This window comes from Thiothrix subterranea (genome assembly GCF_016772315.1).
Classification (GTDB): Bacteria; Pseudomonadota; Gammaproteobacteria; order Thiotrichales; family Thiotrichaceae; genus Thiothrix; species Thiothrix subterranea.
The window spans coordinates 57,672-172,042 of the sequence record NZ_CP053482.1 but is presented as its reverse complement, the minus strand read 5'-3'; the positions used below and the strand labels follow the sequence as shown (position 1 = coordinate 172,042).

Here is a 114,371-nt window from a genome sequence, read left to right as displayed (position 1 = left end):
GCAAAGCGGCTTGCTGGCGGATTTGGCTAATCAGATTACGCGGGGTTTGGTGGCGTTTTAGCTTCAGCCGGTTTCACAAAATTCAGGAAAAAAGTGACAGGCACGGCATTGCTGATGCTGGGCAATTCCGCGATTTCCCGCAAGGCAGTGACACCAGCAGCTAGGTCAAAATCCGCTGCATTCAACACAATCGGGGCAACGGTGGTCACTTGCACGGTGTTGCCGACTTCGGTGATGGCAACGGTGGCGGGAATTTCTTTTTTCACGCCATGCAAATCCAGCGTGACATTAACGGTTTGGATGCCCGGTTTTACACCGGTTTTGCTCAAATCCACACTGACGCTTGCCGTCGCAAACTTTTGGGTATCAAACAATTGTTCGCGCATCCGTTGATCGCGGATGTCGATATTGGTGCTGACGCTTGCCAAATCAATGTTCAAAGAACCTTGTCCGGCTTTGGTAATTCCACCAGAGAGGGTTTTGAAGGTGTGGATTTCGGCAATATGGTCTTTCTTAATCGAGACGAAATACAGCGCCGATTGCGTATTGTCGAGCACCCAATCCGCCATGGCGGTACCGGAAAGCAGGGCGAAGCTGAGAGCGGTGTTGCAAATAAAGGGTAGGGTACGTTGCATCATTTATTTTTCCCATAATGGTTAATATCGGTGTCATAACAGCTTAACTGAACTCTACCGTTGGTCGGATATACTGCGGTAATGGTATGGAAATTCACTTTGGGGTGAAATCCGCTTGACTTAAGTCAATGACCAATAAGAGTTATATGATACCCTATCAATAGAGATAGAATTACCGAAAATTTTAACGAAATACTTACACCACATAGGGAGATACCATATGGCGATCAGCAAGGCCGTGCAGCGCGGTACATTAATTTATATTTATGACCAAAATGGCGAAGCAGTGACCTCCATTTCAGCGCCCAGTCGTTTGCCCACTGACGGTTTGAAGGCTTATAACGCGCAGAGCATTAGCGTGCAAAAAGGCACATTGTTATACAACTACGACAAGCAAGGGCGGCAGACCGGAATTACGCCGATGGTTCAACACTAGGTTACTACAGTGATTTCCTTTTTACTGGTTTTACCTGTCAGGCGTAAATGGTGCTTTAGTTGCTGCACTGCATCCGTTACAATCGCCCGCATTCAGTAAACACTGGCAGGAGAGTGTTGCACACCGCAAGGTTGCCGCAACCGCCGAAGGCGCAATTCCGCCCGGAAACGCTCAGGCAAAAGGACTGGCAGTACTAGATCTGACTCTGGAGAGCAGTGCGGACGCACTCACCGAAGGGTAGTAACCGGAATAACGACCGGGAATCTCTCAGGTAAACGGACAGAGGGGCGGCAAGCTTAGCGGCTTGCCGCCCTTTTTTTGTGCCTGTTAAACTGGAAGAATCCTAATGCAACGTACTGCACTTTACGCCAAGCACCTTGAATCCGGTGCGAAAATGGTCGATTTCGCGGGCTGGGAAATGCCCATCCACTACGGCTCACAACTGCAAGAACACCACCAAGTCCGCAATGACGCGGGCATGTTTGACGTGTCGCACATGGTCATCCTTGACCTCGTGGGGGCGCAATCCAAAGCCTTTTTGCAATACCTGCTCGCCAATAACGTTGATAAGCTGAAAGAATCCGGCAAAGCCTTGTATAGCTGCATGTTGACCCCCGAAGGCACGGTGATTGACGATTTGATCGTGTATTTCATCACCGAAACCCAATGGCGCATCGTCGTCAATGCAGGCACTCGCGACAAAGACATTGCGTGGATGCAAAAACAAATCGCCGCTTTCGACGCTACCCTGACCGAACGTGACGACCTTTCCATGATCGCCGCACAAGGCCCCAATGCACGCGCTAAAGTGCTGGGTATTATGCCTGCGGATGAAGTGGCTATCGTTGAACCACTGAAAACCTTCTATGGCGCATTCGTCAACGACTGGTTTATTGCCCGCACGGGTTATACTGGCGAAGACGGCTTTGAAATGATGTTCCCCAATGCACAAGCACACAAAGTGTGGGATGCGCTGTTAGCCGCTGGTATCAAACCCATCGGCTTGGGCGCACGCGATACCCTGCGTTTGGAAGCGGGCATGAACCTTTACGGCACAGACATGGACGAAACTACTTCACCATTAGTGTCAGGTTTGGGCTGGACAATCGGCTGGCAGCCGGAAGACCGCGATTTCATCGGACGCAAAGCACTCGAAGCCCAAAAAGCCGCTGGTGTGCCGCAAAAATTCGTCGGGTTGGTGCTGGAAGGCAAGGGCGTATTGCGCAGCCATATGAAAGTGGTGTGTGCTGACGGCGATGGAGAAACCACCAGCGGCACTTTTTCGCCTACACTCGGCGTAGCGATTGCGTTGGCGCGTGTGCCAGCAAGCTGCGGTGAGACTTGCGAGGTCGATATTCGTGGCAAATTGCATCCCGCAAAAGTGGTGAAGCCGGTTTTCGCCCGCAATGGCAAATCTGTTTTAAATTAAGTTTTTAGGAGTTATTTATGAGCAATGTTCCATCCGATTTGAAATACACCAAATCCCACGAATGGGTACGTGACAACGGCGACGGCACTGTTACTGTCGGCATTACTGACCATGCGCAAGAGTTGCTGGGTGACTTGGTACACGTTGATTTGCCGGAAGTTGGCACTGAATTCGGTGCAGAAGACGGTTGTGCGGTAGCGGAATCGGTCAAAGCAGCTTCCGATATTTACGCGCCTGTTCCCGGTGTGATTATCGAGAGCAACGAAGCGGTGCAAGATTCGCCGGAGTTGATCAATTCTGACCCTTACGGCGACGGCTGGCTGTTCGTAATGCGTGTGGATGACGAAGACGCGCTGGGCGAATTGATGGATGCAGACGCATACAAAGCGGAATGTGACGAGTAATTAAAGGCAGATACCGAATGACAACTTTGTACGAACTTGAACAACACGACGATTTTATTGCCCGCCACATTGGCCCCAACGCGGCGGATACTGCGGCAATGCTGCAAACCGTGGGTGCGGAATCGCTGGATGCGCTGATTGACAGCACTGTGCCTGCGAGCATTCGCCTGCCAGCACCGTTGGCAATTGACGGCAGCCGTTCCGAAGCCGAAACGCTGGCGTATCTGAAGCAACTGGCGCGGCAAAATGTTGTTGCCAAGTCGTACATCGGCATGGGCTATTACGATACGGTCGTGCCGCCGGTTATTTTGCGTAATGTGCTGGAAAACCCCGGTTGGTACACCGCGTATACGCCGTACCAGCCGGAAATTTCCCAAGGGCGGCTGGAAGGCTTGCTCAATTACCAGCAAATGGTCACGGATTTGACGGGCATGGACATTGCCAATGCCTCGTTGTTGGATGAAGCGACGGCGGCAGCGGAAGCAATGACGCTGTGCAAGCGTTCCAACAAGCTCAAATCGGATAAATTTTTTGTGGGTGCGGACGTGCATCCGCAAACTATCGACGTGCTGAAAACCCGTGCGGAACACTTCGGCTTTGAATTGGTGATCGGCAACCCGTATAGCGAGTTGGCGGGGCAGGAAGTGTTTGGTGTGTTGCTGCAATACCCTAGCACCACGGGCGAAGTCGTTGATATTGAAGCATTGATCAAGCAGGCGCACGCGCAAAAAGCGTTGGTGTGCGTGGCTTCTGATTTAATGGCGTTGGTGATGTTGAAAGCACCAGGGGACATGGGCGCGGATGTGGTGGTCGGCAACTCGCAGCGTTTCGGCGTGCCAATGGGTTTCGGTGGGCCTCATGCGGCGTTTTTTGCGGTGAAGGATGCGTTCAAGCGCACCATGCCGGGGCGCGTGATCGGGGTTTCGATTGATAGTCATGGCAAGCAGGCGTTGCGGATGGCGATGCAGACCCGTGAGCAGCATATTCGTCGTGAGAAGGCAACTTCCAATATTTGTACGGCGCAGGCGTTGCTGGCGAATATGGCGGGATTTTATGCTGTGTATCATGGTGCGGCAGGGCTGAAGACGATTGCGGGGCGGATTCATCGGCTGACGAATATTCTGGCGAAGGGCTTGCAGCAGAAGGGTGTCCAACTGTTGAATGACACTTGGTTTGATACGGTGACTGTCAATTTAGGCGGGCAGTCTGGAGACATTCAACAGCGGGCAGTGAATGCCGGAGTGAACCTGCGTTGGGGTAACGATGGGCAGGATAATGGTGACGGTGACGGTGTTGTAGAGACGCAAAATTTTGCGTCTCTACGGGTGGGTGTTGGTGTCGGTGTCGGGATTAGTATTGACGAGCGCAAAACCCGTGCGGACATTGCTGAGCTGTTCGATGTGCTGCTGGGCGCAGGGCATGGGTTGGATGTGGATGCGCTGGACGCTGCGGTTGTGGCAGAAGGTTTCAGCGGGATTCCATCTGGCTACCAGCGGACTAGCGAGTTTCTGACGCATCCGGTGTTTAATTCACATCATTCGGAATCGGAGATGTTGCGTTACCTCAAGCGCTTGGAGAATAAGGATTTCTCGCTGGCGCATGGGATGATTCCGCTGGGTTCTTGCACCATGAAGTTGAATGCGACCACGGAAATGATTCCGGTGACGTGGAACGAATTTGCCAATATTCACCCGTTTGCGCCGCAGGAGCAGACCGTGGGTTATCGCGCCATGATCAAGGAATTGGAGGATTGGTTGGTGGAAATCACTGGCTATGATGCGATTTCGATGCAGCCGAATTCGGGGGCGCAGGGCGAATACGCGGGGTTGGTGGCGATCCGCCGCTATCAGGCGAGTATTGGGCAGGGGCATCGGGATGTGTGTTTGATTCCGAGTTCGGCGCATGGCACGAATCCGGCTTCGGCGGCGATGGTGAGCCTGAAGGTGGTGGTGGTCGAGTGCGACGCGAACGGTAACGTGGATGTGGCGGATTTGCGTGCCAAGGCGGAAAAACACGCGGCGAATTTGTCGTGCTTGATGGTGACTTATCCGTCTACGCACGGGGTGTTTGAGCAGGACATCGTGGAAATTTGCGACATCGTGCATCAGTTCGGTGGGCAGGTGTACATGGATGGCGCGAACATGAACGCGCAAGTGGGCTTGTCGAAACCGGGCAAGATGGGGTCGGATGTGTCGCATTTGAACTTGCACAAGACCTTTGCGATTCCGCACGGCGGCGGTGGCCCTGGCATGGGGCCGATTGGGGTGAAGGCGCATTTGGCTCCGTTTTTGTCCAGCCATGCGGTGACTCCGCCGGATGGGATTGCGCTGGGGAATAGTGCGGTGTCGGCAGCACCTTATGGGAGTGGGGCGATCCTGCCGATTTCGTGGGCGTACATCAAGTTGATGGGGGCGGCGGGGTTGCAGCGGGCGACGGAGATGGCGATTTTGAACGCCAATTACATCATGCAACGCTTGGCTGAGCATTATCCGGTGCTGTTCCGGGGGGCGAATGGGCGGGTGGCGCATGAGTGCATTATCGACATTCGTCCGTTGAAGGCGGCTTCGGGGGTTGATGAGTCGGACATCGCTAAACGCTTGATGGATTACGGTTTCCACGCGCCTACCATGTCGTTTCCGGTGGCGGGGACGCTGATGATTGAGCCGACCGAATCCGAGCCGAAAGAGGAGCTTGACCGTTTTTGCGATGCGATGATTGCGATTCGGGAAGAGATTCGCAAGGTGCAGGAGGGCGTGTGGCCTGCGGACAATAATCCGCTGGTGAATGCGCCGCATACGCTGGATGATTTGGTGAATGCTTGGGAACGCCCTTACAGCCAGACCGAGGCGGTGTTCCCGCAGGGTGTCAGCCCGACGGCGAAGTATTGGCCTACCGTGAACCGGATTGATAATGTGTATGGGGATCGGAATTTGGTGTGTTCTTGTCCGAGTGTGGATAGTTACCGTTAAGCAGAAATAATTGCTTCGTGATTCCTTGTTGGCGACGATTATGTGTGTCAATAAGGAATCACGACAATAATGGAAAACCCCAAACGTACTAATTACATCCTCGTTGATTTTGAAAATACTCAAGTCGTGGATTTATCACTGATTACAGGCAAGCCTGTGAAAGTCATCCTACTGATTGGTGAGAAGCAAAAACATCTACCTGTCGTGCTTGTGAAGCAATTACTTGTTCATGCTGATCAAGTAAGCATTATCGAATCCACTTGTGTGGGGAGAAATGCGCTGGATTTCATTCTTGCTTACCACGTCGGGCAATTAGTGCAACAAAATCCGACTGGTTATTTTCACATCGTTTCTAAAGATAAGGGCTTCGATCCGTTGATTGCCCATTTGAAGCAGCAGAAGGTGTTAGCTTCCCGTCAGGATGAGTTTGCTAAAATTCCTTTGTTGGTTAATCAACCGATCTTGCCACAGCCTGTTAAGACAACAGCTTTACCTGTCTTGACGCAGGTTGCCATACCTAGCCAGTCCGAACAGCCTTCGCCTGATAAAATAGCGTTGCTTACAGAGCATTTCATGAAACGTAATGTTTCACGTCCATTAACACGTGGCAGTTTGATGTCGGATATTCATGCTAGATTTGCCCAAAAGCTAACTCACAATGAGGTGACTGCTTTGGTGAAACAATTGGAGCAGCTCAAGCTCATCAAGATCAATGCGGATAATAAAGTGAGTTATTTCATGCATGTAGTACATTCAGCCGAATTGATTACGTCAGGATAAAAATTGGGGATGTATTCCGATCCCTACTGATGCTGTAAACTTCGTGATGTTACCGTATGAAAAAGGTGTTTAGCATGATTTCTGATGATTTGGGAAAGGTACTACACGACAAAGCTACTCGCGGCATGACTTTATCCACTGAGGAGCAGGTACAGTTGCAAACTTGGTACGACGAACAGGATGCAGAGGAAGCGGCGATGTATGCCGCTGTTTCAGAAGTAACAGGTGTTGCCAGACTTCAGGCGCAGATTGATGCGACGTTGACACAACTGATGAGCATGACCCGCCGTATTCAAGAGGTAATGCTCGAAAACAAGGCATTGCGTCAGGAAATCGAAGGCTTGCGCCGCCAACTGATCGCTTCTATTCCGCTGTAAAAAGCCGTATGACCATAACGGCAGATATTCGCCAGCAAGTACGCCAACGGGCAAAGTTACAAATAGTTCACAACCGATAATCCTCCAACGCATCCCGCTCCTGCTGCGAACACCACCAAAACCTACCCGCTTCCGGCTTTTTCAGCACCGATTCCAACACATCCAACACCTCTTCCCCAGCATCCAGCCGCTTTTCTTCCTCACGCACGAAGAGTGCCGCAAATTTACCAGACATATCCTCACCCGCCCGCAACCGCCGTGCATGGTCAATAACCGACAAGCTGCGATTAATGCAACCGCGCAAGCGGGCTTTTTCATCCTGAGCGTTGCGCAAAAATTCAATCCAGCGCAGCGTGATGCGGGCAGTATCGCCCCACAAGTCTTTCAATTCACAGACGGGGCGTTCGATGGCTTCACGTTCCCATGCGCCATCCATCACCTCGTATTCGGTGAAAATGCCATGCACCAGTACCACAAACACCGTGTAGCGGGCAGCAATCTTGTCATCCTCATAGGCATGTCTACCGTCGGCATCCAGTTCTACCGCGTCGAAATAAATGCCAATGCCGCCCGGCGCACCGCAAACCGCATCACCGGGGTGATAACGCCCCAGCATGTTTTCAAAGCGTTTGGTTTGCAACTCAATGTCGCGGTCGTTGATTTTGACCATCAGTGAATCAAACATACCCATGCATTAATCCTTCTGGCAATGTAGATACTGCAAGCATAGGGCATCTACGCAGGCGTTGAATGGACTAACTATCGTCAGGTATGGAAAATCTCAAATATACTGATTACATTCTGTTTTTTATTAAGCATTAGTTAATGTTAGTGATTGGCTGTTGTAACTTGTGTAAGTATTAGTGTACAATCATCAATGTCATCTAAACTTATCATTGCGAGAAGATAAGCCATGAGTACTGTAGTAGTAACACCTGCCAATAGTAAAACAGATGCTTCTGTTCGTTGTCCTTATTGTGAAAGTACCATAGTATTTTTCCGACATCGTGCATGGTGGCAAAAACTTGTTCACCCTAACAAAAAACTTTGTTATTGCCATGACTGTGAGAAAAAATTCTGGAGAGAAGCTTCTTAATTGATTAATAAAAATTTCGATTGTTGAGAACATTGTTGGGAGTGCCCCCAACACTCCCAAGGTTTTAATTATCTCAATTTAACCACACCCGCAAACACCGACTCACTTCCGCTATCTCTTCCGCAAACACGTTATGCCCCAGCGGATATTCCGAATACTGTGGCGCATACCCGTGCTCACGCAGCCAGCGATACGCCTTGTGCGCCAGTAAATCCGGCACAATCGTGTCCTGCTTGCCGTGGAAAATGTGGATCGGTAATTGCGCATTCGCTGCATTCAGCGCAACCGTATCGGTCGTAGCAAAATACGTTGACAGTGCCAGCAAGCCCGCCAGCGGTTTGGGGTAGCTCAGTGCGACCTGATACGCTACCGCGCCGCCTTGCGAAAAGCCCGCAATCACAATGCGTTCGCTGGGAATGCCGCGTGCGATTTCGCGCTCAATCAGCTTGCCCACTTCGCGGGCGGAGGTTTGCAATTGCACCACATCCACCTTGCGGTCGAGGTCGATTTCCAAAATGTCATACCAAGCGGGCATCACATAACCGCCGTTGACAGTCACGGGCAACTCCGGCGCGTGTGGAAAAATAAACCGAACCCCGTGGTCGGGCGGCAAACCCAGTTCGGGAATGATCGGCACAAAATCGTGTCCATCCGCGCCCAAACCGTGCAGCCAGATGACCGCAGCAGTGGCGGGGGAAGTCGGTTCAATTTCAACAGCCGGTAAACACTGTGTCTCCCATTGCTGTAATTCGGTGCGGTAAATGTCCCACACGCAGGGGTCACAGCCGCTTTCGCAGCATTCGTTGGGGGCGGGTGGTTGCGGCTTGGCGGTAAGGGGCGCTGTTGGCATAGAAGATTCTCCTGATTTCATCAGCGCAACATAGCAATTTGACAGGGGCTGGGCTAGTTTCTTCTGTGGAGTTTGATTCTTAAGCAGCTTTCTGGGTTTTTGGGCTGGTGTTTTCCAGCGCATCAAACAAGCCGTCGATGATGTTCCCTTCGACTCCGCTCAGGGAGCGATTCTTCTCCGTTGGCTGAGCGGAGCCGAAGCCAACTTCAGAACCAGCCGCAGCCTGTAACGCCGCCAACAGTTGCACCCGCGTTTGAAACAGGCGTGAACCTAATGAAGCACTCGTCCCCGCTTCAATGCCTTGCGGTTTTTCTGGTACACCGAGCGGTGCGCTTCGTCGATAATAATCAGGTCGAAATAGCCCACTCCGAAACGCGCCTCGCCACTCTTGCCTTGGGTTTCGTTAATCAGCCCCATCATGGTGGGGTAGGTGCAAACGTACACGTGCCCTTCGGTATCTTTTTCTGTGACCAGATTGACCGGGCTGGAATCGGGTAAGTGCTTTTTGAAGGCATTCGCAGTCTGTTTCACCAGTGATACGCGGTCTGCCAGAAACAGCACACGTTTAATCCAGTTGGCACGTTGTAACGCATCGACCAACGCAATCGCGGTGCGGGTTTTGCCCGTGCCGGTTGCCATGACCAGCAAGGCTTTACGGCGTGACTGGGAAAATTGTTTGCAGATGCTGCCGATGCTGCGCCACTAGACAAAAATCCCGCCGCATTGCATCCTATCTCTCATGATTATCAGCCACAAAATCCGTCTTGACCCAACAATAAGCAAGCCACGTACTTGGCGAAAGCCGCAGGTACAGCACGGTTTGCTTACAACTGGGCGTTAGCGGAATGGCAAACCCAGTACGCGGCATGGAAAGAAGACAACACCCAGCCCAAACCCAACCAAATGAGTTTGCGTCGCCAATTGAACGCCATCAAACGCGAACAATTCCCGTGGATGCTCGAAGTCACCAAAAACGCCCCACAAATGGCGATTATCCAACTCGGTGCAGCCTTCAAGAACTTTTTTGCCGGACGCGCCAGCTACCCGCAGTTCAAAAAGAAAGGCAAAAGCCGCGACAGCTTCACCCTCACCAACGATCAGTTTGCTATCGACGCTTGCCGCATCCGCATTCCCAACCTTGGGTTAGTACGGATGCGGGAAACGTTACGCTTTTTCGGCAAAATTCTTTCTGCCACGATTTCCCGCACCGCTGACCAGTGGTTCGCCAGCATCACCGTGGATACGAATCAAAACCATCTCCCGCCTCCTGAAAACCAAGGCGCAGTGGGTGTGGATTTGGGCGTATCCGCACTGGCCACGCTGTCAACGGGGGAAAAAGTAGTTGGTGCGAAGCCGCATAAAGCCTTGCTTTCGCACCTAAAACGGCTCTCGCTCAGCTTGTCACGCAAAGTCAATGGCAGTGCCAACCGCCACAAGGCAAAACAAAAACTGGCAAAACTTCACGCACGTATCGCCAATATCCGCCAAGACAATTTGCACCAACTCACTACGGATTTAACCCGCCGTTTTCACACCATCGGCATTGAAGACTTGAACGTGTCGGGCATGGTGAAAAATCGCCGTTTATCCCGTGCTATCAGTGACATGGGATTCTTCGAGTTCCGACGGCAACTGGAATACAAGGCGGGAATGCGTGGGGCGGTGGTCGTGGTGGCTGATCGGTTTTTTGCTTCCAGCAAGACTTGTTCTGTCCCTGGCTGTGGGCATAAAGTGGACAAGCTACCGCTGTCGGTACGCGAATGGACTTGCCCCGTGTGTGGCGCAGTTCATGACCGTGACGTAAATGCTGCCAAGAATTTGCAAGAGTATGTTTCGGCTACGCTCAGCAACCACGCCGTGAGTTCCACGGTGTCTGCCTGTGGAGGGGAAGGCGCTGGTCTTGGGCGTAAGCCGAAGGCGAAACCAGCCCCAATGAAGCAGGAATTTAACCGCAAACTTGACCTTGGTTAAGTTTGTATAAGTTTAAAGGAACGGTTTGCAGCTCTTGATTGAGTGCATCGGCGGCTTGCTGTTGTTTGAGGGCTTTTTCACTTTCGGTGGCAAGCTGTTTTTCCAGTGCTTCGAGTTGCTTGCGTGGCACAACTGCGTCGGGGGAAAGGGGGCGCGGGACGAGTGCATCATCCCAGTCAATGGCCGGGGGCAGGGGGCGCGTGTAGTTGCGGGTAAGCCAGTAGGCGATATGGTGCAACTCTTTGACCATTTGCAGCGCGTCGAGTTGGCGCACGGGCGCGGGGCTATGCACGGCTTGGTGCCAATGCGTTGGATGGCTTTGGCTTTATGGAAGAGTTGCTGCGGAATGAGGTTTTGAAAATCCGGCTCGTGTAACAGGCTATTGAGCGAGTGGTCGTAGGGCATCCGCAGGGTGTTGTCGTAGCGGTACAGCCAATGCACAGCAGCTTCGAGGGCGAAACGCGCATGGAAACAGGCGGCGCGTGGGTCGCCGTGGATGTGGCTTTCGGCTTTTTGGGCTGCATGTTTGAGTTCCTGAAACTGATTCGGCAGAAAGGCGAAGTTGCTCATGTGATAGCCCTATTACAGCAAGCAAAATGAATGATGGGCAGATAATACCACTTATTCGCCTAGATGAAAGATTGAGCTTGGCTTCGGTGTGTGTTGGCTTCGGCTACGCTCAGCCAACGGGTCGTGCCACTTTCGTTCCCTGAGCGGAGTCGAAGGGAACATTGCGTTATCTTCGCTTGTGTTACAATCTTGGTATCAGATAGCAGGAGTACGAAGTATGACACTGGAAAACGTTCGTTACCTTTACGGCAGGGTGAGTATTGACCCTGATGTGTGCAATGGCAAGCCAACCATCCGTGGCAAACGGATTACGGTACATACCATATTGGACTATTTGGGTGCTGGAGAAAGCGTCAGCGAGATTTTGCGTCAGCATCCATCCTTGGAAGCTGATGATATTCCCGCGTGCCTTGCGTTTGCCAGCCGCTTGATGGATCAGCGTTATACCCTGCGAAAGATTGCCTGAGTGATGAAAAAGTACCTTATTGACGTGAATCTACCCCGTTATTTCTCACTGTGGGCGGGTGAAGAGTACGAACACGTTGTCAACATTGATGATGAAATGAAAGACAGTGAAATATGGGAATACGCCAAACAACATAATTTGGTGATTGTTACCAAAGATGCTGATTTCTCAGATCTTATCTTGCTGAATGACCCACCGCCCCGAATCATCCATATCAGGACGGGCAATATGAAAATGCGTGAGTTTCATCAGCATCTTAGCCAGTTATGGGATCAGGTGTGTCTGTTGAGCGAGACTTATAAACTGGTTCAGGTTTATAACGACAGGGTAGAGGGGCTGGGGTAACGATTCTTAGCGGCATTGATATTCAGCAGGTACGACAATATGAGTGATAACACATTAATCATTAGTATCGGTGATATGGACGATGACTTTGCCGATGTGATTAACGTTTGGGAAAGTGGTGCAGCCGCTGTTCCTTTGAACCGTCTGACGTTTGAATCCATGACGGGCTTTTTGTCATTCCTCACCCCCAAACGTTGGGAATTGGTGACAGTATTGCGCAAACACGGGCATATCAGCATCAAAAAGCTTTCCGAAATTCTCAAGCGTGACTATAAAAATACGCATACGGACGTAAAAGCCATGCAGGAAATCAGTCTGATTGAAAAAGATGACAGTGATCTGGTGTATGTACCTTGAGACGATCTGGACATCAAGCTGAATCTGAAACAGGCGGCGTGATTGACCTGCCTGAAGAAACCCCACCTAACCTCCGCTTATCAGGGGAGGAACAAGAAACGGCGGTATCTCTTCGCTCCCCGCCGTCCCACACGCCGGGTCACAAATCGCATCTTGTGGAGTAGGCGCGGTCATATCCACCATCAGCTTGATAATATGGCGCGGCGTGCGGAACTGCCCGTTTTGCCCCGCACTGGCAATCTTGCCCAACATGTATTCGTACAAATCACCCTTGGTATCCGCATCACTCATATCAATGCTATCAAGCTGATCCACCACGTTCGACAACACACGCGGCGACGGCATCGTGAACATCGCATCCTTCATGTGTTGGCTGTAAGTGTTTTGCGTGGCTTCCGCATCCGCCGTGTTCTGCCCCAGCGTTTTGATGAAAGGAAACACCTGATCGCGCACGTTGGCGAACATCACATCAGCATTCATGTCTTTGAAACGCGACCAGCGCAACGCGGCTTGTTCCTCACTGAAAATCGGATTTTCCAGCGGCTTGTGGGTACGGTTTGCCTGTTTTTCCTTGAGGGTGTGCAACTCATCCAACCGCTTGATAAACAGCAGATAGGTAAGCTGTTCAATCACCACCAGCGGGTTGGAAATACCGTCCGACCACATCGTGTCCCAGATTTTGTCGATTTTGGATTTGAGTTCGCCCGTGATCATAGGGTAAGCATCCTTGTTGGCCTGTGCCGAAATGAAGAGAGGGTGCGAATTATAGCGTGTTCCCTTCGGCTACGCTCATTGAACGTGTCTCGCTGCTCTCTGAATAGTTCTTGTTCTTGCCTTTATCAGATGCTTCGCGTGTAATCAAATGTTACAGTCTATATTTTTGAAATCAGCAGAGTTGGCAGATAATGCTTATTTACTTGGACACCTGTTGCTTGCAGCGACCATTGGATGACCGTACTCAACCGCGTATCAATGTCGAGGCTGAAGCGATTTTGACAATATTGGGTTTGGTTGAAAAACAGTACTTGAAGCTCGCCGGATCTGAGGCACTGGATTTCGAAATTTCGCGAATTTCTGATGCCAATCGAAAAAGTCGCATTGAAGAAATGTTACGCCTTACCTGCCAGCAAATTACTGTTAATGATGAAATTCAGCAATCTGCCCGTGTCTTCATGACACAAGGAATCAAACCTATGGATGCGTTGCATTTGGCTTCTGCCATCAGTGCAGGTGTTGATTATTTCTGCACTACGGATGACAATTTTTTGAAAAAAGCCAAAGTTGCTAATAGCGGTAATACAAAAGTTACATCGCCACTGGAACTGATTACTGAGGTCGCACGATGAATTTAAATACGCACACCATTGCTGAAATTAACCAAAAAGCCACCCATATCCTATTTCAACAGCTAGGGGTGGTTGATGCTTTCAAGTTTCTGAATCAGTTCAGCTTAGGCCACGGGGACTATACGCAGGAAAGAAAGCAGTGGGTTGATAGCCTAAGTCTCGAAGACATTATGGCTGGAATCCAAGAGCAGCGAAACGCTCGCTGAAAAACGCTGTCCCCCTCTGCCGCTTGGCGGGAGAGGGGGCTAGGGGGTGAGGGTCTTCCTACCCGATCACACCCTTCTCACGCAACAACGCCTCAATCTCCGGCATAATCGTCACGTCATCAATGGTGGAAGGCACCACATACGGCTGCCCATTCACCATCTGCCGCAAGCTCTTACGCAAGGTTTTGCCCGAACGGGTTTTCGGCAAACGTTTGACGATGTGGGTTTCTTTGTAGCAAGCAATCGCACCAATGCTGCTGCGGATCATCTGGGTCAGCTCCTTCGACAAGGTTTCCTCGTCGATGTCCGCACCCGTTTTCAGCACGACCAGACCCATTGGCACTTGCCCTTTCAGGTCATCATCGCGTGCAATAACCGCGCACTCGGCAACAGACGGATGCCCGCCCACGACTTCTTCCATCTCGCCGGTAGACAGACGATGCCCCGCCACGTTCATCACGTCATCCACGCGCCCCATGACGAATACATAGCCGTCTTCGTCGATGTAACCGCCGTCACCGCTGGCATAATAACCATCAAAGGTTTGCAGATAGCTGGATTTGAACTTCTCCACATCGCCCCAAATCGTCGCCAAACAGCTCGGTGGTAATGGCAGTTTCAGTGCAATAAAGCCTTGTTCATTTCTGCCCAATACCTGCCCGTTTTCGTCCAGAATCTGCACGTTGAAACCGGGGGTCGGCATGGTGGAAGAACCCAGCTTAACCGGCATTGGCTCAACACCTTGCAGGTTGGCGGTAATGCCCCAACCCGTTTCGGTTTGCCACCAATGGTCAATCACGGGCTTGCCGGTTTTTTCCATCATCCACTCTTGCGTCGGTGGGTCAAGGCGTTCGCCCGCCGAGAAGATGGTCAGCAAACTGTCGATGTTGTATTGCTTGATCAGCTCCGCATTCGGGTCATCTTTCTTGATGGCGCGGAAGGCGGTCGGGGCTGAGAACAAACCTTTCACGCCGTACTCTTCAGTAATGCGCCAGAATGCACCCGCATCCGGTGTCATCACCGGCTTGCCTTCGTACACAATCGTGGTGCAACCACGCAGCAATGGCGCGTACACAATATACGAGTGACCCACCACCCAGCCCACGTCAGACGCAGCCCAGAACACATCGCCGGGATTCATATTGTAAATCGCCTGCATACTGTAGTTCAGTGCGACTGCATGACCGCCATTCTCACGCACCACGCCCTTAGGCTTACCGGTTGTGCCGGAGGTATAAAGAATGTACAGCGGGTCAGTGCCTTTCACCGGAACGCAATCCGCCGGAGTCGCCGTTGCCATCAACGCATCCCACTCGTAGTCACGCCCTGCAATCAGCGGGGAAGTGGCTTGCGGACGTTGGAAAATGATGCAGCTTTGCGGCTTGTGTGCCGACAAATCAATCGCTTTGTCGAGTAACGGTTTGTACTCAATCACGCGCTTGATTTCGATCCCGCAAGAGGCAGAAATCATCACCTTCGGTTGCGCGTCTTCGATCCGCTGTGCCAATTCAGGCGCAGCAAACCCACCAAACACCACGGAATGGATTGCGCCCAAACGTGCGGTTGCCAACATGCTGATGACCGCTTCAGGGATCATTGGCATGTAAATGATTACGCGGTCGCCTTTTTCCACGCCCAAGCCTGCCAACATACCCGCCGCTTTAGCGACTGCATCGCGCAATTCGGTGTAGGTGTAGGTTTTCTTGGTGTCGGTAACAGGCGAGTCATAAATGATCGCGACTTGATCGCCACGTCCGTTTTCAACGTGGTAATCCAACGCCATGTACGCGGTATTCATTTCGCCATCGGCAAACCAATGGAAAATGCCGTGTTCGTCTTGCGACAGGATTTTCTCAGGGGCTTTGAACCACTTCAGTTTGTCGGCTTTCTCTTTCCAGAAACCTTCTGGGTCGTTCATCGAGCGGTCGTATTCTGCTTGGTAACTCATCTTTTCTCTCCTCCGTATGAAGAAACCCCTCACCCCAACCCCTCTCCCTCAAGGGGAGAGGGGCTAAGAGGCTTTTTTCTTGTTCCCCCTCGCCCCTTGAGGGAGAGGGGGCTAGGGGGTGAGGGGTTTCTTCTAAAATTTAAAAACAATCACCGGGAATGCGTACCCAGCCTTCCATCAACACCCGCGCACTGCGGCTCATCACCACTTTTTCCACTTTCCAATCGCCGTTGGTTACGCTAGCGGCTGCGCCAACTTTCAACGTGCCGGAAGGGTGTCCGAAGGTCACGACACTGCGATCACCACCGCCAGCGGCGAGGTTGACCAAGGTGCCGGGAATCGCAGCGGCTGTACCAATAGCAACAGCAGCCGTACCCATCATCGCGTGGTGCAATTTGCCCATCGACAAAGCGCGAACGTTCAAATCAATGTCGGTTGCGTTGATCTGTTTGCCACTGGATGAAACATAAGCTTCGGGCTTGCCAACAAACGCGACTTTAGGCGTGTGCTGACGACCTGCCGCTTCCGCGACATCCGTAATCAAACCCATTTTTACCGCACCGTAAGCGCGGATGGTTTCAAACATCGCCAGCGCTTTGGCATCGCCGTTAATGGCATCTTGCAATTCACAACCGGTGTAACCAATGTCCGCCGCATTCAAAAATACGGTCGGGATTCCGGCATTGATCATGGTGGCTTGGAACGTACCCACACCCGGCACGTCCAGCTCATCCACCAGATTGCCAGTGGGGAACATCGCGTCAGTCGCATCCACCGGGCTGATGAATTCCACCTGTACTTCTGCCGCCGGGAAGGTCACGCCATCCAGCTCGAAATCGCCGGTTTCCTGCACTTCGCCATTGGTCATGGGAACGTTGGCAATAATGGTTTTCTGGATGTTTTTCTGCCAGATGCGTACCACGGCAATGCCGTTTTGCGGTAAGCGTTCGGCATCCACCAAGCCGTTATTGATGGCGAAAGAGCCAACCGCAGCGGTTAAATTGCCGCAGTTACCGCTCCAGTCCACGAACGCCTTGTCGATGGCAACCTGCCCAAACAGGTAATCCACGTCGTGGTCGGGTTGCTCGCTTTTCGCCAGAATCACGGTTTTACTGGTGCTGGAAGTAGCGCCGCCCATGCCATCGGTTTGCTTGCCGTAAGGGTCGGGGCTACCAATGACGCGCAATAGGATTGCGTCACGCGCTGCGCCCGGTACTTGTGCCACTTCCGGCAAGTCGGTCAGGTTGAAAAACACACCCTTGGATGTGCCGCCACGCATATACGTAGCGGGGATTTTGATTTGAGGGACATGGGACATTACGCTGCCGCTCCTTCGAGGAAGTCCTGCGCAAAGCGTTGCAACACACCACCCGCGTTGTACACGCGCACTTCGGCAGCAGTATCCAGACGGCACGTGACAGGAATCCGCACGGTTTCGCCGTTTCTGCGATGCATTACCACGGTTAGCGTTGCACGCGGGGAAATCTCACCTTCCACGTCATAGCTTTCGGTGCCGTCGATGGCGTAAGTCTTGCGCGTTTCGCCAGCCTTGAACTCCAGCGGCAGCACGCCCATACCGACCAGATTGGTACGGTGGATGCGCTCGAAGCCTTCCGCCACGATGGCTTCGACACCTGCCAACCGCACGCCCTTGGCAGCCCAGTCACGGCTTGAACCTTGACCGTAGTCCGCGCCCGCCACAATTATCAGCGGTTGTTTGCGTTCCATGTAGGTTTCGATCGCTTCCCACATGCGCATGACTTGACCTTCTGGCTCAACCCGTGCGAGGGAACCTTGTTTGACCTGACCATCCACCACGGCCATTTCATTAATCAGCTTGGGGTTGGCGAAAGTAGCACGTTGTGCCGTCAGGTGGTCGCCACGGTGAGTTGCGTAAGAGTTGAAGTCTTCTTCCGGCAAGCCCATTTTGTGGAGGTATTCACCCGCCGCACTGTTCATCATGATCGCGTTGGAAGGCGACAAGTGGTCAGTGGTGATATTGTCGGGCAATACAGCCAGCGGCAGCATCCCTTTCAGGGTGCGCTCACCTGCCAATGCGCCTTCCCAATACGGCGGGCGGCGGATGTAGGTGGACATGGGACGCCAGTCATACAGCGGGCTTTTCGCCTGTTCGATCACGCCCAAATCAAACATCGGAATATAGATTTGCTTGAACTGTTCCGGTTTAACGGAAGCGGCAACGATTGCGTCGATTTCTTCGTCAGCAGGCCAGATGTCTTTCAGCGTGATCGGGTTGCCATCTTTGTCAGTACCCAACACATCTTTTTCGATGTCGAAACGGATTGTTCCGGCAATTGCGTAAGCCACCACAAGCGGCGGGGACGCGAGGAACGCTTGTTTGGCATACGGGTGGATACGCCCGTCAAAGTTACGGTTGCCCGACAATACAGCGGTCGCGTACAGGTCTCGGTCGATGATTTCTTGCTGGATAACCGGGTCGAGTGCGCCCGACATACCGTTACAGGTAGTGCAAGCAAAGCCGACGATACCGAAACCGAGTTGTTCCAGTTCAGTCAGCAAACCCGCTTCTTTCAGGTACAGCTCGGCAACTTTAGAACCCGGCGCGAACGAGGTTTTCACCCACGGTTTGCGTACCAGACCCAGCTTGTTGGCGTTGCGTGCCAGCAAAGCGGCGGCAACCACATTGCGTGGGTTGGAGGTATTGGTGCAAGACGTAATCGCGGCAATGATTACCGCGCCATCCGGCATTTTGCCTTCTGCTTCTTCGGCTTGTGCTGCTGCCAGATTCACCGCAATACCACGTTCAGCCAAGTCAGACGTTGGCAAACGGCGGTGTGGGTTGGAAGGGCCTGCCATATTGCGCACTACGCTAGATAGGTCGAATTCCAGTACACGCGGGTATTTTGCGTTCACCAGTGCGTCTGCCCACAGCCCTGTGGTCTTGGCGTAGTTTTCAACCAGTGCGACTTGCTCCGGTTCACGCCCAGTCAGTTTCAGGTAGTCGATGGTTTGTTCGTCGATGTAGAACATGCCCGCCGACGCGCCGAATTCCGGCGTCATATTGGAAATGGTGGCACGGTCGCCGATGGTGAGGTTTTTCGCGCCTTCGCCGAAGAATTCCAGCCAAGCGGATACCACACGTTCTTTGCGCAGGAATTCGGTGATCGCCAGCACGATGTCGGTGGCGGTGATACCGGGTTGACGTTTGCCGGTCAGTTTCACGCCGATAATGTCTGGCAGACGCATCATGGAGGGCAGACCCAGCATGACGGTTTCAGCTTCCAAACCGCCGACACCGATGGCGATAACGCCGAGTGCATCAACGTGTGGGGTGTGCGAGTCGGTGCCTACGCAGGTGTCAGGGAAGGCAACACCTTCACGCGCTTGAATCACCGGAGACATTTTCTCCAAGTTGATCTGGTGCATGATGCCATTGCCTGCGGGGATTACGTCCACGTTTTTGAACGCGGTCTTCGTCCATTCGATGAAGTGGAAACGGTCTTCGTTACGACGGTCTTCGATGGCGCGGTTTTTGGCGAATGCATCGGGGTCGAAACCGCCGCATTCGACTGCCAGTGAGTGGTCGACGATTAATTGCGTTGGCACGACAGGGTTTACTTTTGCAGGATCGCCGCCTTGGTCAGCAATCGCGTCACGCAAGCCTGCAAGGTCTACCAGTGCGGTTTGACCGAGGATGTCGTGGCAGACGACGCGGGCGGGATACCAAGGGAAATCCAGATCCTGTTTGCCTTCAATCAATTGCTTGAGCGAGTCAGTCAGCATGTCTGATTCGCAACGGCGTACCAGTTGTTCGGCCAATACACGTGAGGTATACGGCAATGTTTCATAGCTGCCGGGCTGGATGGCTTCGATCGCTGCGCGTGTATCGAAGTAGTCCAGTTGTGTGCCGGGTAGCTGTTTACGGTATTGAGTATTCATAATGTCCTGATTTCCTCTTGAGAACGTGTATTTAAGAGGGCGACCAGCCGGTCGCCCCTACAGGGAATGATCGTCGTAGGGGCGACCGGCTGGTCGCCCTCTTGATCGTGATGATTCCCTTACCCACGCTCTGCCAACGGCGCAAATACCAGATTTTCTGGCCCCACGTAATTCGCGCTAGGGCGAATGATCTTGCCGTCTTCACGCTGCTCAATCACGTGCGCACCCCAGCCGGTCACGCGGGAAATGACGAAAATCGGCGTGAACATATCGGTCGGCACGCCCATTTGTCCGTAGGACACCGCCGAGAACCAGTCCAGATTCGGGAACATTTTCTTCAGTTCCCACATGGTACTTTCCAGACGGTCGGCGATGTCGTACATCTTCATGTCGCCGTTTTCTTCTGCCAACTGCTTGGCAACGCGCTTGATGACCACGTTACGCGGGTCGGCAATGGTGTACACCGGATGCCCGAAACCGATGACGATTTCCTTGCGGGCAACCCGTGCGCGGATGTCGGCTTCGGCTTCATCGGCATTGTTGTAGCGGGTCTGGATACGGTAAGCGGCTTCGTTGGCTCCACCGTGTTTCGGGCCACGCAATGCGCCGATTGCGCCGGTAACAGCGGAATACATATCGGAATTCGTGCCCGCAATCACCCGTGCGGCGAAGGTGGAGGCGTTGAATTCGTGTTCGGCATACAGGATTAGCGAGGTGTGCATGGCACGTACCCACGACTCACTCGGCGTTTCACCGTGCAGCAAGTGCAGGAAATGCCCGCCGACGGTTTCATCATCGGTTTCCACTTCAATCACCTTGCCGTTGATGGCGTAGTGATACCAGTACAGCAGCATGGAACCGAAGCTGGCAATCATGCGGTCGATGATATTGCGGGCATCTGCGGCTGGCATGTCCTCCTTTTCCGGCATACAGGCACCGAGCACGGAACAGCCGGTGCGCATCACATCCATCGGGTGGGTGGAGGGTGGCAGGGCTTCGAGTGCTTGCTTGACGGGCATCGGCAGGCCGCGCAGCGATTTCAGCTTGCGCTTGTACGCTTTCAGCTCAGATGCATTCGGTAGTTTGCCATGCACGATCAGGTGGGCAATTTCTTCAAACTCGGCCTGTTCGGCGAAGTCGAGAATGTCGTAGCCACGGTAGTGCAGGTCGTTACCTGTGCGGCCTACGGTACAGATAGCGGTATTGCCAGCAGCCGTGCCGGAGAGGGCGACGGATTTTTTAGGCTTAGGTAATGTTTGTTCTGACATGGGTACTCCTCTTACTCTGCGCCTTTCTCGGCAAACAATTGATCCAGTTTCTGCTCGAAAGCGTGGTAGCCGATGGTGTCGTACAGTTCCATACGGGTTTGCATGGTGTCGATCACGTTCTGTTGCGAACCGTCTTGCAGCAGGTGGGTGTAAACGTTTTCAGCCGCTTTGCACATGGCGCGGAAGGCGCTCAGTGGGTACAGCACCAGTTGCACGCCAACCGCAGACAGTTCAGCCGTGGTGTACAGCGGGGTTGCGCCGAATTCGGTGATATTCGCCAGTACGGGTACTTTAATGACACTGGTGAATTCTGCGTACTGTTCCAGCTTGTTCATGGCTTCGGGGAAGATCATGTCTGCACCGGCTTCCACGCAAGCCATCGCGCGGTCGATAGCGGATTGCATCCCTTCCACCGCGAGTGCATCGGTACGTGCCATGATCACGAAGCTGGCATCGGTACGCGCATCCACGGCGGATTTCACCCGATCGACCATTTCTTGCAGCGAAACAATCGCTTTGTTAGGGCGATGACCGCAACGCTTTTGCATTACTTGGTCTTCGATGTGGAAACCGGCAACGCCCGCTTGGATCATTTCGCGAGTGGCGCGGGCAATGTTGAATGTGCCGCCCCAGCCAGTATCAATGTCAACCAGCAGCGGTGTGGAGGTAACGGCGGTGATGCGTTTGGCATCTTCCAGCACGTCGTGCAGGGTGGTAATGCCAAGGTCGGGAATGCCTAATGAGGAAGCAGCGACACCACCGCCGGACAGGTACAGGGCTTTGTGCCCAACCTTTTCCGCAATGATGGCACTGTTGGCAGTGACTGCCCCGACGACTTGCAGGGGAGCATTGTCTTTAACGGCTTGACGCAGTTTTTGACCGGGAGTAAGTGATTGTTTTGCTGTCATGTTCCTCATCCATCATTTGACTAATACTTTTCCATGCGCCGCTGATATGGCGACGCATGAGAATTTCCGCCAATTCGCCGTCACGCGCAGTGAGCGCATCGACGATGTGGCGGTGCTGTTGCAAAGCAGGGCGAATGCGCGCGGAAAGTCGGCTGGTGCGGTAACGGCACATGCGCAACAATTGGTACAACTCGCCTGCTAGCAGGTCGATCAACATCTGGTTACGGCTACCCAGCGCGATCTGGTAATGAAAGTCGAAATCGCCTTCGCTTTGGACATAAATTTGTCCATCGGTGGCTTCAATTTGCTCGGCGTGTTTTTCGAGCAATAGCCGCAGTGTGTCAATTTCTGCATCCGTCATGCGTAACGCAGCGGTGCGGCACGCCATGCCTTCGAGGGCTTCACGCACGGCGTACAAATCCGCCATCATGTCGCGGTCGAGCGTCACAACGCGTGCGCCTGCATGTGGAATGCGTTTAACTAAGCGCATTCCTTCGAGTTGGCGTAAGGCTTCGCGCAAAGGGCCGCGCCCGATGCCATAGCGTTCTGCCAAATCGGCTTCGTTCAGTTTTTGTCCTTGGATGAGTTCACCCGTGATAATGGCTTGCGTCAAACGCGTTGAAGCCACATCTGCCAGTGTCCCTTCCGGTGTGTGTAGTGCTAACATGGTGCTATTCTCGATGATTGTTGACAATCTTTTTGCAAATAATAACATTATAGGCGAAAAAGTGAAGTTTTTATTTACTATTGTAGACAAAACAGCGGGTGCTGTGGTGGTTGATGAGGAAATGACCGTCAAGCGGTAAGTTTTGACATAACACCCTCGGAACAGTGATAAAATGGCGCTGGTCGTCTTACTGATAGATTTCAAAGGAAACCTTGTTCATGAATAAACATAAAGTCCGCAAGGCTGTCATTCCGGTTGCTGGTCTGGGTACGCGCATGTTGCCCGCCACCAAAGCGATCCCGAAAGAAATGCTGCCGATTGTTGACAAACCCTTGATCCAATACGTAGTGAATGAATGCGTGGCGGCGGGCATCAAGGAAATCGTCCTCGTGACCCATTCCAGTAAAAACTCCATCGAAAACCATTTTGATACCAGTTTTGAGCTGGAAACCATGCTGGAAAAGCGCGTCAAGCGCCAGTTGTTGGATGAAGTGCGTTCGATTTGCCCGCGTGACGTGACCATTATGCACGTCCGCCAAGGGCAAGCGAAAGGTTTGGGTCATGCGATTATGTGCGCTTACCCGATTGTGGGAAATGAGCCATTCGCGGTGGTGCTGCCGGATGTGATTATTGACGATGCGGCGAGCGACCTGAAAACAGACAATCTGGCGGCAATGCTGGATTTGTACGATGAAACTGGCTACAGCCAGATCATGGTTGAACCTGTGCCGATGCAGAAAGTGTCATCTTACGGCGTGGTGGATATTAACGGGCAGAGCTTGGCAGCAGGCGAATCCGTGGCAATGACGGCGATTGTGGAAAAACCTCCCGTCAATGAAGCGCCGTCTAACCTTGCCGTGGTCGGGCGTTACGTGTTAGCACCGCATACGTGGGATCGGCTGAAGCGCACGCCGTTGGGTGCGGGTGACGAAATCCAGCTCACGGATACCATCGGTTTGCTGATGCGCGAATACCAAGTCAACGCGTTCCACATTACCGGCAAGAGCCACGATTGCGGCTCGAAAATGGGTTACATGATGGCGAATATTGAATACGCGTCGCGTCACGGTGAAATCGGCGACCGCTTCAATGCGTTCTTGAAAGAGTATGTGAAAACGCTGTAATGCCAGAGATTGCACATCCCCTTCATCCGCTTGATGAACAGCTTGCCCGCTTGCTGAAACGGCTGGAGGGGGGCGCAAGTCCGCGTGGGTTAACGGCATTGGTACGGCATGTGAGTGCGCGTACCCGTGAGGGCGTGATTGCTGTGCCGTTAGCGGATGCGCCTGCGGTGGATATGGAAGCATTGCAAGCATCTGCCGTGGTGGGGCGCGAGGGGGATTATAAACCGCTCATTCTCAGCGATACCCACGCATGGTTGTACCGTTACTGGTCGTATGAACAACGCTTGGCAACGTGTATCCAAGCGCGGATGCGTGACGATACTTTACTGATTATTTCCGGTGGCCCCGGCACGGGGAAAACCACCCAAGTGACGGGAAAACTGGTTGAGTTGATAGCGGGTGGTATTTCACCCACGCGCATTCTGCTGGCAGCACCGACGGGTAAGGCGGCGATGCGGATGCAGGAATCCATTCGCGACACACGTCAACGTGAGAACATTACTTGCCCCATGCCGGAGCAAGCCAGCACCTTGCACCGCTTGCTGGGCTTTATGCCGAATCGGGTAGGGTTTCGCCATCACGCCCACAATCCGTTGCCTGCCGATGTGGTGATTGTCGATGAAGCGTCGATGATCGACATTTCCATGATGACGCATTTGTTTGAAGCCGTGCCGCCTCACGCCAAGCTGATGTTGCTGGGCGATAAAGATCAATTGGCATCGGTGGAAACAGGGTCGATTTTCCGCGATTTATGCAGCGGTCATGCTTTGGCAAAGCAGATGTTGTTGTTGCAAACCAGTTACCGTTTTACCGACACCGATGGGATTGGGCAGCTTGCGCAAGCGATTCGGGCGGATGATGCCGCGCGTTTGCTGGAGGTGTTGGCATCACCTGCTTTTCCTGAGGTGAGCTTGGATGAATCCTCGACGGGCTTGAATGCGGAATGGGTGCGTGAAGGTTGGCAGGCGTATGTGGCAGCCGTGAAAGCGGGTGAGTTGTCGGCTATTTTCAATACGTTTAATGCGTTGCGCATCCTCACACCGTTGCGGCAAGGGCGGCTGGGTGTTGAAGGGCTGAATCCGTGGGTGGATGGCGTGATGCAACGGCTGCTGCCTGCGCATGAACGGGCGCAACGCCCTTGGTACGTTGGCAGACCGGTGATGGTGACGCAAAACGATTACCGCCAGAATTTGTTTAATGGCGATATTGGCATTGCCTTGCCGAATGAGGCGGGGGAATTGCGCGTGTGGTTTCCGGCGGGAGCGGCTGGGGAATACCGGGCGGTTGCGCCGATTCGCTTGCCTGCGCATGAAACGGCGTGGGCGATGACCATCCATAAAAGCCAAGGCTCGGAATTTACGCGGGTCTTGTTGATTTTGCCGGAAGCAGACGATTTGCCATTGCTAGGGCGCGAATTATTGTATACGGCAGTGACGCGGGCGAAGCAGGGGATTCACATCCTCGCCAGCCGTGCTATGTTGGGGAAGGCGTTACGCACGGTAACGCCACCGTCATCACAATTGCAGGAACGCTTGCAGGCTTAAACCGTTTTCGCGCCCGGTAACTTCGCACATTCGCGGAAAATGCGTTTGTCGCAGGTTGCGCAAATGCTGTGATCCAAGCGTTTGGTCAAGGATTGCAGAGCCGCTTCTTTGCTGGAAAACACATTGCCTGCGCCAAAATCTTCCACAAAATCAATCCTATCCATAAAATCGTAGACTTTGTTTTTCGCGCCTTGCAAATACAAGCCGCCGCCAAGGGATTTGAGGCGTTTGGCTTCTTGAATCAGCATTTCTGCCCCGGCAAGGTCGATGAAGTTGATGCTTTCCCCCACGATCAGGACATGCTTAATGTGTTGGCGTTCGGCAATACAAGCGAGTTCGCGTTGCACTTTGTCGAGTGAACCGAAGTAGATCGACATATCCACCCGCACCAATTTCAATTGTGGGCATTCTTTCAGCCCGTATTCGGTGACTTCGGCAAACTTGTGGCGGGGTTCGGCAGGGTTCGGGGCTAAATCCACAATGTTGGGCATCGACGTGCGCATCAGGAAAATAATCAGCGACAGCAACACACCCATGTAAATAGCGAATTCCAGTTCCATGAACAGTGTGGCGAAAAACGTGGTGGCAAGGATCGACGTTTCGGTTTTGCTGCTGTGCAAAATGTGCTTGATATGGTGAAAGTCGATCAGGTTGTAGGCTACCAACATAATGATGCCGCCCATTGCTGCGACGGGTAAATACGCCGCTAAGGGTGCAACCAGCAACACGATGATTGCCAGCAAAATCGCTGCAAATACCGCCGACAACGGGGTTCTTGCCCCGGCAGAATAGTTAATGCCGGAACGGGTAAATGAGCCAGAACCTGCGTAGCTGGAGAAAAAACTGCCCGCAATATTCGACAAACCTTGTCCAACGAATTCCTGATTGCCATCGAGACGTTGCTGCGATTTGGTGGCAATCGAGCGGGCAATCGACACCGCCTCAATCAGCCCCAGCAAGGCGACCGCGAATGCGCCCGACGCAAGTTGTTTCAACGAGGCAAAAGAAAAATCAGGTAGCGATAAGGGTGGCAATTGCCCTTTGATTTCACCCACGTAAGTAAGACCGTGTGCCGCACCACCAATGGCGATGCTGGCAAGACTGCCCATGACCATGCCAAATAACAGGTGCGGCATTTTGGGCAGATAACGTTTCAGCATTAACGCTGACAGCATGGTGAAAGCGGCAATCATCAAAATATAGAAATTGGTTGAGCCGATACCGACCCCCACATCCACCCACGTATGCAGGAACGATTCGCCTTTGGGAATGGGGATGCCCGTCACGTATTTGATTTGGCTGGTGGCAATCAAAATCGCTGCCCCAGCCGTAAAACCGATCACCACGGTATGCGATACAAAGTTCACCAACATGCCCAAGCGCATCAAGCCGAACACCAACTGGTAAACCCCGGCGAGGAAGGTCAGCGTTAGCACCATTTGGATAAATTGCGCCGACCCCGGCTCGGCATAACGGCTGATGGTGGAAAATACCACCAAAGAAATCGCAGTGGTGGGGCCGGATACCAGATGCAAGGATGAGCCAAACAAGCCCGCAATAATCGGCGTGACCATTGCCGTGTACAAACCGTATTCCGGCGGCAAGCCTGCAATCGCCGCAAACGCCACGCCTTGTGGCAGCACCACGACTGCGCCGGTTAAGCCCGCAAAGAAATCAGCTTTCAGTGATTCGCGGTTGACTAAGCCCAGCCAAGCGAGAAAGGGGAGGAAAAATTGTTTCATGCTTATCGCTCTATTAATGCTTAATACCCGTACTAGCGAGGCATATTACAACATTAGTGGGTGCTGATTAATTGCGTGAAATCATTAATGCGGCGAAGTTGTGTTAAATACTGCCTCCTGTTTCAGTCTGCAACTCATGTGTTGCAAACTGAAACAGTGCTTGATGCCAACGTTATGGCTTGGTGTGTGCAGCCGTACTCGAACATTCTTTGAACAAACGTGCGGTACAACCTTCACACAGGCTTTTATCCAGCTTTTGGTAAATCGCGTGGATCGCGGCTGACTTGGACTGGAACACATTGCGTGAACCTTCCTTGTCGAAACATTCGCAGGCTTCTAACGCATCCCACAAACCTTCCTTGACATTGATCAGGTACAAATTGCCGCCATCTGCTTGCCGTTGTTTGGCTTCTTTGTACAGTGCGTGGCTGCCCTGCAAATCGGCAAAGTTGATGCCTTCGCAAATCACCGCAAGGTGTTTTTGCTGCGGGTGTTCTGCGCGGATTTTACCGAACTTTTCCTCCATGTGATTTACCGAGCCGAAGAATAGCGAGCCTTCAACACCCACGAAGCGCAATTGCTGGCATTGGGGTAAATCCGGGTTAGTGGAAAAGGCATGGTTAGGCAAATTCTTGTCGGGCGTGCGGGTCAGGATGCGCGGCTTGGAGACTTTTTCCAGATACAACACCAAGGACAGCATCACGCCGAGGAAAATCGCAAATTCCAAATCAAGGAACAGCGCACTAAAGAACGTGACAGCTAACACCACCGTTTCGCGTTTCGAGAAGCTGATAATCTCGCGGATTTCATGCCAGTCGATCAAGCCCCACGCGACTAAGAACAACACGCCCGCCATCGCTGCTTTGGGCAAATACGCAGCGTAAGGCGCAACCAGCACTACCACGAATATCAGCAATAATCCTGCAAATACTGCCGCCATCGGGGTTTTCGCACCGGATTCGTAGTTGACACCTGTGCGGTTAAACGAGCCGGTCGAAACGTAGCCTGAGAAAAATGACCCCGCCAGATTGGACAAGCCTTGCCCAATAAATTCCTGATTGCCGTTGATGTTATAGCCACCGCGTGCCGCCATTGCCCGCCCAATAGACACCGCTTCGGTCAAGGCAAACAGCGTGACTGCCAAGGCAGCAGGAGCCAGCATTTTAATATTTTCCAGCGTCAACACGGGCGCGGACAGCGGCGGGAAAGAATCCGGCAATGCACCAACCGTCGCGATATGCGTAATATCTGTGCCCAACCACGCATTTAAGCCGACACTGAGCAAGCTACCAACGAGAATAGCCACCACCATGTAAGGCACGCGTTTCAACCAGCGTTTAGTCGCTATGCCACTGAGTAAGGTGACGACAGCAATCAATACCGCATAGGCGTTAATGCCGTCGAGATGCTGGGTAAAACGGAATAATAGTTCGGTCAAATTCCCGCCGTTATCCATGTCCACCCCGAAAAAATACTTCAATTGCTTGGCTGCAATCAAAATAGCTGCCCCAGCAGTGAAGCCGACCACGACGGCGTGCGAAATGAAATTCACCAACGCACCCATTCGCGCTAGTCCCAGCACCAGTTCAAACACCCCCACCATGAACGTCAGGGTCAAGGCCAGAGTGACATAATCCGGGCTACCCGGCACAGCGTGGATGGAAAGTGCCGAAAACAACACCACCGAAGCCGCCGTGGTCGGCCCTGACACCAAATGCCGTGACGAACCAAACAGCGCGGCAACAATCGCGGGAATCATGCCTGCGTATAAACCGTATTGCGGCGGCATCCCCGCGATGGTGGCGAAGGCCACGCCTTGCGGCAGCACCACGACAGCCCCAGTTAAACCGGCAATGAAATCAGCCCGCAGGTCACGCCCATTGATTTTAGGCAACCAGTTGAGGAATGGCATTAGCCATGTCCAGTAAGAAGGAAGTGCTTGAACGCTCATGATGCTCACTTGGCGTGGAAGGCCATATTAGGGATGCTTGGAGTAGTGGTTGCAGTGTGGGCAGTGGCTGGCGCGGCTTGTTTTTCGCGTTCAATTTGCGTCAATACCCGTTGCAGGTTGGCTTTTTTCTCTTGTGTCGTCAGCAATTCGCCTTCGTATTGCATCGCCAGCCCGTTCAGGATGGTTTTCAGTGCAGCAGATAAATGGTTCATGAGAATGGTTTCCTTGGTTAAGAACAGTATTTGCTTGTTCTATAGCAAAGAGCGTGCCAGCATTTGAATGGTGGTTAACTGGCTGTTATTTAAAGATAAAAATCAAAGCTGTTGTGTGATGCCGAGGTGTCTGCTGTTACAGTTTGCAACGAATTTTTAATGAATTCTTATAAGTTATTGTATTTAAAGATTATTCCGTGAAAGGTCATTGGTGTTGCATAGTGAAACGCTTGGTTTCAGTCTGAAACGGTACGGCTCTTCCTTTCGGGCAGGCTGTATACCCCTATTTTTATTGATAGTATGGCGGCGCAATTGAAGTGGCTATATTTTTACCGAATGAGGAGAATTTGCATGATGATGAAACAAGGTTTATGGGCAATGTGCTTACTGAGTGGCATAAGTTTTGTGGCGGGTAATGTGGCGCTGGCGGAATCAAGTACTTCATTGACTGCTCCCACCGCGCCAGTCGCACCGACTGCACCACTTGCCCCAATAGCACCCGTTGTAACGCCTGCGCCTGTGGTTGCCCCGATTACTGAGCAGGATGTGCAAGCCGCACAACAAGCATGGGGTGATGGCATTGTTACGATTGGCAAAACCTATCAGGAAAAAGGCGATTATCAGGCGATAACCAGCAAACTCCTCGACCAACTGTACACGTTTAGTGATGGCACAGTATTGTTCAAGCCCACCAAAGCGGCTGAAGACCAATTCCGTGAAACCAAGGATGAAGCCCTGTCGTATTTCGTGAAAGGCAAAGAAACCGAAGACCACGGCTTTGCCCTGCAACCTTGGTCAAAAGTACGTTTTGAAAACGATGCGATTGCGATCAACCAAGACACCGCAGAAGCGATGGGCAATTATTACTTCACCGATGCCGCCACCGGCAAGGAAACCAAGGTCGAATATACCTTTGGTTACAAGCGTGACAAAGCGGATGGACATCTGAAAATCTTCCTGCACCACTCGTCATTGCCTTACCACCCCGAACATTAACAGCAGCGGTGGGAAACAGGGTGCAAAACCACGTTTCCCACACGTTACGGCACGTCAAAAAACTCGACTTTCCCTGTCTCCAACGAATATTCCGCGCTCACCACCAGCAAACCTTCATTCGCAATCAGGTTTTCCAGAATCTCCGAACCGTGGCGCAAATGACTGGTGGCAGCACGAATATTGGCACGTACTGCGTGTTTCATCAGGGCTTCGGGATCATCGCGCAACGGCGTTTCCATTAAGGTGGCAACGGCGGGGGCAATACGTTCCACGATAGAACGCTGATTGTGGGACGGGCTTTTCAGGTTGTGGCGCAATTCCTCGATGGTGGCATGAACTGCCCCACATTGCGTATGCCCTAGCACCACCACCAGCCGCGTGTTGTATTGGGTGGCGGCGAATTCCACGCTGCCTATTTGTGAAGGCGCGACAATATTCCCCGCGACCCGAATCACAAACAGCGAGCCGAAACCTTGGTCGAATACCAATTCCGCCGGAACCCGCGAATCCGAACAGCCCAGAATAATCGCAAACGGGTTTTGCCCCTCGGTCAGGCTGGCGCGTTGCGTATGGCTCAATAAAGTATCCAGACTGCGTACATTGTTGGCAAAACGTTGATTACCTTCTTGTAAACGGGCGAGTGCTTCCGCCCCGCTCAAGTTGCTTTGTTTATTTGGCATGATTGTTCTTCCTAAAACACGAATGTTTGATGGTAAAGAGTACGCATCCGGTTTTCAAAGGATTGCGTGACAGAAGTCTTTCATGTTACACAATGCAACACCCCGTTTCAGATTGAAATAGTGCCATGATCAGTATTCACCGTAAAATTACTTTCGCATTCTCCTCCCTCGCTGTCTTGGTGGTCGGGGTGGCTGCCTTGGCGTTTCTGGATTTGCTGTTTCTGGAACGTCAAGTTGAGCAGGGTATTACCATCACCACGTTGGAAACCGCGATACAGGACATGCGTCGTGAGGAAAAAAATCTGTTCCTCTACCAAGATGTGAGTGCGGGCCAGGCAGCGGATACCTTTGCGGCGACCGCCCTGCAAACCTTGCAGACTTCCCCGCAGACACTCGCAGAAGTGGGTAATGTCATGCAAATTTCGCAATTGCAGACGATTTTACAAACCTACCGCCAGTTATTAGCTAACCATTTGCAACGTTTGCCCGCTGATAGCACGCTGGAAAGCAGCATCCGTGCACAAGGCCATTTGGCTTCGCAATTGGCGGAATCACTCACCCTGCAAGAACGCAGCTTGTTAAACACTGCCATTGCGGATGCGAAATGGGCGCAAGTATTGGGGGTGGGAATTTTGTCCGCGCTACTGGTGCTGATTGCCTGGTTGCTGGATCGTTCGGTGATTACCCCGATGAAACGTCTGATGGCAGATTTAACCCCGATTGCGGAAGGGCATTTCGAGCGGCTGGATGTCCGCGCCCGCAGCACCGAAATGGTCAGTTTGCGCGAAGCCTTTAACCGTTTATTGGACGAACTTGAAGCCCGCCGCCGTCGCCTGATTCAGTCCGAAAAACTCGCAGCGTTGGGGGTGTTGGTCTCTGGTGTGGCGCATGAACTCAATAATCCGTTGTCCAATATTTCCTCGTCCAGCCAATTGTTGCTGGAAGAACTCGACAGTGCCGAGCCAGACACCTTGCGCGAATGGGCGCACACCATCGACAGCGAAACCGAACGCGCCCGCCGCATTGTTGATGCGCTACAAGATTTCGGGCGCAGGCAAGAGCCGCATCTGGAAACCGTCAACCTTGCCGACTTGCTGGAACGCACCCTGTTGTTATTGCGCGGGCATTTGCGCACAGCCGGAGCGACGGTCGAAAACCATGTGCCGGTAGATTTAACCTTGCCCGCTGATACGCAACGTTTGCAGCAAGTGTTCATCAACCTGTTGCGCAATGCGGCGGAAAGCGGCACGAATTTGACGCTGCATATTCGCGCTCAGGGGTGCAGCTTGTCGGGTACGCCGTTACCACCGAATGCCACGGTGGTAGGGGAACTTGGTTGTCAGGTGCGCCAACGCCAACCCATGATCGAAATCAGCATTGAAGACAATGGCGCGGGGATTCCGGCGGCAGTATTGCCACGGGTGTTTGAGCCGTTTTACACCACTCGCGCTCCCGGTCAGGGCATGGGGCTGGGGCTGTATATTGTGCAGGAAATTATTCAGGAACATGACGGTTGCATCGCTATTGCCAGCCAGCCGGGGCAAGGCACGCGGGTGGTGCTACGCTTGCCATGTGGAGGACATTATCCGTGAAAGAACGCATTTTAATCATCGACGACGAACCCATTGCAGTACGCAATCTGGCGTATGCCTTGCGCAAAAACGGTTACGAAGTGACCACCCGCGAAAGCGGCACAGGCGGTTTGGAAGCCTTGCAAACCCAAACGTTCGAGCTGATTCTGACCGATTTGCGCATGGAGCGGGTGGATGGCATGGCGATTCTTAAACGTGCGCTGGAAACCGACCCTGACATGGCAGTGGTGTTAATTACCGCACACGGCACGCTGGATTCGGCGGTGGAAGCGATGAAAGCGGGCGCGTTTCACTACGTTGCCAAACCGTTCCGTTTGGATGAAGTGCGTAGCATTGTGGCAAACGCGCTGCAACTGGTGCAGCTCAAGCGCGAAAACCGCCGCTTGCGGGCGCAGGTGAGTAACGGTTTGCATACCCATGCCGGATTGGTGACGCAAAATCCCGCGATGTTGCGCTTGCTCGATACGGCACAACAGGTGGCGGCAACCGATACTACCTTGCTGATCAACGGGCAAAGCGGCACGGGCAAGGAATTGCTGGCGCGTTACCTGCATCAGCACAGCCGTCGCAGCCAAGGCGCCTTCGTCGGGGTGAATTGCGGCGCATTGCAGGAAGATTTGCTGGCGAATGAATTGTTCGGGCATGAAAAAGGCGCGTATACCGGCGCGGGTGAAGCGCGGGCGGGTTTGATCGAAGCCGCTAACGGCGGCACGTTATTTCTGGATGAAATCGGCGAAATGTCGCTGGCAATGCAGGTGAAATTGCTGCGCGTGGTGCAGGAGCGCGAAGTGCAACGCTTGGGGGCGCAAACCGCCGTGCCAGTGGATGTGCGTTTGATTACTGCAACGCACCGCGATTTACGCACGGAAGTGGCAGCGGGGCGTTTCCGGCAGGATTTGTATTTCCGGCTGGACGTGGTGGGGCTGCATTTGCCGTGCTTGGTGGAACGGCGCGACGATATTCCCTTGCTGGCGTTCTTTTTCTTGCGCAAACACGCGCTGCGCATGGGGCGCGAGGTGGAAAATATTGCTCCGGCGGCCATGTCGGTGCTGTTGGGGTATCACTACCCCGGCAATGTACGCGAGCTGGAAAACCTGATTGAGCGCGGCGTGGCATTGGCACGTGGCAATGAATTGACGCTGGCAGAATTGCCTGCGGCTTTGGCGGCGCAAGCGATTCATGCTTTGCCGGAAGCCCCGACGGAATTGCCGTCGCTGGTACAGCGCGAAGAGGAATACATCCGCTACGTGCTGGAACATTGTGATGGCAACCGCACCAAGGCGGCGCAGATTCTGGGGATTGACCGCGTGTCGTTGTGGCGTAAGTTGAAAAAATACGGTTTGGTCGACGGTGAAGAGTAAGCCTATTCTTCGTTTGTTACCCCTTCCGCGCCTTCTTTGGATTGAATCTTGTCTTCCTTGCCCGACAGCAGGTTGCGGATATTCGATTCGTGCCGCCAGAAGATCATAATCGCCATGAATAACACGCCCAAGGTCAGCCAGCCATTACCGTCACTCAATACCCAAAAGTAAATGGGCGAGAGTGCGGTAGCAATCAGCGCGGCGAGTGAGGAAATCTTGAAGCCTTTCGCCATGACCAACCAAGTTGCCACGAATGCAATGCCGCCCCACAGATTCACACCAAGGAATACGCCGATAGCGGTGGCAACGCCTTTACCGCCTTTGAAACTGTAGAATACCGGGTATAAATGCCCTAAAAACGCGGCGATGCCGATCAAGATTAACCCCGTCTCATCCACGCCCAAGGCTTTGCCGATTAAGACCGGAATCAAGCCTTTTAAACCATCACCGAGCAAGGTAATCGCAGCGGCTTTTTTACCGCCGTGGCGCAAGACATTGGTTGCGCCGGGGTTATTGGAACCCACCGTGCGCGGGTCGGGTAGCCCCATCAGCTTGCAAGTGATGATGGCGGCAGAAATGGAACCGAGTAGGTAAGCGAGCGCAATCAGCAAATAGACCATGGTGAAGATCCGTGTAGTGTTGTTATGTAAAGTCGCAATGCTATCAGATTGTCGGCTTGTCGGGGAGAAAGTGACGTTGGTTTAGTGTGCTAATGACCGTACCCATGTGCTTAAAGTCGCGATCATGGTGCAACAATATCAAGCCATTTTCGATGGCACATTGGGCAATCAGGCAGTCGATGGTGGAACGTACCGTAACGCCTTTGCGACGGCAGTCGAAATACAGTTTAGCCGCTTGCTCATGGCTTTTTCAGCAATTCTCATTTTACCACCGGGTGTGACCGGAAGTGATGCATGGTCTAATATCCCAGCAATTCTCATTTTGCCCCTCATCCAATAAAATGGCGTAAACTAGACCTATCCCATTGAGATCTGTTCCGGGAGGTGAAGTCGATGAGCTACCCAACCGTTACTGCTGCTGTGCTAACCGCACCGCTCACTTTTGCGGGTATCGTGGAGCAATTGCGCGATACATTCCGCGCCTTCCCCGACTGTCGCAAACCCGGCAATAATACCCGCTATACCTTGGAGGATGCGGGTTTGAGTGCCTTTTCGGTGTTTTTCATGCAGTGTGCGTCCTTTCTGGAATACCAGCGGCGCATGGTGGAGAACCAAGAGCGGAGTAATGCACAGACGTTGTTCGGTGTTCATGCCATCCCCTGCGACAATCAAATTCGCCATTTGCTGGATAGCGTGCCGCCATCAGCCGTTGCGCCTGCTTACCGTTATCTTTTCAATGGGTTGCAACAGAATGGTTATTTGGATACGTGGCGGGTGCATGACTACGGTTATTTGTTGGCACTGGATGGGACACAGCATTTTTCGTCATCCCACATCCACTGTGAGCAGTGTTTGACGAAGACGCATCACAACGGGACAGTCACCTACTCACACCAAGTGCTGACCCCGATTTTAACCGCACCCGATAAACCGCAGGTGATTCCGTTGCCGCCAGAATTCATCAGCCGCCAAGATGGGCAAACCAAGCAAGATTGTGAAATCAACGCGGCTAAACGCTGGCTGGCTCAGTGGGGCGCGGATTACATCCCGCTGGGCATCACGTTTCTGGGGGATGATTTGTATTGCCACCAGCCGTTTTGCCAAGCAGTCCTGAACGCTGGTGCACAGTTCATTTTCAACTGCAAACCCACGTCCCACACGACCTTATATGAAGAGTTGGAAGGGCTAGAGAAAATCGGCACGATACGCACCCATCTTGTACAGCGGCGGAGGGGAAAGCATTCTGTCACGGATACCTACCGTTTTGCGACGCAGATGCCCTTACGTGATGGGGACGATGCCCTGCGTGTCAACTGGTTCAGCCTCACGAGTGTGCGCGATGATGGTAAGTGTTTGTACCATAACGATTTTGCCACCTCTCACCCTATCACCTCCGGCAAGGTCGTCGATCTCGTCAAAGCTGGACGATGCCGCTGGAAGATTGAGAACGAAAACAACAATACCCTGAAAACCAAAGGCTACCACTTTGAACACAACTTCGGGCATGGGCAGCAACACCTCGCCAACTTGTTGGCTGCATTAGTGTTATTGGCTTATCTCGTCCATACCGTGATTGACTTGATGGATGAGCGTTTCCGAACCTTGCTTCAAAAAATGGGGTCACGCGAACGTTTGTTCGATGACATCAATACATTCACGACCTTTTTGTGCTTCAAAAGTTGGACGGCTCTGCTGGATTTTATGCGCGTCGGCTTAGAGCGGCGGCATCAAGCGGATGAGATTGAGCAGTGGGTGGTAAAATGAGAATTGCTGTGGCTTTTTTCAGCTTGTTGCAGGCGGTAAAAACGTTGCCCAGAGAAGTAACGCTTGAAACGGGCAAAACTGTGTTCACTCTCAGCCCCTTGCAGAATTTCCATGTAGATTACATCGCTGAGACCGACGGCTAAGGGGTTTTGTAACAGAGTATCCAGAAACTGGATATGTTCGCCTTCTTTGCCACTGATGTAATCAATCCACACAGAGGTATCGACCAAATACATCAGGGCTTACCCTCGCCAGCACGTAATGCTTTGTGGTCGTAATCATGCCGGAAGCCACCAATGCCTCTCAGTTCACGTAAATCTAGGCGTTGGCGGTTTTCTACCATTTCTTTCAGGGCTTGCAGGATCAATTCCCGCTTAGTTTTGAGGCCAGTCAGACGGAATGCCTCCATCACTAGCGTATCGTCAAGAACAATATTCGTGCGCATAAGCATACACCTCCTGATGTGGATTATTGTGGGTGAAGCGATGGATAGCAAGTTGATTGTGCCTCAATCTATCTATGCTAAAGTAGCCAACTTTTAATACCAGACGACTTGCGCAGGGGAAAGTGAGATGAGTGACCAACAGAAAATAGCGGATAGCCCGACGACCGATATACCTAACAAGGCTGAAGATGCCTTGGATATGACACTGGAACAGATTCAGGAGGAAGCCCGCCAGCAAGCGGCACAGCAGCAGCTTGTGATGCAGCAATTGTCGGGGGACATTGAGGCGACTTTTGAGCGCATCCAACAAAGTATTCAGGATCGGGAACAGGTTCAGTACAACGTTACCCATGAATTGCTGGACAGTATCCGCGCTCGTTTCGCCGCCTATGATGAACAACGCGAACGCATTCTTGAAAGCATGACCCAGCGCGAACACGCGCAGAATACCGTGACGCAGGAATTGCTGGAAAGCATCAGCAAGCGCTTTACCTTGCAGGAAGAGCAGCGCGAAAATATTCTGCAAGGCTTGCGCAGTGCGTTTGAACAGATTCAGCAGGACAATCAAGAGCGCGATTCGCACCACGATGAAATGCTGGATTCCCTCGCGCAACGGATGCGTGACATGTATCAGGAAATGCAGAACAGCAGCCAGATGCGTGATCAAAGCCAGGAGAAAATGCTGCAATCGCTGACGGGGCATTTGAAACTGATGCAGGAAGAAATGCGTCAGGAACAACATGAACATGAAACCCGCATCGAAACCGAACGTCAACGTCAGGAACGCAATTACCGCCGCGCCCGCTGGATGAGTGTTCCGGGTCTAGTGTTGGCAGGGTTAGCGGCTGTGTACATGGTGCATATCGTTAACGTCATGGAAAATGCCATGACTTCTATGAGCAGTAATATGACCAGCATTACCGGTACGATGGCCAATATGTCCACGCAAATGCAGGACATCACTGGCTACACCGAAACCATGTCTTCCTCTGTCTCCAGTATGCAGCCGATGGCGGCGGATGTGCGTGATATGAGTGGCAATATGGCGGTGATGACGCAAAACGTACAGGGTATGCAGAACAGTACTCAGCAATTGAACCAGAACGTTGCTTACTTAGGTCAGGATGTTAACCGCTTGAGCGGTGAGGTTGCGCCGACCATGAAAGGGATGCGAGCGTTTATGCCGTGGGAGTGGTAAGAAGCCTTGAAGTTAAACATTGTTGAGTATTCGGGACAGGGCAAACCGTTAGTCCTGCTCCACGGCTGGGGGATGAACAGCCACGTCTGGCAACCCTTGTTGCCGAGCTTGGCGCAACATGCCCAAGTCATTTGCATCGACCTGCCGGGGCATGGCGCAAATAGCCATTTGCCGCTGGGAACATTGGCGGAAGCGGTGGCGCAACTTACCCCGCACATCCCCGCAGACGCCATTATTATGGGCTGGTCACTCGGCGGCTTAATCGCCCAAGGGTTGGCGCACGCTTTGCCTGAGCGGATTGCCGCGCTGATTTTGATTGCCAGCACGCCAAAATTCGTCGCAGAAAATGATTGGGCGCACGGTGTATCCCCCGACCTACTCGCGTTGTTCGGCAGAAGCCTGCAAACCGATTACCTTGGCACGGTGAAACGTTTTTTCGCGCTGCAATTCCTCAGCACCAAAACCGATACCCGCGTGGTGAATGCCTTGCGTGACCGTATTATGGAACACCCCGCCAGCATTACCGCGCTGGAACAGGGCTTAACCATTCTGCAAACTGCCGACTTTTCGCAAGCACCCGTGACTCAGCCTGCGCTGTGGATGTTGGGCAAGCTCGATAAGCTGATACCCGCGTCTCTCGCTGAGGCGCTGCCTGAAATGGGTTATCAGCACATCGCCGTGTTGGATAGTGCTGCGCATGTACCCTTCGTGACCCACCCTGAGCTTTTCATGGAACGTGTTGAGGCATTTCTAGGTGGGCTTTAATCCAAAATTTGTTGAAAAACAATCAAAGAGTGATGATGGTCACGTCAAAAAAATATTATAAGCATTAATCTTAAGCATATTACCATTGGCAAAAAGATAGAATCTTCCTGTTCATTAAATTAATCTATCACAGGGATTAAGATCGTGAAAATTCCAAAAAGCTACTGGTATTACTGGCACACCGGCAATAAATTTGTAGCTGTCATCAGTATGATCTTAAGTGCGGCAGTCACAGGGTTAGTCTTAGCCCTCTCTATCGGGTTCTCAATGTGGGGAATAATTCTTGCTGTATTGCTTGATTCGATAGGATTTTTGGTGGTTTTAATCTATGTTGCCGTGCGTGGTTATCTCCCCAGCCTAGTGTTGGAACAATGCGATGCATTCATTTTATATCAATTTGTCGTCCCTCTTTGCATCGCATTTTTGGTCGGGAGACTGATAACATTTTGGGTGGCAAAACTTAAGTGGTTTGCAATAGCCTAATAAATGAGTAATCTTGCGCTCCGCATAACGCAAGAGAACGTTAGGATTAATTTTTTGAGGAAGCATCGTGATCGCAGAATTAGCAGGTTTTGTATTAAGCCGTTCCATTCCAGACAATTTGATGCTTGGGGTACTCGCTGGTGTTAATAAAGTGTACGGTGGGGTTGTTCGCAATGAACAAGGCCAAATTTTGGCGCATCTTGTCAATAGCACCACGCCCGGCAACATTTTATCAGCCTTCACTTCGCCGCTGAACACACTCCTTTCAGGCGTTAATACCTATCAACTGCATCGTATTGGCGGGGATGTTGGTGTTATCGGCGCTGAAGTTGGTCGCATCGGCGGGGATGTTGGTATTATCGGTGCTGAAGTTGGCCGCATAGGTGCTGAGGTTGGCGCTATCAGTACTGAGGTTAGTCATATTGGAGCTAATGTCACCCAATTGCTTCAGTTAGCGCAAGCATCCATGCTGTTGTCAGGTTTGACATTGGCTGTTAGCTCTGCCGGTTTTCTGTTTCTAAGTAATAAAATAAATAAAATTGATGAAAAGCTGCAACAAGTGGCTTCTGATGTGAAATACATCAAGTCGTTTCTTGAGCTACAAGAAAGATCTAGGTTAATCGCAGCACTAAAAGTCATCAGGGAATTAAATAAAGTAGAAGACCATGCCGCTAGGATTCAGATGTTAATCAGTAGCAGGCAGACGATCGGGGAAATTCACGAAAAATATAAAATGTTACTGACAGACAGCAGCAATGAATATTCCTTCATGGCGGCAGAAGAGTACTTCACCATTACAGCCATTGGGCATTCGTTGTGTTCCGCAGAACTGGATATGTACGATCAAGCACTGAACGATTTGCATGATGCACAAAATACATGGCAAAGTTCGTCCAGAGCATTCGTTAAAAATCATGTCATTAACGATAACGCGCAACGTTTTCTGACAAAAGATTACGTCCAGCACATCAATTCCGCTGAAGTGATTGAGTGGGTTGATTTTGCTGAATCTTCCTCAGCGGGTATAAGTATTCTCGATCACTTGCGCGGGCAGCCGCAGAAAATGGGTTTAGCATGGTCTATTCGCAATGGCATAGGTATTGGTAATATAGATACGGAAGAAAAGTTAAACCTTGAGGTTTCGAGAAAAATCATTGCGAGAAATAAGATACTCCAAGGTTATATTGATCAACTTAAATATTTGTCACAAATAAGACAGAAACCGTCTACTGTTCAAAATTTTATGGACAGCATCCCTTGTGATAACAGCGTTGAAGGCTGCCATATATTTATCGCCGATGCTTATGCTAACTGATTAGGCATTCTCGCTCTTACCCACCCGGAGACTTTCATGGAACATAGCGGGGCATTGCTGGATGCGCTCTGATACGAACCCTCATTTGCTGGATAAGCGTAAAACCCGCCAAGGTTTTGAACGCGCCGCGCACACTTACGACGCGAACGCGGTGTTGCAGCGTGAAATCGGCGAGCGTCTGTTGGAACGTTTGGATTTCATCAAAATGCAGCCGGAAACCGTCCTCGACCTCGGTTGCGGTACGGGGGCAATCAGCGAACATTTACTCAAGCGTTACAAAAAAGCCCGCATTATCGGCGTCGATCTCGCCGTCAATATGGTGCAAAAAACCCGGCGACGCGGCGGCTGGTTTCGCAAGCCGCAAGGCGTGTGCGCCGATGCCAATCACCTGCCATTCCAGCCGCAATGCGCGGATATGTTGCTATCCAACCTGATGCTGCAATGGTGTAACGATTTGCCCGCCGTGTTTGGCGAATGGGTGCAAGTGCTGAAACCCAACGGTTTGCTGATGTTTGCCACCTTCGGCCCGGATACCTTGAAAGAATTACGCGCCAGTTGGGGCAGGGTGGATGGCTTTACCCACGCCAGCCAATTTGTGGATATGCACGACGTGGGTGATGCGCTGTTGCAAGCCGGTTTTCGCGATCCGGTGGTGGATATGGAAACCATCACGCTGACCTACACCGATGTGCGCGGTTTATTGCGGGATCTGAAAGGGATTGGCGCAAATAATGCCACCCAAGGGCGCAATCACGGCTTGACTGGCAAAGCACACCTGCAAGCTTTTCTGCAAGCCTACGAATACTTTCGTCAGGAAAACGGGCTTTACCCCGCTACCTACGAAGTAGTGTATGGTCACGCATGGGCACCAACGCTGTTGCCCAGCAAACTACCCGAAAAATTCATTCCGATTATGAGGAGTAAGTCATGAGTGACCCCGTTATTGCGCAGAAAAAACCGTGTTTGGTGGAGTTGGAAGCCGATAAAAGCTATTGGTGGTGTACCTGCGGACGTTCGGCTAATCAGCCATTCTGCGACGGTTCGCACAAGGGGACGGATTTTACCCCAATGGAATTTACAGTGCCGGAAAGCAAGAAGTACGGGTTATGTGCGTGCAAGCATACCCAGAAAGCACCATTCTGTGATGCCACGCATCGTAATTTGCCATAAGCGGCTAAGCCGTGTGCTAAGCTTGCGCCAATTTACCCGCTATGTGGCGCATAACAATGAAAAAAACCTATACCATCCAGTCTGTTACCCATAATGCTATTTCGCCGCAAAAAGGCTCGATGGTATGGCAATTGCTCGATGCTGACGACGGACGCTTACGCAAAGTCAACGGCGTGACCACGCTGGATAATGCTGGGCTGGTTGATTCGGTGCGTTCGATTTACGCCCGCGAAATCCCGCTGGTTGACGAATTATTGCTGCACGATTCAGGCGACAGTTTTACCATTGACTTTAGCGAGTTCAACCAACAGCAAGGCTACGTCGAACGCGATATGTACCTCGATATGCAAAACTGTGAACAATTGTCTAATTTGTCACGGCGTACTTGGCGAGTCATTGCGGTAGTGGTGCTGCTGGTTGTACTCTGGTTAAGCTGGATGTTGAACACCAGCATGACCAAATTTGCCGAACAACAACCGCTGATACATAAACATGAGCTACCTTGAGCGCATTCGTGCCTGCAATAATTTTGAATCCACCCATTACCGCGAACTGCTGATTGACGACAAGGTATACGGGCAAGTGCAACCTGACTTTGCGGAACACTTGACACACTGGTCAGACATTTTCAGCGTCACTGACACGCAGGTGGTGCTTAACCCTGAATTGACCGATTACGCCACGCGCACCGCTGCGGTTGCGCCAGTGTTGTGGGCGTTGCATCAACAGGGCGTGATTGATACCTGGGTGGCGGAAGCTTACCCGATCACGCATAGCTTTGATGGTTATGCCGCGTTGGAAATCGAACGCGCTGCCACCAATTTCATGGGGGTGAAAACCTTTGGCATTCACGTTAACGGTTTGGTGAAAACCGCTCAGGGCATTGAGGTTTGGGTCGGCACACGTTCACTGGATAAACCCTTTTGGCCGGGCAAGCTCGATCAAATGGTGGCAGGCGGGCAACCCGTGGGCTTGGGTTTGCTGGAAAATGTCATTAAAGAGTCACAGGAAGAGGCTAATATTCCCGCAGCACTGGCTCAACAAGCGCAGGAAATTCGCACGATTCCGTATCGGCAGCAAGGCTGGCGTGGCTTGGATAATTCCACGATTTATGTGTATGACTTGTGGTTGCCAGAGGATTTTGTGCCGGAAAATACCGATGGCGAAGTGATTGCGTTTGAGCGGATGCCATTAGCGGAGATTGCGCGGCTGACCGAAACCACTACAGAATTCAAAGACAATTGCAATTTGGTGAATATTGATCTTTTATTGCGCATGGGGATGATCTCACCACAACATCCTGAATATGCTACTATTCTCAAGGTGTTATACACTGCTAGTCATTCAAAAGAGACAAAAAAATGAGAGAAGGTCAACCTAAAACGGTTTATTTACAAGACTATACCGCACCTAGCTACCGTGTGGATGCGTTGTCACTGGTCTTTGAATTGGGCGAAATATCTACCCGTGTCACCAGTGTGGCAAATTACCGCCGTGAAGCGGGCGTTGCAGCGCATACACCATTGGAACTCTACGGCGAAGCGCTGGAATTGCTGGAAATCCGCTTGAATGGTTTGCCGCTGCAAGCCAGCGATTATCACGTCACGGATACCGGCATGAGCATTCCGAATGTGTCGGCACTGTGTACGCTGGAAATCGTGACGCGCATTTACCCGCAGAAAAATACGTCGTTGGAAGGTTTGTACCAGTCCAGCGGTAATTTCTGCACGCAATGCGAAGCACAAGGTTTTCGCAAAATCACCTATTATCCCGATCGCCCTGATGTGATGACGGTGTTCACCACGCAAATTTTGGCGGATAAGCAGAAATACCCGGTGCTGCTTTCCAACGGCAATCTGACCGGCAGCGGCGAGTTGGCGGATGGTCGGCATTGGGCGCGTTGGGAAGATCCGTTTCATAAACCCGCGTATTTATTCGCGCTGGTGGCGGGCGATTTGCAGCATGTGGAAGACCATTACACCACGGGTTCTGGGCGTGATGTCACTTTGCGCATCTATACCGAAGCGCACAATATCGACAAGTGTGACCACGCGATGCAGTCGCTGAAACGGGCGATGCACTGGGATGAACAGCGTTTCGGCTTGGAATACGACCTCGACATTTACATGATTGTGGCGGTCGATGATTTCAATATGGGCGCGATGGAAAACAAGGGCTTGAACGTGTTCAACTCCAAGTTGGTATTTGCCAGCCCTGCCACCGCGACGGATATGGATTATGTCAGCATTGAAGCGGTGATTGGGCATGAGTATTTCCACAATTGGACGGGTAATCGTGTGACTTGCCGTGATTGGTTTCAATTGTCGCTGAAGGAAGGGCTGACGGTATTCCGTGATCAAGAATTCACCTCTGATTTGCATTCGCGCCCGGTGAAACGCATTGAAGACGTGCGGATGTTGCGTACCAATCAGTTTGCGGAAGATGCCAGCCCGATGGCACACCCGATTCGCCCCGCGTCTTACATGGAAATCAATAACTTCTACACTGTTACCGTTTATGAAAAAGGTGCGGAAGTGGTGCGCATGTACCAGACTTTGCTGGGGCGTGACGGTTTCCGCAAAGGCATGGATTTGTATTTTCAGCGCCATGACGGGCAAGCGGTGGCGACCGAAAACTTTCTCGCGGCAATGGCGGATGCCAACGAAGCTGATTTGAGCCAGTTTCAGCGCTGGTATGATCAAGCGGGGACGCCACAGGTCGAGGTGACGATGGATTACGATGCAGCCGCGCAAACGTGTACCTTGCACTTGCGCCAGTCTTGCCCCGCGACGCCGGAAGCAGCGGAGAAATTGCCGTTTTTGATTCCGGTAGCCGTCGGTTTGCTAGGTAGCAATGGACAAGACTTGATCGGCACACAAGTGTTACGCCTGACGGATGCTGAACAGTCGTTTACGTTTGAGCAAGTAGCGGAATGTCCCGTGCCTTCGTTGTTGCGTGGTTTTTCTGCTCCCGTGCGCTTGAGCTACCCGTACACTACCGCCGAGCTGGTGTTTTTGATGAAGCATGACAGCGATGCTTTCAACCGTTGGGATGCCGGTCAGCGACTGGCGATGCAAACCATTCTGAGCTTACTGGATGCGCAGCAACAGCAAGCTGCTTTTGGGTTGGAACACGAATTCATCAGTGCTTACCAAGCGATTCTCACCGATAACACCTTGGATAATGCCTTGCGTGCCGAAGCCATGACATTACCGTCCGAAGCGGACATCGCAGAAGTGGCACGCCCGTCTGACCCCGAAGCGATTCATACTGTGCGCGAATTCATCCACGCGACCTTGGCGAAAGCCTTGCGTTTGGATCTGGAAGCGCTGTATGCCGATTTGCACGCGCAAGGGCAGGGCGATTATTCCCCGGATGCGGTGAGCATTGGGCGGCGCAGTCTGAAAAATGTCTGTCTGGCGTATTTGGGGCGCATTCAGGATGACGGCATTTACGACACCTGCCTCCAGCAATACCGCAATGCGGGCAATATGACCGACGCAATGGCGGCATTGGCGGTACTCAGCAAAATCGACTGCCCGCAACGTGAAGAGGCGCTGCAACATTTCCACGACCGTTGGCAGCATGATCCGCTGGTGATGGATAAATGGTTCGGCTTGCAAGCTACCTCGTCGTTACCGGGTACGCTGCAACAAGTGCATACGCTGATGCAACATGCGCTGTTCGACATCCGCAACCCCAACAAAGTCCGTGCATTGGTGGGCAGTTTTGCAATGCGCAACCCGCTGCATTTCCACGCACAAGATGGCAGTGGTTACACCTTCCTCACCGAGCGCGTCTTGGAATTGGATGCGATGAACCCGCAAATCGCCTCACGCATGGTGCGCCCGCTAATGAACTGGCGGCAATACGAGCCGACCCGCAGCGCCGCCATGAAAGCCCAACTGGAGCAGATTAAAGCGCACAGCGGTTTGTCGGGGGATGTGTATGAAATCGTGAGCAAGAGTCTGGTATGATGCAGCGACCGTTCATTAATGATAGAGAGGGCATGGAATGAAACTAAACGTATTGAAAGCGCTAGGCTTAGCAGCACTGATCACCACTGGCGGTAGTGCGCTGGCAGACGAAGTATGGAACAGCAACGTTGGGCGTATTGTGTACGCCGATGAAATTGGGCCAACCGCCGTATTTGCTTATGGCCCTGCGGAAGATCCGGGTGTGGTATACATTTTAGGTTTGGCGAAAGTGTACGAAAACCGTGGAACCTATGACGGTTACTGGGCAAAAAAGAAAGCCAAGGTGGAATGTACCACGGAACGCCCCGGTATTTTCGGTGAAATGACCCGCTATTGGGGGCGCTACGAGATCAAGTTCCTCGATAAAAGTTTCCCTTCACGTTGGGAAGCCCAGTGGAGCTATTGTGATGGCGACGTCGAGAAAGTGAAAATCGAAGCGACGCCAGCCGTGGGCGAAGCCGCTGTGCCTGCTCCTGAGAAAAAATAAGGAATGTGCACGAAATAACTTTTCAAAAAGGGCGTATGCAATACGCCCTTACAAGGGTTTTCGTAGGGGCGTATTGCATACGCCCCATTTTTTGTCAGTACAATTGTGTTTCTAAGGCGGCGAGGCGTTTTTCTAATTCTGCCACCCGTGCTTCTAATTGCGCGTAATGGTCTTGGCGGGGGCTGCTGTGGTGGCTGGTAGTGCCAGGGCTGGCGGCTTCGGTGGTGTGCAATTCATCCAGCGTTTCGGTGCCAAGGGCGTGAAAATAGCGGTCTTCGCGCCGTCCACCACCCGCAGGCAAACGCACTGCCAAGGGCTTATCGAGTGCCATCCACGCTTCCAAAATCTCGCGGATTTCGTCGGTGCTGGCAAAATCTGCCATGCGTTCGGTGCGGGTTTTGATTTCGTTCAAGGTTTGGGGGCGGCGCAGTAATAATACGCACAGCACCGCTTGTTGTTGGCGATTCAGTTTGAGTTTGCGCTCAACTTTGTGCTCTACCCGTTGGGCGCGTTCGCTGTATTGGATGTTTGTCCAGCCGCCTTCGACTAGCACTTTGGCGGTATGCCCTACCACGCCTTCGGTCAAATTCATCACGGGGTCGCGGCTGCTTTTTTGATTACACGCCACTGTCAGCGAGTTAAAAGTGAGCGGATAGCTGGCGGGGGTGGTGAGTTGTTTTTCCATTAAGCTGCCAAGAATGCGTAGTTCTTCAGCACTAAACGGTGGTCGGGGTTGTTCGTCATCAAACATAATGCGTAGCCCTGTGGTATGAATTAACGGGGATCGGTTTCCGTTTGCCAGCGCGATAAATCGACGCTGTTGTCCGCCAGCCAATAGCGCGGCGGCGGAACGTGTAAATTAGCGTGCAAAATTTTCAAGTAGTCATCGCGTGAAATGTTTTCCGCGCCCATGCTCATTAAATGCGGGTTTTCGATTTGGCAGTCAATCACCGCAAAGCCCCAGTGCTGTACGTGCCAAGCCAGTGCCACCATTGCGATTTTGGAGGTATCCGGTTCGCGGCTGAACATGGATTCGCCGCTGAATACCCCGCCGGTAGTCACACCGTACAGGCCGCCAACCAGTTCACCTGCCGGATTCCACACTTCCACCGAATGCGCGATGTCATGCGCGTGCAACATGCAATAAGCGGTGTGCATTTCGTGCGTAATCCAGGTTTCGGCGGTGTAAGAGCGCGGCGCGGCGCAGGCTTCTACGACATCGGAGAAGCAGGTATCGAAGCTGATCCGATAACCTTTGTTGCGTAACGATTTACGCAAACTGCGGGTCATGCGGATTTTGTGCGGAAACAGCACCGTGCGCGGGTCGGGCGACCACCAGTAGATCGGTTCACGCGGCCCAAACCAGGGGAAGATCCCCGCACGGTAAGCATTTTTCAAGCGGGCAATGCTTAAATCGCCGCCGACTGCCAGCAAGCCGTTGGGTTCTTCCCACGCCATTTCCACAGGTGGGAAAGGTTCTTCCGACCAAGTGGGGTTGAGTAAGGTGAGGCTGAGTGATCGTGGTAACACGCCGTTCCTTTAGTGAGTTTTTGCCAATTGATCCAAATATTTTTCCGCATCCAAGGCCGCCATGCAACCCGTACCGGCGGAGGTGATGGCTTGGCGGTAAACGTGATCCATGACGTCACCGGCGGCAAATACGCCTTCGATGCTGGTTTGGGTGGCATTGCCTTCCGAGCCACTTTTGACTTTGAGGTAGCCACCACTCATTTCTAATTGCCCATCGAAAATGGCCGTATTGGGTTTGTGACCAATGGCAATGAAAATGCCGTGTACCGCGATGTCTTGGGTTGTGCCGCTGTTTACGTCTTTGACGCGCATTCCGGTCACACCGGTTTTGTCGCCAAGGACTTCATCGAGAGTGGTGTTCCACAAGATTTTGACTTTGCCTTGTTCGACTTTTTCAAACAGGTGTTTTTGCAAGATTTTTTCAGAACGCAATTCGTCACGACGGTGCACTAACGTGACTTCAGAGGCGATATTCGCAAGGTAAAGTGCTTCTTCCACCGCCGTATTGCCACCGCCAATCACCGCGACTTTTTGATTGCGGTAGAAAAAGCCATCACAGGTGGCGCAGGCCGATACGCCTTTGCCACTGAATTTTTGCTCAGATTCTAATCCTAAGTACATCGCTGACGCGCCAGTGGCTATAATCAAAGCGTCACAGGTGTATTGCCCGCTGTCGCCGTTCAGCGTAAAAGGACGGTTTTGCAGGTCGACGCTATTAATGTGGTCAAAAATGATTTCGGTATCGAAACGTTCAGCGTGTTTTTGCATCCGTTCCATTAATTGTGGCCCCATGACGCCAGCATCATCGCCCGGCCAGTTATCCACTTCGGTGGTGGTCATCAACTGCCCACCTTGCGCCATGCCGGTGATCAATACGGGTTTTAGGTTGGCGCGTGCGGCGTAAACGGCAGCGGTATAGCCCGCTGGCCCCGAACCGAGGATGAGTAAACGGCAATGTTTGGTTGTGTTCATGTATAATTCTCCTTCCGAATTGGGTAATCCTATGTGACATACCGTGTCGGGTAAAGTAGTAATCGGAAAAACAGGCCCTATAATTAGGGAATCAAACGAACAGGGATATTGGTTTGGCTAAGGTTATTCTCAATCAAAAAAAGCGTCTGGGTTTACAACAGGCGAGTGTCATTATTTTCATGGGTATCGCCGCCGTGATTTTGCTGGCGCTGCTTTCGTACAGCCCGCTTGACCCCGGCCCATTTCATCATAACACCCGCATTGGTCCCTGTGACAATTTAGCGGGTTGTAAGGGGGCGTGGCTGGCTGATTTCCTGGTGGGGCTGTTGGGTTACTTGGCGTATGCCTTGCCGCTGGTGTTGGTGGTGATGGGGTTGACAGCTTTTCGCATCGGCCCGCACATGAAAAATCCGAACAACCCTGTGGGCGGTATCAATGACATCATTACCAGTGTCGGCGCTTTATTCACCTTGTTATCGGGGGCGGGTTTAGCGCATTTGCTGTTTATGCCTTTTCCTGAGGGTATTGGTGGCGGCATGTTAGGGCAGGCCGTTGCTAAAGTGTTTACGGGTACGTTCTTGGGCTTTTTTGGGTCGATTTTATTTTTGCTGTCGTTGTTTCTGGGAAGTATTACGGTAGTCGCCGATATTTCTTGGTCACAAGTGACCGAAAAAGTTGGCGACTGGATGTTGCAGGTGTTTGATAAATTGCAAGGCATGGAACAAGCTGGCGCTGTCGGTGATGCGGCTGCCGCGAATAAAAGCGGGGTATTGGGGCGTTTTTCTGAGGTATTGAACCGTAGCAAAGGCTATTTGCAAGGCGGCACGGTTGCCTTGGATAAAGCCAGTGGTTGGGTGAATCGCACCGTTGTGAAGCGCGGCGAACCCAATCTGGGTGATGGGGTTGATTTAACCGATATTCACGCGCCTTTCCGTGATGAAACCCGTTTGGATGTGCCAGACTTTTCCAGCCTTGCCCGCGATAAGCAAACCGCCGCTGTTGCGGATGTACCGCTTGAAGAAGCCGCTGCCGTTGTCAGTGATGCTGATAAACCCGCACCCAAAGCCAAAACCAGCGACGTTAGTAGCAGTCGTAACGTGGCGGAAAATCTTCCTCCCGTTAAAGCAGGCAAGGGGCATGGTTTGATTTTGCCGCGTCTGAGCTTGCTGAACCCGCCGCCCCGCGACCGTGTAACGCAACCCAAAGAACGCTTAAACGAGTTGGCGACGAAGCTGGTGGAAGCCTTGGGACATTACGGCGTGCCCGATGTGAAAGTGGTGGCGCGTGACCCCGGCCCGGTGATTACCCGTTTCGAGCTGGAATTACCCGATGGCACCAAAGCCTCGAAAATTTCTGGTCTGGCATCCGATTTGGCGCGGAATATGTGTGTTTCCAGCGTGCGGGTGGTGGAAGTCATTCCGGGGCGACCAACGATTGGGATCGAAATCCCCAATGATCGCCGTGACGTGGTAACGATGAGCGAAATGCTGGCGTCAGCGGTGTACAAGAAAAATCCTTCACCGTTGACCTTGGCACTGGGTAAGGACATTGCCGGACACCCGATTGTCGCCGATTTGGGGCGGATGCCGCATTTGCTGGTGGCGGGGACGACAGGTTCAGGAAAATCGGTATTCATCAACGCGGTGTTGATGAGCTTGCTGTACAAAGCCACACCTGCTGAAGTGCGCATGATTATGATCGACCCGAAAATGCTGGAATTGAGCAGCTACGAAGACATTCCGCATTTGCTCGCGCCGGTAGTGACAGACATGAAACACGCTGCCAATGCCTTGCGTTGGTGCGTGGCGGAAATGGAACGCCGCTATTTGCTGATGTCGAAACTCAAGGTGCGCAATATTGCGGGTTTCAATGAAAAAATTATTGAAGCGCGTGAAAAAGGTGAGGTGATTCTTGACCCTTTGTTTGACCCACTGAAATCGGTGGCGGGGCATCCGCAGCCCTTGGAGACTTTGCCTTATATCGTGGTAATCGTCGACGAATTCGCCGACATGATGATGGTGGTCGGCAAAAAAGTGGAAGAGTTGATTGCGCGGCTGGCACAGAAAGCACGGGCGTCCGGTATCCATTTGATTTTGGCGACGCAACGCCCGTCGGTGGATGTGATTACGGGGTTGATTAAGGCGAATATCCCAACGCGGATTGCGTTCCAAGTGTCTACCAAGATCGACTCGCGCACGATTTTGGATCAGGGGGGCGCGGAACAATTGCTGGGTTATGGTGATATGTTATACATGCCACCGGGGACTTCCTTGCCGCAACGGGTGCACGGTGCGCTCGTGACTGACCGCGAAGTGGAAGATGTTGCTAACTACCTTAAGCTGCAAGGGGAACCGGATTACATTGCGGAGGTCTTAGCTGATAACACGTCAACATCGGATGCCGTACCGGGATTAGAACCGTTGACGGAACGCGAGGGCGAATCCGACCCGCTGTATGATGAAGCAGTGGCGGTGGTGATCGAATCTCGGCGTGCGTCGATTTCGTATCTGCAACGTCGCCTCAAGGTGGGTTATAACCGGGCGGCACGCATGATAGAAGACATGGAAAGCGCAGGTGTGGTCAGCCCGGTGTTGAGCAATGGCTCACGCGATGTATTGGTTGCCGCACCGCCAAAAGATTGAATAACATGAGGTTAATGATGAAAACAACGTTCACTAAAACACTGGCAGTACTGTTGGCGACGGGCTTAATGAGCAGCAGTGCATGGGCTGGCGGTCGTGAAAAACTTGACGATTTCTTTACCAAAATCGACACCATGCAGTCGGCTTTCACCCAGCAAGTGATTGATGAAAAAGGCGCGGTGCGTCAATCGTCCAGTGGTAACGTCTTTCTGTCACGCCCCGGCAAATTCCGGTGGGAATACGCCGCACCCGACAAGCATGAAATCGTGGCAGACGGTAAAAACGTGTGGATTTACGACGTGGAATTGGATCAAGTTACGGTCAAGCCGATGACGCAAGCCTTGTCTTCTGCGCCGGTCGGGATGCTGACCCAAAAGCAGGCCGTTGATAAACAATTCAATGTGCAGGAAATGGAGGCCGAAGGCAGCACCTTGGAATGGTTTCGTTTGACGCCGAAAAAACAGGATTCTGATTTCACTTCAATGGATTTGGGCATTAGTGCTACCGGCGTGGAAGAAATGATCTTGGGCGATAAATTCGGGCAACAAACCTACATTAAGTTTCAAGGCTTGCGTACCGATATTGACATCGACAAGAGCCGTTTCAGTTTCACGCCACCTAAAGGGGCTGACGTGATTGGGAAAGCTTCCTGATTCCCTTAGCTGAACGGATACGCCCGGCGACGCTCGATGAGTACGCCGGGCAGCTTCACTTGCTTGCCGTTGGCAAACCGCTGCGGCGAGCCATCGAAGAATCCCGACCGCACTCGATGCTGTTCTGGGGGCCTCCCGGAACCGGCAAAACCACACTGGCACGTTTAATTACCCACTATTGGAAGGCAGAATTCCTCACCTTATCGGCGGTATTGGCGGGGGTGAAGGAGATTCGTGCGGCGGTTGAGGTGGCGCGGCAAAACCGGGCGCAATTCGGACGCACCACCGTGTTGTTTGTGGATGAAGTTCACCGTTTCAATAAGGCGCAGCAAGATGCGTTTTTGCCGCATATTGAAGATGGCACGTTATTGTTTATTGGTGCAACCACGGAAAACCCTTCTTTTGAATTGAATAATGCGTTGTTGTCACGGGTGCGTACTTACGTGTTGCGTTCCCTGTTGCCGGATGATATTCAGCGGGTGTTGCAACGTGCGTTGCAGGACAGTGACAAAGGTTTGGGGGCGCTGCATGTGCAGGCCAGTGAGGGGGTGTTGGAGGCATTAGCCGCCGCAGCCGATGGCGATGCACGACGGGCGTTGAATTGGTTGGAAATTGCGGCGGATTTGGCGGAAGACACGCCGGAGGGAGCGCGGATTACGGCTGCTACCGTGCAGGAAGTGGTGGCGGAATCGTTGCGGCGTTTCGATAAGGGCGGTGATTTGTTTTACGAGCAGATTTCAGCCTTGCACAAGTCGGTGCGTGGCACTGACCCCGATGCGGCGTTGTATTGGTTGTGTCGGATGCTGGATGGCGGTTGTGACCCTTTGTACATTGCGCGGCGGGTGGTGCGCATGGCGAGTGAGGATATTGGCAATGCCGACCCGCGCAGTTTGCAGTTGGCGTTGAATGCGTGGGACGCTTACGAGCGTTTAGGCAGCCCGGAAGGGGAGTTGATGCTGGCGCAAGCGGTGGTGTATCTGGCATGTGCGCCGAAAAGCAATGCGGTGTACACGGCTTACAAACTGGCGCGGGCGGATGCGCAACAGTCGGGTTCGTTGGATGTGCCGTTGCATTTGCGTAATGCGCCGACCAGGCTGATGAAGGCGTTGGATTACGGCAAAGATTACCGCTATGCCCACGATGAGCAGAATGCGTATGTGGCGGGGGAAAACTATTTCCCGGATGAGCTGAAAGGGCGGCGTTATTATGAACCGGTCGAGCGGGGATTGGAGATTAAGATTCGGGAGAAGTTGGCGGGGTTGCGGCGGTCTTGATGGGTGTTAGGTGAGATGGCGAGGCTTTGCCAGCCGTGCTATGTTCAACAGTGGTAGGTATTTATCGGCGGGTGTTGTAGGAGAATGTTATGCCTTTAGCGCGTCAAATATCGGGGCAATACCTTAGCGAGGCTGAGTATCTGGAAGGTGAAAAACTTGCCGCTGCAAGCTTATCTGGTTGTTGCGCAGGATAAAGTACAGGTGGATATGCTGGTGCGTTTGGCAGACGGTAGCTGGGGATTACAGCAGTTCGATCGGTTGGATGATGAAATTACGCTGCCTTATTTGGATATGGTGTTGAGTGTGGCGGCGATTTACGCAGGTACACTTTAAGCCTCAAAAATCAGCCTGCCATTATTCTGCACATAGCTCAGCGGAATCTTCGGATTGTTTATGTCCTTGCCACCGTCATCATGCCATTTCTTTTCCCATTTTGCGTAGAACGGCTCCATCTGTGCGGGTGTCAACAGGAAAATCTGTTGCAGTTCAATCCCTTGGTAAACAGCGAATATCCAATCGACTCGGCGGTATTTGGCTATAATCGTCGGGTTCATGTGGTGGTGAGTGGAGAAGCTCTTGGTCAGCGAGGTGTTGACGGATTTAAGTTCGTATTCGTTTCCAGCCGCATCTCTGGCATCATTACCCTCACGCCCCGGTAACACTTCAAGGCTGGTAGTCAGTATGACTTGCAGCAGTTTGCCGCCGTTGTCCTGAAAAATGTCATTAATGCCGTGCTTTTCCGCTAACGCCTGATATTGGCGGATGTGTGGAAACAGGGCATCAAGTAGTTGTTTGTCTGGATGTATTTTCATCTTGTTGATTGTAAGTTAAACAGTTTGCTTAAGGAATAGCCCCATGCTTTTTGATCTTGGTATCCAGCCTGCCTACCATTCGGCGCGTGGTGCGATGTATTGTGCCGATTCGTTGGAGATGCTGGCGAAGTTGCCGGATGGGAGCGTGAATCTGGTGATGACTAGCCCGCCGTTTGCGCTGCAACGCAAGAAGGAGTACGGCAACAAGGATCAGCATGAATACGTGGAGTGGCTGGCGGCGTTTGGCAAGTTGGTGTTCCAGAAGCTGAAGTCGGATGGCAGTTTTGTGCTGGATTTGGGCGGGGCGTATGAGAAGGGTGTGCCTGCGCGGAGTTTGTACAATTTCCGGGTGTTGCTGAAGTTTTGCGATGAGTTGGGGTTTACGCTGGCGGAAGATTTTTATTGGTACAACCCGTCGAAGCTGCCCAGCCCGATTGAGTGGGTGAACAAGCGCAAGTTGCGGGCGAAGGATTCGGTAAATACGGTCTGGTGGTTCAGCAAAACGGAATGGCCGAAGGCGGATGTCAGCAAGGTGTTGGCGGAATACAGTTCGCGCATGAAAAAGCTGCTGGAAGCACCGGAGGCGTTTTATACCCCGGCGAAACGTCCGTCTGGGCATGACATTTCGAGCAGTTTTGGCAAGGACAATGGCGGGGCTATTCCGTCCAACCTGCTGCAAATTCCCAATACGGAATCGAATGGCGGGTATCTATCCGGCTGCAAGTTGCTGGGGGTCAAAAGCCATCCGGCGCGGTTTCCTGCCAAGTTGCCGGAGTTTTTCATCAAGTTCCTGACCGAACCGGGGGATTTGGTGGTGGATATTTTTGGCGGGTCGAATACCACGGGGTCGGTGGCGGAAACGCTGGATCGGCAATGGCTCAGCTTCGAGTTGGAGCGGGAATATGTCGCCGCTTCGGTGCTGCGGTTTATGGATAGCCCTGCGGAACAGGAGGTTCGCCGTGCCTACAATGCGATTTTGAACCGCAAAAGTGTTGATTTGGCGGGGTTGGCGGCGGAGCGGGTGGGGCAGCAGTTGTTGTTTGCGTGAATGGCTGTCTGTGCTATGTTTGTCAGCACTTAGTAGTTTGATTGTTTTATGAGGTAGTTAATGAGCGAGCGTTCCTCTTTAGAAAAAATTTCATGGGTTGCTGCGATTGCTGCATTCATATTGGGTCTTGGGTGGAGTGTTTTTACGTATTACAACCCTAGAACTATAGAAGAACCTGTTGATATTAAAGGTTCATGGAATCTTGAGCAGGCGAAGATGCTTGCCTTTACATCATTAGAAAAACATAACTGGGATCAGCATCCAGAACTCTGCATAGATGAGCCATGTCGTCCACCTCATGAACTCATTGGTGAATATAATTTACCGTATAGAGACCGAGAAACTTATGTTCTTGCTATGGTTTCCGGTGATTTGGGGGGAAGTTGTCATGCCTGTGCGCCATATTTAAGTTTTTTTGAATTTGAAAAAAAAGAAGCTGGTTGGAAGCTGATAACTTCTGACATAGCATCTTCTCCAAGTGGGGCTTGGGGAAGTTTTGATAAAGAAGATTTTGGAGGAACTAAAGCCATCGGTGATAATAAATTTGGTATTCCTATAGCTGGCAGCTTCATGAACCATGGACGAACAACGGACAGTGTGTCTATCTACACAAAATTAGGAGACTCTTTTCATAATGTTTTAGATATAAACATCAGAGAAGACAATGGTGGTGCAGACGCTGATACTGATTGGGAGGCATCTTATGATTTTGTGCTTAAGAATACAGGATTGTACGATGTTGTAGTGAAGAAAAATGGAGAAATTCAGTCTAAGGAGTTTTCTGCAACCATTAGTTATGAGTTCAATGGACAAAAATATATTCTATCTTCATGCGAGTCTAATGTGGACGAGGTTTGTTCAGAGCTGACTGAACAAACCCAGTAGAAGTGGGGGGTGTTTGTGCTCAGTTAATTAATCACAACGCCCGAATCTTCTCCAACTGCCCCACCAACTGCCCCAACGCCGCCCGCTGCTCATCCGCCTGCTTGCGCGTCTGTTCCAGCACTGCTGCCGGAGCTTTGTCCGCAAACGCTGGATTATTCAGCCGACCTTCCAGCCCGCCGAGGTTCTTTTGCAGCTTCTCGATTTCCTTGCTCAAACGCGCAATTTCCGCATCTTTGTCGATCAGCCCCGCCAGCGGGATCAGGATTTGCATTTCGCCAACCAGTGCCGTAGCCGATTCCGGCGCATCCGCACCCACTTCCAGCCACGTTACATTGCCGACTTTCGCCAGCGTCCGCGCAAACGCTTCGCTGGTGGTGAACAGTGCCTTGTCGGTGTCGCTCCAATTTTGCAGCAGCACGTCGAGCACTTGCCCCGGCTTGATGTCCATCTCGGAACGGATGCGGCGGATGCCCATGATGAAAGCTTTCACCCATTCGATTTCCGCCAGTGCTGCCTGATCAACCAGCGCGGTGTCGGCGACGGGGTAGGGTTGCAGCATGATGGAATCGCCGGACACGCCCGCCAAGCCTTTGATGTTCTGCCAGATTTCTTCGGTAATGAACGGCATGATCGGGTGCATCAGGCGCAACGCGGCTTCCAGCACGCGCACCAAGGTACGGCGCGTGCCACGTTTGGCAGCTTGGTTGTCGTTGGCTTTGCCCAAAATCGGCTTGGTCAGCTCCAGATACCAGTCGCAGTATTCGTGCCACGCAAATTCATACATCGCCTTGGCAGCAAGGTCGAAGCGGTAGTTGTCGATGTGGTCAGCGACTTCCGCCTCAGTCTGTTGCAGCAATGAAATGATCCAGCGATCCGCCGCCGATAATTCCACCGGCAAAGTATCGTCCAGCCCGGTATCCTGCTCTTCGCACTGCATCAGCACGTAACGCGCTGCGTTCCACAGCTTGTTGCAGAAATTGCGGTAGCCTTCCAGCCGTTGCATGTCGAAACGGATGTCGCGCCCAGCCGTGGCGAACGAGGCAAACGTCATGCGCAGCGCATCCGTGCCGTGCGGGGTAATGCCATCGGGGAATTGCTTGCGGGTGGCTTTGTCGATTTTGGCGGCAAGTTGCGGCTGCATCATGCCGCTGGTGCGTTTAGCAACCAGTGCTTCGAGGTCGATGCCGTCGATAATGTCCAGCGGGTCGAGTACGTTGCCCTTGGATTTGGACATTTTCTGCCCGTCCGCATCCTTCACCAGCCCGTGGATGTACACGTCGCGGAACGGCACATCGCCCATGAATTTCTTGCCGAACATGATCATCCGCGCCACCCAGAAGAAGATGATGTCGAAACCGGTCATCAGCATCTGCGTGGGGTAAAACGCTTTCAACGCTTCATCATCCACATTCGGCCAGCCGAGCGTAGAAAACGGCCACAGCGCGGAGGAGAACCACGTATCCAGCACGTCCTCATCCTGACGCAACGCAAGGTCAGCAGGCAGGTTGTATTTGTTGCGCACCTCTTCTTCGGAACGCGCTACATAGACATTACCCACCTCGTCATACCACGCCGGAATGCGATGCCCCCACCACAATTGGCGTGAAATACACCAGTCGTCGAGGTTGTTCATCCAATGGTTGTAGGTGTTCACCCAGTTGCCCGGAATGAAGCGCACTTCGCCACTCGCCACTACGTCAATCGCGGGTTGCGCAATCGCGGTTTTGCCGCCAGGTCGCCCGTCGTCCAGCGTTTCGCGGGTCAAATCCACGTACCACTGGTCGGTCAGGTACGGTTCAATCACCGTGCCAGAACGGTCGCCGCGCGGAACCATCAGCTTGTGGTCTTCGATTTTATCCAGCAAGCCGAGCGCATCCATGTCCGCAACGATTTGCTTACGTGCCGCAAAGCGTTCCAGCCCTTGATACTTTTCCGGTGAAACATCGTTGATGCAGGCATCAATGGTGAAAATATTGATCAGCGGCAGGTTGTGACGCTTGCCCACCTGATAGTCGTTGAAATCGTGCGCCGGAGTAATCTTCACGCAACCCGTGCCTTTTTCTGGGTCAGCGTAATCATCGCCCACCACCGGAATCAAGCGTCCCACCAGCGGCAGCACTACGTTTTTGCCGATCAAATGCTGGTAACGCTCGTCCTTCGGGTTCACCGCTACGGCGGAGTCACCCAGCATGGTTTCCGGGCGCGTGGTGGCAACGATCAGGAATTCGTCGGTGGCATTGCCCGCCGCATCCGCCAGCGGGTAGCGGAAGTGCCACATATTGCCGTTTTCTTCTTCAGACACGACTTCAAGGTCGGAAACGGCGGTGTGCAGCACGGTATCCCAGTTCACCAAGCGTTTGCCGCGATAGATCAAACCTTCTTCATGCAGGCGCACGAACACTTCGCGTACCGCTTCTGACAAGCCTTCGTCCATCGTAAAGCGTTCGCGTGACCAGTCGGGGGTTGTGCCCAAACGGCGCAATTGGCGGTTGATGGTGTCGCCGGATTGGCCTTTCCATTCCCAGACTTTTTCGAGGAAGGCTTCACGCCCCAGATCGTGGCGGGTCACACCTTGCGCAAGCAATTGGCGTTCCACCACCATTTGCGTGGCGATGCCCGCGTGGTCAGTGCCGGGTTGGTAAAGGGTTTTGTCGCCCTTCATGCGGTGGTAGCGGATCAGGGTGTCGATCACCATCTGGTTGAAACCGTGCCCCATGTGCAGCGTGCCGGTGACGTTCGGCGGCGGGATCATGATGCAATACGGCTTGCCCTCGCCTTTCGGGGCGAAATAGCCGCTTTGTTCCCAATGCTGATACCAGCGTTGTTCGATGTCTTGAGGTTGGTAGGTCTTGTCCATGTGCCGCTACTTTTTTGAAGTCGGAAAAGAGCGGCATTATAACGCAAAAATACTTATTTCAACAAAGTGGAAAGCTCGCGGATGAGGTCGTCGCGGGCTTTATCAATGTGTTTTTCTACCGAAGGGTCGATGCGGGAGCTGTGAGCTTGTGTTGCTGCTTGTTGATGGCCTTCTGAGCGGATGGCGTGGGCGCGGGCTAAACCCGAATATTCGTCTTGTCCGGTGGCGGATTTGAGTTCGTCGATACGTTCTTTGAGGCGTTGCTCAAATACCTGACGGCGTTGCTGGCGAGCGTAGGGGTTTTTTACTTGCTCGACAATGGCGGCGTCGCCTGCGCGTACCAGATCAGTAACGACGGGAATACGAATGGTTTTGTCGAAGTCTTCGCGCATCATTATTCCGGGTTATTAAATCTTAAGTTGATGGTAGTCCAGATTATAGCCCCGGTCACGGTAAAACTGGTAGCGTTTACGACCAGCGTGTAGTACGGCTTCTTCTTGATCTAACATTTCGGCTAAACGCTCAAAACGTGAGAAAAAAGTGGGTATTTCGTTGGAAAGATTGATAAGCAACCCGCAATTTTCCATCGGTTCATGGTCGTGACCGATTAAAATGCGCACGTTTTGATCTTTTGTGGGCGCAAGCGCGTGGGGAATGAACGCGAGTTCGTTAAACGTCCACAATAATTCATCCAATTTGCTGCTGGTCGTCGGCGCATCGGTGTGAATGTAGGTATGCAATTGTTGCTGATGCGCTTTCATGACCACCTTGCAGGCGAGTAATAACCGCGCCTGCAAGCTGTTGGTTTTTCCGACGTAAAAATCTATTTTGGTCATGCTTTGGCGCGATTAATCAGCAATTGGCACAGCAAGGGAACAGGGCGACCCGTTGCACCTTTGGCTGCGCCGCTTTTCCAAGCTGTACCGGCAATGTCGAGATGCGCCCAGGGGTAGCTTTCGGTAAAGCGTGACAAAAAGCACGCGGCAGTGATTGTGCCGCCCGGTGGCCCGCCGATATTGGCAAGATCGGCGAAGTTGCTTTTGAGTTGATCGTGGTATTTTTCACCCATCGGCAAGCGCCAGGCTTCGTCATTGGCTTGTTTGCCCGCCGCGAGCACTTCGTCCGCGAGTGCCTCGTTATTACTCAGTAAGCCACAGATGTGATAGCCCAATGCGGTAATACACGCGCCGGTCAGCGTCGCAATATCGACCACGGCAACGGGGTTGAAGCGTTCCACATACGTCAGCGCATCGCACAGCACCAAGCGACCTTCCGCGTCGGTGTTGAGAATTTCAATGGTTTTGCCTGACATACTGGTAACAATGTCGCCGGGTTTGCTGGCTTTACTGCCGGGCATGTTTTCGGCGGCGGCAATCACGCCAATCACGTTCATGGGCAATTGCATGGCGACACACGCGGTCAGTGTGCCGATCACGCTGGCAGCACCGCTCATGTCGAATTTCATTTCATCCATCGCATTGCCGGGTTTGAGCGAAATGCCGCCAGTGTCAAAAGTAATGCCTTTGCCAACAAGCACAAATGGCGCATCACCCGAATTACCGCCGTGGTATTGCAGGATGATCATTTTGCCGTCTTCGGCGCTGCCCTTGGAGACGGAAAGGAATGAACCCATGCCGAGGGCTTCCATATCGGCTTCTTCGAGGATATTGATGTCGACTTTATTGGAAGAATTCGCCAGTTCTTGCGCAATATCCGCCAGATACGTGGGAGTGCAAACATTGCCGGGGCTATTGGCAAGGTCACGGCTGACGCGCATTCCTTCGGCAATGGCATTGCCTTGCAACAGCGGGTTGGTGAATTCACCGGCAATCGTGTGCGCAACTGTCCAACTTTCTAACGCGGTGCGCGGCGCATCGTCTTTTTTGCTTTTGTACGTGTCGAACGTGTACAGCGTGTCAGCCACGGCGATGACCGATTGGCGCACGGCGGCTTCAATGTATTCGCTGGCGATTTCGTCGGTCAAAAATGACACGGCGTTGTTTACTTTGGCGGTTTTGAGTAGGTTGACCGCTGCTTGTGTCATTAGGGTTAGGGTTTCCAGCGTGAGTTTGTCTTTTTCGCCCATGCCGATGAGCAGCACCCGTTTGGCGGTGACGCCGGGCAGGTTGTAAAGCATACTGGTGCGGTTTTTATCGCCGGTAAAGTCGCCGAAATCCAAGTGTTGGCTGATCGCGCCCGCGCTGGCAGCATCAATTTGCGCCGCCGCCGCCGAGAGTTTGGCGTGTTTATAAACACCTACCACGACGCAATCGGTGTGCAGTTCAGCGGCATTGGCGGAAGAATCAAAATGGTAGTTCATGCGTTATCCTTGTCATGGTGTTGCCTTTCATCGCAGTTTACACGACGCCTCCCAAATCACAATAAAGCTATGGAGTTGGGGTGGGTAAGGGCGTAATTTTCATGTGTTCGGTGAGGGTGGTGATGACGCTATTGTCATCCCAAGTCAGCCCGCCAAAATAGCCGAGGCGCACGTAACCGTCCCGATCCAACACAAACGTGGTGGGGAAAGCACGTAATCCCCACGTTTTCACCGCGCTGCCTTGCGAATCCAACAAGACCGGGTAATCCGCTTTGACGATTTTTAGAAAAGCTTCTACATCCGCTGCCGTTTCACCAATATCAACACTGACCACGCTGAAGTCATCGGGTGAAAACCGTTGTTGCAAGCGCCCCAATGAGGGGATTTCTTCCACACACGGCGGACACCAAGTCGCCCAAAAATTCAGTAATACCACTTTGCCGCGATAATCTTTCAGGTCATAGGTGTTGCCATCGGTGGCGGTTAAACGCAATTCTGGTGCACGTTTTTCGCCGGGAAACGGTTGCAAGCCGGTTTTAGGAACAGAAGCTTGCGCTTCAGCGCTTGGATTGCTGGGTTTGGGCAGAGGTGTTTGCGCGGTAACAATACTTGTTTTGCCTTCGGTCTTACTCAATATATTCAGGGCGTGGCGCAGTAACACGGGGAAGGCATCGGCTTGCTTGATTTCATCCGCGCTGCGTTCGGGGCGGGTTAAATAGCCATCGCCTGCGCCTTTGATCAAGGTGGCGTAGACGCGACTGCCGCCGGTTTCTAAGGTGTCGAGCAATTCACCCAAATACCAGCGTCTGCCCGATTTTTCGGGTTGCACCACAAACAGCAATGTTTGGGTTTGTGTGGCGATGGGCAACCATTCATCCGGCTTGCCGGGTTCGGGGATGCCTGCAATCAGGTTGGGGTGTAGCAATACTGCGCCACCAAAGCGTTTGTCCGTGGGGTGTGCGTTTTGCCAGTGTTGCAAGCCATTTAAGCCAAGCGCTGCCCCGCGTCCGCTGGTGAGCAGAAACAGTTGTTGCGGCGCATCGGGCAAGCTTTGTTGGATCAAAGCGGCGATAGCGGCGGCGGGAATATCATCCAGACTGGTGCGCCCCGGACTGATGAAATAGCTACCGTGTAAATCCGCCAGCCAGATTTCCATGCCTTGTGCCGCCATGCGCTGCGCCAAGGGGTAAGCTTTGCTGCTGTCCAGCCCTTGTTCTGAGGGTAGCCATAAGACGCGCTGCCCGCTATTGCCGAACCGCGCAATGCTGATGCTGGTGTCAGCGCTGACGGTAATTTCCAGCAGTGCATCAGGTTCGTTAGCGTGGCTTAGTGGCGTAAACACTAACAGGGCAATCAGGAATGGATACAGCCAAACGTTCATACAGGTTTGCGCAACACATCGAAACGGGCAGGGTTAGCAAAGCGTGCGCCGTCTGCACCTACATGCGCGTTAAAACGGGTTTTGACGGTTTGGTACAGCGCGTCATCCAATTGATGATTGGTGTGCGTGACCTGAATAATGCGTTCGTCGAATTCGTTGAAATCGGCGAAACGCGATTCGGTGTTGCAGAAAATTTGTTCCACCAGTTCCAATGTACCGGCAGTGACGGCATCACTCACGGCTTGGAAGGCGAGTTCACGCACCACTTTTTCATCGTGGAACAAGCGTAAAATCTTGTTGAAATCGCCCGCATACACGGGTTCGGAAATCCATGCCATGCCACCCGGCTTGAGCACGCGGGCAATTTCTTGCAGGGATTGCGCCATGAGTTCACGGGGAACGTGGTGCAGCGATTTGAACATGCATACGATGTCAATGCTGTTGTCGGGTGCATCAATGGCTTGTGCGCCGCCTGCCTTGAATTCGATATTGTGTATCCCTTCGACTTCGCTCAGGGAGTGTTGTTGGGCGACGTTGTGGGCGTGTTGGATTTGGTCGACTTCGGTGGCAATGATGCGTGCGGTGGGGAAACGTTCCGCGATGCGGCGTGTCATTTGGGCTTTGCCGCAACCGAGTTCTAACACGATAGCGTTTTCCAGCGGTAGGTGCTGGGCGATTAAGTCGAGTTCGTTGCAACGGGTGGTAGCCGTCGGATTCTGGATTTGCATGGGCATAATAAGGTAACGTAACCGTGATTCAAAAGCGTATTGTGGCATACACCCCGCTGACAACAAACAGGAGCAACGATGAATAACTGCCCGTGTGGTTCAGAACAAACCTATAACCAATGTTGCCGCCAGTATCATGACGGCAAAATCGCGCCCACGGTGGAAGCGTTAATGCGTTCGCGTTACAGTGCGTATGTGCTGCGCAATGGCGCGTATTTACACCGCAGTTGGCACAGCAGCACTCGCCCGAACAAAAAAGGCTTGCTGCAATTACCGGCGACGGATTGGTTAGGGTTGGAAATCGTGCGCACCACGCAGGGCGGGGAACAGGATAACAGCGGCACGGTGGAATTCATTGCCCGCTACCGTGAAGGGGAGCAAACCGGCTCATTGCATGAAACAAGCCGGTTTGTGAAGGAGGGTGGGAAGTGGTTTTACGTGGACGGGGATTATTAAACGATCGAACCGTCGGCGTTCATGCCTTCCATCTTTTCGCTTTCCTGCGGAATCATGTGTTCGCGCTTCAAGCCGAACAGCAGTAACAGCGGCGAGGCGACCAATACCGATGAATAAATTCCAAACATAATCCCGATGGTCAGCGCCAGTGCGAAGTTATGCAGGGCTTCGCCGCCAAACCACAACATTGCCAACACCATAATCTGGGTTGATACGTGGGTTATAATGGTACGTGACATGGTGCTGGTAATTGCGCTGTCGATAATGTCCGGGATAGTTTCATCGCGCATGGTGCGGATGTTTTCCCGAATCCGGTCAAATACGACCACCGATTCGTTTACTGAATAGCCCAGTACCGCCAAAATACCCGCCAGAACTGTCAAGTCAAACTGCCATTGGAAGAACGCAAATAAGCCAAGAATGATTACCACGTCATGCAGGTTGGCAATCGCAGCGGAAACTGCAAAGCGCCATTCAAAGCGAAATGCCAAGTAAATAATAATGCCAGCCGCGACTAAAATCAGGGCTAAACCACCGTTTTCATACAGTTCCTGCCCGACTTGCCCACCGACGAAATCGACCTTACTGAGCGTGACATCGGGTGTTCCGGTTTTCAGCACGCTCATGATTTGCTCACTGACTTGAGCGCTGGAAACGCCTTCTTTCAATGGCAAACGGATCAACACATCCTGTGTCGAACCAAAGTTTTGCACCGCTACCTCATGATAGCCGGTGGATTTGATGGCTTCACGAATGGTGTCGATAGGCGCGGATTGCGCGTAACGCACTTCCATCACCGTGCCGCCGGTAAAGTCGACCCCCAGATTCAGACCGTAGAAAAACAGTGCGAATACCGAGAACAGGAACGTTGCCAGTGAAATAGCCGTCGTGGTTCTGCCGTACCGCATGAACGGAATGGCTTTGTTAAATGGAAATAACTCAAACATGGTGTAGCCCCTTAAATCGCCAATTTTTGCAGGTGTGGTTTATAACCATAAACGAGGTTAACCATTGCCCGTGATACTGTTACCGCACTGAACATCGAGGTCAAAATCCCCAAACACAGCACCACGGCAAAGCCTTTAATTGGGCCAGAACCCAATAAAAATAGCGCAATACCGGCAATCAACGTCGTCAAGTTAGAGTCAATAATCGTACCCCAAGCACGCTCATAGCCGATATTGATAGCGACTTGTGGCGAAGCACCCGCGCGTAATTCTTCACGAATCCGTTGATTAATCAATACGTTGGCATCAATCGCCATGCCCAGCGTCAAGGCAATGCCCGCCAATCCCGGTAAGGTCAGGGTTGCTTGAATCATGGAAAGCAGCGCGAACAGGAAGAAGCCGTTAATAGCCAGCGCTACGCTGGAAATAACGCCAAAGACGCGGTAGTAAATCACCATGAATAACACCACTGCCACAAACCCCCAAATATTGGAGTTAAAGCCTTTCTCGATGTTTTCTTTACCCATGCTAGGGCCGACGGTGCGTTCTTCCACAATATAAACCGGCGCGGCTAATGCACCTGCCCGCAATAATAAGGCAAGGTCACGCGCTTCTTTCGGTGAATCTAATCCCGTAATCTGGAAACGTTTGCCCAATTGCTCCTGAATACGGGCAACGTTAATGACTTCTTGAGTCGTCGTGCTGGTTTTAACCGCTTGCCCGTCGACTTCTTTGGTCTCAATTTTGTTTTCAATGAAGACCACGCCCATCAATTTTTGAACGTTTTCGCCGGTCACTTTATTGAAACGGGTCGCACCTTTGCCATCCAGCGTAATGTGTACCGCCGGACGATTGTTATCATCAAAGCCTGAAGAGGCGTCAATAATGTAATCCCCCGTCAGCATCACTTGACGTTTAAGCAGAATCGGATCGCCGCTACGCTCTTTGTAAATCTGTGAGCCAAGCGGTGCACGCCCGCTTTGTTGCGCTTGCATTGGGTCATTTTGCTCATCAACCAAACGGAATTCGAGGGTGGCGGTTGCGCCCAGAATCTCTTTGGCACGGGCGGTATCTTGCACACCGGGAAGTTGCACCACGATGCGATTAGCACCTTGTTGCTGAATAACCGGTTCGGCGACGCCCAGTTCATTCACTCGCTTGCGCAAAGTGGTGATGTTTTGTTGCAGGGCAAATTTTTGAATATCCAGCATTGCGGTTTGCGAAATACTGGCTTGCAAATCATTGGTGTCGGGCAGTGCGGTGAATTGCAGACTATTTTGGTATTCCTTACCAAGTGCAGCACTGGCAGCATCGCGGCTGGCGGCATCGCGGAATTTTGCCAGTACGGTGTCACCTTCGCGGGCAATGCCCAGATATTTGATGTCTTGTTCGCGCAGGAAATCGCGGAATTCGTCTTCATAGCGGTCAATCTGCTTATCCAGTGCCGCTTTCATGTCTACTTCCATCAGGAAATGTACCCCGCCGCGCAAATCTAACCCTAAAAACATCGGGTTCGCATTCAATGCGCGTAACCAGCTTGGCGTGGAGGGCGCAAGGTTGAGCGCTACCACAAACTGATCGCCGACCGCTTCTTTCAAGGCTTCCGACGCTTTGAGTTGCACATCGGTGTCTTCAAAGCGGAATAAGGCTTGTTGACCGTTGTTCTCACTGGCGCGAATGGTTAAGCCTTGTGCCTGTAACGCTTGCTCGAAGCGCTGCATGGTTGCCGGGTCGATAGCCTGTTCGGTTTTAGGGCTTAATTGCACCGCCGGTTCGGAAGGAAAAAAGTTGGGAACAGAGTAGATAACCCCGATCAGCAGCACGACTGCGATCATGAGGTACTTCCAGAGTGGATAGCGATTCATTGTTATAGGATTCCGTGTGGGTTGGAGGTGAGGGGGAAAATCCCCCCACTTACCGTTTATGCGCCTTTCATCGTGCCTTTGGGCAGGACAGAAGCAACAGCCTGTTTTTGTACTTTGATGGTGACATTATCCGCAACTGTCAGGTCGACGAAGCTATCACCTAAGCCAGCAATTTTACCAATCACGCCGCCGCCGGTAACGATTTCATCGCCTTTGCTGAGGGATTCGATCATCATTTTATGTTCTTTGGCACGCTTTTGCTGCGGGCGGATAATCATGAAATACATAATGGCGAAAAATACGCCCATCATCAGCAACATTTCAATGCCACCACCTGCGGGTGCGGCTGCACCTTCGGCATGAGCGTTAGATATCAGAAAGTCCACGTTCAATCTCCTTGACTGTTATTGTCGGCGGCTATTATGCCACCTCCCATGAAAAAGCGATAACCTGTTTCAGGTCATCGCGTTGCATCCTGCACAGCAGAATCCGGTCGATGCCGAGGGCAACGCCTGCGCATTCTGGCAAGCCGTGTTCGAGTGCCGCAAGAAAACGTTCATCGACGGGGATGTCATGCCCGCGAGTGTGCGCATCTTGTACCAGAATTAAGCGATTCTGCGCTGAATCGGTTTGTTCCTGATAACCATTGCCAAGCTCCAAGGCACCTAAATACACCTCGAAACGTTCCGCCACCGCCTGCCCATCCACCTGCTGTATTTTTGCCAGCGCAGATTGACTGGCGGGGTAATGGTACAGAAACGTCAATTGGTCGGTAGGGAATTGCGTTTCCACACAATGCGTTAACAGCAAATCCCGCCAAGCTTGCACCGGCATTTCACCGCTGATGGCGATGCCGTGAGCTTGCGCACAAGCCGACAATTCGGCTTCTGTGGCAAGATGGGGGTCAAGCTGCACGCTTTCAAGGAATGCCTCACGATAACTGCAAAAACGCGGGGGTTTTTGCAGGTGTGGAATCAGCGTGTGCAATAAATCGGCGACTTCGTGCATCAATTGTTGCCAAGTGAAACCCAGCCGATACCATTCTAACAGCGTGAATTCGGGGTTATGGCGTTTGCCGCTTTCATCACGCCGCCACACTTTGCAGAGTTGGTAAATATCACCCGCACCCGCGACCAGCAAGCGTTTCATCGGGTATTCCGGCGAAGTGTGCAAATAACGCAAACCGTGCGGTGTATTGACGCTGAAGCTATCAATGAACGGGTCGGTGTTACCCGCTTGCGAAAGTGCTGGGGTTTCGACTTCCAGCACATCGCGTTCGGCAAAAAAAACGCGCACCTGCTGGTTCAGGGATGCGCGTTCGTGCAAAGCGGCTAGATTCACGCTTTGACGCGGGAAACGTATTCGCCAGTGCGGGTGTCGATTTTGAGGATTTCGCCTTCTTCCATGTAAAGCGGTACTTTCACGACTGCGCCGGTTTCGAGTGTGGCAGGTTTTGTGCCGCCAGTCGCCGTATCACCACGGACACCGGGATCGGTTTGGGTGATTTTCAATTCGGCAAAGTTGGGCGTGGTGACTTGTAATGGTACGCCGTTCCATAAAGTGACGACGCATTTTTCATTGCCTTTCAACCATTTGACGGCATCAGCCATGGCGGTTGCGCCTGCTTCTAGCTGTTCAAAGGAGCTGCTGTCCATGAATGTCCAGTTTTCGCCGTCGGTATAGAGGTATTCCATATCGCGGTCTTCCACGTCAGCCCCTTCGTGGGTTTCGGTGGATTTGAAGGTTTGTTCAATGGTACGCCCGGTTTTGAGGTTGCGGACGCGGGCGCGGGTGAAGGCTTGACCTTTACCGGGTTTTACAAAGTCGCTGTCTACGACGGTGTAAGGGTCGCCATTGAGGATAATCTTCACACCAACTCTTAAATCATTGCTACCATAGGTGGCCATTAGTCCGTCTCCAAATCATCTGAACTTAAAATAGCCCGCTATGATAACCGGAATCCAGATAAAAAATCAGGTAGAAATTGGCATGAAGTCGCATAATGCCGTATTGTATATACAATCCTTTATATTCAATACAACGGTGATGTGAGATGGCACTCAGTATCCGCAACGAACGCGCCGAACAGTTAGCCCGCGAAATCGCGCAACTGACGGGTTACAATATGACTTCCGCGATTATTATGGCTTTAGAAGAAAAATTAGAGCGTCTGCAACGTTTTCGCCGAGTGAATGGCAAGCTGGATGAAATTATGGTCATTTCGCGGCGCTGTAGTGCCTTGCCCGATCTGGATACGCGCAGTGCTGACGACATCCTCGGTTATGACGAACACGGGGTAAATACCCTGTGGTAATTGATACGTCTGCCATTATCGCTATTTTATTGGGCGAACCAGAAGCTGAAGCCCTTTCCAAAGCCATTTTAGATGACCCCAAGCGTTTGATGAGTGCTTTTTCCTTGCTGGAATGCAGTATTGTGATTGAAAGTCGCAAAGGTGAAGCTGGTGGGCGTGAGCTGGATTTGCTGCTGTACCGCTTGCAGGTTGAGATCGTGGATATGAACGAGGAGCAGACGCAACTTGCCCGCGCAGGTTGGCGGCAGTTTGGTAAGGGGCGGCATCGTGCCGCATTGAATATCGGTGATTGCTGTTCGTATGCGCTGGCGAAGTACACCGGTGAGCCGCTATTGTTCAAGGGTGATGATTTCAACCATTCGGATATTACTTATGTTGCTTTATAAACAAACGCCGGTAACTGTTTGGCAGCGTGAATTGGCGGGTGCGGTGCGTGATCCGTTGGTGTTAATGCAGGTGTTGGGGTTGGAAGAGCACCCCCCATCCCCAGCCCTTCCCCCGCAAGGGGTGAAGGGAGCGGAAGAGGCGGCGCGGCAATTTCGCTTGCTGGTTCCGCATAGCTATATCGCACGCATGAAAAAGGGCGATTGGAATGACCCGCTGTTACGTCAAGTATTGCCGCTGGATGCTGAGTTGCAAGTGGTGGACGGTTTTCACGCTGACCCAGTGGGTGATAATCAGGCATTGGTAGCCGATGGTGTATTGCACAAGTATCACGGGCGCGTGTTACTGGTGACGACGGGCGCGTGTGCGGTGCATTGCCGTTATTGTTTCCGGCGGCACTTTCCGTACAGCGACGCGAATCCGGTGAAGGGCGAATGGGAAGGGGCGTTGGCGTATATCCGCACTAATCCTGATGTGTGCGAAGTGATTTTGAGTGGGGGCGATCCGCTGACGCTTGCTGATGAGCGCTTGGCATTATTTTTCAAACAGTTGAACGGTATTCCGCATGTAAAGCGGGTGCGTTTTCATACCCGTTTTCCGGTGGTGTTGCCGTCACGGATTGATGCGGGATTTTTGCAGGTGTTGGCAAGTATTCGTCAGCAAGTGGTGATGGTGATTCACGCCAATCACGCGCAGGAGTTAGCAGCAGATGATGTGCGCCACGCTTTAGCCGCTTTGCATTCGGCGGGTGTGACTTTGTTGAATCAGGCGGTGCTGTTGCGCGGAGTGAATGACAGTGGGCAGGCACAGGTGGCGTTGAGCGAGGCGTTATTTGCCGAGCGCGTTTTGCCGTATTACTTGCATGTGTTGGATCGGGTGGCGGGGGCGGCACATTTTGAGGTGGCAGAAACCGAGGCAATCCGCATGGTGGATGACATGCGTCAACAATTGCCCGGTTTCCTCGTGCCGAAATTGGTGCGTGAAGTGGCGGGGGAAAAAGCCAAAACACCGCTTTTCTAGCTGCGCTTATTGTTGCTTGCGGAAATCCCACGGGGCTTGCGGTTGTTTGTCGCGCCATAAGCCGCGTTTGGCTTTACGCGCTTGTTTTTCCGCAGCGGCATACGCGGCTTGATCGTCAGCGCTTTGCTCTTTGGCGTAGGCGTCATAATGCCAGCCGCAACCGGCTTTGATTTGTTCCAACGCCACATCCTTGCCTTCTACCGTGACTTTGCCGATGACGCGCCCGTAACGGTCGAGTTTGTACGCTTCGACCTCGGCGGTGAGATTGACGGCGCGGGTCATGAGCATTTCTTTGCATTTTTGCCCGTGCGCTTGCTTGGTTTCAGGCGCGTCAATCCCTTGCAAGCGAATTTTGTAAGTGCGCTTGTTGCTGGCTAACACGGTCAAGGTGTCGCCATCGCTAACGCCGACTACGCGCCCTTGCGCCAACATTGTGCCGTCGTCGGTAATGCGTGCGCCCGGTGGCAATTGCGCTTGCAGTTTGTCGTCGGGCTGCGCGTCAAAACGGTCGAGACAGCCCGTCAATAGTAGGGTAGTTAGGATAATGGGTAGGTATTTTTTCATAATGGTTGCGCCATGGATAAGGGCGTAATTCTAACCTGAGGATGTCCGATGATGACAGCAAAACCCTTTTCTGAAGCTTGTGAAGAAAATAAAGCGCCGATTTTAGCCGTGATTCAGCCGCTTTTGCAGGATTGCGCGGCGGTGCTGGAAATCGGCAGTGGCACGGGGCAACACGCGGTGCATTTTGCTGCACAGATGCCGCATTTGCTTTGGCACATCAGCGATGTACGCGAGCATCATGCGGGTATTCAGTGTTGGTTGGATGAGGCAAATTTGCCGAATACCCGCAACCCCTTGCCGCTGGATGTGATGCATGACCCTTGGCCTGAAGTAAACGTGCAGGCGGTGTATTCCGCGAATACCGTGCATATTATGGGGTGGGATGCGGTTGAAGCATTGTTTGCCGGAGTCGGTAAGTTATTGCCAGATCGTGGTTTATTCTTGCTATACGGCCCGTTTAATTATAATGGGCAATATACCAGCGAGAGCAATGCGCGGTTTGATCAATGGTTGCAGATGCGTGACCCGCGCAGTGGAATTCGCGATTTTGCCGATTTGAATCGGTTAGCAGAACAGGCGGGAATGCACCTGCAACAGGATTACACGATGCCGGTGAATAACCGTTTATTGGTGTGGCAGCGGCGTATGCAGGCATGATCAAACTGTATTTTTACCTGCCCGGTTTATTCCAGCCACTGGATTTATGGTGCAAAGACTTTGCCTTTCAACCCGCCGCCAGCAATCTATTGCGTTTGTGTGCTAATAGCAGCATCACTACCGTGCCGGTGCAGGGCTTGGAAGCGACGCTGTTTCATGATTATGGGCAAGCGGCGGGGACTGAAATCCCGTTTGCCCATTACCGTTATTGCGCCGATTTTGGTTCGCCGCCGCCAACCGCGTTGTTGTGTGCCGATCCGGTATGGTTGAAAAGTGGGTTGGATAGCGTGGTGATGCAACCGGAATTGCCATCCCTGACGCTGGATGAGGTGACGCGCTTACTGGCGGTACTGAATCGGCATTTGCAGGAAGACGGTTTGCAATTGGTCGCCAAACATCCGCAGCGTTGGTACTTGCTGGGGGAACGGGTGCAAGCTGATGCAAGCTTGCGCACTGTGCCGCTCTCGCAAGCTTTGGGGCAAAGCATTTTTGCGCTGCTGCCACAAGGTGATAAACGTTATTGGCATCGTCTACTCAATGAAATTCAGATGTTATTGCACACGTGTGAAAGTCCTGCGGTGAATGCGTTGTGGCTGTGGGGGGCGGCAAATCCTGCTTCCATTGTTCCCGTGTCCGCAAACGCATTCGACGGATTTATTGGTATAACGCTGACCAGTCAGGTGATGGCATTGGCAAGCAATACGCCACATCAAGCGCCAACCACACTGTCGGAAGCTGGGTTGGAAACTGGCAAAACGTATGCGCTGGTTCTGGATGCTTTGCACGTACCGAGTGTGAGTGACGACATGCAAAGCTGGCAACAAACACTTGATTTAATGGATGAATACTGGTTTGCACCTGCATTGGCGGGGCTGCAATCCGGCAAGTTTTCAGTCAGCTTGACGGCTTGCGATGGGCGTACTTTGCATTGCCAGCCCACGCCTGCTTGGAAGTTTTGGCAAACCCGTCGTGCTACGTGGGAACAGCTTAGGGAACGCGAGTAACAATACTTTCAAAACTGCCGTCGGGCAGTTGCGTGGCAACCGTTTGTCCTAGGCGTAGTGCAGTGGTGCTACGCACAACTTTTCCGGTTTCTTGATGGCGCACAATGCCATAGCCGCGTTCTAGCGTTGCCAATGGACTCAGGGCGTGTAATTGCCTCGCTTGCATTTGTAGCCGGTTACGCGCTTTTTCCAAACGTTGTTGGATTAATACGTGCAGGTATTGTTGCCAGCGTGACAATTGCACTTGCTGCTGTTGTATTTGGCGTTGCGGGGATTGCAACTGTAAGCGCGAGGATAGATTTGCTACGCGCTGTTGCTGGCTTTGCAAATAACGCTGGAGGGCAGCTTGTAAGCGCATATCGAGTTCATCCAAGCGCTGCACTTTCTGTTGTAAGCGATTGGTCGGGCGTTGGTTTTCTAAGCGTTGTTGCAAACGTTGCAGGTGTTCGCTGGCAGTCTGTAAGCGCCGTTGCTGATGGCGTTGGAGTTGGAATAGCAGCCGTTGCACGTGGGTTTGCAGCGCTGCCATATCGGGGCTGACCAATTCAGCGGCTGCTGATGGCGTAGGTGCGCGGACATCCGCCACAAAATCCGCAATCGTGAAGTCGATTTCATGACCGACCCCGCTGATAATGGGCAGGGAACAGGTATAAATTGCGTGTGCCACCACTTCTTCATTGAACGACCACAAGTCTTCGATCGAGCCGCCGCCGCGTGTCAGAATTAGCACATCACAATGTTTTTTCCTGTCAGCTTGGCGGATGGCGTTGGCAATTTGGTCTTTTGCACCTTCGCCCTGCACGAGCACGGGGTAAACCAGTACAGGAATTTGTGGGCAACGCCGTTTCAATACGTTGAGGATGTCGCGAATCGCCGCACCTGTCGGTGAGGTGATGACCCCAATACAACGCGGAAACGCGGGCAGGGTTTGCTTGTGTTCGGGGGCGAATAAGCCTTGTGCCTGCAAGCGCTGTTTGAGTTCTTCAAACTGGCGTTGCAATGCGCCAACCCCGGCATCTTCCATGTGTTCGATAATGAACTGGTATTCACCGCGTGGTTCGTACAAACCGACTTTGCCGCGCACCAACACTTTCAAACCGTTTTTGGGAATAAGCTTCAGGCTGGAGGCGCGTCCTTTGAACATGGCACAGCGCACTTGCGCTCCGGCATCTTTGAGGCTGAGGTACAAATGCCCAGAGCTTGCACGGGTAAAGTTGGATATTTCGCCTTCTACCCACAGGGCAGGGAAGCCTTGGGACAGGCGTTGCCCAACTTCGGCGTTGAGTTGAGAGACACTGAAAGTGATTCGTTCGTTTTGCATTCGCTAACTGTATAAAAAAAGCCGAGACATTGCTCGGCTTTTTCAAGATTGGCTGGTTGCAATCAGCGTTTAGCTTTTTGCACCGGGAGCGGCAGGGCCAGCCGTTTTAGCTTTTTCTGCTTGTTCTTGACCTTGTACGCCAGCGGTTTCAACGGCTTTAGCAATTTTCATGGCATCGTCGTTTTTGCCATCGTTAGCGGCTTTGATCGCAGCTTCCAGATGTTTGCCAGCAGGCTTATTATCCCAGTACCATTCAAAACCGGCTTTTTTCGCCGCATCATTGGCAGTTTTTGCCGTTTCGATAGCCGCTTTTACTTTAGCATCAACATCGGCTTTCAGTTCAACCGCTTCTTCTTTTTTAGCTTCCGCTGGCTTGTCGCTTTTGGCTTCTGCTTTTTTGTCGTCAGCCGCAAAAGCAACGGATGCCATCAGGGACAGTGCAAGTGCTGCGAATAGTGCTTTTAAGTTCATCAATGAGTTCCTCCTCTCCTAAAAAATACGTCAATGAGATATATCAAATTACTTGAAATACTCTGGAGCGTATTGATAGCAGTTTACCGACTGGAGGTCAAACCCTATAATGAGGTGCTTCTTTCTCACAGATGGACATAAGCCCCATGCGTATCCTTCAGGAAGCTCTTACCTTCGACGACGTTCTCCTCGTGCCTGCACATTCCACGGTCTTGCCCGCCGATGCCAATTTACGAACCCCGCTGACTCGCGACATTATGTTGAATATCCCGCTGCTCTCAGCGGCGATGGATACGGTCACAGAGGCGCGTTTAGCCATTGCCCTTGCTCAAGAAGGTGGCATGGGGATTATCCATAAAAACATGAGCATACAAGCGCAAGCTGATCAAGTGCGCACGGTTAAAAAATACGAAAGCGGCATTATTAAAAACCCGATTACGGTTTCGCCGGATACCACGATCAGCGATGTATTGGCGTTGACCCGTGCCAACAATATTTCCGGCGTGCCGGTTGTACAAGGCGAAGATTTGGTCGGTATCGTCACCGGACGTGACTTGCGTTTTGAAACCAAGCTGGATCAGCCCGTCAGCACCATCATGACCCCGAAAGAGCGGCTGGTAACGGTGGAAGAGGGTGCAAGCAAAGGCCAAATCCGCAAATTGCTGCACACCCACCGTATCGAAAAAGTGCTGGTGATTAACGATAAATTCCAGTTACGCGGTTTGATCACCGTAAAAGACATTCAAAAATCCACCGATTTCCCGAATGCGTGCAAAGACGATCAAGGTCAATTGCTGGTCGGTGCGGCAGTTGGCGTGGGTTACGGCACGGAAGATCGCGTGCGTGCACTGGTTGAGGCGGGCGTAGATGTGATCATTGTTGACACCGCGCACGGGCATTCGCAAGGTGTGTTGGATCGGGTGAAGTGGGTCAAGGACAACTTCCCGCAAGTTCAAGTCATTGGCGGCAATATCGCCACGGGTGACGCGGCGTTAGCGTTGGTGGCAGCGGGTGCGGATGCGGTAAAAGTCGGCATCGGTCCTGGTTCGATTTGCACCACGCGCATCGTGGCGGGTGTGGGTGTGCCGCAAATTTCGGCGGTGATGAATATCGCCAAAGCACTGGAAGGCACGGGCGTACCGTTGATTGCTGATGGCGGTATCCGCTATTCCGGCGACATTGCCAAAGCCTTGGCAGCGGGGGCGCATACCGTCATGTTGGGCGGGATGTTCGCAGGTACGGAAGAAGCACCGGGTGAGGTGGAATTGTTCCAAGGGCGTTCGTACAAGTCTTACCGTGGCATGGGTTCACTGGGGGCGATGGCGAAAGGTTCTAGCGACCGTTACTTCCAGGATGGTTCGGAAAATGCGGCGGATAAGCTCGTGCCGGAAGGAATTGAGGGGCGTGTGCCGTACAAAGGGCCGCTTGCACCGATTATTCACCAGATGATGGGCGGTTTGCGTTCCAGCATGGGGTATGTGGGCTGCAAGGATCTGGAAGAGATGCGTACCAAGCCGCAATTCGTGCGGATTTCCAGCGCGGGTATGCGTGAATCCCACGTTCATGACGTGACTATTACGAAAGAATCGCCAAACTACCGGGTGTAATTGATGACACAGAATATTCATGCGGATCGTGTACTGATCCTCGATTTCGGTTCGCAATATACGCAGTTGATTGCGCGGCGTGTGCGCGAGGTTGGGGTTTATTGTGAGATTTACCCGTGGGATGTGGAAGCGGAAGCGGTTGCTGCATTCGGTGCGAAAGGCATTATTTTGTCCGGTGGCCCTGAATCGGTGACGGATGCTGAACCGCCGAAAGCACCTGAGAATGTGTTTACGCTGGGTGTGCCAGTGCTGGGCATTTGCTACGGGATGCAGACGATGGCGGTGCAACTCGGCGGGGCGGTGGAATCGTCCAGCCATTGCGAATTTGGCTATGCGCAAGTGCGGGCGCGTGGGCACACCGAATTGTTGCGTGAAATCGAAGACCATGTGACCGCTGACGGTTTTGGGTTGCTGGATGTGTGGATGTCGCATGGCGATAAAGTCACCGCGATGCCGGAAGGCTTTAAGCTGATGGCAAGCACCGATTCCGCGCCTATTGCGGGGATGGCGGATGAAACGCGGCATTTCTACGCGCTGCAATTCCACCCCGAAGTGACACATACCAAACAGGGCAAGCGCATTTTGCAACGCTTTGTGCAGGGCATTTGTGGTTGTGCGGGGTTGTGGACGACGGCGAATATCATCGACGAAAACATTCGCACCGTGCGTGAGAAAGTTGGCACGGATGAAGTCATCCTCGGCTTGTCGGGTGGTGTGGATTCGTCGGTGGTCGCGGCGTTGTTGCACAAGGCGATTGGTACGCAATTGACCTGCGTATTTGTGGATACCGGCTTGCTGCGTTACCGCGAAGGCGATCAGGTGATGGCGATGTTCGCCGAACACATGGGCGTGAAAGTAATCCGGGTGGATGCGGAGGAACGTTTCCTGTCAGCCCTTGCGGGTGTCACTGACCCAGAGAAAAAGCGCAAGATCATTGGCGGGTTGTTCATCGACATTTTCGATGAGGAATCTTCCAAGCTGACTTCGGCGAAATGGTTGGCGCAAGGTACAATTTACCCGGATGTGATCGAGTCTGCGGGGGCAAAAACCGGCAAGGCGCATTTGATTAAGTCGCACCATAACGTCGGCGGTTTGCCGGAAAACATGAAGCTGGGGCTGGTCGAGCCATTGCGTGAATTGTTTAAGGACGAAGTTCGCGTGATGGGGGTGGAACTCGGTTTGCCGCCGGAAATGGTTTACCGCCATCCGTTCCCCGGCCCTGGTTTGGGCGTGCGGATTCTGGGTGAGGTGAAGAAGGAATACGCGGATTTGCTGAGGCTGGCTGACCATATTTTCATTGAAGAACTGCGCAAGCATGATTTGTATGACAAGACTTCGCAGGCGTTCGCGGTGTTTTTGCCGGTGAAATCGGTGGGTGTGACCGGCGATGGGCGGCGTTATGATTACGTGATTGCGTTGCGGGCGGTGGAGACGATCGACTTTATGACGGCGCGTTGGGCGCATTTGCCGTATGAGTTGCTGGATCTATTGTCGCGGCGGATTATCAATGAGATACGCGGGGTTTCTCGGGTGGTTTATGATATTTCGGGGAAACCTCCGGCTACGATTGAGTGGGAGTAGAAGACCCTCACCCCCCAGCCCCCTCTCCCGGAGGTAGAGGGGGAGTAAGAATGTAGTGGCGAGCTTCTGTTGTAGGAGCTTGCCCTGCAAGCGATTCTTTCCTTGCGCATCCTTTGTTCAGCCGCTATAAAGAAAAATAATTTTTACGGGCTGGAGAAGTGAACATGAGTCAGAAATCAAATTTGGTAGAAGTCATTAAGGCATTACGTGCTGATCTGAGCGCTGCAATTGAAGCTGGCAACGCTGAGGTGTTGCAGTTTGATGTCAACGAAATTGAAGTTGAACTGAAGACCGTGCTGGAAGAGGGCAAAACTGCCGATGGCGGTTTCAATTTCAGCGTGATTAAGTTCGGCGGCGGTTTTAACGAAAAAGAAAGTGTTAGTCATACCATTAAGCTGAAACTGAGTCCGATTGTGTCTTCCACAGAAACTAGCGAGTCTGGCGAGGCTAAAACGTCTAACAAGGCACGAATTTCAGGGAAAGCAACCCGTATCGCCTGATACAAGATTAGGGGGCTGTAGATGGATGAGCAGTTTGTTGCTCGTATTTATGTTTGGAATCATAAATATGAGCTGTTTGTAGGGACTGGCTATCCGCTTCAGACTGGGGTGTTGCTGACGGCTTTGCATGTGGTGAGCATCGAAAATCAGAATATTGAGAAAGGTATTCTGGTGCAATGGCCTTATTGTGACCAACCTGATGAAACGCTAACGCCTGATGCGGTTCATGCGTGTGCAAGTGAGCACGATATTGCCCTATTGCACTGCTTAACGCCTTTGGCTGATGCAAGGTTTTATCCGAGACTGGCACAACGTTTTCCGAAACCAGATGATGCTTATCAATGTCGTGGTTTTCCATTGGCGGGGCAAGATGATAAAGGGCATGTCGCTATTTCTGCTTCGGGGCGTGTGAACGGTGGTTGCGAAGCTGATCAGCTTGAATTGCTTGCTACTACACCGATCAAAGTTGAAGGGGACTGGGCGGGGTTGTCTGGTGCGCCTGTTTTTATTAATGGTTGCCTGAGTGCGGTCATTACGATTAAATACAAGACGATAGATCGGTATTTGTACGCAGTTTCTATTCCTTACTTGCTGGAGCATATTACTACATTTCGCGAGGCTGTTGGTTACGCTGAGAGCAATCGAACTCAGCAATTTTTTCTTGATGAATGTGGCATTTACTTGGACAGTATCAATGATTCGCCGCTATTTCTAGCACTGATAACAGGTTTTGTTGAAAAGGGATTGCAGCCCAGTGCTGCAATCCTATTGAATGGTATTCAAACAGCGGTGGAAAATGATCCTGTTGCTGTCATCGAAAAGTTACGCTTGTTAGCTGAACCTGTCATGACAAAAGATCATGCAAGTGCGGAACATGCCAAAACGTTGCTCTGTCTGTTATTAGGCGTGATAACTGCAAAAAATCCGGCAAATGATCAGAATATCCACAACTTGGCGGTATATTCCCGCATGATGGTTGAAGTGTCGTTGGCAACTCATTACAAGGTTCGTCCCGATTTGAAGCGAGTACCGGGAAAAAACGATGTTGTTGGCTGTTACGTGATTGATGATGAGTGTTTACGGGAAGTAGGTTGGAAGACTGAAGACAATACTAAAGAAATTATCAAGGTCGTCAATGTGGCGGTGAATAAGGCTTATAAGCGGGTGCATGGTAGTGAACCCAAAGAAACATTGGGCAGGTTCGATCTACGTGCATTAAATACGACATTGTTGACTCGCCGTAAAAATAAACACCCTGAATTGATACGGTTTGAAATTGAAACGACCGATATGTTGAAGAAAACCCATCCTTTGCATGATGAGGCGGTTTGCGCTGCATTGCATCATCCGACATGTTTGCCTAATCTACCCATTGTCCGCTACGGCTTAGAAGCTGCTGACAAAGATGCAGATTTAGAAGCAGACTTATACGCACAAGTAAACGAGTTTTTCCGAATAATCCAGCAATACAGTTGAAGTTATGACTAACCCAACCCTGAAAAATTTCCACCCCGGCGACATCATCGACTTCAACACCTGTGGTTCGTGGCAAGGTGGCAATTACCTGCTGGATAAGCCTTCTGCTTTCGCGTTGGAAATGGCGTTGGCAACCCGTCGCCCATTGTTGGTGAAAGGCGAACCCGGCATGGGAAAAAGCTATCTGGCACGCGCCGCCGCTGCCAAGTTGAAGCGTAAGTTTGTCGCTGAAGTCATCAATATCAACACCGAAGGGCAGGATTTGCTGTGGCGTTATGATCCAGTGGCACGGTTGAATGATGCTCAAACCAAGCAGGAAGGTGATGCACTGAATCCCGCGCATTACCTCAACCCCGGCGTATTGTGGTGGGTGTTTGGCTGGAACAGTGCGGCTAAACAATACAACGACGTTTGCCGCCATAAAGTCTACCGCCCGCAAATCTGTGACGATGGCAATTTGGACAACGGTATCGTGTTGCTGATTGATGAAATCGACAAAGCCGAGCCTTCGCTCCCCAATAGTTTGCTGGAAGTGTTGGGCAACGGCGGTTTTGAAGTCCCCATGCTAGGTGAAACGGTTGGTAGTGAGCCGCAGCGACAGCCGCCGTTAGTGATCATTACCACCAACAACGAACGTGAATTGCCGCCTGCTTTCCTGCGCCGTTGTCTGGTGTTATCGCTGAAGGTGGAGGAAAACCGCTTTGAAGAGTGGTTGATCGAGCGTGCCGATGTGCATATCAACGATACGCAATGTTGCCAAGCCATCAAACGTTACGCGGCGCAAGAACTCAAAAAAGACCGCGACGAAGCCGAGAGGCATGGCATGGTGAAAGCGGGTTTGGCGGAATACCTTGACCTGCTGACCGCATTGGACGAGATGACTGAGGTGGGCTTGCAAGGTGACGCACGTACTGCCTACCAGACGACATTGCTGGATGACATCCGTGATTTTGTGCTCAGGAAAGCGGTCTGAATGCAGCCCACCAGCCAGACCAGCCGTGCCGATTTGTTGCGCTGGATGCGGCGCTGTCATACGCCTGCTGAAAAACAATTGGCGGCAGAGATACTGGGCTATGAATGGTTAGAGCCGCAAGCTAACGTCAATCTCAAGATTACTGTTAGTAACGGAGATCAGGGTGATTTCAAGCCTGAATCACCGGATGATGAGTCACTGAGTCCGCATCCAGAGGAAGATAAAGAACCCGCTGCGATAACGCGCCCACCCGAAGCATTTTACGCACTCAAACATCGCGAACAATACGCTGATCCTGATCAGCCAGACGATGATTTACCCGAATGTTTGCGGGGTATCGAACCGCTGTCAGCGGCAGATTTGCGCCCGCTCGAACAAGGTGAACCGTTAGCGCATCAGCCGCTTGTTCCCCAACAGCGGCTCTTGCCTTTTTTGCGCCAAGCGTTGACCTACCCTTTGGGGCAGCGGTTGGATGTTCCGCGTTTGGTGAAGCAGGTTGCTCGCCTGCAAGCCTTGCAGCGTATCCCGCGCCGTCCGCATGTGCTGCCCGCCGGTCGGGTGTATGTCTTGCTGGATTTGAATAAGCGCCTGTTACCGTTTTGGCAAGATGCGCATGATTTGTGTGATTTGCTGGCGTGTCAACACGGCAAAAATGGCTTGGAGATTCGAGTACTTGAAGATCAGCCGGGTGGGCGTTATTACGATTGGTTTGATCAGCAGCAAGTCGTGAAAGCTTGGCAGCCATTGAAAGTGCCGAGTGTGGTGTTGATTGTCAGTGATATGGGGCAGCTTAGTACGCAAGGCAGTGTGGTGTGCCAAGGCTGGTTGCGTTTTGCCCAGCAATTAGCGCGTCAAGGTATTCGCCCGCTGGTGTTAAGCCCAGTGTCGCCCGCGCAGCAGTACGCGCCATTCACCGCTTTGGTCGATCAGATACCGTGGGGTAGGCTGAGTCGGTTTAAGCCACAAAAGCCGAATCAGCAACAGCAAGAACACACCAGCCATGTGCAACGGGTGTTGAGTTTGCTGTCGGTGGCAGTGCATGTAGAGCCGGAATTATTACGCGCCATTTTGGGGTGTTTGCCCGCGATTCAGGCGGATAGTGGGGTAGAGGCTGCGGTGTATCTGCACCCGGATGTGGTGTGGGGCTATACCGCGATGACGTTGCGGGCAGACAAGCGTGCGGCGTATCAGGCACTATTTCGGCAAGAGCCAGCCAGTTTGCAGCGGCAAGTGTTGGCAGTGATTCGCCAGCATCATATTGGGCAGTTTCCGGCGGTGTGGGCGGAAACGGTGTTGAATGCCAAGCCGCTGACCGTGTTTACACTGGATGATGCAGCGTGGGCGGAGAAATTCATGGTGCGGTTTACGCGCAGTTTTGCGGGGCAGAGCAGGCATGAGGGAATGGCGCAGTTTGCGCGGCGGCATTTGCAGCGGTTGGGTAAGGATGAGGAGGGTAAGGCACTTTACAACGATAGCTATGCGTATGCCTTGTACAGTTTGGCATATCATGAGCAGTTGCGTGAGGGTGGGGCGGTATCCGCCGAGTATGATGCGGATATGGTGTTGGCGATGGTGCGGAAGCGGGTTGAGCCAAAACGTTACGAGTTGATACAACGGGGGGAATATTTAGAAGTTCGGGAAACCCATCTTGAACCCGCTGCTTTGGTGACTTGGGCGCGTCTGGCTGAGTTTGAAATGCACCATGACACGCTAATGGTTCAGGCGGAACAGGCTTATCCGTTCCGGTTACAAGATGTGGGGCAGGGGTTGAGAGTTTGTCATCTGCAAGGTCAGATGGTAACACTAGATACGGGTTTGGAAAGGTTGGTGATAACGCCATTGACTAAACCCGGTTGGGCATCTGAAATCATTCGCACCCCGACAGGCTTGGAAGCGGTTATGCCGTTCGCCGGTAAGCATTACCGCTTCTTTTGGGCGGAGGGTGAATATTCACGTTCTGGTAATGGATTTGCTGGTCACTGGGTTTGCAATACGAATGAGGGTGTGGGGTTTGATGATTACGGTCTGTATGCTGATCTCGATATAAAAGAGACTGGAAGAAGTTTTGGCAAAGAAGGCTTCATAGAAGTCATCATCCCCCAACGCTTCCGCTGGATTGAATCCGGCACATTCCTCATGGGTTCGTCCGAATCCGAAGCAGAACGCTACGATGACGAAGTTCAACACCAAGTTACCCTAACTCAAGGTTTTTGGCTGGCAGACAGCACCATCACCCAATATCAATGGAAATCCGTCATGGGCGACAACCCCAGCAATTTCAGAGACAATCTAAAAAACCCCGTTGAGAAAGTAAGCTGGAACGACATTCAATATTATCTCCAAAAGCTCAATGCCTTCATTTCCGGTGTACAAGCCAAACTCCCTACCGAAGCCCAGTGGGAATACGCCTGCCGCGCGGGCACGACCACACCATTTTCATTCGGTGATAATATTACCCCAGAACAAGTCAATTACGACGGAAATCACCCCTATGCGAATGGCAAAAAAGGTTTATATAGAGAAGAGATTGTTCCCGTTAAATCACTTTCAGCCAATCCGTGGGGTTTGTATGAAATGCATGGCAACGTGTGGGAATGGTGCCATGATGTGTGGCAAGAAAAATTACCGGCTTTGCCGGTTACAGACCCAGATGGTGTTGCCGGAGACGTCAAGCAGGCAGGTCTTGGGTACGCCGTTCGCGGCGGCTCGTGGCGTGATGACGGTGGGAGCGTGCGTTCTGCCTTTCGTCTCAGGCGAGATCCCACTTACCGTAACAACGACCTTGGTTTTCGTCTTGCCCTATCTATGTCTTGATCTCAAGGCTAGGATCGGATGGCGGAGTTACAGGACAGGCGCGAGCGGGATGCCGAGCCAGATTGTGGCAGCACTGGGAGCGGGTGAATCAAGAAAGAAACGTAAAAAATGAAACACAAGTTTTCATCATCATGAGCCGTATTTTCTCTAATTCACCCGGTTTCTTCGGCGCTTGCAGCATCGCATCCCGCAACAATTGATTCAGCCGTGTCTGATACCCAGCCCCATCAGATTGTAGCCAAGCCAAAATATCAGCATCAATCCTAACTGTACCCTGCTTCTTCACAGGGCGATAAAACTTGCCAACTTCGGCATTTTTCCACATCTCCGCTGTTGTTTTGGGGATGTCGCTAAAGTCGATTTCCTCATCCGGCATATTGACCAGATATTCCCATTCCTTATCCGCCTCGGTTTTCATAAAACCTCCTTCCATCATTAAATCCTTACAAAAGTGTAGTTACATCATGCGCTGGTGCAGGTGGCAATGGAAGCAGCCTTGGCGGTATGATAACGCTATAATCAGATCCATAATCTAACGATAGGAGCCTACTCATGCAAATCACGCTGGATGTACCTGAACAATTCTGCATGGAATTTTCACCCGTAGAGCTGGGTCGGCGTATTAAACTCTATGCAGCCCTGACCATGTACCAGTCGGGTAGCCTCTCTGCTGGTGCAGCTTGTGAGTTTGCGGGAGTTGACCGCTTTACCTTCATTACTGAGTGTAAAAAGCACAATATCGCCATGATCAATTACGAGCCGGGTGAGCTGGCGGCTGAGGTTGCAGCTTTCAGAAAGGCATCCTGATGCTGGTTGTGGCTGATTCCTCCGCACTGGTTGCAGTGGCGGTATGTGATGGCTTGCATTGGTTGGACATCCGTTTTCAGGAAGTGCGTGTGCCAGTTGCCGTCTTCAACGAATGCACAGTTGCGGGAAAACCCAAAGCCGACACACTCCGTGACTATTTGCAGGGCAAAACGATTCCCATCGACTTGTGTGAAACGATCATCACCCCTGCGGGTTTAGGCGATGGCGAACTGGAAGCCATGTCGCTTTATAAGCACTTGCACGCTGATTTTTTGCTGATAGATGATCGCCGCGCCCGCAAAGTTGCCATTTTCAACAAACTCAACACCATCGGCAGCGTCGGTATGCTGATCTGGGCAAAAGATTATGGGCATGTGGGTGAAATCCGCTCTGGCTTACTGGCTATCCAACAAGCTGGTATTTTCCTGTCAGACGTTGTGTTGCAGGAAGCATTGCAATTGGTTGGGGAATAGCTGGTGAGTGCCTACCGCAACCATCTCTCTCCCCCTGTTTTCCCTTACGCTTGGGCTTCCGACTGGGGCGAAGACCGCTACGGCCTATGGCAAGCTTTCACCTACAAAAACGTGCGCCATGCCTTCCGCTGGATTCAACCTGGCACGTTCATGATGGGGTCTCCTGAAGCTGAAGAAGGTCGCGATAGCGACGAAGATTTGCACAAAGTTACTATCACTCAAGGTTTTTGGCTCGCCGAAACTACCGTCACCCAAGCCCTGTGGCAAATCACTATGGGTGAAAATCCCAGCCACTTTAAAAGTGACAAACGCCCTGTCGAAACCGTAAGTTGGGAGGATAGCCATGCCTTCATCGACAAACTTAACCAAATCCACTCCGATTTAAGCGTGCGCTTGCCGTGGGAGGCCGAATGGGAATACGCCTGCCGTGCTGGAACAAAAACCCTGTTCAACTTCGGTGACAAGCAAGATTTAACACTCGAAAAAGTGAACTACTCAGGCAAGTGGGACGATTCTGACATTAAGGGGGAAACCAAGGATGTTAAAACCTACCCCTGCAACGCTTGGGGCTTGTACGAAATGCATGGCAACGTATGGGAATGGTGCGAAGATATGTGGCGAGATCATTTGGGTAAAGATGTCGTCTCAAACCCGAAAGCTGTTGCCAGAGACGACCAAGAAGCTAGTATTCTGCAAGTCGTTCGTGGTGGTTCGTGGGGCTCCAACGGCGGATTCGCGCGTTCTGCCTCCCGTCATAAGTTCTATCGTAATGACCGTCGCGCTCTCTTAGGCTTTCGGCTTGCCATAGGTCTTGAGTTACAGTCAGCCCAGCATGATGCGAAGCGCCTCCAAGGGAAGACGTGAGCGAACGGCTCTGACGCGGGCAAGTCATTTCCCGCTTGTGCTAAACTCCCCTTAACCGCGCAACCCCACGAGCACCTGATGAAAATCCCCTACGGTCTAAGCAATTTCAAACAAGTCATCACCGATGGCTACGCCTACGTAGACAAAACCGACTACATCGCCAAGTTGGAAGACAGCGGTCGCCACATTATCCTGTTACGCCCACGCCGTTTCGGTAAAAGCCTGCTGCTGTCTGCAATGGAATATTACTACGACACCCAACACGCGGCAGAATTCGATACTCTATTCGGCAACTTATACCTCGGCAAACACCCAACCCCCCTCAAAAACAGCTACCAAGTGCTGTTCATGGAGTTCAGCGGCATCGACACAGGGGAAGGTGAAGCACGGATTTATCAGCGCTTTAATGAAAAAATTGCCACCAGCTTGCAAGGTTTCCTGCGCCGCTACGGTTATGCAGAGGCGCTGGGGGCGACAATCGAGCTGAAAACTTCACCCGCTGCCAAAATGGAATATTTTTTTGAAGTCATGAGCGAGCAAAAAATCCTGTTGCTGATCGACGAATACGACCACTTTGCTAATACCATTTTGGCGGATGACCTGACATTGTTCCAACGTGTCGTCGGCAAAGGTGGCTTCGTGCGCAGCTTCTACGAAACCATCAAAACCGCTACCCAACGCGGTACAGTTGACCGTTTATACATCACTGGCGTAACCCCAATCATGCTCGACAGCATGACCAGCGGCTTCAATATCGGCGAAAACCTTTCCCTACACGAAGATTTCAATGAAGCCATCGGTTTCACCAAAACAGAAGTGGCGGCTTTGCTCCAGCCTTTGGTGGAAGCGTGCAACCTTGAACCCGCTACCTTGTTGGCGGACATCACCCGCTGGTACAACGGCTACCGCTTCGCGCCTGCAACTGACACCGTATTCAACGCCAATATGGTGCTGTATTTCGTCAAAAACTTCCGCCTAAAACACTGTGCTTATCCTGACCCGATGTTGGATGAAAACATTGCTTCCGATTACGGCAAAATTCTCGGCATGTTCAGCATCGGCAACCGCGATACCAATTTCGCTGTGCTGGATGAGCTGATGACGAACGGGGAAGTGACAGCGCAACAACGCCGCAAATTTGACTTTGAAAAAGGCTTCGAGCGTGACGACTTCATTAGCTTGTTAGCGTATATGGGCTTTGTGTCGTTGCAGCGCAAAACCTTGGCGGGCGAGGTATTCAGCATTCCCAATTACGTGATGCGTGAGTTGTACTTCCAGTATTTCAAAGTGGAATTGGAACGCCGCAACCAAATGACGATTTCCAATCGGGCGATTGCGTTGGCGGTCGAAGTGTTGGCGTTACAAGACGACATCCAACCGTTGATCACCGAAATGGAACGGGCGCTGCAATTGCTCTCCAACCGCGATGCGATGGGAATGGATGAAAAGCACGTTAAAGTGCTGTTGCTCACCTTGCTGTACCAAACCTCGGTGTATTTCATTCAGAGCGAGCGGGAAATGAACCGTAAATACCCCGACATTCTGCTGCTGGAACGTAGCCCAATTGTGGTGGATCACCAGCATTTGATCGAACTGAAATACAGCAAACAATCCGACGGTGAGGCGGGTTGGGCAGCTAAACGCCAAGCCGGTATTACCCAAGTAGAGGGATATTTGCAGTTACCTGATATTGCCGTACTTCCCAAACTGAGTGCGTGGCTACTCGTTAGCGATGGCGTGTGTGTGGAAGTGGTGAAGTTAAAATGATACGGGTATAATTCAAAACAATAAAAATCCAAAGGCACTGCCATGTTACATTTTCTGCGCCTCCTCCCCCTCTGGCTATTCTTGCTCACCACCGCACACGCCAACCCGCTTGCCCCCGAAAACGTCCCCGAACCGCTCAAAGCGTGGATAGGCTGGGTGTTGGATGGGCAAAAAGACCTGCAATGCCCCTACCTCTTCAACGCCGAAGAACGCCAATGCGCTTGGCCGGGACGTTTAGATTTGCAGCTTACTGCTACGGGCGGCACGTTCACCCAACACTGGGACGTCTACGGCGAAACCCAAGTACGCCTGCCCGGTGATGCGCAACACTGGCCTCAGCAAGTGCAAAACAGCACCAACACCCCCTTGGCAGTACTCGAAAAAGACGGCTATCCGGTTGTCACGCTCCCCGCAGGCAGCCACGATCTCAGCGGACAATTCGTCTGGGACAAACTCCCCGAAGCGCTCTTCGTTGCCCCGACCAGCGGCTTGGTGCAACTCAGCGTCAATAGTGCAAACATCGCCACTCCCGAATTCAACGCCACTGGCAGTTTATGGCTCAGCCAAACCAACCAAGAAGCCAGCGAAGACAACCTCGAAGTGCAAGTCTTCCGCAAAGTGTTGGATTCGCACCCTCTCGAAGTCACTACCCACATTCAATTGCGTGTCGCAGGCAAGCAACGCTACGCCGAATTCACCCCGGTCTTGCTGGACGGTTTTATCCCGCTGCACCTCGATAGTCCCTTACCCACGCGCATGGGGCAGGACGGCAAGCTGCAAGTTCAACTGCGCCCCGGCGAATGGACACTCAAACTCACCGGACGCGCCCTCACCAATGTCACCGAATTAGCCTTGCCCGTGAGTTCTACCCCTTGGCCTAGCGAAGAAGTTTGGGTATTTGAAGCCGACCCGACGATGCGCCAAGTGCAGGTCGAAGGCGTGAATAGCGTTGACCCCAGCCAAACCCGCTTGCCGGATACTTCGGCAAGTTTGCCTGCCTATCTGCTCACCAGTGGCAGCAAAATGACCTTGGCAGAACAACATCGCGGCATGGCAGACAGCCCCGCGCAACTCAATTTAACCCGCCAACTGTGGCTGGATTTCGACGGCAATGGCTACACCCTGCAAGACCAGTTGACGGGAACGCTGGCGCAACAGTCACGGCTGGAAGTGCTGTCCGATATTCACCTCGGCAGGGTCAGCATTGATGGCACACCGCAATTGATTACCCAACAAGCCGCAGGACAAGCCGCTGGCGTGGAAGTGCGCCAGCGTAATCTGGCACTCGAAGCCGATAGCCGTTACGAGGCAGCGCGTTCCAGCCCGCCGGTCAGCGGTTGGCAACAGGAATTGCAGCAAGTGACCACCACTTTGCACTTGCCGCCCGGCTGGTTGCTGTTTGCGGCGAGTGGCACGGACAATTTGCCGATGACTTGGTTGCAGCAATGGAGCCTGCTGGATTTGTTTCTGGTATTGCTGACTACGGTGGCAACTGGCTATTTATTTGGCTGGCAATGGGGAGCGGTGGCAGGGTTTGCCTTGTTGCTGACTTGGCATCAACCGAATGCGCCACGTTTGTTGTGGTTGAATCTGTTGGCGGTCACGGCGTTGCTGCGTTCCGTGCCGGAAGGAGCGATTCAACGTTGGCTGGGGCGTTACCGCTGGTTGAGCTTGCTGGGATTGGTGCTGGTGATTTTGCCATACACCATTGATACGGTGCGTTTGGCGCTGTACCCGCAGTTGGAATACAGCACCAGTGGTGGCATGAATGGCGTGGTCTATACCTCAGCCGCCGCGCCTGCCGCTGAGGAAGCGATGGATGCAGATGCGGTAATGATGGCAGATCAAGCCACTATGCCTGCTGCTCCAGCGCCTGCTCCCATGATGAAATCGGAGAATTATGCGCGTGAGAAAATGAGTAGTTTGGCAAACATCAGCGCGTATCCTGAGGCACGACCCGCCAAACAGCAGGCCAATCTGCGTGAAATCGACCCGAATAGCATGATTCAAACCGGCCCCGGCTTACCCACATGGCAATGGAATCAGGTGCGTCTGGAATGGTCAGGCGTGATTCAACCCGACGAACGCATGGGTTTGTGGCTGATTTCGCCGGTAGCACATTCGCTGCTCAAAGTGTTGGGGGTGATTATTATGCTGATTTTGGCGGCACGTTTGGCGTTGGTTTCCGGCAAATTGGCGGCGTTGTGGCAAGCGACCCAATCCGCCAAACGCGGTTTGTCCGTGACGTTGTTACTGGCGATGACCGTACCGTGGGTAATAGTAACACTGCCGCAAACTGCCTTGGCAGAATCGCCTGCTGTTGCCGCCATGCCTGTTGCACCCGCCAGCAATACACCCGACCCCAGTCTGCTGGAAACCTTGCAAGAACGTTTGCTACGTGCGCCGGAGTGTTTGCCTAATTGTGCGCAAATCGAGCAAATGTACCTGAATGTGGGGAATGACGGCTTGCAAATCCGGCTGCGGGTACACACGGCTACCGCCGTTGCCGTGCCATTGCCGGGTAGCCAAAGCACGTGGTTGCCACAAACCGTATTGGTGGATGCGCAACTGACGCAAGCCTTGCGCCGTGATGCTGAGCAACAATTGTGGGTAGTCTTGGCGCAAGGTCAGCACGAGGTGGTCTTGCAAGGCGCTATTCCCACGCGCAGCAGCATCGCGTTACCTTTGCCGCTGAAACCGCATCGCGTGACTTGGCAAGGCGATGGCTGGCAGGTGGACGGTATCCGCGACAACGGTGTACCCGAAGCCCAGCTTCAACTGAACCGCACCACCGTCAGCAGCGATAACACCGTGCAAGACATGCCAACCTTGCCCGCGTTCGTCAAAATTTCGCGACGCTTGGATTTGGGGTTGGATTGGTATGTTACTACCACCATCAGCCGCGTGTCTGACAGTGCCGCACCGATCAGCTTGGCGATTCCGTTGCTGGCGGGCGAACAACCGTTGAGTGAGCAATTCACCCTCAAAGATCAGGCACTGCAAATCAATCTCAAACCGCAGCAAAACACGTTGGAATGGACATCACGGCTGCCGCAGACCGCAGCATTGCAGCTTACCGCCAGTCAAAACAACGCTTGGTTGGAAGAATGGCGCATTGCTGCCAGCCCGGTATGGCACGTCGATGCCACGGGTTTGCCTGCCAATGCTTATGAAGAAGCCGACGCACAAGGCACGTTATTGTGGAAGCCGTGGGCAGGCGAAACCTTGAGTTTGGCGGTTAACCGTCCGCAAGGCACTGCCGGGCAAACCGTGACGCTGCTTGCCAGCCAGATGCAGGTCGAGATTGGCAAACGCGCCCGTGATGTCAGCTTGCGCCTGAATTTGCACAGCAGCCGGGGTTCACAACACAGCATTAGCCTGCCAGAAGACGCGGTGGTGCAAAGCTTGACGATTGATGGCACGAAACAAGCGATTCAACAGCAAGCGGGCAAGGTGATCCTGCCGTTATTGCCGCGCAAACAAGAGGCGGTGCTGGAATGGCAGGAAAACGGCGCATTGCCTTTGCATTACACCTTCCCGGCGGTCGATTTGGGTTTGCCGAGTGTTAATAGCGAATCACGCTTGCAAGTGCCGCAAGACCGTTGGGTATTGTGGACGCATGGGCCTTTGCTGGGGCCTGCGGTGCTGTTCTGGGGCATGGTCGTGGTGTTGCTGGTGTTTGCGCTGGTGTTGGGGCGTTCCAAAATTACCCCGCTAAAAAGCTGGCAATGGTTCTTGCTGGGCATTGGTTTGAGCCAAAGTACGCCGTTTTTGATGGTGTTAATGGCGTTTTGGCTGATTGCTTTGGCGTTGCGGAGCAAAGTGTCACGCGCTGACTGGGCGCGACCTTATTGGCAATTTAATCTGATGCAAGTGGGTTTGGCAGGCTTGACCTTGGTGGCGTTAGCGACTTTGGTGGGGGCGGTTGCCAATGGCTTGCTGGGGTCGCCGGATATGCAAATCACTGGCAACGGTTCGTGGGCACAACAATTGCAATGGTATCAAGATCGCGTGGCAGGGGTATTGCCACAGGCAGGTGTGATCAGTGTGCCGATTTTGTATTACCGCTTGCTGATGTTGGCTTGGGCGTTGTGGTTAGCTGTTGCCTTGCTGGGGTGGTTGCGTTGGGGCTGGACTGCCATTAACCACGGCGGTTTGTGGCAGCCTCATATTTCTGTCACCCAAACACCTACCGTCAGCGTTGCACCCGCAGGCCCGATGAATGCGCCTGCCACGGGTGGCACGGATTCGGGCTGACGGGCGACAGCTACCGCAATGTGGTCGGTTCCCACGATGGTGCCGACGGTGGGGTCGAAGCCTTTCCAGCCTGCGCCGGGTAGGAATATTTCTGCCCAGGCATGGGTTGCGCCGAAATCGGTCGGTGCCAGTTGTGCGTGCAGGTAGCCGCTGACAAAGCGGGCGGCAAAACCTAAACGCCGTGCCGTTTCCATAAACAGATACGCCGAATCACGGCACGACCCCGTACCACGGGTGAGCGTGTCGTTCACGGATTGCACGCCCGGCTCTTCACGTAACTGATACTTCAGGGTTTGTTGGATGCGTTCGGCAAGGCGTTTTAATAAGCTGTACGTCTGAATTTTTTCACCCGGTTGCCAGAGGCTTGCGACCCATTTTTCCAGCAAGGCACTGGGTGGATCGCCTGCTTGTCGGTAGGGGGCTAATACCGCTTGATCATCCGGCAGGTAGGTGAACGGGTAATAGGTGGCGTAATCGGCGACCAAAAAATCCAGTGGGGCTTCGTTGTATTGCTGGATGATGATGGTGCTTTCTATCACCAGTTGCGTGGTCGGGGTTTTGAACGTGGCAATGGCGACCGAATTGTCCTCCACATCCCGATGCCAGCGCAGGGTGGCGGCAGGCGTGATGTTTAAGTTGGAGGATTCGATGCGTAATTCGTAGCCTTCGCGGGGGCGTAAGCGCAAGGTGTGCGGTTCGAGGCGCACCATGCCGGGGAAGTTGTAATAGGTGCGGTGTAGGATTTTATAGCGTTGCATCAGCCGTTATACCCCACACCCAATCGCGAATTTCTGGCATATCTTGTCCGTATTTGCCGATGTATTGTTTGTGTTCAATCAACTTGTCCTTGAGTTGCTGCTTCAGGTAACTCCCCTTATCCCCTGTTTGCGGCAAGCGGTCAATGGCATCCATCACCAAATGGAAGCGGTCAAGATCATTCACCACCGTCATGTCAAACGGTGTACTGATCGTGCCTTCTTCTTTGTAGCCGCGCACATGGAAATTCTCATGGTTGGTACGGCGGTACGTCAGCCGATGAATTAGCCACGGATAGGCATGGAAGGCGAAAATCACCGGCTTATCCTTGGTGAAAATCGTGTCGAAATCGGCATCGCTCAAGCCGTGCGGATGTTCGCTTTGCGGTTGCAGTTTCATCAAATCGACGACATTGACCACGCGGATTTTTAGGTCGGGTAAGTGTTCGCGCAAGATTGATACCGCCGCCAACGTTTCCAGCGTCGGCACATCGCCACAACACGCCATGACTACATCGGTTTCGTCGGTTTGGTCGTTACTTGCCCATTGCCAGATGCTGATGCCTTGGGTGCAATGTTTGACGGCGGCTTCCATCGACAACCATTGTGGGGCAGGATGTTTGCCCGCAATCACCACATTGACGTAATGGCGGCTGCGTAAGCAATGATCCATTACCGACAGCAAGCAGTTGGCATCCGGCGGAAAATACACCCGCACAACTTCGGCTTTCTTGTTTACTACATGGTCGATGAAGCCGGGGTCTTGGTGGGTAAAACCGTTGGCAGTTTGCCGCCAGACGTGCGAAGTCAGCAGGTAATTCAGCGAGGCAATCTTGCGCCGCCAGGGTAGGTTTGCAGTGACTTTCAGCCATTTGGCGTGTTGGTTGAACATCGAATCAATGATGTGGATAAAGGCTTCGTAGCAAGTGAACAGCCCGTGCCGCCCGGTCAGCAAATAGCCTTCCAGCCAGCCTTCGCACTGGTGTTCGCTGAGCATCGAGTCCAGCACCCGCCCGCTGGGGGCTAGGAATTCGTCATTTGCTACAGTTGCAGCATCCCATTGACGTTGGGTGACTTCAAACAGGGCTTCGAGGCCGTTGGACAGTGTTTCGTCAGGGGCGAAGATGCGGAAATTGCGTTGTTCACCGTTCAATGTTGCCACATCGCGCAAAAAACGCCCCAGTACGCGGGTATCGCCAATACCGCTTACACCCGGCGTGGGTACATCCACCGCGTAATTTTGGAAATCCGGCATCCGCAAATCGCGCAGCAAGATGCCGCCGTTGGCATGGGGATTTGCACCCATACGCCGTTCACCCGTGGGGGCAAGTTCCGCGAGTTCCGGCTGCAATCGTCCGTGTTTATCGAAAAGCTCATCGGGACGGTAGCTTTTGAGCCAATCTTCCAGCAATTGGAGGTGTTCGGGGTGCGCCACTGGGTTGGAAAGGGGTACTTGATGCGCCCGGAATGTGCCTTCGATTGGTACGCCATCAACTACTTTTGGCCCTGTCCAGCCTTTGGGGGATACCAGCACGATCATTGGCCAGCGCGGACGGGTCAAATCGCCGTGGATACGCGCTGCTTTCTGGATCGCTTTAATTTGCGCTGTCACCGTGTCGAGCGTTTCTGCCATTGCTGCGTGCATCAACGTCGGTTCGTCACCTTCCACGAAGTACGGTGTCCAGCCGTAGCCGCGCAATAACTGTTCCAGTTCCTCGCGGCTGATGCGGGCAAGCACGGTTGGGTTGGCAATCTTGTAGCCGTTGAGGTGCAGGATCGGTAGCACCACGCCATCCGTCACCGGATCAAGGAATTTGTTGGAATGCCAAGACGTTGCCAGCGGCCCCGTTTCCGCCTCGCCATCGCCGATCACGCAAGCCACCAGCAGATCGGGATTGTCGAATACTGCGCCGAACGCATGGCTCAGCGAATAGCCCAGTTCGCCGCCTTCGTGGATTGAACCGGGGCATTCCGGCGAGGCATGGCTGGGAATACCGCCGGGAAACGAAAATTGCAGGAACAGCTTTTGCAACCCCGCTTCGTCTTGGCTGATGTCGGGGTAGATTTCGCTGTACGTGCCTTCGAGGTAGGTATTGCTCACCACCGCTGGCCCGCCGTGTCCGGGGCCAGAGATGTAGAGCATGTCGAGATCGTATTGTTTGATAATGCGATTTAAATGCACGTAAATGAAGTTTTGTCCGGGCGTTGTACCCCAATGCCCCAGCAGAGTGTGTTTCACATCCGCCAGTGTCAGTGGGCGTTTGAGCAGCGGGTTGTCGAACAGGTAAATCTGTCCGACGGAGAGGTAATTAGCGGCACGCCAGTAAGCGTCCATCCGACCTAGTAGTTCGGGGGAAAGAGTGGTAGTCATGGTTTGAAATTCCTTATTCGGCATTACGTTGCGCCAATATTGTTAGCAGCTTGTCGAACGGTTTATTGAATTTTTCGACACCTTCGTCTTCAAGCTGTTGGGTTAATTGGTCAAGGTCGATGCTCAGCGCGGGTAGTTGTGCCAATACGTGGCGGGCTTCGGCGACACCTTGTTCGAGCTGCGCTTGCGGTTCGCCGTGATCGCGGTAGGCGTTCAGGGTTTCCAGCGGCAGGGTGTTGACCGTATCTGCGCCGATTAAGGCTTCGACGTATTTTATATCGCTGAATGCGGGATTTTTGCTGCTGGTACTCGCCCATAACAGCCGTTGGACGCTTGCGCCTTGAGCTTCCAAGATTCCAAAACGATCACTATTAAAGATTTCTTGGTAGATTTGATAGGCGATTTTCGCGCTGGCAATCGCGACTTGCCCGCGTAATGCTTGTGCCGCTGGGGTTTCTAACAGCGGGTCTAGCAACGCATCAATGCGGCTAACAAAGAAACTGGCGACGGAGGCGACTTGCTGCACGGGTTCGCCTTGCGCGAGGCGGGCTTCAATGCCAGCGATGTAAGCCTCTGCTACCTGCCGATAGCGCGGCAAGCCAAACAGCAGGGTGACGTTGACGTTAATGCCTTCGCTGATGAGTTGTTGGATGGCGGGTAATCCGGCGGTAGTCGCGGGGATTTTGATGAAGACATTCGGGCGGTTCAAGGCTACCCACAAGCGGCGTGCTTCCTGCAATGTGCCGTCGGTATTGTGCGCAAGGTGCGGGTTGACCTCTAAACTAACGTAGCCGTCTTTGCCGTTGGTGCGGTCGTAAAGTGGGCGGAAGGCATCAGCGGCGCTTTGCACGTCTTGCTGGCTGAGGGTTTCGTAGATGGCTTCGGCACTGTTGCCTTGCTGTGCCAGCTCGCGAATAGCAGTGTCATAAGCTTGGCTGTCGCTAATCGCTTTCTCGAAAATCGCAGGGTTTGAGGTGATGCCGCGTAGTCCGTCCTCCTCAATCAAACGCCGCAGTTCGCCGCTAGTAATCAAGTCGCGGCGGATGTAATCCAGCCAGATGGACTGACCGAAGGTTAATAATTGATGCAGGGGATTGTGGTTCATAACGCCGTCCCAAAGCCTTTATCGACATCCATTTGCAATGAGGGTAAACCGGCTAAAGCATGGATGGTGCGGATCACGCCTTGTCCGGTTGGAAACAGTTCTTCCAGATACTTGCTACCACCTTTATGGGCAAAAGCCTGATCGAGGAAACGCACATCGTTGTGAATCTCCTGACTCTGGTCATTGTCGGTATTTTCCTGATAATGCTTGAACAGGGTGTCCACCACTTCAAGCACTGCTGCGCTGGGGGTAACATTCAGGGAGGCGGCATTTTGCTTTACCCGCTGGTGAATTTCTGTCAACGATACGTCTTCAATCGAGTGGTACAGCAGCCTTTCATTTTTTGGGCCAAGATTTGACATGACGACACCTTTTTAAACGGTATTTTTTGAACATAACAATGCTCTATGATTTTCGATAAAAACACATAAGTTTTTACACTGAATGCTAGATAGTTTTTTAGATAATAATAAAAACTAGGTTGGTTTTCATTAGGCGCTAAATTTGCTTATGTTGCAAGCTTCTGTCATTCTTAATACAGAATCTACTTATTTTAATAAAATACATATTTCCGTAACATAATAATCATTACAGGGAGAAAGTGATGGACACTGCTGTTTCTGAGCCTCGCGCTAATCTGCCCGTAGCAGAACCGGGTGCTACGTTTAAACAAGTTTTAAAAGTGGATGCTGTGCTGTTTATCGGCATTATTTTTCTGGCTTTGTTGGGCGTGGGTATTACCAATTACCGCGTAGACAATGCTTACAGCTATTGGAGCTATATGCTGGTATTTCTAGCGTTGATGACGACAGCGTGGGGAAGCTGGCGCTCTAAAAAGCTGGGGCTGTTAAAGGGCGGTAAGCTATTGTATCAGCAAGCTATTTTGTGGGGTGCGGCATTGGTTGCTGTGGCGGTCATTTACCGACTGCTTGAGGCGGGGCGTATTAATGTGGATACGACGGGTCTATTGGTATTATTGATGCTGACTTTCGCTACCTTCGTTGACGGAATGCTGGTGTCGTGGAAATTGTACGTGGTAGGTGCGCTATTATTGTTAACGTTATTAATGGCTGCTTATGTTGGACAATTTCTGTGGATTATTCTATTAGCCGCCGTGGTATTAATCGCACTGGTTTTGCTTTTTGTGGTATGGAAAATACGTTCTTACTCTAATGATTGATTTAAAACATACAATGCCACTGTATTGTGGTATCAGATGATTAATCCTATTAAACGGCAGAGTGTGTGATGGAATATAAGGATTATTACCAAGTTCTGGGTTTGACCAAAGAAGCTACGCAGGATGACATTAAGCGTGTCTACCGCAAATTGGCGCGGAAATACCACCCCGACATCAGCAAGGAAGTGAATGCCGAGGAGCAGTTCAAGGAAGTGGGCGAAGCCTACGAAGTCCTGAAAGACCCGGAAAAACGCGCCGCCTATGACCAGTTGGGCGAAGACTTGAAAGCCCAACGTGATGTCCGTCCGCCGCCCAGTGGTACTGCGGGAACGGGTCAGTCTGCCGATTTTGATGATTTCCTTGCCAACCTGTTTGGTCAACGTGGGCGTGCTAATGCGGGGCGGACACAATCCATGCAGGGTGAAGACAGTCACTTCAAGGTGTCGATTGATTTGGAAGATGCTTATCGAGGGGCGACGCGCAGCTTGAATTTGCGCTCTCTCCAGCAAGAACGCACCCTCAACGTCAAAATCCCCAAAGGGGTCAAGCAAGGTCAGCACATTCGTTTGCAAGGGCAGGGCAGCCCCGGCATTAACGGTGGTGCGGCGGGCGATTTGTATCTGGAAATCGCTTTCAACCCGCATCCACTGTACCGCGCCGAGGAACTGGATGTTTATCTGGAATTGCCGATTGCCCCGTGGGAAGCCGCGTTAGGTGGCAGTGTCAAAGTACCAACCCCAGACGGCGCGGTGGATATGAAGATTCCGCCCAATTCATCCACAGGGCGCAAGTTGCGCTTGAAAGGGCGCGGCATTCCCGCGCAAACACCGGGCGATTTTTACGTCACCCTCAAAGTAGTGATGCCGGATACCCTCAGCGACAAGGCCAAAGCCCTGTACAGTGAATTGGCGCTGGAACAAACCTTTAATCCGCGTGCCGGAATGGGAGTGTGAGTGATGCAAACCGCTTTGAATGAAATAATCGGCAGGATTCTGGAAGACGATGCACTGTTTTCGCTAGAGGAATTGTGCCGTTCTTGCAGCCTGCTACCCGAACAGCTTTTGGAAATGGTGGACGAGGGGATTATTGAACCCATTGATTACCAGCAAACCACCACGAGTTGGCTGTTTGCAGGCAATAGCGTGGTGCGGGTGCGTACTGTAATCCGGCTTCAGCGCGATTTAGGTGTTAATTTGGCAGGCGCTGCTTTGGCAATAGAATTGCTTGATGAAATTAAAGTTTTGCGAAATAGCCCCAATAGGGTCATTAAACGTTAAGCTTTAATTCTCAATAACAAAAGAGTGCTGGCTATTTGTTTTTTATCGGATTATTCTGGAATTGAATAATTAATCCAATAATTTTAATTCAGGAGAAATTCAAAATGGAATCTTTTGTTGCAAAACAACCAATGGCGGACGAATCCCGTCCCACCGAGAAGTTATTTACAGGATTAGCCGTTAATCACGTCAATCCAAGTGCTATTAAAGAATGGCTTAGCGCAGGCTGGCAAGATATTTGGAAAACCCCTGCGGCAAGTTTGTCCTATGGGATTATTTTTGCGCTAGTGGGCATTGTGCTTACGCTGATATTTCGTAGTAATCCTGTTTTTGTTATTACGCTATCCACCGGTTTTTTATTAGTTGGTTCGTTTATTGCGGTAGGTCTTTATGACTTAAGCAGACGTATTGAACACGGTCAGCCACCGACTTTTATGCATTCTTTGTCTGTTATTAGCCACAATGTATTTGGTCTGGGTATTTATGCCGTCGCGCTGAGTTTTGTCATGTTATCTTGGGTGCGTATTACTACGGTATTTGCTGGCTTAATGGCGACGAGTACAACCGTCACTGGCGACGGTTATGGTCACTTGTTTACAAGTTTGCTAACGATGGATAACGGTTGGCTGTTCATTCTCGGTTTTATTGGCGTAGGCTTGTTATTTGCCAGCATCGCTTTTACGACGGGTGTGGTGACTGTACCTTTGTTGTTGCACAGAAAGATCGACATTATGACGGCGAGTGTCACCAGCATTCGTGTTGTTAAGCAGAACCCTAAAACCATGCTGCTGTGGGCAATGACCATTGTGGCGATTATCGGCTTGGGTATTGCGACGTTTTATATCGGTTTGATTATAGCGATGCCGTTAGTGGCTCATGCCAGTTGGCACGCTTACCGTGATTTAGTTAAAGATTAAGGAGTAGAAAATGTCTAGTGTCGGTTATCACGAACCTGCGGAAGAACTCTCCGCTGAAACCCGCGATATGCACCGTGCCATCGTGTCGCTCATGGAAGAGCTGGAAGCGGTGGATTGGTATAATCAGCGGGCGGATGTGTGTAAGGATCAAGAACTCAAAGCCATTCTGGAGCACAACCGTGATGAGGAAAAAGAACATGCCTCGATGGTGCTGGAATGGATTCGGCGTAAAGACACACGGTTTTCCAAAGAACTCAACGATTATTTGTTCACTGAAAAACCTATCGCGCATCACTAAGCGAGGTGCATGAAACAACTTCCCGAAGAGGGCGTATACAATACGCCCCTACAGAGGATGGTTTTCGTAGGGGCGTATTGTATACGCCCTCTTCACATGACCACTGACCCAACGCAAAACTTCCAGACTCACACCAATCCCCAACACCAAAGCCATGCCTGCCACCAGTTGGGGAATACCCATGATGCTAAACCCCATAATGTTGCGCAGCACGGGAACGGTAAATACCACCACGAGCAATAATCCCACCGCGCCAAACATCCGCCAAATCCACGGATTACTTGCCGTCAAACCATGCAGCAGCGTCCGCGCCGCATCACGATTGGCAAGAATGAGCAGGCACAAACCCAGCACCAAGCCCATGAACATTGCCCCGCGTATTTCTTCAGCCTGAAAGCCTTGCCCATCCAGCAGCCAATACCCCAACAGCAACACTTCCGCCACCGCAATGCCTTGTAGCAACGGGTAAAGCAGCGCACTAAACGCAAACGGTGAATCGCTTAGTTTGCGCGGCGGGCGCGTCATAATGTCGCTGGCTTCCGGTTCCGCCTCGAACACAATCGAACAGGCAGGGTCGATCAGCAATTCCAGCAACACGATATGCACCGGCAGCAACAATATCGGCCAATGCAATAACGCCGGAATCAGTGCCAACACAATGATCGGCATGTGTACCGCGAAGGTGAACGCGGTGGCCTTGGTGATATTGTCATAAATGCGCCGCCCTTGCCGAATCGCCGCGACAATGCTGGCAAAACTGTCATCCAGCAGCACCAAGGCGGCGGCTTCGCGGGCAACATCCGTGCCGCGTTCGCCCATGGCAATGCCAATATTGGCGGCTTTGAGTGCGGGTGCGTCGTTGACCCCATCGCCGGTCATGGCGACCACTTCACCGTTTTGTTGCAGTATCTGCACCAGCCGCAGTTTTTGTTCGGGTTGCAAGCGGGTGAACATATCCACTTGCTGCAACTGTTCGTGCAATTCGGCATCGCTGAGTGCCGCCACTTCCGCGCCCGTCATCACCGCCGTGCGGGTACTCAAGTTGACTTGTTGCGCAATCGCCCGTGCGGTGGCGGGGTGATCGCCCGTCATCATGATAATGCGTACCCCGGCGGCACGGCATTCGGCAATCGCGGCGGGTACTTCTGTTCGTGGCGGGTCAACAAATCCCACCAGTCCCAGAAAGGTAAAGGTGAAATCGTGTTGGCTGGGCGGCAATTCCTTGCTTTGCCACTGACCTTTGGCAACGCCTAACACGCGCAAGCCGCGCTCTGCCATGCTTAACACTTGCTGGTGGATCGTGTCGCGTTCAGCAGCGGGCAGATGGCATAAATCCGCCACGGCTTCGGGCGCACCTTTGCACGCCAGCAAATGCGTGTTGGGGTCATTGCTGGAAAATACCTGCGTCATCGCCAGTATTTCGGCTGACAGGTCGTACTGAAATTCGGGTGCTTGCGAATGCCAATGTTCCGTACCCTTCAGCCACTGTTGCGCGAATACCCGAATGGCTTTTTCCATTGGGTCGAAAGGGTCGAGCGGCGTGGCTAACAGGGTGAATTCGGCGAGTTCATGGAAAGTTTCTGGCAGGGCGTTTGCGCCTTCATTGCGGAAAGTTGTACCCGCTGCCACCAGTTCTTCCATCTTCATGCGGTTTTGGGTGAGCGTGCCGGTTTTATCCACCGCCAGCACCGTGATTGCGCCCAAGGCTTCGACCGCTGACACCCGCCGCGTCAAAACTTTTTGCTTGGAAATGCGCCATGCACCTAACGCCAGAAACACGGTCAGGATGACGGGAATTTCTTCCGGCAAAATCGCCATTGCCAGCGCAATGCCGGATAACAAACTGTCCAGAAACGCCCGTCCGTCCCACAGCCAGCCCAGCAATACTAGCAGCGTGGCGAAGGTCAAACCCACGATGGTCAGGATGATAATGAGCTTGCGCGAAGCTTGTTGCAGACCGGATGGGGCTTCCTGCGTCGAGGCCAAGGCTTGCCCGATGCGCCCGACAGCGGTATTCACACCAATCGCGCTGACTTCCGCCATCCCCACGCCTTTGGTGACGACGGTGCTGGCAGATAAGGTGGTTGAAGGCGACTTATTGACCGGCACAGCTTCACCCGTGAGCAGCGATTCATCCACGCTCAATTGCCCATCCAGCAGCAAAGCATCGGCGGGGATGCGGTCGCCTTCGTGCAATACCAGCACATCGCCGCGTACCACTTCACGCCCCGGAATGCGGATTTCCTGCCCGTCACGTACCACCAAGGCACGCGGCGCAGACAGGTCGCGCAAGGATTCCAGCGCACGTTGCGTCTTGCGTTCTTGCGCCAGGGTAATGCCAATCACAACGAAGACGAAACCGAGCAGGAATGAGGCTTCGGCACGATCCCCCAACGCAAAATAAATGCCACCCGCACCCAATAGCATCAGGAACATGGGTTCGGTAAATACGCTCAAGGCGATGGCAAACATGGATTTGGGGACGCTGCCGGGGAGCATGTTTTCGCCGTCGCTTGCCAAACGGCGGGCGGCTTCGGCTTGGGTAAGGCCAGTTAAGTTTTTGTTCATAGTCTTGTTATACACCGGTCGAGTGATATATGGAAATCAATAAGTTATGAATTTTGAAATCATTGAGTTGAAAAAAATTTCAATCAGTAATTATTCAGTAATAGCAATAAGTATTTGCTATGGTTGAGTACGTCAGCGCGTTGATGATAAAGTGTTCAGATTGAATTCATTTTGGCGGAAAATAGGGCTATGTCAGAACAGATTGCGAACGATAAACTTGTACCAGTTAAGGATTTATTGAATAAAAAATTCTTGATTCCCTCCTACCAACGCGGCTACCGTTGGACATGTCGTCAGGTCAATGATTTGCTTGATGATATTTTAGAATTCTCCAAAAATAATGTAGACAGTTACTATTGCCTACAACCTTTAATTGTTAAAGAAATAGAAAATGGTGAATATCAAGGTTTTTGGGAGGTTATAGATGGTCAGCAACGTTTGACAACTATACATATTATTTTTAGTTATTTATCATTCAAAGAAAAACTCCCTGTTTGTATTGATCTTGAAAATTTTGAAATTCGTTATGAAACTAGAGAGCAACAAGGACATAGTAGTGCGGTTTTCTTGAAAGAAATCAATGAAAAGTCAAAGCCTGAATCAGAAAATAATGTAGATTTCTTACATATGTTTTATGCCTATAACACCATAGAAAAATGGTGTGAAATATATGAGATTAATGTTGGTGATCTGCTAAATAACGTCAAATTTATTTGGTATGATGTTAATAAAGAAGAAGATTCACATGAGGTCTTTGCCCGCTTCAATATGGGAAAAATCCAACTGACCAATGCGGAACTTATTAAAGCATTGTTCTTGCAACAAAAGAATTTTGGTGATCATGCGGAAACTATTAGACGTAAACAACTCGAAATAGCTATGGAGTGGGATACGATTGAACTTTCTCTGCAAGATGATGATTTTTGGTATTTTTTGAATAAGAAGAAGTGCGAAACACCGACCATAATTGAGTTTATCTTTGATTTGATTTCAAAAAAACAAGAAAAAAGTGATAAAGACCATTCATTTAGGTACTTTTACGGTGAATTAAAAGCGAAAAATGGGATTCAATTATCAAAGGATCTTCATGAAGAATGGATGAAAGTGAAGAATTATCACTTAGTTTTCAGAGAGTGGTTTGAAGATGATGAGCTTTATCAAATGGTTGGTTTTCTGATTGCAGCAAAAAAGTGTGAAATTAGTGACTTGAAGATAGAATATGAAACTAAGTCAAAAGTTGACTTTAAGACGGATTTGAAAGAAAAGATAAAAAATACACTAGAACTCAGTAAGCCAAAATCGGATTTTATCGATGGATTAAGTTACGATAAAAACAAGGAATTAATTAAAAATATTCTGTTGTGGTTCAATATAAAGCATACATCCCTTCAATATGAAAATAATAAAATATATCGCTTCCCATTTGGATATTATAATCGTGAGAATATATCATGGAGTTTGGAGCATATCCATGCTCAAAATTCTGAAGAGTTGAAAACCAAAAAGGAATGGGAACGCTGGTTTAAAGATCATCATGGTGTTTTAAAAGAGTTGCAGGAAAAAACAAATCTTCAAAGTGAAATTGATAAAAAGGAAGTTGATAAAATTATTCATGAATTATCAAATTTTTATGATGATGAAAACGAAAAATTAAATGGAATAAGTGAACTTAAGGATGAGCAGGAAATTAGTCGTGACATTATAGATCAGTATTCAAAAATTAAAGATATGGTTTTTTCCTTATTTGATAAATGCTTTCATCATAATCTACACGGAATAGGTAATCTTGCATTATTGGATAGTCGTTCAAATACAAAATTGAGTAATTCAATTTTTATAGTAAAACGCCAAAATATTATTGATATTGATAAAGCTGGATCACGTATTTTTGTCCCTCCATGTACTCGGTATGTCTTTATGAAATATTTTACTAAATATCCCTCTCAGTTTTATTACTGGGGTAAAAATGATGCGGATGATTATATAAAGGCCATTAAAGTAACTTTAGAAGCATCATTGCTAGCTGATGAAGGTAAAAATAAATGAATTTTTATAAACTTATCGATAAATATACCATTTTGATACCTATGATCCAACGTGATTATGCCCAGGGAAGAAAATCAGAAGAAAGAATTAGAGAAGACATTTTGTCTTGCATAATTAAAAAAATTGATACTGGTTTGCATCTTGATTTTATATACGGTTCTGTTGATGAGAATCTGCTCATATTTACGCCTTTAGATGGTCAGCAACGTTTAACAACGTTATTTCTATTGCATTGGTATGTAGCAGCAAGAGGTAAGCATTTGAATGAAAAGGATAAGCTGAAAAAATTTCGATACGAAACAAGAATAAGTTCTACAGATTTCATTACAGCACTGGTTGATAGTATTGGAAGTATCACAATAAAAAATACATCCAAGAAAAAACTTAGTGAAAAAATCAAAGATTGCACATGGTTTTTTTCATCTTGGGAACATGACCCAACAGTATCAGCAATGTTAGTAATGCTAGATGCAATTCATGAGAAGTTTGGTAGCAAAATTGATTCCTTAGTAAATCTTAAAAAGATAACATTCGATTTTATAAATCTTGATGATTTTAAGCTGACTGATGATTTGTATATAAAAATGAATGCAAGAGGTGTTCCACTGACACCGTTTGAAAACTTTAAAGCCAAGTTTGAAAAAATTCTTGAGTCAGAAAACTTAGAAAATAAGCTTTTTGTAGATACCAATGAAACCTTGAGGAATTATTTCTCAAGAAAAATTGAAACTGACTGGGTAGAGAACTTCTGGGATTATAAAACAGAAAAAAGCATTTGCGGAATGTTATATAAAACTATTGATGAAGCATTTATGCGTTTCTTTTGGTATATTACTGAAATGCTTTATTTTAAGAATAATCTTGAAGAGAAAAATACGTTTTCTTATGATACAGATGGTAATCCAGTAATTGACTATGATCTTATTAATTTGGTTTACCAAGATTCTTCCTCAGTAGAGTTTTTGTTTCAATCTTTAAATAACATTAAGATTTTAAATGAAAAAATCGAGGAGACATGTTCCTATAATCAAGATAATTCTGGTAAAAATAGAGTGGCTCTTTTCAAAAAAGAGTATAATTTTCTAACTAGATCAGTAGAAAATGAAAAACTAACAGATTATGAGAAATTAACATTATTTACAATAGTTTTCTATGTCAATGAATTATCTTTTGATTATCGGGAATTTACAGATAATTTGCGTGATCTGATTCGAGTTATTAGAAATTTATTACATCAAGTTAGAGAGTGGAGAGATAATAAGGCTCAGTTTAAACTAGAGCTAGATACATCTAAATATCATTTGATTTTAAAAGCCATTTTCAATAATTTTGTTAGCCGCAGAAACATTTACGAAATACTTTCATCGGCTCAAGTTCTAAATGCTGCAACAGAGGCTTTCAAAGGTGAGTATTTCAATTATGAGAGGGAAAAAGCTTCGATTATTGTCAATAATAATGCAATGCGGAAAATTATTTTTAAGTTAGAAGATCATCGTTTAATTAAAGGATCAACTCATAATTTTTATCTAGAAGATATAAAATTGTTAGAAGGTCGTGTGCGGGCGTTTTTTGATATATGGGGTGCTGAAAAATCTAATAGAGACCGAGAGATAGTGGAAAGCTTTCTGGGTATTATTGATTATTCTGTGGATATATGGAATGGACATGGCAAATTCTTTGGTGGTGATGGTGGTTGGCGATCTATACTAACTTTTTTCAAGAAAAATAATAAGTTGGTAAAGTTTTTAGATGTTTATAATGAGTGCTCTAGTTTAGAATCAATTAAGTGCAAATATTTACTTGACACAACTACGCAAAAAGATTGGCGTTACTATTTTGTAAACTATTCCAGTATGACAAAAGCAAAAGACTATCATCTTTTGTATGCATGGATTCCCAGTGAGAAAAATGGTTTTTCAATTAGACATTTAAGCCAATATCAATTTAATGGTTATCATATTAATCCTTATGTAAGAACGGTAATCAATATAATCAATGATCAAAAGATTTGTTGCATAGATAGTTCTCGCAGTAAAACAAGTGACCGCAGCCCACTGGAGCTAAAGAAAAATGATTTTACTTACAAGTGCCAAGTTAATGGTTATGTTCGCGGCTATTATCTGGCGACCGGGGCGGGTGCTATTGGGCGCGTTGTTAATGGTAATGTTCGGGGCTATTATCTACAATTATTTTGTGAAGATAAGGGATGGAGAGTTAACCCTGCTCTATCCTCTATTAACCAATGTAGTCAAGTTAAACCAATAGAGGACAGTAATGGTTATTTTTATCTAAAGCCAACTGAAACCATGGATATGATCGAAGTTGCCGTTGCTTTTATCTGCGAATTATATCAGCTAGAAAATCCATTAGATAAAAATAAAGTGGTCGATAGTTATGCAGAGGTTGTTGCATGAATGACCTCAGACTTGTGATAGCTCGTGCTAAACTCTCTGCATACCCCAACCCAAATATTGCCATATTATGATCCAGTTTCCTTACGGTATCAGTGATTTCCGACGCATTCGCTCCCAAGGCATGTTGTACCTTGACCGCACTGCGCACATCCCCGCGATAGAAGCCGCTGGGGATCAGTTGGTATTCTTGCGCCCGCGCCGGTTCGGGAAATCCCTGCTGTTGTCAACGCTGGCGAATTACTACGACCGCCACACGGCAGATGAATTTCCAGCGCTATTTGGCGATCTTGCCATCGGTAAAAATCCTACCGCCGAACGTAACCAGTACCTGATTCTGCGTTGGGATTTTTCCAAAGTCTCGGCTCAGGGGGATCTTGCCGCGATTACTAGCAACCTGTTCCGCCACCTGAACGAGTGCATCAAGGGTTTTGCCCAAAAATATCAGGCACTGATCCAGTTCCCGATTACGGTTTATCCAGAGGATGCGCTGGCGAGTTTTGATTCTTTAGCCAATAGTGTGAAAAACAGCGGGCATACCGTCTACCTGCTGATTGACGAATACGACAATTTCGCTAATGAAATTCTCACCAGTGACCCGCATGATAGGTTACGTTACCACGACTTGCTGGAAGGCGAGGGCGTGTTGAAAACCTTGTTCAAAGTCATTAAAGCGAGTGCGTCCGAAGGCAAAATTTCGCGGGTATTCATTACGGGCGTTTCCCCTGTGGTGTTGAGCGACATGACCAGTGGCTACAATGTAGCCACCAGCATTTATTTGGAAGAAGACTTCAATGCGCTTTGCGGTATCCATGAAGCAGAATTACAGGGGCTGGTGCAACAAATCCAGCAAGGTCATGGTTTAGCCGAAACATCAATTGCCGAAGTCATGGAAACATTGCGCCGCTTTTACAATGGCTATCGCTTCTGCAATGATTTGACCCAAGCCACGGTGTATAACCCAACCTTGTGCTTTTACGCTTTGCGCCATTACCAGAAAAAAGCGCAACTGCCCGATCAAATGCTCGACGGCAATCTAGCGATGGATGCGGGGCGCATCCGTTACATTGCCAACCTGCCAGCAGGCGCGGCGGTGATTGACCAAATTCTGGATGAAACCCGTACCACCCCTCTGCGGCAACTGGAAACCCGCTTCGGGGTAGAACAATTGCAACGGGTGCAACATGACCCGACCTACATGCTCTCCCTGCTGTATTTTTTTGGCGTGTTAACCATAGCGGATGTGGATGGCATGGGGCGGCTGGTGTTGGCAATTCCCAATTTGGTCATCCGTGGTGTGTATGTTGAGCAACTCAAAGAACAAACCTTGCCGCGCTTTGAAGACCAGCAAACCGCGCAACACTTGGCAGAAAACTTTTACCAGACGGCTGATTTGCAGCCCTTGGTCGAATTCGTCGAGAATAAATATTTTGCCGTATTCAGCAACCGTGATTACCGCTGGAGCAACGAACTCACGGTGAAAACCGCCTTCATGACGCTGCTGTTCAACGATCTGTATTACATTATGGATTCGGAAGCGGTGATTCAGCGGCGTTATTCCGACCTGCTGATGATTATTCGCCCCAATATGCGGCGTTTCCCGCTGCTGAAAGATATTGTATTGGAATTCAAATACGTGTCACTGGCAGATGCCAAACTCACAGCGGAGCAGGTGCGCGGGCAATCACGCGAAACCTTGGCAGCGTTACCTGTGGTGCAAACGGCAATGCAGGCGGCGTTAACCCAGTTGCGGGATTATCGCCAAGCATTGGAAACCAAATACCAGCAACCTGAGCGTCTGCACTGTCTGGCGGTGGTGGCACTGGGGTTTGAGCGGGTGTTGTGGGAAGCGTGCTAACATGCGCGAACATTGGCTTTATCCGAATCAATGCGCCCATCCACCAGTTCAATAATGCGGTCGCAACGTTGCGCCAAGCGCGGGTCATGGGTGACGATTAAAAAACTGGTATCGCTGGCTTCATTCACGCGGCGCAGCAAATCAAACACATTGTCGGCGGCTTTGGTATCAAGGTTGCCGGTCGGTTCATCCGCCAGCACCAGTGCTGGTTGCATCACCAGCGCACGGGCAATGGCGACGCGCTGTTGTTGACCACCGGATAAATCATTGCTCATGTGTTTGCCCACGTCGGTCAGCCCCACTTGCTCAATCAATTCGGCAGCACGTAAACGCATCGCCTCATCGGGTCGACCCCGTGCCGCCAGCAACGGCAACATCACGTTTTCCAATGCGGTAAATTCGGGCAACAGATTGTGGAACTGGAACACAAAACCAATCGCTTTGGCGCGTAACAAGGTCAGTTCCCGATCCTGCAATTGCGTCGTCGGCTGCCCCGTAATCAACAATTCACCCGCCGTCGGTTTGTCGAGCAAGCCAATCATGTTCAACAGCGTGCTTTTGCCCGACCCAGAGGGACCAATCAGCGCGACAAATTCGCCGCGTGCAATGGTTAAATCCAGCCCGTGTAGCACTTCGGTTTCAGCAGGCAAGCCGACGTTGTAGGCTTTGCGGATGCCTTTGAGTTGCAGGGTAATGGCGTTAAAGTCAGCCACGAATGGCCACCGCTGGGTCAAGCCGCGCCGCTTGCAGGGCAGGGAACAAGGCAGCGAGTATCCCCACCAGTGTTGCGCCTACGGCTGCGTACACAAACAGCATCGGGTCAAACGTAATCGGGAAAAGTTGCGTGCCGTCCGCGTTAATGGCGATAGTGCGCCACGCGATTAAGAATAGCCAACCGACGAATGCACCCAACAGCGAACCGATCAAACCCGTCAATGCGCCTTGCAGCAAGAACAGCCGCAGGATTTGCCGCCGCGATGTACCCGTCGCCCGCAAGATGCCAATCGCTTTGGATTTTTGCACCACTGATACCACCAACACGCTGGCAATGCCCAAGGCAGCAGTCAACCCGACGAAAAAGCGGATCACATTATTTGACATACCTTGCGCTTCCAGTGCGCTAAAGAATTGCGCATTGGTGGCAATCCAACTGTCAACTTTCAAGCCGGTTTGTGCCTGAATGGTTTGCGCCATGGTTTCGGCAGTAAACGGCGCATCCAGATTGACTTCGACGCTGGTGACACCGCCCGCCAAATCGAGCAGGCTTTGCGCGGTGCGTAACGCAATGTACACCGAGCGTGAATTCATCCCGCTATTGCCGTAATCGAAAATGCCGCGAATGCTCAAGGTTGCCGTGCCGCCAGAAGCGGTTTGCAAATTGAGTTTGTCGCCTGTCCACACGCCCAAATCTTTCGCCAAATCTAGGCCGATCAAGATGTCCGTGCCAGTAATATTGGCTGTGCCTGCGATGATTTTGCTATTGAGGGCGATGAGTTGCAAATAGGTTTCTGGTTCAATGCCGGTCAAGCCAACGGCTTTGTTAGCCTCGCCGCGCACGATAAAACCCGCACCCGATACCACTGGGGCAACGACGCTAACCCCGTCCATCTTCGCTACTTGCGCGAGGACGGTTTGCCATTGATCGACCGACTGCAAGCGTTGCGCCCGTGGTTGTACCAGTGTAGCAAGCATCACCCTGCCCCCCGCTTGATGCAGCGGGCGTGACACTTCTTTGGGCGGCAGAATGATGATTTGCGCTTGAAAATCCAGCGTGCGTTTGAACAAATTGGTTTGCAGCCCGCTAATCAGTGCAGAAATGAACACAATCACCGACACGCCGAGTGCGACACCCGCCATGATCAGCAAGGTTTGCATCCGTGCTTGGCGCATGAAGCGAATCGCTAAAATCCATTCAAACGGCATGGCTGAATTCATGGCGGCAATGTCACCCGCACGCGCTGATCGGCTTTGATCAGGGCTAAATTTGCCGGAATCACCGCTTCACCGGCGGCGAGACCGCTTAACACTTCCACGTTTTCATCGCCGCGCAAACCGAGTGTGACGGTTTGTTTCAGCGTGCGGTTATCGCGCACCACCAGCACCCACGGCGCATCGCTGCTGGGTTCGTGCAGCGCACCCGTGGGGATTACCAATGCATCCGGCTTTTTGGCAGTTTCTATATCGACTGAAACGGTCATGTCTTGGCGCAAATAATCCGGCGGCTCTTTGACGCGCAGTTTTACCTCCACCGCGCCGCGTGTGGCATCCACGCCGGGGTTGATGTAGGCAACTTCGGCATTAAAACGCTGTTGCGGGAAGGCATCGGCGGAACTCAGTGCAACTTGTCCGACGGCAAGTTTTCCGAGATTTTTTTCGTCGATTTGCACTTCGATCTGGGTTTCACCTTGTGCTGCCAATACCATGAGGGCTTTGCCAGCGGTGGCAATATCGCCCGGTTCAATGCTGCGGCTGATCAGCGTGCCGTCGGCGGGGGCGAGGATAGCGGTTTGCGCCAGTTTGACTTGCGCGAGTTGCAAGGAAGCGCGGGCTTGGTTCAGGGCGGTGGTGGCGAGTAGCGCATCGCTGCCTTTGGTTTGGTTGCTTTGCACTTGTAGTTGGGCGGCCTCCAGCTTGCTGTTGGCAACATCCAGATTACGCTGGGCGGTGTCCAGTTCGGTTTTGCTGAGGTATTTTTGGCTGTTAAGTGTGCGGACGCGGGTCAGTTGTTGGCGGGTTTGTTCGACATCGGCTTGGGCTTGACGCAGTGCTTCTTGCGCGGTGGGTAGCGCGACTTCGCGTTGTTGGCGCAGTTTGGCTTCGGCGAGTGCCACGGCGGTGGTGGCTTGGGCGAGGCTGGCGCGGTCGGTGCTGTCTGCAAGCTGGATTAACAAATCGCCGCGTTTGACCGCTTGACCTTCTTTAACGGGAATGTGAGTGACGCGCCCCGTGATTTCCGCCGCGACGGAGATACGTTGCGGCCAAGTGACGCGCCCACTGGCAACGACGGTTTGGCGTAATTCGCCTTGAACGACGGGGTGGGCTTCAACGGGTGTGCCGAAGAGCAGATTGCGTGCGAAATAGCCGCTGAGGAGTAGCACAATCGCGATCACAAGGGCGGGGCGATAGAAGCGTTTCATTAAGTGATGTATCCATGCACAGTATTTTGTTGCTCCTTGAGTAGACACTCACCATCGGCTTGATTCCCAAAGAAGCCAGAATTGAGGGGGCAGGTGGATGGTGGCTTCCAACCCTGATCTGGTTCAGGCTCAGGCAGTGTGGAACAAGCCGTTACACTGAATACTATAGCCGTTAAAATGGCTGCTCGTGCAGCCAATAAATGTGAAGTTTTCATCAGTTACTCAAGTGCATCCACGCAGAAAATACAGCGCCAGCAAGATCGGAATTGGAATTCCTACAAGCCACAGCAATATCCAGCCTATTTTGCCTTTTTCTTTATTAAGCATAGCGCATTTCTCCTTGCTCAAATGGTTGTGCAGTTTAGCGCACGCCGTTACCGATGACGCCACCAACCGCTGCACCACCAAGCGCTCCGGCGGTGGAGCCACCTGTTACCACGCTACCGGCAACGGCACCAACACCTGCGCCCACGGCAGTATTTTTCTCGCGGGTTGTCATTCCCGAACACGCGGTCAGACTCAGCAAAATAGCAAGGGTCATGGCACTGGTAGTGAATGAATGTAACGTTTTCATAATAATACTCCGTGCCCTTTAAACAAGGGCAACTGTTCAATTAATTAAGCAGACACCATTATTTCAGGCGATACGTAACGCCCATGAATAACGAATTGTCGATTTCGTCATTACCGTTGTCAGCAATATCATCATCAACTTTGGATAACGTCGCTACTGTATCAAATGCCAGTTTATTACTGAGGTAATAACGGTAGGTGGAACTCACCGCATTCGTGGTGGTATCGGCATCGGTGACATCATTGTGGTCGTAATTCATTGCCCAGCTATTCAACCAATCCACGCGATCAGTTAATTCGTGCGTCAAGCTCATGGCATTTTTAGCAGTATAACTTTTGTCGCTGTCTTGCAAAATGGCAGAAGCCGATGCTTCATTGGAAAACTGGGTTTGATTATTCAGTGGGCGATGGTATTCCGCGCCTACATCCAATGCTGGTTTAGTGTCGCTGCCATCGTAATCTTTGAAAACTTCACTGATACCAACTTTAGCTAACCAGCCGTGTTTGCGGGTAGAAATGCGCTCATTAATCAAAACATCACGCGCTTTAAGAATGCCAATAGCCCCTAATTCACCCGCTGTTTTACCGGTGGCTTGCAGGACTTTTTCAATATCTGCCATCCAGTTTTGCTGGTAATCGACTGCACCGTATTTAGTGCGGTATTCGCTCTCTCGCGCAATAATGTTGGCGACTTGGTTGTATTCCGCTTTAGTCAAGCTACCCGTCAAGCGTTTTTTATCTGTCAACGCTTCTACCAAACGAATCGCTTGTGCCATTGGGGTCACGTTGACAACACGACCATAGCCCACGCCAACGCCTGCTTTAATACGCGGGTCATCAGCACCTTTCTTAACGCCAACTTCGCCGTCACCGTACCAAAAAGCACCTTTGCTATTAGGCTTGAAATATTTATTCATACCCGCTGATGCGGTGCCGATGTAATTATCTTGCGTCGCATCGTCAGCATTCGGGCCGCGCTTGGATGAGCCTTGCAGATCGCCATTGAACTTAACATCACGATCGGGCGAACTGAAAACCCGCTCGTAATTCATATCCAAGTTCAAATCATGGCTGGTTTGATCTTGATTACCGCTATTTATGTTTAAACGCCCAGAAACATACGCATCTTCATACGCACTGGTCGGTTGTTCGTAATCAAACAGGGTTACGTCTTCTGCCATCACGGTTGCGGTTGCACCTAACAGTGCAGAGGTGACAGCGAAAGCTAGCATTTGTATTTTCATTGTATTCATATCCATCAATAATGAGTAAAACGCATCAGGGAAAATCCCGTAGAGTCTTATTTTTTCAACTCTTCTGCTTTTTTCAGGGCATCTTCAGCTTCTTGTTTTTCCCGTTCCAATCTGGCTTTCTCGACCTGCCCTTGCACGGCATCGGCTGCATCACCCGCTTTTTCCTTCACGTCATCAGCCGCATCTTTCATCTTTTCATTGGCTTCATGCGCTGCGTCTTTCATGGTTTCATTCGCATTGTGGACAGCATCCGCCGCTTTCTGCTCAGTATCATTGTCACAGCCCATCAACGTTGCGGCGAGTAACAAGGGTAATAACATAAGATTGATTTTCATAAAAACTCCGGTATGTGTTAAAGGTTGGTTTCTAGTTTCATGCCTTCGGCATCAATTTTTAAGCCAGTGACAGCAGCTTCTGCTTCTTCAAGGCTCATGTCGTAATGTTCTTGTAATTTACCCACGAGGACTTCGATTTTACCGCCAATTTCCAGTAAATCATCATCGGTCAATTTACCGAATTGCTCGCGCACTTTGCCCTTGGCTTGATGCCAGTGGGCTGACAAATAATTCGTATCCATGAGATTGATCCTTTAAAGCGTGTGTTAACTTTAATTGAAGGAAATTAAAAAGTAAGGCAGCCCACCTTTTGGGGAAGGTAAAGTCAATAGGCTGCCTTAAAATGCTAGTGTGTTAGCGAAACTGATTAGAAAGGGGAAGGAGAGTAGGGTCAGGCTTTGAATTTAGCAGCGGCATCTTTAACAGAATCACTCAGAGAATGCCATGCGGTTTCCACGCCATCCTTCATATTTTCCCATGCGCCATCACTGGCTTCGCCAAACTCTTTTAACTTCGACTTGGCGACATCAAACTTTTGTTCCATGTCGTGCATGTGTTCATTATAGCTAATGCGACTATCGGCTGACGCCATTTTTGCACGTGCTTGAAATTCAGCTAATTTGGCTTGCGCCAAGGCTAATTCGCCTTCGATTTTCTGTTGGTAATTTTCTCTAGTAGTCATAATATA

The 114,371-nt window shown here is 51.4% G+C and carries 115 protein-coding genes, 1 pseudogene and 1 riboswitch (1 of these 117 only partly in view); of the genes and pseudogenes, 62 read left to right on the top strand and 54 right to left on the bottom strand.

The genetic code is table 11. The features are described from left to right. A protein-coding gene (locus HMY34_RS00815) for a PqiC family protein (protein WP_202717278.1) crosses the window boundary here: on the top strand, positions 1–61 show its 3' end. It extends 515 nt beyond the left edge of the window; the window shows 61 of its 576 coding nt (coding positions 516–576); its start codon lies beyond the left edge, outside the window; the stop codon is at positions 59–61. Here the strand turns inward: HMY34_RS00815 and HMY34_RS00810 are convergent. Further along, complete coding sequence (locus tag HMY34_RS00810) at positions 36–638, bottom strand: YceI family protein (protein WP_202717277.1); 603 nt, start codon at positions 636–638, stop codon at positions 36–38. The genes HMY34_RS00815 and HMY34_RS00810 overlap by 26 nt on opposite strands. Positions 639–855: 217 nt before the next feature. Between HMY34_RS00810 and HMY34_RS00805 the strand changes: the two genes are divergently transcribed. From HMY34_RS00805 to HMY34_RS00780, 6 genes are all read left to right on the top strand, one after another. Beyond that, entirely contained in the window at positions 856–1,071 is a 216-nt protein-coding gene (locus HMY34_RS00805; RefSeq protein WP_202717276.1) for a hypothetical protein, read from the top strand. A gap of 96 nt (positions 1,072–1,167) precedes the next feature. Beyond that, positions 1,168–1,268, top strand: a riboswitch (glycine riboswitch). 149 nt (positions 1,269–1,417) lie between these two features. Beyond that, on the top strand, positions 1,418–2,500 hold the full coding sequence (gcvT, locus tag HMY34_RS00800) for a glycine cleavage system aminomethyltransferase GcvT (RefSeq protein ID WP_202717275.1): 1,083 nt from the start codon (positions 1,418–1,420) through the stop codon (positions 2,498–2,500). A gap of 17 nt (positions 2,501–2,517) precedes the next feature. Next, positions 2,518–2,904 (top strand): glycine cleavage system protein GcvH, encoded by a 387-nt coding sequence (gene gcvH / locus HMY34_RS00795; protein ID WP_202717274.1) that lies wholly within the window; start codon positions 2,518–2,520, stop codon positions 2,902–2,904. Positions 2,905–2,921: 17 nt separating this feature from the next. After that, on the top strand, positions 2,922–5,873 hold the full coding sequence (gene gcvP, locus HMY34_RS00790; RefSeq protein ID WP_202717273.1) for an aminomethyl-transferring glycine dehydrogenase: 2,952 nt from the start codon (positions 2,922–2,924) through the stop codon (positions 5,871–5,873). Positions 5,874–5,942: 69 nt separating this feature from the next. Beyond that, entirely contained in the window at positions 5,943–6,653 is a 711-nt protein-coding gene (locus tag HMY34_RS00785; protein WP_202717272.1) for a PIN domain-containing protein, read from the top strand. 74 nt (positions 6,654–6,727) lie between these two features. Then, positions 6,728–7,030, top strand: coding sequence for a hypothetical protein (locus HMY34_RS00780; protein ID WP_202717271.1), 303 nt, complete (start codon positions 6,728–6,730; stop codon positions 7,028–7,030). 67 nt (positions 7,031–7,097) lie between these two features. Here HMY34_RS00780 and HMY34_RS00775 read toward each other — a convergent pair whose 3' ends face one another. The 4 genes from HMY34_RS00775 to HMY34_RS00760 form a co-directional block, all read right to left on the bottom strand. Beyond that, entirely contained in the window at positions 7,098–7,721 is a 624-nt protein-coding gene (locus tag HMY34_RS00775; RefSeq protein ID WP_202717270.1) for a hypothetical protein, read from the bottom strand. A gap of 478 nt (positions 7,722–8,199) precedes the next feature. Beyond that, positions 8,200–8,976 carry an oxidoreductase-like domain-containing protein gene (locus tag HMY34_RS00770; RefSeq protein WP_202717269.1) on the bottom strand — a complete coding sequence of 259 codons (777 nt, stop codon included), beginning with the start codon at positions 8,974–8,976 and terminating at the stop codon, positions 8,200–8,202. Between the two features lie 79 nt (positions 8,977–9,055). Further along, positions 9,056–9,214, bottom strand: a complete 159-nt coding sequence (locus tag HMY34_RS00765; RefSeq protein WP_202717268.1) for a hypothetical protein — start codon at positions 9,212–9,214, stop codon at positions 9,056–9,058. A gap of 32 nt (positions 9,215–9,246) precedes the next feature. Next, positions 9,247–9,660 carry a DEAD/DEAH box helicase family protein gene (locus HMY34_RS00760; RefSeq protein ID WP_228288067.1) on the bottom strand — a complete coding sequence of 138 codons (414 nt, stop codon included), beginning with the start codon at positions 9,658–9,660 and terminating at the stop codon, positions 9,247–9,249. Positions 9,661–9,768: 108 nt separating this feature from the next. On the opposite strand from HMY34_RS00760, the gene HMY34_RS00755 reads away from it, so the two are divergent. Next, a complete protein-coding gene (locus HMY34_RS00755) occupies positions 9,769–10,947 on the top strand; it encodes an RNA-guided endonuclease InsQ/TnpB family protein (RefSeq protein ID WP_202717267.1) in 1,179 nt (392 codons plus the stop codon). On the opposite strand, the gene HMY34_RS20095 is transcribed toward HMY34_RS00755, so the two are convergent. After that, a complete protein-coding gene (locus HMY34_RS20095) occupies positions 10,922–11,239 on the bottom strand; it encodes a hypothetical protein (protein WP_228288069.1) in 318 nt (105 codons plus the stop codon). The genes HMY34_RS00755 and HMY34_RS20095 overlap by 26 nt on opposite strands. Before the next feature lie 68 nt (positions 11,240–11,307). Further along, a pseudogene (locus HMY34_RS20090) lies at positions 11,308–11,445 on the bottom strand (hypothetical protein); the annotation flags it as partial. Here HMY34_RS20090 and HMY34_RS20085 point away from each other — a divergent pair. The 4 genes from HMY34_RS20085 (at position 11,383) to HMY34_RS00735 (ending at position 12,685) form a co-directional block, all read left to right on the top strand. Next, a complete protein-coding gene (locus HMY34_RS20085) occupies positions 11,383–11,547 on the top strand; it encodes a hypothetical protein (protein ID WP_228288068.1) in 165 nt (54 codons plus the stop codon). The pseudogene HMY34_RS20090 and the gene HMY34_RS20085 sit on opposite strands and share 63 nt — an antisense overlap. A gap of 187 nt (positions 11,548–11,734) precedes the next feature. Next, the gene (locus HMY34_RS00745; protein ID WP_202717265.1) at positions 11,735–11,983 is read left to right on the top strand and encodes a DUF433 domain-containing protein; all 249 of its coding nucleotides are present in this window, start codon (positions 11,735–11,737) and stop codon (positions 11,981–11,983) included. A 3-nt stretch (positions 11,984–11,986) separates the two neighbouring features. Then, entirely contained in the window at positions 11,987–12,328 is a 342-nt protein-coding gene (locus HMY34_RS00740) for a DUF5615 family PIN-like protein (RefSeq protein ID WP_202717264.1), read from the top strand. 39 nt (positions 12,329–12,367) lie between these two features. Continuing rightward, positions 12,368–12,685 (top strand): HVO_A0114 family putative DNA-binding protein, encoded by a 318-nt coding sequence (locus HMY34_RS00735; protein WP_202717263.1) that lies wholly within the window; start codon positions 12,368–12,370, stop codon positions 12,683–12,685. Positions 12,686–12,751: 66 nt separating this feature from the next. On the opposite strand, the gene HMY34_RS00730 is transcribed toward HMY34_RS00735, so the two are convergent. Next, positions 12,752–13,399 carry a type I restriction-modification system subunit M N-terminal domain-containing protein gene (locus HMY34_RS00730; protein WP_202717262.1) on the bottom strand — a complete coding sequence of 216 codons (648 nt, stop codon included), beginning with the start codon at positions 13,397–13,399 and terminating at the stop codon, positions 12,752–12,754. Positions 13,400–13,590: 191 nt separating this feature from the next. On the opposite strand from HMY34_RS00730, the gene HMY34_RS00725 reads away from it, so the two are divergent. Beyond that, positions 13,591–14,031, top strand: coding sequence for a PIN domain-containing protein (locus HMY34_RS00725; RefSeq protein ID WP_228287943.1), 441 nt, complete (start codon positions 13,591–13,593; stop codon positions 14,029–14,031). A 264-nt stretch (positions 14,032–14,295) separates the two neighbouring features. Here the strand turns inward: HMY34_RS00725 and HMY34_RS00720 are convergent, their stop codons facing one another. The 6 genes from HMY34_RS00720 to HMY34_RS00695 all read right to left on the bottom strand — a co-directional run bounded on the left by HMY34_RS00720 (position 14,296) and on the right by HMY34_RS00695 (position 22,949). Then, the gene (locus HMY34_RS00720) at positions 14,296–16,185 is read right to left on the bottom strand and encodes a propionyl-CoA synthetase (RefSeq protein WP_202717260.1); all 1,890 of its coding nucleotides are present in this window, start codon (positions 16,183–16,185) and stop codon (positions 14,296–14,298) included. 139 nt (positions 16,186–16,324) lie between these two features. Beyond that, positions 16,325–17,503, bottom strand: a complete 1,179-nt coding sequence (prpF, locus tag HMY34_RS00715) for a 2-methylaconitate cis-trans isomerase PrpF (protein ID WP_202717259.1) — start codon at positions 17,501–17,503, stop codon at positions 16,325–16,327. After that, entirely contained in the window at positions 17,503–20,106 is a 2,604-nt protein-coding gene (gene acnD, locus HMY34_RS00710; RefSeq protein ID WP_202717258.1) for a Fe/S-dependent 2-methylisocitrate dehydratase AcnD, read from the bottom strand. Before acnD ends, prpF begins: the two co-directional genes overlap by 1 nt. 119 nt (positions 20,107–20,225) lie before the next feature. Beyond that, positions 20,226–21,374, bottom strand: a complete 1,149-nt coding sequence (prpC, locus tag HMY34_RS00705; RefSeq protein ID WP_202717257.1) for a bifunctional 2-methylcitrate synthase/citrate synthase — start codon at positions 21,372–21,374, stop codon at positions 20,226–20,228. A gap of 11 nt (positions 21,375–21,385) precedes the next feature. Continuing rightward, positions 21,386–22,282, bottom strand: coding sequence for a methylisocitrate lyase (gene prpB, locus HMY34_RS00700; RefSeq protein WP_202717256.1), 897 nt, complete (start codon positions 22,280–22,282; stop codon positions 21,386–21,388). Next, entirely contained in the window at positions 22,230–22,949 is a 720-nt protein-coding gene (locus tag HMY34_RS00695; RefSeq protein WP_202717255.1) for a GntR family transcriptional regulator, read from the bottom strand. The genes prpB and HMY34_RS00695 overlap by 53 nt, the downstream gene beginning before the upstream one ends. Positions 22,950–22,962: 13 nt before the next feature. Here HMY34_RS00695 and HMY34_RS20310 point away from each other — a divergent pair, with 13 nt between their 5' ends. From HMY34_RS20310 to recD, 3 genes are all read left to right on the top strand, one after another. Further along, positions 22,963–23,088 carry a hypothetical protein gene (locus HMY34_RS20310; protein ID WP_266096942.1) on the top strand — a complete coding sequence of 42 codons (126 nt, stop codon included), beginning with the start codon at positions 22,963–22,965 and terminating at the stop codon, positions 23,086–23,088. Between the two features lie 79 nt (positions 23,089–23,167). After that, positions 23,168–24,073 (top strand): UTP--glucose-1-phosphate uridylyltransferase GalU, encoded by a 906-nt coding sequence (galU, locus tag HMY34_RS00690; protein ID WP_202717254.1) that lies wholly within the window; start codon positions 23,168–23,170, stop codon positions 24,071–24,073. Beyond that, positions 24,073–25,617 carry an exodeoxyribonuclease V subunit alpha gene (gene recD / locus HMY34_RS00685; protein WP_202717253.1) on the top strand — a complete coding sequence of 515 codons (1,545 nt, stop codon included), beginning with the start codon at positions 24,073–24,075 and terminating at the stop codon, positions 25,615–25,617. The genes galU and recD overlap by 1 nt, the downstream gene beginning before the upstream one ends. Here recD and HMY34_RS00680 read toward each other — a convergent pair. The 3 genes from HMY34_RS00680 to HMY34_RS00670 all read right to left on the bottom strand — a co-directional run bounded on the left by HMY34_RS00680 (position 25,614) and on the right by HMY34_RS00670 (position 29,522). Continuing rightward, positions 25,614–27,359 carry a SulP family inorganic anion transporter gene (locus tag HMY34_RS00680; RefSeq protein WP_202717252.1) on the bottom strand — a complete coding sequence of 582 codons (1,746 nt, stop codon included), beginning with the start codon at positions 27,357–27,359 and terminating at the stop codon, positions 25,614–25,616. The two genes, recD and HMY34_RS00680, sit on opposite strands and share 4 nt — an antisense overlap. Before the next feature lie 172 nt (positions 27,360–27,531). Continuing rightward, the gene (locus HMY34_RS00675) at positions 27,532–29,310 is read right to left on the bottom strand and encodes a SulP family inorganic anion transporter (RefSeq protein WP_202717251.1); all 1,779 of its coding nucleotides are present in this window, start codon (positions 29,308–29,310) and stop codon (positions 27,532–27,534) included. A 5-nt stretch (positions 29,311–29,315) separates the two neighbouring features. After that, on the bottom strand, positions 29,316–29,522 hold the full coding sequence (locus HMY34_RS00670) for a hypothetical protein (RefSeq protein ID WP_202717250.1): 207 nt from the start codon (positions 29,520–29,522) through the stop codon (positions 29,316–29,318). 351 nt (positions 29,523–29,873) lie between these two features. Here HMY34_RS00670 and HMY34_RS00665 point away from each other — a divergent pair, with 351 nt between their 5' ends. Then, positions 29,874–30,518 (top strand): metal-independent carbonic anhydrase family protein, encoded by a 645-nt coding sequence (locus HMY34_RS00665; protein WP_202717249.1) that lies wholly within the window; start codon positions 29,874–29,876, stop codon positions 30,516–30,518. 44 nt (positions 30,519–30,562) lie between these two features. On the opposite strand, the gene HMY34_RS00660 is transcribed toward HMY34_RS00665, so the two are convergent. After that, positions 30,563–31,198 (bottom strand): carbonic anhydrase, encoded by a 636-nt coding sequence (locus HMY34_RS00660; protein WP_202717248.1) that lies wholly within the window; start codon positions 31,196–31,198, stop codon positions 30,563–30,565. Between the two features lie 125 nt (positions 31,199–31,323). Between HMY34_RS00660 and HMY34_RS00655 the strand changes: the two genes are divergently transcribed. Both HMY34_RS00655 and HMY34_RS00650 read left to right on the top strand, forming a co-directional pair. Beyond that, on the top strand, positions 31,324–32,790 hold the full coding sequence (locus HMY34_RS00655; RefSeq protein WP_202717247.1) for a sensor histidine kinase: 1,467 nt from the start codon (positions 31,324–31,326) through the stop codon (positions 32,788–32,790). Beyond that, positions 32,787–34,151, top strand: a complete 1,365-nt coding sequence (locus tag HMY34_RS00650) for a sigma-54-dependent transcriptional regulator (RefSeq protein WP_202717246.1) — start codon at positions 32,787–32,789, stop codon at positions 34,149–34,151. The genes HMY34_RS00655 and HMY34_RS00650 overlap by 4 nt, the downstream gene beginning before the upstream one ends. A gap of 2 nt (positions 34,152–34,153) precedes the next feature. Here HMY34_RS00650 and plsY read toward each other — a convergent pair whose 3' ends face one another. Beyond that, positions 34,154–34,771: a glycerol-3-phosphate 1-O-acyltransferase PlsY gene (gene plsY, locus HMY34_RS00645; RefSeq protein ID WP_202717245.1), complete on the bottom strand. Its 618-nt coding sequence runs from the start codon at positions 34,769–34,771 to the stop codon at positions 34,154–34,156. A gap of 43 nt (positions 34,772–34,814) precedes the next feature. Continuing rightward, complete coding sequence (locus HMY34_RS20440) at positions 34,815–34,940, bottom strand: PIN domain-containing protein (RefSeq protein ID WP_323127471.1); 126 nt, start codon at positions 34,938–34,940, stop codon at positions 34,815–34,817. On the opposite strand from HMY34_RS20440, the gene HMY34_RS00640 reads away from it, so the two are divergent. After that, positions 34,896–35,111 (top strand): hypothetical protein, encoded by a 216-nt coding sequence (locus HMY34_RS00640; RefSeq protein ID WP_202717244.1) that lies wholly within the window; start codon positions 34,896–34,898, stop codon positions 35,109–35,111. The genes HMY34_RS20440 and HMY34_RS00640 overlap by 45 nt on opposite strands. A gap of 53 nt (positions 35,112–35,164) precedes the next feature. Continuing rightward, positions 35,165–36,535: an ISNCY family transposase gene (locus HMY34_RS00635; RefSeq protein WP_407701844.1), complete on the top strand. Its 1,371-nt coding sequence runs from the start codon at positions 35,165–35,167 to the stop codon at positions 36,533–36,535. On the opposite strand, the gene HMY34_RS00630 is transcribed toward HMY34_RS00635, so the two are convergent. Both HMY34_RS00630 and HMY34_RS00625 read right to left on the bottom strand, forming a co-directional pair. Then, positions 36,499–36,771 carry a PIN domain-containing protein gene (locus tag HMY34_RS00630; protein WP_202717243.1) on the bottom strand — a complete coding sequence of 91 codons (273 nt, stop codon included), beginning with the start codon at positions 36,769–36,771 and terminating at the stop codon, positions 36,499–36,501. The two genes, HMY34_RS00635 and HMY34_RS00630, sit on opposite strands and share 37 nt — an antisense overlap. After that, positions 36,771–36,980, bottom strand: a complete 210-nt coding sequence (locus HMY34_RS00625; RefSeq protein ID WP_202717242.1) for a type II toxin-antitoxin system VapB family antitoxin — start codon at positions 36,978–36,980, stop codon at positions 36,771–36,773. Before HMY34_RS00625 ends, HMY34_RS00630 begins: the two co-directional genes overlap by 1 nt. Before the next feature lie 127 nt (positions 36,981–37,107). Between HMY34_RS00625 and HMY34_RS00620 the strand changes: the two genes are divergently transcribed. From HMY34_RS00620 to HMY34_RS00575, 10 genes are all read left to right on the top strand, one after another. After that, positions 37,108–38,178 carry a hypothetical protein gene (locus HMY34_RS00620; protein ID WP_202717241.1) on the top strand — a complete coding sequence of 357 codons (1,071 nt, stop codon included), beginning with the start codon at positions 37,108–37,110 and terminating at the stop codon, positions 38,176–38,178. Between the two features lie 6 nt (positions 38,179–38,184). Next, positions 38,185–38,943 carry a pimeloyl-ACP methyl ester esterase BioH gene (bioH, locus tag HMY34_RS00615; protein WP_228287942.1) on the top strand — a complete coding sequence of 253 codons (759 nt, stop codon included), beginning with the start codon at positions 38,185–38,187 and terminating at the stop codon, positions 38,941–38,943. Positions 38,944–39,087: 144 nt separating this feature from the next. Further along, on the top strand, positions 39,088–39,426 hold the full coding sequence (locus HMY34_RS00610; protein ID WP_202717240.1) for a hypothetical protein: 339 nt from the start codon (positions 39,088–39,090) through the stop codon (positions 39,424–39,426). Positions 39,427–39,493: 67 nt separating this feature from the next. Beyond that, positions 39,494–40,741 (top strand): hypothetical protein, encoded by a 1,248-nt coding sequence (locus tag HMY34_RS00605; RefSeq protein WP_202717239.1) that lies wholly within the window; start codon positions 39,494–39,496, stop codon positions 40,739–40,741. A 61-nt stretch (positions 40,742–40,802) separates the two neighbouring features. After that, entirely contained in the window at positions 40,803–41,672 is an 870-nt protein-coding gene (gene bioC, locus HMY34_RS00600; protein ID WP_202717238.1) for a malonyl-ACP O-methyltransferase BioC, read from the top strand. Beyond that, positions 41,669–41,911 carry a CDGSH iron-sulfur domain-containing protein gene (locus tag HMY34_RS00595; protein ID WP_202717237.1) on the top strand — a complete coding sequence of 81 codons (243 nt, stop codon included), beginning with the start codon at positions 41,669–41,671 and terminating at the stop codon, positions 41,909–41,911. Before bioC ends, HMY34_RS00595 begins: the two co-directional genes overlap by 4 nt. Before the next feature lie 56 nt (positions 41,912–41,967). Continuing rightward, entirely contained in the window at positions 41,968–42,417 is a 450-nt protein-coding gene (locus tag HMY34_RS00590; RefSeq protein WP_202717236.1) for a hypothetical protein, read from the top strand. Then, positions 42,404–43,276, top strand: coding sequence for a DUF4743 domain-containing protein (locus tag HMY34_RS00585; RefSeq protein WP_202717235.1), 873 nt, complete (start codon positions 42,404–42,406; stop codon positions 43,274–43,276). The genes HMY34_RS00590 and HMY34_RS00585 overlap by 14 nt, the downstream gene beginning before the upstream one ends. Then, positions 43,273–45,888 (top strand): aminopeptidase N, encoded by a 2,616-nt coding sequence (gene pepN / locus HMY34_RS00580; RefSeq protein ID WP_202717234.1) that lies wholly within the window; start codon positions 43,273–43,275, stop codon positions 45,886–45,888. Before HMY34_RS00585 ends, pepN begins: the two co-directional genes overlap by 4 nt. 37 nt (positions 45,889–45,925) lie before the next feature. After that, a complete protein-coding gene (locus tag HMY34_RS00575; RefSeq protein WP_202717233.1) occupies positions 45,926–46,375 on the top strand; it encodes a hypothetical protein in 450 nt (149 codons plus the stop codon). Positions 46,376–46,469: 94 nt separating this feature from the next. Here HMY34_RS00575 and HMY34_RS00570 read toward each other — a convergent pair whose 3' ends face one another. The 3 genes from HMY34_RS00570 to trxB are packed head-to-tail and all read right to left on the bottom strand — an operon-like array spanning position 46,470 to position 48,877. Then, positions 46,470–47,126 carry a YceH family protein gene (locus tag HMY34_RS00570; RefSeq protein WP_202717232.1) on the bottom strand — a complete coding sequence of 219 codons (657 nt, stop codon included), beginning with the start codon at positions 47,124–47,126 and terminating at the stop codon, positions 46,470–46,472. 23 nt (positions 47,127–47,149) lie between these two features. After that, entirely contained in the window at positions 47,150–47,905 is a 756-nt protein-coding gene (gene aat / locus HMY34_RS00565; RefSeq protein ID WP_202717231.1) for a leucyl/phenylalanyl-tRNA--protein transferase, read from the bottom strand. A 9-nt stretch (positions 47,906–47,914) separates the two neighbouring features. Continuing rightward, positions 47,915–48,877, bottom strand: coding sequence for a thioredoxin-disulfide reductase (gene trxB, locus HMY34_RS00560; protein ID WP_202717230.1), 963 nt, complete (start codon positions 48,875–48,877; stop codon positions 47,915–47,917). Between the two features lie 113 nt (positions 48,878–48,990). Here trxB and HMY34_RS00555 point away from each other — a divergent pair, with 113 nt between their 5' ends. From HMY34_RS00555 to HMY34_RS00540, 4 genes are all read left to right on the top strand, one after another. Beyond that, entirely contained in the window at positions 48,991–51,519 is a 2,529-nt protein-coding gene (locus HMY34_RS00555; protein WP_202717229.1) for a DNA translocase FtsK, read from the top strand. Positions 51,520–51,536: 17 nt separating this feature from the next. Further along, positions 51,537–52,172, top strand: coding sequence for an outer membrane lipoprotein periplasmic chaperone LolA (gene lolA, locus HMY34_RS00550; RefSeq protein ID WP_202717228.1), 636 nt, complete (start codon positions 51,537–51,539; stop codon positions 52,170–52,172). Continuing rightward, entirely contained in the window at positions 52,169–53,446 is a 1,278-nt protein-coding gene (locus HMY34_RS00545) for a replication-associated recombination protein A (protein ID WP_202719088.1), read from the top strand. The genes lolA and HMY34_RS00545 overlap by 4 nt, the downstream gene beginning before the upstream one ends. A 156-nt stretch (positions 53,447–53,602) precedes the next feature. Continuing rightward, the gene (locus HMY34_RS00540; protein ID WP_202717227.1) at positions 53,603–53,779 is read left to right on the top strand and encodes a hypothetical protein; all 177 of its coding nucleotides are present in this window, start codon (positions 53,603–53,605) and stop codon (positions 53,777–53,779) included. Here HMY34_RS00540 and HMY34_RS00535 read toward each other — a convergent pair. Beyond that, positions 53,776–54,258 carry a PDDEXK family nuclease gene (locus tag HMY34_RS00535; protein WP_202717226.1) on the bottom strand — a complete coding sequence of 161 codons (483 nt, stop codon included), beginning with the start codon at positions 54,256–54,258 and terminating at the stop codon, positions 53,776–53,778. The two genes, HMY34_RS00540 and HMY34_RS00535, sit on opposite strands and share 4 nt — an antisense overlap. Before the next feature lie 43 nt (positions 54,259–54,301). On the opposite strand from HMY34_RS00535, the gene HMY34_RS00530 reads away from it, so the two are divergent. After that, positions 54,302–55,306 carry a DNA-methyltransferase gene (locus tag HMY34_RS00530; protein WP_202717225.1) on the top strand — a complete coding sequence of 335 codons (1,005 nt, stop codon included), beginning with the start codon at positions 54,302–54,304 and terminating at the stop codon, positions 55,304–55,306. A 60-nt stretch (positions 55,307–55,366) separates the two neighbouring features. After that, positions 55,367–56,191, top strand: a complete 825-nt coding sequence (locus tag HMY34_RS00525) for a hypothetical protein (RefSeq protein WP_202717224.1) — start codon at positions 55,367–55,369, stop codon at positions 56,189–56,191. Positions 56,192–56,222: 31 nt separating this feature from the next. Here HMY34_RS00525 and HMY34_RS00520 read toward each other — a convergent pair whose 3' ends face one another. The 6 genes from HMY34_RS00520 to HMY34_RS00495 form a co-directional block, all read right to left on the bottom strand. Continuing rightward, the gene (locus HMY34_RS00520) at positions 56,223–59,048 is read right to left on the bottom strand and encodes a valine--tRNA ligase (RefSeq protein WP_202717223.1); all 2,826 of its coding nucleotides are present in this window, start codon (positions 59,046–59,048) and stop codon (positions 56,223–56,225) included. Between the two features lie 53 nt (positions 59,049–59,101). Continuing rightward, a complete protein-coding gene (locus HMY34_RS00515) occupies positions 59,102–59,443 on the bottom strand; it encodes a hypothetical protein (protein WP_228287941.1) in 342 nt (113 codons plus the stop codon). Positions 59,444–59,455: 12 nt separating this feature from the next. Then, positions 59,456–59,884, bottom strand: coding sequence for a DNA polymerase III subunit chi (locus HMY34_RS00510; protein WP_202717222.1), 429 nt, complete (start codon positions 59,882–59,884; stop codon positions 59,456–59,458). Then, positions 59,881–61,368 (bottom strand): leucyl aminopeptidase, encoded by a 1,488-nt coding sequence (locus HMY34_RS00505; RefSeq protein ID WP_202717221.1) that lies wholly within the window; start codon positions 61,366–61,368, stop codon positions 59,881–59,883. The genes HMY34_RS00510 and HMY34_RS00505 overlap by 4 nt, the downstream gene beginning before the upstream one ends. Positions 61,369–61,435: 67 nt before the next feature. Continuing rightward, a complete protein-coding gene (locus HMY34_RS00500) occupies positions 61,436–62,749 on the bottom strand; it encodes a TlpA family protein disulfide reductase (RefSeq protein WP_202717220.1) in 1,314 nt (437 codons plus the stop codon). After that, positions 62,746–63,483, bottom strand: a complete 738-nt coding sequence (locus tag HMY34_RS00495) for a class I SAM-dependent methyltransferase (protein ID WP_228287940.1) — start codon at positions 63,481–63,483, stop codon at positions 62,746–62,748. Before HMY34_RS00495 ends, HMY34_RS00500 begins: the two co-directional genes overlap by 4 nt. A gap of 72 nt (positions 63,484–63,555) precedes the next feature. Here HMY34_RS00495 and HMY34_RS00490 point away from each other — a divergent pair, with 72 nt between their 5' ends. Continuing rightward, positions 63,556–63,933: a YchJ family protein gene (locus HMY34_RS00490; protein WP_202717219.1), complete on the top strand. Its 378-nt coding sequence runs from the start codon at positions 63,556–63,558 to the stop codon at positions 63,931–63,933. Here HMY34_RS00490 and secF read toward each other — a convergent pair. Genes secF through efp form a run of 5 tightly spaced genes read right to left on the bottom strand, consistent with a single transcriptional unit; the run spans position 63,930 to position 68,652 of the window. Next, a complete protein-coding gene (gene secF, locus HMY34_RS00485; protein WP_202717218.1) occupies positions 63,930–64,880 on the bottom strand; it encodes a protein translocase subunit SecF in 951 nt (316 codons plus the stop codon). The genes HMY34_RS00490 and secF overlap by 4 nt on opposite strands. 11 nt (positions 64,881–64,891) lie before the next feature. Beyond that, the gene (gene secD / locus HMY34_RS00480) at positions 64,892–66,745 is read right to left on the bottom strand and encodes a protein translocase subunit SecD (protein WP_202717217.1); all 1,854 of its coding nucleotides are present in this window, start codon (positions 66,743–66,745) and stop codon (positions 64,892–64,894) included. A gap of 56 nt (positions 66,746–66,801) precedes the next feature. Next, positions 66,802–67,131 carry a preprotein translocase subunit YajC gene (gene yajC / locus HMY34_RS00475; RefSeq protein WP_202717216.1) on the bottom strand — a complete coding sequence of 110 codons (330 nt, stop codon included), beginning with the start codon at positions 67,129–67,131 and terminating at the stop codon, positions 66,802–66,804. 34 nt (positions 67,132–67,165) lie between these two features. Next, the gene (epmA, locus tag HMY34_RS00470) at positions 67,166–68,086 is read right to left on the bottom strand and encodes an EF-P lysine aminoacylase EpmA (protein WP_202717215.1); all 921 of its coding nucleotides are present in this window, start codon (positions 68,084–68,086) and stop codon (positions 67,166–67,168) included. After that, on the bottom strand, positions 68,083–68,652 hold the full coding sequence (gene efp, locus HMY34_RS00465) for an elongation factor P (RefSeq protein ID WP_202717214.1): 570 nt from the start codon (positions 68,650–68,652) through the stop codon (positions 68,083–68,085). The genes epmA and efp overlap by 4 nt, the downstream gene beginning before the upstream one ends. 146 nt (positions 68,653–68,798) lie before the next feature. On the opposite strand from efp, the gene HMY34_RS00460 reads away from it, so the two are divergent. From HMY34_RS00460 to epmB, 3 genes are read left to right on the top strand one after another with little or no spacing between them, the layout of a single operon-like run. After that, entirely contained in the window at positions 68,799–69,059 is a 261-nt protein-coding gene (locus HMY34_RS00460) for a type II toxin-antitoxin system VapB family antitoxin (protein WP_202717213.1), read from the top strand. Continuing rightward, complete coding sequence (locus HMY34_RS00455; RefSeq protein ID WP_202717212.1) at positions 69,053–69,445, top strand: type II toxin-antitoxin system VapC family toxin; 393 nt, start codon at positions 69,053–69,055, stop codon at positions 69,443–69,445. The genes HMY34_RS00460 and HMY34_RS00455 overlap by 7 nt, the downstream gene beginning before the upstream one ends. After that, positions 69,432–70,463: an EF-P beta-lysylation protein EpmB gene (gene epmB / locus HMY34_RS00450; RefSeq protein WP_202717211.1), complete on the top strand. Its 1,032-nt coding sequence runs from the start codon at positions 69,432–69,434 to the stop codon at positions 70,461–70,463. Before HMY34_RS00455 ends, epmB begins: the two co-directional genes overlap by 14 nt. Positions 70,464–70,469: 6 nt before the next feature. Here epmB and HMY34_RS00445 read toward each other — a convergent pair whose 3' ends face one another. Beyond that, positions 70,470–71,027 (bottom strand): thermonuclease family protein, encoded by a 558-nt coding sequence (locus HMY34_RS00445; RefSeq protein ID WP_202717210.1) that lies wholly within the window; start codon positions 71,025–71,027, stop codon positions 70,470–70,472. Positions 71,028–71,078: 51 nt separating this feature from the next. Here HMY34_RS00445 and HMY34_RS00440 point away from each other — a divergent pair, with 51 nt between their 5' ends. Both HMY34_RS00440 and HMY34_RS00435 read left to right on the top strand, forming a co-directional pair. Next, complete coding sequence (locus HMY34_RS00440) at positions 71,079–71,684, top strand: DUF938 domain-containing protein (protein WP_202717209.1); 606 nt, start codon at positions 71,079–71,081, stop codon at positions 71,682–71,684. Next, a complete protein-coding gene (locus tag HMY34_RS00435) occupies positions 71,681–72,688 on the top strand; it encodes a hypothetical protein (protein ID WP_202717208.1) in 1,008 nt (335 codons plus the stop codon). Before HMY34_RS00440 ends, HMY34_RS00435 begins: the two co-directional genes overlap by 4 nt. Here the strand turns inward: HMY34_RS00435 and xseA are convergent. Then, positions 72,672–74,009, bottom strand: coding sequence for an exodeoxyribonuclease VII large subunit (xseA, locus tag HMY34_RS00430; protein ID WP_202717207.1), 1,338 nt, complete (start codon positions 74,007–74,009; stop codon positions 72,672–72,674). The genes HMY34_RS00435 and xseA overlap by 17 nt on opposite strands. Positions 74,010–74,078: 69 nt before the next feature. Next, positions 74,079–74,480, bottom strand: coding sequence for a hypothetical protein (locus HMY34_RS00425; protein WP_202717206.1), 402 nt, complete (start codon positions 74,478–74,480; stop codon positions 74,079–74,081). Between the two features lie 146 nt (positions 74,481–74,626). On the opposite strand from HMY34_RS00425, the gene guaB reads away from it, so the two are divergent. The 6 genes from guaB (at position 74,627) to HMY34_RS00395 (ending at position 83,431) form a co-directional block, all read left to right on the top strand. Continuing rightward, positions 74,627–76,087 carry an IMP dehydrogenase gene (guaB, locus tag HMY34_RS00420; protein WP_202717205.1) on the top strand — a complete coding sequence of 487 codons (1,461 nt, stop codon included), beginning with the start codon at positions 74,627–74,629 and terminating at the stop codon, positions 76,085–76,087. A 3-nt stretch (positions 76,088–76,090) separates the two neighbouring features. Further along, on the top strand, positions 76,091–77,668 hold the full coding sequence (gene guaA / locus HMY34_RS00415; protein ID WP_202717204.1) for a glutamine-hydrolyzing GMP synthase: 1,578 nt from the start codon (positions 76,091–76,093) through the stop codon (positions 77,666–77,668). 164 nt (positions 77,669–77,832) lie between these two features. Beyond that, positions 77,833–78,168, top strand: coding sequence for a trypco2 family protein (locus HMY34_RS00410; RefSeq protein WP_202717203.1), 336 nt, complete (start codon positions 77,833–77,835; stop codon positions 78,166–78,168). A gap of 21 nt (positions 78,169–78,189) precedes the next feature. Then, positions 78,190–79,644, top strand: coding sequence for a trypsin-like serine peptidase (locus HMY34_RS00405; RefSeq protein WP_202717202.1), 1,455 nt, complete (start codon positions 78,190–78,192; stop codon positions 79,642–79,644). 4 nt (positions 79,645–79,648) lie between these two features. Beyond that, a complete protein-coding gene (locus tag HMY34_RS00400) occupies positions 79,649–80,617 on the top strand; it encodes an AAA family ATPase (RefSeq protein ID WP_202717201.1) in 969 nt (322 codons plus the stop codon). Continuing rightward, positions 80,618–83,431: a formylglycine-generating enzyme family protein gene (locus HMY34_RS00395; protein WP_202717200.1), complete on the top strand. Its 2,814-nt coding sequence runs from the start codon at positions 80,618–80,620 to the stop codon at positions 83,429–83,431. 88 nt (positions 83,432–83,519) lie between these two features. On the opposite strand, the gene HMY34_RS00390 is transcribed toward HMY34_RS00395, so the two are convergent. Next, positions 83,520–83,849, bottom strand: coding sequence for a BrnA antitoxin family protein (locus tag HMY34_RS00390; RefSeq protein WP_202717199.1), 330 nt, complete (start codon positions 83,847–83,849; stop codon positions 83,520–83,522). Positions 83,850–83,983: 134 nt separating this feature from the next. Between HMY34_RS00390 and HMY34_RS00385 the strand changes: the two genes are divergently transcribed. From HMY34_RS00385 to HMY34_RS00365, 5 genes are all read left to right on the top strand, one after another. Next, complete coding sequence (locus HMY34_RS00385) at positions 83,984–84,238, top strand: UPF0175 family protein (protein ID WP_202717198.1); 255 nt, start codon at positions 83,984–83,986, stop codon at positions 84,236–84,238. Beyond that, entirely contained in the window at positions 84,238–84,711 is a 474-nt protein-coding gene (locus HMY34_RS00380; protein ID WP_202717197.1) for a PIN domain-containing protein, read from the top strand. The genes HMY34_RS00385 and HMY34_RS00380 overlap by 1 nt, the downstream gene beginning before the upstream one ends. A 3-nt stretch (positions 84,712–84,714) precedes the next feature. Continuing rightward, on the top strand, positions 84,715–85,575 hold the full coding sequence (locus tag HMY34_RS00375) for a formylglycine-generating enzyme family protein (protein WP_228287939.1): 861 nt from the start codon (positions 84,715–84,717) through the stop codon (positions 85,573–85,575). Between the two features lie 78 nt (positions 85,576–85,653). Further along, on the top strand, positions 85,654–87,342 hold the full coding sequence (locus tag HMY34_RS00370) for an AAA family ATPase (protein ID WP_202717196.1): 1,689 nt from the start codon (positions 85,654–85,656) through the stop codon (positions 87,340–87,342). Between the two features lie 42 nt (positions 87,343–87,384). Next, on the top strand, positions 87,385–91,599 hold the full coding sequence (locus tag HMY34_RS00365) for a hypothetical protein (RefSeq protein ID WP_202717195.1): 4,215 nt from the start codon (positions 87,385–87,387) through the stop codon (positions 91,597–91,599). Here HMY34_RS00365 and HMY34_RS00360 read toward each other — a convergent pair. Genes HMY34_RS00360 through HMY34_RS00345 form a run of 4 tightly spaced genes read right to left on the bottom strand, consistent with a single transcriptional unit; the run spans position 91,509 to position 96,192 of the window. Then, complete coding sequence (locus tag HMY34_RS00360) at positions 91,509–92,357, bottom strand: transglutaminase family protein (RefSeq protein WP_202717194.1); 849 nt, start codon at positions 92,355–92,357, stop codon at positions 91,509–91,511. The genes HMY34_RS00365 and HMY34_RS00360 overlap by 91 nt on opposite strands. Then, on the bottom strand, positions 92,344–94,725 hold the full coding sequence (locus HMY34_RS00355; RefSeq protein ID WP_228287938.1) for a phosphoketolase family protein: 2,382 nt from the start codon (positions 94,723–94,725) through the stop codon (positions 92,344–92,346). Before HMY34_RS00355 ends, HMY34_RS00360 begins: the two co-directional genes overlap by 14 nt. Positions 94,726–94,738: 13 nt before the next feature. Continuing rightward, positions 94,739–95,830 carry a transaldolase gene (tal, locus tag HMY34_RS00350; protein WP_202717192.1) on the bottom strand — a complete coding sequence of 364 codons (1,092 nt, stop codon included), beginning with the start codon at positions 95,828–95,830 and terminating at the stop codon, positions 94,739–94,741. Continuing rightward, complete coding sequence (locus HMY34_RS00345; protein WP_202717191.1) at positions 95,827–96,192, bottom strand: hypothetical protein; 366 nt, start codon at positions 96,190–96,192, stop codon at positions 95,827–95,829. Before HMY34_RS00345 ends, tal begins: the two co-directional genes overlap by 4 nt. A gap of 242 nt (positions 96,193–96,434) precedes the next feature. Between HMY34_RS00345 and HMY34_RS00340 the strand changes: the two genes are divergently transcribed. The 5 genes from HMY34_RS00340 to HMY34_RS00320 all read left to right on the top strand — a co-directional run bounded on the left by HMY34_RS00340 (position 96,435) and on the right by HMY34_RS00320 (position 99,502). Further along, the gene (locus HMY34_RS00340; protein WP_202717190.1) at positions 96,435–97,010 is read left to right on the top strand and encodes a hypothetical protein; all 576 of its coding nucleotides are present in this window, start codon (positions 96,435–96,437) and stop codon (positions 97,008–97,010) included. Positions 97,011–97,078: 68 nt separating this feature from the next. Beyond that, positions 97,079–97,963: a DnaJ C-terminal domain-containing protein gene (locus HMY34_RS00335; protein WP_202717189.1), complete on the top strand. Its 885-nt coding sequence runs from the start codon at positions 97,079–97,081 to the stop codon at positions 97,961–97,963. Between the two features lie 3 nt (positions 97,964–97,966). Next, positions 97,967–98,287 carry a chaperone modulator CbpM gene (locus tag HMY34_RS00330; protein ID WP_228287937.1) on the top strand — a complete coding sequence of 107 codons (321 nt, stop codon included), beginning with the start codon at positions 97,967–97,969 and terminating at the stop codon, positions 98,285–98,287. Positions 98,288–98,391: 104 nt separating this feature from the next. Beyond that, the gene (locus tag HMY34_RS00325; RefSeq protein ID WP_202717188.1) at positions 98,392–99,204 is read left to right on the top strand and encodes a DUF2189 domain-containing protein; all 813 of its coding nucleotides are present in this window, start codon (positions 98,392–98,394) and stop codon (positions 99,202–99,204) included. A gap of 10 nt (positions 99,205–99,214) precedes the next feature. Next, positions 99,215–99,502 carry an encapsulin-associated ferritin-like protein gene (locus HMY34_RS00320; protein WP_202717187.1) on the top strand — a complete coding sequence of 96 codons (288 nt, stop codon included), beginning with the start codon at positions 99,215–99,217 and terminating at the stop codon, positions 99,500–99,502. A gap of 48 nt (positions 99,503–99,550) precedes the next feature. Here the strand turns inward: HMY34_RS00320 and HMY34_RS00315 are convergent, their stop codons facing one another. Then, a complete protein-coding gene (locus HMY34_RS00315) occupies positions 99,551–102,070 on the bottom strand; it encodes a cation-translocating P-type ATPase (protein WP_202717186.1) in 2,520 nt (839 codons plus the stop codon). Positions 102,071–102,259: 189 nt separating this feature from the next. Between HMY34_RS00315 and HMY34_RS00310 the strand changes: the two genes are divergently transcribed. The 3 genes from HMY34_RS00310 to HMY34_RS00300 all read left to right on the top strand — a co-directional run bounded on the left by HMY34_RS00310 (position 102,260) and on the right by HMY34_RS00300 (position 108,385). Then, entirely contained in the window at positions 102,260–104,116 is a 1,857-nt protein-coding gene (locus tag HMY34_RS00310) for a DUF262 domain-containing protein (protein ID WP_202717185.1), read from the top strand. Next, positions 104,113–106,530 (top strand): DUF262 domain-containing protein, encoded by a 2,418-nt coding sequence (locus HMY34_RS00305; RefSeq protein ID WP_202717184.1) that lies wholly within the window; start codon positions 104,113–104,115, stop codon positions 106,528–106,530. Before HMY34_RS00310 ends, HMY34_RS00305 begins: the two co-directional genes overlap by 4 nt. A 67-nt stretch (positions 106,531–106,597) precedes the next feature. Then, positions 106,598–108,385, top strand: coding sequence for an AAA family ATPase (locus HMY34_RS00300; protein ID WP_202717183.1), 1,788 nt, complete (start codon positions 106,598–106,600; stop codon positions 108,383–108,385). Here HMY34_RS00300 and HMY34_RS00295 read toward each other — a convergent pair. From HMY34_RS00295 to HMY34_RS00260, 8 genes are all read right to left on the bottom strand, one after another. Continuing rightward, complete coding sequence (locus tag HMY34_RS00295; protein WP_228287936.1) at positions 108,382–109,098, bottom strand: ABC transporter ATP-binding protein; 717 nt, start codon at positions 109,096–109,098, stop codon at positions 108,382–108,384. The genes HMY34_RS00300 and HMY34_RS00295 overlap by 4 nt on opposite strands. Beyond that, the gene (locus HMY34_RS00290; RefSeq protein WP_202717182.1) at positions 109,091–110,320 is read right to left on the bottom strand and encodes an ABC transporter permease; all 1,230 of its coding nucleotides are present in this window, start codon (positions 110,318–110,320) and stop codon (positions 109,091–109,093) included. Before HMY34_RS00290 ends, HMY34_RS00295 begins: the two co-directional genes overlap by 8 nt. Beyond that, positions 110,317–111,522 (bottom strand): efflux RND transporter periplasmic adaptor subunit, encoded by a 1,206-nt coding sequence (locus HMY34_RS00285; RefSeq protein WP_202717181.1) that lies wholly within the window; start codon positions 111,520–111,522, stop codon positions 110,317–110,319. The genes HMY34_RS00290 and HMY34_RS00285 overlap by 4 nt, the downstream gene beginning before the upstream one ends. Positions 111,523–111,883: 361 nt before the next feature. Continuing rightward, entirely contained in the window at positions 111,884–112,096 is a 213-nt protein-coding gene (locus tag HMY34_RS00280) for a YMGG-like glycine zipper-containing protein (RefSeq protein ID WP_202717180.1), read from the bottom strand. A 58-nt stretch (positions 112,097–112,154) separates the two neighbouring features. Beyond that, positions 112,155–113,327, bottom strand: a complete 1,173-nt coding sequence (locus tag HMY34_RS00275) for a DUF481 domain-containing protein (protein WP_228287935.1) — start codon at positions 113,325–113,327, stop codon at positions 112,155–112,157. 68 nt (positions 113,328–113,395) lie between these two features. Continuing rightward, positions 113,396–113,683 carry a hypothetical protein gene (locus HMY34_RS00270; protein ID WP_202717178.1) on the bottom strand — a complete coding sequence of 96 codons (288 nt, stop codon included), beginning with the start codon at positions 113,681–113,683 and terminating at the stop codon, positions 113,396–113,398. 17 nt (positions 113,684–113,700) lie between these two features. Continuing rightward, positions 113,701–113,925, bottom strand: a complete 225-nt coding sequence (locus HMY34_RS00265; RefSeq protein WP_202717177.1) for a CsbD family protein — start codon at positions 113,923–113,925, stop codon at positions 113,701–113,703. A gap of 149 nt (positions 113,926–114,074) precedes the next feature. After that, entirely contained in the window at positions 114,075–114,365 is a 291-nt protein-coding gene (locus HMY34_RS00260) for a sll1863 family stress response protein (RefSeq protein ID WP_202717176.1), read from the bottom strand. Positions 114,366–114,371 lie beyond the last annotated feature (6 nt).

Excerpts from the sequence above, each read along its gene's own strand:
- HMY34_RS00810 (WP_202717277.1), bottom strand. The coding sequence starts at position 638 with ATGATGCAACGTACCCTACCCTTTATTTGCAACACCGCTCTCAGCTTC.
- HMY34_RS00805 (WP_202717276.1), top strand. The coding sequence starts at position 856 with ATGGCGATCAGCAAGGCCGTGCAGCGCGGTACATTAATTTATATTTAT.
- gcvT (WP_202717275.1), top strand. The coding sequence starts at position 1,418 with ATGCAACGTACTGCACTTTACGCCAAGCACCTTGAATCCGGTGCGAAA.
- gcvH (WP_202717274.1), top strand. The coding sequence starts at position 2,518 with ATGAGCAATGTTCCATCCGATTTGAAATACACCAAATCCCACGAATGG.
- gcvP (WP_202717273.1), top strand. The coding sequence starts at position 2,922 with ATGACAACTTTGTACGAACTTGAACAACACGACGATTTTATTGCCCGC.
- HMY34_RS00785 (WP_202717272.1), top strand. The coding sequence starts at position 5,943 with ATGGAAAACCCCAAACGTACTAATTACATCCTCGTTGATTTTGAAAAT.
- HMY34_RS00780 (WP_202717271.1), top strand. The coding sequence starts at position 6,728 with ATGATTTCTGATGATTTGGGAAAGGTACTACACGACAAAGCTACTCGC.
- HMY34_RS00775 (WP_202717270.1), bottom strand. The coding sequence starts at position 7,721 with ATGGGTATGTTTGATTCACTGATGGTCAAAATCAACGACCGCGACATT.
- HMY34_RS00770 (WP_202717269.1), bottom strand. The coding sequence starts at position 8,976 with ATGCCAACAGCGCCCCTTACCGCCAAGCCGCAACCACCCGCCCCCAAC.
- HMY34_RS20085 (WP_228288068.1), top strand. The coding sequence starts at position 11,383 with ATGCACAGCAGCTTCGAGGGCGAAACGCGCATGGAAACAGGCGGCGCG.
- HMY34_RS00745 (WP_202717265.1), top strand. The coding sequence starts at position 11,735 with ATGACACTGGAAAACGTTCGTTACCTTTACGGCAGGGTGAGTATTGAC.
- HMY34_RS00740 (WP_202717264.1), top strand. The coding sequence starts at position 11,987 with ATGAAAAAGTACCTTATTGACGTGAATCTACCCCGTTATTTCTCACTG.
- HMY34_RS00735 (WP_202717263.1), top strand. The coding sequence starts at position 12,368 with ATGAGTGATAACACATTAATCATTAGTATCGGTGATATGGACGATGAC.
- HMY34_RS00730 (WP_202717262.1), bottom strand. The coding sequence starts at position 13,399 with ATGATCACGGGCGAACTCAAATCCAAAATCGACAAAATCTGGGACACG.
- HMY34_RS00725 (WP_228287943.1), top strand. The coding sequence starts at position 13,591 with ATGCTTATTTACTTGGACACCTGTTGCTTGCAGCGACCATTGGATGAC.
- HMY34_RS00720 (WP_202717260.1), bottom strand. The coding sequence starts at position 16,185 with ATGAGTTACCAAGCAGAATACGACCGCTCGATGAACGACCCAGAAGGT.
- prpF (WP_202717259.1), bottom strand. The coding sequence starts at position 17,503 with ATGTCCCATGTCCCTCAAATCAAAATCCCCGCTACGTATATGCGTGGC.
- acnD (WP_202717258.1), bottom strand. The coding sequence starts at position 20,106 with ATGAATACTCAATACCGTAAACAGCTACCCGGCACACAACTGGACTAC.
- prpC (WP_202717257.1), bottom strand. The coding sequence starts at position 21,374 with ATGTCAGAACAAACATTACCTAAGCCTAAAAAATCCGTCGCCCTCTCC.
- prpB (WP_202717256.1), bottom strand. The coding sequence starts at position 22,282 with ATGACAGCAAAACAATCACTTACTCCCGGTCAAAAACTGCGTCAAGCC.
- HMY34_RS00695 (WP_202717255.1), bottom strand. The coding sequence starts at position 22,949 with ATGTTAGCACTACACACACCGGAAGGGACACTGGCAGATGTGGCTTCA.
- HMY34_RS20310 (WP_266096942.1), top strand. The coding sequence starts at position 22,963 with ATGATTGTTGACAATCTTTTTGCAAATAATAACATTATAGGCGAAAAA.
- galU (WP_202717254.1), top strand. The coding sequence starts at position 23,168 with ATGAATAAACATAAAGTCCGCAAGGCTGTCATTCCGGTTGCTGGTCTG.
- recD (WP_202717253.1), top strand. The coding sequence starts at position 24,073 with ATGCCAGAGATTGCACATCCCCTTCATCCGCTTGATGAACAGCTTGCC.
- HMY34_RS00680 (WP_202717252.1), bottom strand. The coding sequence starts at position 27,359 with ATGAAACAATTTTTCCTCCCCTTTCTCGCTTGGCTGGGCTTAGTCAAC.
- HMY34_RS00675 (WP_202717251.1), bottom strand. The coding sequence starts at position 29,310 with ATGAGCGTTCAAGCACTTCCTTCTTACTGGACATGGCTAATGCCATTC.
- HMY34_RS00670 (WP_202717250.1), bottom strand. The coding sequence starts at position 29,522 with ATGAACCATTTATCTGCTGCACTGAAAACCATCCTGAACGGGCTGGCG.
- HMY34_RS00665 (WP_202717249.1), top strand. The coding sequence starts at position 29,874 with ATGATGATGAAACAAGGTTTATGGGCAATGTGCTTACTGAGTGGCATA.
- HMY34_RS00660 (WP_202717248.1), bottom strand. The coding sequence starts at position 31,198 with ATGCCAAATAAACAAAGCAACTTGAGCGGGGCGGAAGCACTCGCCCGT.
- HMY34_RS00655 (WP_202717247.1), top strand. The coding sequence starts at position 31,324 with ATGATCAGTATTCACCGTAAAATTACTTTCGCATTCTCCTCCCTCGCT.
- plsY (WP_202717245.1), bottom strand. The coding sequence starts at position 34,771 with ATGGTCTATTTGCTGATTGCGCTCGCTTACCTACTCGGTTCCATTTCT.
- HMY34_RS00640 (WP_202717244.1), top strand. The coding sequence starts at position 34,896 with ATGGTGCAACAATATCAAGCCATTTTCGATGGCACATTGGGCAATCAG.
- HMY34_RS00635 (WP_407701844.1), top strand. The coding sequence starts at position 35,165 with ATGAGCTACCCAACCGTTACTGCTGCTGTGCTAACCGCACCGCTCACT.
- HMY34_RS00630 (WP_202717243.1), bottom strand. The coding sequence starts at position 36,771 with ATGTATTTGGTCGATACCTCTGTGTGGATTGATTACATCAGTGGCAAA.
- HMY34_RS00625 (WP_202717242.1), bottom strand. The coding sequence starts at position 36,980 with ATGCGCACGAATATTGTTCTTGACGATACGCTAGTGATGGAGGCATTC.
- HMY34_RS00620 (WP_202717241.1), top strand. The coding sequence starts at position 37,108 with ATGAGTGACCAACAGAAAATAGCGGATAGCCCGACGACCGATATACCT.
- bioC (WP_202717238.1), top strand. The coding sequence starts at position 40,803 with ATGCGCTCTGATACGAACCCTCATTTGCTGGATAAGCGTAAAACCCGC.
- HMY34_RS00595 (WP_202717237.1), top strand. The coding sequence starts at position 41,669 with ATGAGTGACCCCGTTATTGCGCAGAAAAAACCGTGTTTGGTGGAGTTG.
- HMY34_RS00590 (WP_202717236.1), top strand. The coding sequence starts at position 41,968 with ATGAAAAAAACCTATACCATCCAGTCTGTTACCCATAATGCTATTTCG.
- HMY34_RS00585 (WP_202717235.1), top strand. The coding sequence starts at position 42,404 with ATGAGCTACCTTGAGCGCATTCGTGCCTGCAATAATTTTGAATCCACC.
- pepN (WP_202717234.1), top strand. The coding sequence starts at position 43,273 with ATGAGAGAAGGTCAACCTAAAACGGTTTATTTACAAGACTATACCGCA.
- HMY34_RS00575 (WP_202717233.1), top strand. The coding sequence starts at position 45,926 with ATGAAACTAAACGTATTGAAAGCGCTAGGCTTAGCAGCACTGATCACC.
- HMY34_RS00570 (WP_202717232.1), bottom strand. The coding sequence starts at position 47,126 with ATGTTTGATGACGAACAACCCCGACCACCGTTTAGTGCTGAAGAACTA.
- trxB (WP_202717230.1), bottom strand. The coding sequence starts at position 48,877 with ATGAACACAACCAAACATTGCCGTTTACTCATCCTCGGTTCGGGGCCA.
- lolA (WP_202717228.1), top strand. The coding sequence starts at position 51,537 with ATGAAAACAACGTTCACTAAAACACTGGCAGTACTGTTGGCGACGGGC.
- HMY34_RS00535 (WP_202717226.1), bottom strand. The coding sequence starts at position 54,258 with ATGAAAATACATCCAGACAAACAACTACTTGATGCCCTGTTTCCACAC.
- HMY34_RS00530 (WP_202717225.1), top strand. The coding sequence starts at position 54,302 with ATGCTTTTTGATCTTGGTATCCAGCCTGCCTACCATTCGGCGCGTGGT.
- HMY34_RS00525 (WP_202717224.1), top strand. The coding sequence starts at position 55,367 with ATGAGCGAGCGTTCCTCTTTAGAAAAAATTTCATGGGTTGCTGCGATT.
- HMY34_RS00520 (WP_202717223.1), bottom strand. The coding sequence starts at position 59,048 with ATGGACAAGACCTACCAACCTCAAGACATCGAACAACGCTGGTATCAG.
- HMY34_RS00515 (WP_228287941.1), bottom strand. The coding sequence starts at position 59,443 with ATGATGCGCGAAGACTTCGACAAAACCATTCGTATTCCCGTCGTTACT.
- HMY34_RS00510 (WP_202717222.1), bottom strand. The coding sequence starts at position 59,884 with ATGACCAAAATAGATTTTTACGTCGGAAAAACCAACAGCTTGCAGGCG.
- HMY34_RS00505 (WP_202717221.1), bottom strand. The coding sequence starts at position 61,368 with ATGAACTACCATTTTGATTCTTCCGCCAATGCCGCTGAACTGCACACC.
- HMY34_RS00500 (WP_202717220.1), bottom strand. The coding sequence starts at position 62,749 with ATGAACGTTTGGCTGTATCCATTCCTGATTGCCCTGTTAGTGTTTACG.
- HMY34_RS00495 (WP_228287940.1), bottom strand. The coding sequence starts at position 63,483 with ATGCCCATGCAAATCCAGAATCCGACGGCTACCACCCGTTGCAACGAA.
- HMY34_RS00490 (WP_202717219.1), top strand. The coding sequence starts at position 63,556 with ATGAATAACTGCCCGTGTGGTTCAGAACAAACCTATAACCAATGTTGC.
- secF (WP_202717218.1), bottom strand. The coding sequence starts at position 64,880 with ATGTTTGAGTTATTTCCATTTAACAAAGCCATTCCGTTCATGCGGTAC.
- secD (WP_202717217.1), bottom strand. The coding sequence starts at position 66,745 with ATGAATCGCTATCCACTCTGGAAGTACCTCATGATCGCAGTCGTGCTG.
- efp (WP_202717214.1), bottom strand. The coding sequence starts at position 68,652 with ATGGCCACCTATGGTAGCAATGATTTAAGAGTTGGTGTGAAGATTATC.
- HMY34_RS00460 (WP_202717213.1), top strand. The coding sequence starts at position 68,799 with ATGGCACTCAGTATCCGCAACGAACGCGCCGAACAGTTAGCCCGCGAA.
- epmB (WP_202717211.1), top strand. The coding sequence starts at position 69,432 with ATGTTGCTTTATAAACAAACGCCGGTAACTGTTTGGCAGCGTGAATTG.
- HMY34_RS00445 (WP_202717210.1), bottom strand. The coding sequence starts at position 71,027 with ATGAAAAAATACCTACCCATTATCCTAACTACCCTACTATTGACGGGC.
- HMY34_RS00440 (WP_202717209.1), top strand. The coding sequence starts at position 71,079 with ATGACAGCAAAACCCTTTTCTGAAGCTTGTGAAGAAAATAAAGCGCCG.
- HMY34_RS00435 (WP_202717208.1), top strand. The coding sequence starts at position 71,681 with ATGATCAAACTGTATTTTTACCTGCCCGGTTTATTCCAGCCACTGGAT.
- xseA (WP_202717207.1), bottom strand. The coding sequence starts at position 74,009 with ATGCAAAACGAACGAATCACTTTCAGTGTCTCTCAACTCAACGCCGAA.
- HMY34_RS00425 (WP_202717206.1), bottom strand. The coding sequence starts at position 74,480 with ATGAACTTAAAAGCACTATTCGCAGCACTTGCACTGTCCCTGATGGCA.
- guaB (WP_202717205.1), top strand. The coding sequence starts at position 74,627 with ATGCGTATCCTTCAGGAAGCTCTTACCTTCGACGACGTTCTCCTCGTG.
- guaA (WP_202717204.1), top strand. The coding sequence starts at position 76,091 with ATGACACAGAATATTCATGCGGATCGTGTACTGATCCTCGATTTCGGT.
- HMY34_RS00410 (WP_202717203.1), top strand. The coding sequence starts at position 77,833 with ATGAGTCAGAAATCAAATTTGGTAGAAGTCATTAAGGCATTACGTGCT.
- HMY34_RS00405 (WP_202717202.1), top strand. The coding sequence starts at position 78,190 with ATGGATGAGCAGTTTGTTGCTCGTATTTATGTTTGGAATCATAAATAT.
- HMY34_RS00400 (WP_202717201.1), top strand. The coding sequence starts at position 79,649 with ATGACTAACCCAACCCTGAAAAATTTCCACCCCGGCGACATCATCGAC.
- HMY34_RS00395 (WP_202717200.1), top strand. The coding sequence starts at position 80,618 with ATGCAGCCCACCAGCCAGACCAGCCGTGCCGATTTGTTGCGCTGGATG.
- HMY34_RS00390 (WP_202717199.1), bottom strand. The coding sequence starts at position 83,849 with ATGAAAACCGAGGCGGATAAGGAATGGGAATATCTGGTCAATATGCCG.
- HMY34_RS00385 (WP_202717198.1), top strand. The coding sequence starts at position 83,984 with ATGCAAATCACGCTGGATGTACCTGAACAATTCTGCATGGAATTTTCA.
- HMY34_RS00380 (WP_202717197.1), top strand. The coding sequence starts at position 84,238 with ATGCTGGTTGTGGCTGATTCCTCCGCACTGGTTGCAGTGGCGGTATGT.
- HMY34_RS00370 (WP_202717196.1), top strand. The coding sequence starts at position 85,654 with ATGAAAATCCCCTACGGTCTAAGCAATTTCAAACAAGTCATCACCGAT.
- HMY34_RS00365 (WP_202717195.1), top strand. The coding sequence starts at position 87,385 with ATGTTACATTTTCTGCGCCTCCTCCCCCTCTGGCTATTCTTGCTCACC.
- HMY34_RS00360 (WP_202717194.1), bottom strand. The coding sequence starts at position 92,357 with ATGCAACGCTATAAAATCCTACACCGCACCTATTACAACTTCCCCGGC.
- HMY34_RS00355 (WP_228287938.1), bottom strand. The coding sequence starts at position 94,725 with ATGACTACCACTCTTTCCCCCGAACTACTAGGTCGGATGGACGCTTAC.
- tal (WP_202717192.1), bottom strand. The coding sequence starts at position 95,830 with ATGAACCACAATCCCCTGCATCAATTATTAACCTTCGGTCAGTCCATC.
- HMY34_RS00345 (WP_202717191.1), bottom strand. The coding sequence starts at position 96,192 with ATGTCAAATCTTGGCCCAAAAAATGAAAGGCTGCTGTACCACTCGATT.
- HMY34_RS00340 (WP_202717190.1), top strand. The coding sequence starts at position 96,435 with ATGGACACTGCTGTTTCTGAGCCTCGCGCTAATCTGCCCGTAGCAGAA.
- HMY34_RS00335 (WP_202717189.1), top strand. The coding sequence starts at position 97,079 with ATGGAATATAAGGATTATTACCAAGTTCTGGGTTTGACCAAAGAAGCT.
- HMY34_RS00330 (WP_228287937.1), top strand. The coding sequence starts at position 97,967 with ATGCAAACCGCTTTGAATGAAATAATCGGCAGGATTCTGGAAGACGAT.
- HMY34_RS00325 (WP_202717188.1), top strand. The coding sequence starts at position 98,392 with ATGGAATCTTTTGTTGCAAAACAACCAATGGCGGACGAATCCCGTCCC.
- HMY34_RS00320 (WP_202717187.1), top strand. The coding sequence starts at position 99,215 with ATGTCTAGTGTCGGTTATCACGAACCTGCGGAAGAACTCTCCGCTGAA.
- HMY34_RS00315 (WP_202717186.1), bottom strand. The coding sequence starts at position 102,070 with ATGAACAAAAACTTAACTGGCCTTACCCAAGCCGAAGCCGCCCGCCGT.
- HMY34_RS00310 (WP_202717185.1), top strand. The coding sequence starts at position 102,260 with ATGTCAGAACAGATTGCGAACGATAAACTTGTACCAGTTAAGGATTTA.
- HMY34_RS00305 (WP_202717184.1), top strand. The coding sequence starts at position 104,113 with ATGAATTTTTATAAACTTATCGATAAATATACCATTTTGATACCTATG.
- HMY34_RS00300 (WP_202717183.1), top strand. The coding sequence starts at position 106,598 with ATGATCCAGTTTCCTTACGGTATCAGTGATTTCCGACGCATTCGCTCC.
- HMY34_RS00290 (WP_202717182.1), bottom strand. The coding sequence starts at position 110,320 with ATGAATTCAGCCATGCCGTTTGAATGGATTTTAGCGATTCGCTTCATG.
- HMY34_RS00285 (WP_202717181.1), bottom strand. The coding sequence starts at position 111,522 with ATGAAACGCTTCTATCGCCCCGCCCTTGTGATCGCGATTGTGCTACTC.
- HMY34_RS00280 (WP_202717180.1), bottom strand. The coding sequence starts at position 112,096 with ATGAAAACGTTACATTCATTCACTACCAGTGCCATGACCCTTGCTATT.
- HMY34_RS00275 (WP_228287935.1), bottom strand. The coding sequence starts at position 113,327 with ATGCTAGCTTTCGCTGTCACCTCTGCACTGTTAGGTGCAACCGCAACC.
- HMY34_RS00270 (WP_202717178.1), bottom strand. The coding sequence starts at position 113,683 with ATGAAAATCAATCTTATGTTATTACCCTTGTTACTCGCCGCAACGTTG.
- HMY34_RS00265 (WP_202717177.1), bottom strand. The coding sequence starts at position 113,925 with ATGGATACGAATTATTTGTCAGCCCACTGGCATCAAGCCAAGGGCAAA.
- HMY34_RS00260 (WP_202717176.1), bottom strand. The coding sequence starts at position 114,365 with ATGACTACTAGAGAAAATTACCAACAGAAAATCGAAGGCGAATTAGCC.